Raw genomic sequence first — 115,343 nt, 5'->3', positions numbered from 1 at the left:
CGCTGGTTCACGTGAAAGTAAGCACTGCCGGCGTTGTAGCCGCGATTGAACTCCTCTATCGGTTCGATGCCGACTTGTGCAGCGGCAGCCTGCCAGGCGTCCAAGATCTTCCAGCGCACCCTGGGCCGCTCCACCCGAATTTCACCACCGGCGCCGTGCATATCGTCGGCGCCGGCGAAGTAGTCCTCTAACTCCTTATAGATCGCCAGCGTCTCGCCCGGACAGCCTGGGCCGCCCCACCGCCAACGCTCGTCACCGGTGGCCTGCGCCCACAGGTCGTAGTCGCTGGCCTGGCCGCGCATATGGATCATCGCGTTGATCGATGAAGAGCCGCCGATCACCCGGCCTCGCGCGTAATGAATGCTGCGACCGGCCAGGCCGGGGTCGGGCTCGGTCGTAAAGCACCAGTCTGTGCGGGGATTCGCGATGGTGTAGAGATAACCAACCGGCACCTTGATCCAGAACCAGTTATCTTTGCCGCCCGCCTCGATCAAGAGCACACGGCGGCCGGGGTCGGCGCTGAGCCGGTTGGCGAGCAGGCAGCCGGCGCTACCTGCTCCCACAATGACGAAGTCGAATTCGGCGACCGGGCTCATCCCGGTATCGAACCATTTCTACGACCTTCGTTGTCTCACGCCTGATCGTTGTTCTTGAACTCACCCCAGCCATGCACGCGATCGATCTCGATGAGGGCACTGACACGCGCCCGATCACGCCGCGGGTAAGGCTCTCCCCGGTAGTGCTGAGCTACCGCATCGATGTCGGCCATGCCTTCGTCGTCATAGATTTCCACCACCCGGCCAATAAGAGTGATGTGGCTGTACCAGTCTGCTTCGTCAAGCACGGTGAGTGACACCCTTGGATCTTTGCGAATGTGCTGCAACCGCTTTCGGCCGGCGTCCATGTTCACCAAGATGCGGTCATCTCGCAGCAGGTACCAGGTCGCCGCGGAGACGGGCTGTCCGTCGCTACGGATCGTGCTGATGACGGACGGGTTGGGCTTGGCCAACATCTCACGTTCCGCGTCGGTCAACCCTTGCGATGGCATCGTGGTGGTCTCCTTATTTGGTTGAGGGACATGTGGGCTGGGTCAGAGGGTCTCGTTCGCATCGCCGGGATGGGGAACATTGTCGTCGTCGACGTAGGCGTCGTGCTCGGTGTCGACGTCCTGGTGATCGCGTGGACCTTCGTTCGCTCCTGCGTCTTCCCTCGGATCCGCGGCGTCGCTCGGCATCGTCATGTGTAGTCCTCCCATGTTTCCGCCGAGATTGTCCCGTCGGAGTGTATGTCGGGGGGAGTGTGCCCAGTCGTGACTGCGCCGAACCGGGCAGAATGTGCGAGTCCGAACGGGCGCGCTCGTCAACTCAGAGAAGTCCGTGCCGGTGCGCCAACTCGACTGTCCCGCATCCGATTCGGGCTCAGCCTTTGTTCAGAAGGCCTTCGATGTTGTTGACGCCGTGTTTGTTGAGATCCGGACCGACGTGGTCACTGCTCAAGACGAAGAATCCACCGGCCGGGTTGGCGGTGATGAGTAGCGATTCGTTGGACATCGAGACCTTCAACGGTTTGACGATGTTGTCGTTGAGTTTGCCGAAAAAATTGTGCGTCATGACGCCTGCATTCCAGCAGCGAAATGTTCTGTCGCCGCGTTCGGTGTTGACGACGATCTTCGACTGGAGCCACTGACTTTCGTTGGCCCCACATGACTTAGCGACTTTGTTCAAACTATTCCGGGTGTCTGTCCGAAGCCTGCTCACATGGATATGAAGCTGATTGAAGCTTCGGGCCCCCGGGTCTCCGGACTCGATTCCGAGCGCCCAGTCGGTGCCTTTAGGAAGGCCTTTCGGCGCACTCGCCACATAGTTGTAGGCGTCGTTGAAGTACTCGGGCGGGTTGTCGTTCACCAGGTTTGAGCACTCAATCCCCGTCTCGCGAATTGTTGGGACCAGAAGAAAGTCGTATGGGTTCGCGGTTCCAACAGGTTTTCCGTTGTGCAGTGCGTATCCACGAGATGGCTCACCGGTGGGAAAGACCACATCGACGTTTCCTTTGAAATCCGACGGTGAGGCGGCTTTGACGCCATCCCAAATCACGTCGTGATCGTCGTCGTGCCCGCATTTGGGAAACGTCGGGGCCGGCGTACCGCTGGGAGCCGCCGCCTGAGGCTCCCCCCGGAGGGCGGACATCGAGATAGCGGGATTAACGGTCCCGCTGGAAGGATGTCATCATGTCCCGAACCCGTCGGTCTTTCTCGACCGAGTACAAGGTTGAAGCCGCTCATCGGGTGATCGATTCCGGGCGTACCATCGCCGAGGTTGCTCGCGAGCTTGGCCTGAACGAGGGCCTGCTCGGACGGTGGGTCGCCGACGAACGTCGCCGTGTCGAGGCGGCTGCCGCCCGTAACGAGGCGCCGTTGACCGTGGCCGAGCGCACCGAACTCGCGCGTTTGCGCAAGCAGGTCGCCGAGCAGGAGAAAGACATCGCGTTCCTGAAAAAAGCTTCCGCGTACTTTGCCGCCAGTCAACCGAGGTAGACCGGTTTGAGCTGATGGCCGCAGAGTGCGCGACCACCGCGATCACCCGAATGGCACGGCTTCTGGAGGTCTCTACCTCCGGCTTCTACAAGCATGTGAAGCGTTCGGCAACAACGGAATTAAGCGATCGAGAGCAACGGAAGGCCGACCTGACTGTGAAGATCATCGACCATCATCGTGAATCCGCCGGGGTCTACGGCTCGCCTCGGATCACCGCTGATTTGCGCGCTGCCGGTGAGGTGGTGTCGGAGAAGACGGTCGCCAAGATCATGGCGGAGATCGGTCTTGTGGGCATCAGTCCGCGCACGTTCAAGGTGCGCACCACGATCGTCGATCCCACCGCGTCGTTCCCGGCTGATCTGGTCAATCGCCACTTCGATCAGGGTCGATGTGATGCCGTGTGGAGTTCTGACATCACTTATCTGACGTGCGGTGAAGGCGACATGTTCTTGTGTGCGCTGCGTGACGAGCATTCCAAACGGGTGCTGGGCTGGTCGGTGGCCGATCACATGCGCACCGAGCTGGTCACCGATGCGCTGGCCCAGGCGGTCGCGGTGCGCGAGGGCAATGTCCGCGGCACCGTCATGCATTCAGACCGCGGGGTTCAATTCACCGCACAGGCAATGGCGCAGGCGTGTGCTGAGGCCGGCCTGCGCAGATCGATGGGCGCGACCGGGATCTGTTGGGACAACAGCGGCGCGGAGTCTTTGTGGTCAACGTTCAAACACGAATACTATTACCGGCATGTGTTCGCAACGAGGGCGGAACTCGTTGCAGCAGTTGACAAATGGATGAACTACTACAATAATCAGAGGCGTCATTCGGCGATTGGAATGCTCAGTCCGGTCGCCTACGAACAATCACTCAAGGCAGCCACGCAAGCTGCATAACCCCTGTCCACTTTTCGGGGGGAACCTCAGCCGCCACGGGTGCGGCGCAGAACGCCGCTGCGCACGCGACGACCAAAACCACACGCCTCAAGCACCTTTCCATCGTCTTTCTATGTGGTCTGGCCTTATCTGTCACAGAAATCCTCCTCGTCGCGGACAGCGGAGGAGGCGCCTACTGAAAAGCGCCGGCACGTTCGCTGAACCGAATTGTTCGCGTGTTCAACGCGACAATAAAACACCGCCTGGCTGCGGATCTTCATTTTCAGAAAAAGTCACAGTTGTTGGGGGAGCGCAGGTTTGGCTCCGCAGGAATTGTGTGAGTACGGTTTGAGTCGAAAGAGCGCCCGTTGTGCCACAACAACGCCTAAGCGTCGTTTACTGGTAAGTCGCCATATTCCTCTCGGTCATACCGGTAAGTTTCCGTATTAGGTTCGTGCATATTCCTCAAACGCGCCGGGCGGCGGAGTGTGGCGAGCTTCGAATCTCACCGAGGGAACCAACTACCTGACACCGATGCGACACGATTGCTCAGACGGCTTTGGGCGCCTAACGGGCGCCGGCCCGATGCCTATCTCGATAACACTGTGCGCCAGGCGATGTCGCTGTTCTCAATGACGCCCTCTGACCACGTGGCAGAGGGGCTCACGCGCCATCGCAGAGACCTTGAATCCAGTGGATGGGGCCGTGACTCCGTCGCTGTCATCCCTCGTCGGAATGGCTATGCACTCGGTTGCCGCCGGCCCGCTTGGCGGCATACATCGCTTGATCGGCGCCATGTACGAGTTCCTCGAGCAGATCTTCGACGTCGACCACGCCAGTTGGCGTGGCGATGACGCGCGCGAGACCGATGCTGGCAGTCACACCATCGGGTGCGGCTGCACGCCGATACGTAGCTGGAGACGGATGTCTGTCTTACTAATTGTCATACACTGGTCTCATGGCGGACACGATCACTTTCCGGCCGGATGACGACACGTTGCGCGCACTCGAGGTGTTAACGAGAGACGGCACCGCCGTGTCGGCCGCGGTGCGGTCGGCGCTGATCGATGCTGCGCGGCGGAAGGCTGAGGCGGTGATTCGCGCCGAGGCTGAGAGTCTGGCCGGCGACGAGTCTGATCGTGCCGAGGCATTGCAAGTGCTGCGTGACATGGAGACGTTGCGTGCGTGGTGAGGTCTTTCGGTTACGTGCCCCAAGGGGGAGTCGTGGTCACGAACAGTACGGAGCCCGCTACGCAGTGGTAGTCCAGTCAGATCAACTGCCACTGTCGACCTGGCTGGTTGCTCCGACGTCTACGTCAGCTCGTCCAGCCAGTTTTCGGCCCGAGGTTGCGGTCGGCGGCGCCAGTACTCGGGTCCTGGCCGAGCAGACCGCAGCGGTCGACCCCAGCCGACTCGGTGAGAGGGTCGGACTCCTCAGTTTTGATGAAATGCGCCGGGTTGATGCAGCACTGCGCGTGGTTCTCGGTCTGTAAATCGAATCTAGCTCGCCGTTCAACAAGCCTCCGCAAGAGCATCACCGGCGAAATTGATCCGGCGGTGTACGGGGTGGCCTTGGTTATGCGTCGCACCACGATGGATCGGATTTTGGTGGAGGCTGCTCGAGCATCTGGTGTCGATGTCCGTCCGGACAGTCGCGATGTCGCCAGGCGTTGACCGCCAGATCTAGCGAAACCGGACAGCAAGCAAGGGGGACGGATGATGATTCATCTGATGCAGTATGCAGTACCTCTATTGACATAATGTCGCTTATCGGCAAAAGGAGGATCGGCGGATAGGGCCTCGGACTTGCGGGTCCGGTCAGGTCTGGCGGATTCCCGCCAAGAGGTCCCGGTCACGCAGACAGCCATCCGCAATCCGCTCTCGCCCTAGTGGCCGAAAGACTTTGTCGTTGGCTGAAACCTGAATGATGCCGACGTTTGCCGCGCTCGTCCGTACGTGGCCGGCCCTTGCCGAGTTCCTTCCGCGCGGTTACCTGACGGCGCACGATCTCCAGATCCGAGGAATCCCGGCGGAACGTCCGGAGCCCTCAAGTTCGTAGAAACGTCACTGTGACGTTTCTACGCCGTGGAGCGACGTAGCGAATATGGTTGTCACGCATCCGATTCCGCAGTGATCACCGCGCCCGAATCGCTGCGGCGACAGCCTCTGGTGCTTCGTGTTGTGGGAAATGGCCGATGCCCGGTAGTTCGGTCACTTCGGCCGCTGGCAGCAAGACGGTCGCCCGCTCCAGAACGTGACGACCCGACACCGGGTCCTCCAGTCCCCAGACCAGACGCAGCGGGCCGTCCCAACTGGCTAGGGCACTTTCCCACCTCCGGTGGTGTTGGGCCCGTTCGGCGTTGTACTTGATGTGTAGGTGGGCGAGCTTGTGGCCGTCGAGATACGACATTCCGGTCCAGAGGTCGTCGAACTCGGCGTCGGTGAGTTTGGTGGCGCGCACGGCGTCGAGTCCTGAGCGCACCCGCTCCGGGGTGATGCGTCCGGCAACCAATTTTCCGATGACCGGCAGGATCAGCAGCTTCTGCAAACGAGTCGGCCGGTAAGCGCTGTAGACGATGCCGCAGTTCAGCACAACCAGCGACTCGATCGAGAAACCGAGACCGTCGGCTAAGCGGCGGTCCAAGAGTTCCTGGCCGACGATGCCACCGTAGTCGTGGACGACCAGACGAACCGCGTCCACCTTCAGATGCTCGAGTAAGTCTTCGACCAGGTCGGCGGACTCGGCGACCGAATAGTCGTAAGGGTTCGGCTTGTCAGACGTGCCGTATCCGAGAAAGTCCAGCGTGATCACGTCGTGATCACGGCCAAGATCTGTTGCCACCGCCGCGTAGTCATAAGACCAGGTAGGGAACCCATGCAACAGCAACACGGCGGGACCCTGCCCGCGGCGCCGGAAGGAGATGCGATGTCCACCGCGGCTGATGAACGTCTCTGAATCGTTGATCCATTCGTCAGCCCCCGGGACGCCGGGAATAGCAGGATGGCAATCGTTGATCACGCGCGACCTGCGGCGGAGCCGTCGTCGTGGATGGTGACGGGGTCAGTTTGGTTGACGGCGCGGGGCGCTGCCCTCCCAACGCCGTTTGGAAACTTCACCGGGCCAGCCTTCCCTGCTGGTAAACACGCTCGTATTCACAATGTTATTGAAATACGGTTTTGTATCAATATGCAGCGCTGTCATGCCGGTGTCAAGTTTTTAGTAAGCTGCAACGCGTCCGGCCAGCGAAAGGAGCAAGCCGTGGCCCGACTCACGCGCGCTGAGCAACGAGCCTTGACCCGCCAACGCCTCGTCGACGCCGCTGGCCGCGTCTTCTCGCGTGTGGGCTTCGAAGCCGCACCGATCGACGTCATCGCCGAGGAAGCGGGGTTCTCACGCGGGGCGTTCTACTCGAACTTCGAATCGAAGGACCAGATGTTCGTCGAACTACTCAGCCATCACCTCGACGCCGAAATCGACACCCTGAGCCGGGCACTCGACCGCATTGAACATGCCACCGACCTCGTTCCGGCGATCGAGCCGCGCTACCAAGTGCTTGGTGACGACGGCAGCTGGTGCCTGTTGAGCACCGAGTTCCAGCTGTACGCGATGCGCGGCGGCGTCAAGGCCGCCGAGTTCGCCGCGATTTACGAGTCCTACCGGCAACGGCTCGGGCGACTTATCGCAGCTCACTTCGATCGGCTGGGCATCGAATCCGAGCTCACCCCCTACGAGTTCGGTGTTGCCCAAATCGCGTTGTCCCACGGGCTTGCACTACAGAGAGCAGCGAACAGCGCTCTGGACTCCAGCCTCCCCGCCCGCGCGCTTGCCACTTTTGTCCGTGGCGCGATCGCCGGCACCAACGAGGGCAATGCCGACACCGTGGTGACGCCGAGCTGAAGTCGCTATCGCGTCTCGCCTATTCCAAGTTCGGGGCCCTCGACGTCGCAAAACGTCACAGCGACGAATAAGCGAAGTGCAGGCGGACAACTTATACAAGCAAATCTGCTCCGACACATGCCATTTCACTCCCGCGCAGGCCGTCGAGGTGCAACTGCCGACAATTGATGGCGGAGGGAAGATAGTGCGTTGCGACCACGATTGTGCGGTCCGAGGATATGAGACTCGAGGCAGGATCTAGAAGATCGCATAGGAATTTGTCGGCGTCGTCCGCATCGAGGTGTTCGATCGGCTCGTCGAGCAAGATGATCCGGGCAGGTGAAACGATTGCTCGGGCGAGCAGCAGTCTCCGACGCTGGCCGGCCGACAGCGCCTCTGCGCCGCCGTAGAGCACCGTCGAGAGACCATCAGGAAGGTTGGCAAGCCAGTCCCCCAGTCCGACTGAGGCCAACGTCGCGACCAGTTCTTTATCCGGGCTATCTCCCCGCGCGACCAGCAAGTTGTCTCGTACGGTGGTCGCGAAGATATGCGCGTCCTCAGCGAAAAATCCTACTGCGCAACGTAATTGCGCTTCGTCGAACTCGTCGACGGCGACGCCGTTCAGTGTTACCCGTCCCTCGAGCGCCGGTATCAGACCGGCGAGAGTCATCAGCAATGTTGTCTTGCCTGAGCCGCTTGCGCCGGTCACAACGAGCCGGTCACCCGGGCGAATATCAAGCGAGACACGCTTGGACGCTTTCCCATCGACGTGGCCGGAGGTCACCTCGGCGGATAAGCGTGCCGTAGCGGCGGGAACTGGCGGGCTGGTGTCGCGCTGCGGACTGGGCTGCTGGTTGGTTCCGGCCAACTCGACGAGTCGCTGCACTGCCTTCCGGGATCGGGCGAGCTGCGTCGCAGCTGCCGGCAGTGGAGCCGTTGCCTCGAAGGCCGAGAGCGGCAGGAGCATCAGCACTGCGAGGGTCGTCGGTGCGACCGTATTGGCCATGCCGATCGCGCTCACCACCGCGCCGAGAACGCTCACCCCGATTGCCGCTGTCGGAACTGCCTCGGCGAAAGCCGCGGATTTCGCGGCCGCGTCGATGGCTGAGGCCCAGGCACGTTGACGCCGTTGCGATTCGGCGACGACGGTGGGCAGTACACCCGCTACCTGCAGCTCGGAGCCGTGTTCGAGCGCAATCATGGCGGCAACGTCGCGCTCGGTGTGATGCCGTTGTGCAACCACCTCCTCGGCTTCGGTGGCCCTGCTGGCTAGAGAGGGTGCTGCATAGCCCGCGATCAGCAGGCACAACGCCAGGACAGACGCCGCCGGCAGCGAAATAATTGCCAGCGTCGCGGTCGCTGCGAGTCCGAGTACACCGGCGACGGCGATCGGCACCAACGCTCGTGCCAGGACATCGGCCAACTCGTCGACGTCTGCGCCGACGCGAGACACGATTTCACCGCTGTGAAATCGGACCGCTGCGGCGGCGGGGCCGAGCGCCAAACGATGGTAGATCTGTGCCCGGGCGGACCCCGCGGCGCGCAGCGCGACATCGTGCGTCATCAGCCGCCCGCAGTAGCCCAGTACCGCACGCGAAATCGCAAAAGCGCGTACCGCGACCGCCGCGATAGACAAATCGAGCACTGGCGGCATCTGACTGGCCCGAGTGATCAGCCACGCTGAAGTCCCGGCCAGCGCCAATGCGCTGCTCAACGAGAGCGCACTCAACATGATGGCGCCTATCACCCGTGACATCTGGGGACGCAATAGGTCCCGAATTACGGCCAGCATCTCGCGGTGTGTAACGCCGTCATCTGAAGGCATGTTGCCTCCCGTTTGCTCCAGCCACCTCGACGATCGTGTCACCGATTGCGAGGACCGACGGCCGATGCGCGGCGATGACCACTGTCACGCCGGCGCGTGCGCGATCGAGGATCGCCTGCAAGACTCGGCTCTCGGTCGATGGATCCAGGTGAGCGGTCGGTTCATCGAGCAACAACAACGGTGCCGGGGAACCTAACGCGCGAGCAAGCCCCAGTCGTTGTCGCTGACCGAGTGACAAGCCAACACCGTCAGGTCCGAGCTCTGTATCCAGGCCCTCCGGCAGCTCGCCTAACACTGCATCGAATCCTGATCGCTGGCAGGCTAATTGAATGTCGTCGAGCTGGCCGAGCAAGGATAGATTCTCGTCCACGCTCCCCGGCACCAGCACCGGGCGCTGCGGTAGCCAGAACACCTGGCGCCACCACTGGGACGGATCAAGGTCGGCCACGTCGATACCCGCCACGTTGACCCGACCCGATGAGGGAACGACGAGCCCCGCGATCGCTTGCAGCGCTGTGCTTTTCCCGGCGCCGTTATCTCCCGTTAGGATCGTGACTGCACCGGCCTCGATTGTCGCGCTCAGTCCGTCGGGAGCGTTGCCATCTCGGCCCGCGACGGTGAGACGCTCGAGGCGGATGCGGGCTCCCCTTGCGGTGACCGACTTGGAGCGGTACTCGGGTGGTCTGGGGTCATCGATCAAGGCGAAGGCCGCGTCGGCCGCCGCCTTACCGTTCTGAGCCGCATGGAATTCGACGCCGATGCGCCGCAGCGGCCAGTACACCTCGGGTGCGAGCATTAGGACGGTCAACCCGACCGTGAGCGTCAAATCCCCGAACGCGAGGCGTAGTCCTATCCCGACCGCGATCAACGCGACGCCCAGCGTCGCGAGGATCTCGAGCACCAACGCGGACAGGAAAGCAACGCGCAGCGTTGACATCGCCGAACGGCGATGCGCGGCAGCCAGTTCGGAAATCTGCTTTTCGGGTCCGCGGGCGCGGCCCAACGCTCGCAGCGTGGGGATTCCTGCGATCAGGTCGAGGAGTTGCGCCTGAAGCGTGGTCATCGTGGCCAGGGCTGCCGCCGAGCGCTGGGCAGTCGCCATGCCTATCAAGACCATGAAGATCGGTATCAGCGGGAGTGTGATGAGCACGATGGCAGCCGATTTCGGGTCGTAAGCCACGATCACCGCGGCGGTGGCCGGCGTGAGTATCGCAGCCAACACCAGCGTCGGCAGGTAGCGCGTGAAATAAGGGCGCAATGCGTCCAGACCTTGAGTGACCACCGCGGCGGCCGTATCGCGTTGCTCGATCAATTCGCGAGGCTGCTTGGCCGTGACGGCGGTGAGTACCTGGCCGGATAAGTCGGCGATGATTTGTGCGGCGCCTCGTTGGCCTAGGCGTGCCTGTAGCCACTGCGCCACCGTCCGAACAACCCAGATCAGCAACAGAATTGACAGTAACTCCCCGAGCCCGGGGAGGCTGCGAGCAGGCGGGCTACTGACAATGCGGGCCACGACAGCTGCCAGAACGACCGCGGAAGTGATCGCGCAGAATGAGAGCACGACGCCACATCCCACGGTGGCGACCAGGTAGCGGCGCATAACGCGCGATGCCCGCCACAATCTCGGATCTATGGGTCCTCGCGCCATGGCTCCTGCCGGCAGCTCCTTGGCGCTCAGGATGATCGCCTGGCCAGACCGATCGGCGGCGGTATCTGCTCAGCGGAGATCCGCTGCCGGAAAATCCAATACGACCATGCCTGGTATACGACGGTTAAGGGTGCCATGAAAGCAGTCACCCAGGTCATCACTTTGAGGGTGTAGGCAGTCGAGGACGCGTTGTAGATCGTCAAGCCCCAGCGCCCATCGAGAGTCGAGGGCAGCAAATGGGGATATAGGCAACCGAACAACAGTATGACGACGCATGCAACGACCACGGCGGTGCAAGCGAACGCCCACCCATCGGATGCACGTCGCCAGACCAGCACCGCTGCACCCAGTTGGGCGGCTACAGCCGTGATCAAGACCAGCCAGGTCCATTCCTTTCCGTGGGCTAGTTGCGTCCATATACCGAATCCGCCGATCGATCCGGTAGCTGGAATCGATAGTCGCTCAGCGAACCGGGCGGCGTTGTCACGGACGGCGCCCGAGGTCTTCAAGGTCAGGAATACCGAACCGTAGAACAGGAATAGTCCCGTGGTGGCCAGACCACCGAGCAGTGTGAAGGGATTGATCACATCGGATATCGACAGGTGGATCTGACCGCCGGCATCCACCGGAAGCCCGCGCACCAGTGTCGCGAACGCGACGCCCCACAGAAGGGCCGGCAACCATGACCCCGCTGCGATCGCGGCATCAGCCCAGCCTTGCCACGTCCGATCGTTGATCTTGCCGCGCCATTCGATCGCGACGACCCGCACGATCATGCCCACCAAAATCGCCAGCAGCGGCAGATACAGCGAAGAAAACACGCTTGCATACCAACCGGGAAAAGCCGCGAACATGGCTGCGCCCCCGACGATTAGCCATACCTCATTGCCGTCCCATACCGGCCCTATCGTGTTCAACGCCGTTCGGCGGACATGTTCGTTTTCACCGCCGCCAGCGCGGGCCAGCGGCTCCATCAGCATGCCCACACCGAAGTCGAAGCCCTCGAGCACGAAGAAACCCACAAACAACATGCCGATGATGCCGAACCACACTTCTTGCAGTCCCATCGGTCCCCTTTCCGGTAACGCTCAACCTCACCGCGCCTCAGTAGGCGAATGAAAGCGGCGCCACCTCTTGATCGCTCGGCGGAAGCGGCGCCGCCGGTTCGGCGTCATGCGCTAGCGGCCCTTCTGCCACGTAGCGCTTGAGCAGGAAGAACCAGATTGCCGCGAGCACGGCATAGACCAGGGTGAACGTCGTCAGCGATACGACCACCATGCTGGATGACAGATGCGACACCCCTTCGCGGACCGTGATCCGAACGAGTTGGTCACCGGCAGGATTGGGGGCAACAACCCACGGCTGGCGACCCATTTCGGTAAACACCCAACCCGCGATGTTCGCCAAGAACGGTGCCGGGATGGCAAGCAGCGCAAACCATCCGAGACGGTGCCCGCGCGGTGTTCGCCCTTTTCGGGTCAACCACAGCGCGCTCAAGGCGAAGAGGACGGGGACCGCCAGGAAACCGATCATTGCGCGGAACGACCAATAGGTCACGAACAAATTGGGGCGGTAGTCACCCGGTCCAAACCGCTGCTGGTAATGCTTTTGCAGGTCGTTCACACCCTGCAGGGTCACTCCGCTGACCTTGCCTTCGGCCAAGAACGGCAAGACATAGTGGACTCTGACCACCTCAACGGTGCTTCCGCAATTGTTGTGTGTGCCGATGGTCAATAACGAGAAATCCGGATCAGTTGTGGTGTCGCACAACGCTTCCGCTGATGCCATCTTCATCGGCTGCTGTACGAACATCAGCTTGCCCTGGCGGTCTCCGGTCAACACGAGGCCGACTGAGGCGATGAGCACCGCCAGGCACCCCAGCACAGCGGCCGGCCGGAAAACGGCGCGTCTGTCGGCCTCGTCCGCATGGGTTGTAGATCCCGGTCGGCGTGTCCGGACCAGCCACCAGACGCTCACGGCGGCAACGAACGTGCCGGCAGTGAGCAGCGAACCGGTCACGGTATGTGAGAACGCCGCTCGAGCAGTGTTATTGGAGAGCAGTTTCGAGATGCTGTCCAGCTCGGCCCGGTGCGTCGCAGGGTTGAAGTGCGCGCCCACTGGGTGCTGCATGAAAGAGTTCGCGACGATGATGAAGAACGCTGACGCGTTGACGCTGAAGGCAACGATCCATATGCAAGCAAGATGAACTATCTTCGGCAATTTCCCCCAACCGAAGATCCAGAGGCCGATGAAAGTGGATTCGAAGAAGAAGGCGAACAACCCCTCCATCGCCAGTGGAGCGCCGAAGACGTCGCCGACGAAGCGGGAGTATTCGCTCCAGTTCATCCCAAATTGAAACTCCTGAACGATCCCGGTCGCCACGCCAATCGCGAAGTTGATGAGAAACAATTTGCCGAAGAACTTGGTCAGTCGGTACCACGCGGTGGTGCCGGTGGCGACCCATGCCGTCTGCATGATGGCGACTAGCGGTGCCAAACCGATGGTCAACGGTACGAAGATGAAGTGGTAGACGGTAGTGATACCGAACTGCCACCGCGAAATATCGACGACGTTCATCTGTCATCTCCCACCACACGAAACCACCGTCTACTACATATCGTAGTAGATCCCAACGCCTCAGGCCAGGCAAAATTCGGCTGAGACTTTTCCGACGCTCCTGACGTCAGTGCCGCGTCGCTCATCTCGCTGATTCAGATCACTGAGGACGTCGTGAGGCTGGCGGCGAAGTACATGAGGGCAATCCTTCCCGGGAGATCTGCGGTGGCGCAGGGCCGTCGGGCCCCGCATCAAGTGACTTTGGTACCTGCCGGTCTACGAGATTCAGGTCGGGATCACGAGCCCCAATTCCCGCTTCTCACGAAACATTCTTGCCAGTAAGGCTTTTGGACGTGGGACTAACGCAGCGGAGCCGACCACCGCAGGACCGTTCCGCCAGTAGCGGGAGTTTCAATGACGAGAGCGCCGTTGGCCTTCTGGGCGCGGTAGCGCATGTTCATCAGCCCGCTTCGCTTGGTGCGCTCCGAAATCCCGCGCCCGTCATCGCGCACCTCGATGGAGAGATCTCCGTCCACCTTGACGATGATGTCCACTTCAGTTGCGTGTGCGTGTTGGGCGGCATTGCTGACCGCCTCCCGCACAACCGCTTCCGCGTGTTCGGCGAGCGAATCGCTGACGGCTGACAGGGGCCCCGAGAACTGCGTAGTAATGCGCAAGTTTTCGGTGGAGTATTGCGTGATCGCCTCGTCGAGCCGCTGACGCAATCGGGCCATACCCGTGGCCGGGCCATGAAGGTCGAATATCGTCGTCCGGATCTCGCCGATAATGGCCTGTAAATCATCAACGTACTGTGAGAGCCGTTGTTCCACTTCGGCAGATCGCGTCCTCGGAATCGTTGCTTGAAGCGCGAGCCCGAGTCCGAACAGTCGCTGAATGACGTGCTCATGCAGATCTCGTGCGATGCGGTCACGGTCAGTGATCACGTCCAGCTCACGCGCTGCGCGCTGCGCTGTGGCCAGCTGCCAGGCAACTGCGGCCTGGTCAGCGAAAACGGCCATCATCTCTTGATCGTCGTCCGTGAATGGCACTGCGCGACTGGACCTTAACGCGACAAGAACACCGGCGACCTTTCCCGTCGCGCGCAAAGGCAATACCAGTCCGGGGCCTGGTTCGACCTGTATGCCGCCCATTTCGAGATGGAGCCGGTCGAATCGCCGCGGAACGCGATCCAAAAATGCGCTGCCGATCTCACTAGCGCGCACCATAATCGTGGGGGGCTCGGTGAACTCCGGGGTCTGTCCGGACATCTCGGTCACCAATAGCTCGGTGATCTCCGACGATCCAATGTCAGCCTCGATCGGAACGGCGACCAAGATCGATTGAGCTCCAGACAGTTTCAGCGCTTGGTCAGAAATCATTCGAAATACCGTCGTTGGATCGGTGCCAGCCAGCAACTCCGTGGCGATGTCACGAGTCGCGGCGACCCACGCTTGCCTGGCGCGAGATTGCTCGTAGAGTCGAGCGTTCTGGATGGCGACGCCGGCAGCAGCGGCTAGAGCTTCGACGAGCACCTCGTCGTCTTCGCTGAACGAGTGTCCGTTCAGCTTCTCGGTCAGATAAAGGTTGCCGAACACCTCGTCGCGGATTCGCACGGGTACACCGAGGAACGAGCTCATGGGCGGATGGTGTGGCGGAAACCCGACCGACGACGGGTGTAGCGCGATGTCGTCCAGTCGGATTGGCTTCGGATCCGTGATCAACGTGCCCAGTACGCCGCGCCCCTGTGGGAGGTGGCCAATGCGCTCGTGTGTGGCGGCATCTATTCCCTCGTGGATGAACGCCGACAGGTCATGTCCGCTCCCCCGAACGCCGAGCGCCCCATAACGGGCCTCCGCCAGATGCATTGCGGTGCGGACAATGGTGCGCAGCGTGGTGTCGAGGTCGAGATCGGAGGTAACCGCCAGCATCGCCGCGACTAATCCGTCGAGTCGATCGCGCCCCTCGATAATTTGAGCGATCCGGTCCTCGACCTCCGCGAGTAACTCACGTAAGCGAAGCTGTGACAATGCATTTCGGACTACGGGCGCGCCGCCGGCCGTATCGGTGGACTCGGTCACGGGAGCGCGTTCAGACCGCCGCGGATCCAACGGTCGTCACCGTGGTGGCCGCTCGTCGGACTGGAGTTTCGACGCGAACACAGCGGCCTGTGTTCGGCGTTCCATTCCAAGCTTTGCCAGGAGACGAGACACGTAGTTCTTTACCGTCTTTTCGGCAAGGAACATGCGGGCAGCGATCTGTTTGTTGGTCAATCCCTCGCTGAGCAGGCCCAGCAAGGTGCGTTCTTGGTCGGTCAACCCGACCAGCGGGTCGCTGCGCTCGGCTGCGCCGCGCAGCTTTGCCATCAACGCTGCAGCGGCGCGATTGTCCAGTAGGGATCGACCGGCCCCGACATCTTTGATTGCCTGGGCAAGCTCCATGCCCTTGATGTCTTTGACAACATATCCACTCGCGCCGGCGAGTATGGCGTCTAGCGTTGCCTCGTCGGAAGTGAACGACGTCAACATCAAGCATCGCAAGTCAGGTATGTCCGAAAGCAGATCCCTGCACAGTTCGATTCCGCTGCCGTCGGGCAGGCGAACGTCGAGAACCGCGACGTCGGGACGCACCGCCGCTATTCGCGTCTTGGCTTCTGCCACCGTCCCTGCTTCACCCACTACTTCCAAATCGGGATCGGCACCGAGCAGATCAACAATCCCACGGCGAACCACCTCGTGATCGTCGACGAGGAAGACACTTACAACCAAGACGCACCTCCAGAATTATTCCAACTCATCATGCTTGACTGACCCCTATAGGTGGTGATGATCGACGACCAAAACCACGCAGTCGGAACCGGCCAACGCGCCGTAACCTGCCGCACCGACGACCTCATTCACCTGACCAGGGCAGCGCGCCGTGACGATTACCGACTGCAGCTCCGCAGCGTGCGTCGTCAAATAGCCGGACAAACTGCCGTGCACGGCGACGGCCTCCGCGCGAAGATCGCGGTGGCGAGACCGCCAGTGCTCCAGGTGCCGCTCGAGCTGCGCACTTATCTCGATGTCGCCTTTCTCCAGCGCCAGCGGATCCGAGCGAGGGGGTTGCCAGCACGTGATTACTCGCAGGGTGGCGTCGCGCATGGTCGCCTCGTAAGCGGCTGTCTTCAAGACGCTCTCGACGTGACGCAAGTCGTCGGCAGCGGCAAGGATGACGTTCGCGTGTGGACGGTCCGGACGCGTCCCCGCATGGACGATGGCCACTGCGCAATGGGCGCGGCCGGCCACAGCCGACGCAGTTGAGCCGATTCGCCCATGCTGAAAGTGGTGCGACCCGACAGCGCCGACGCAGACGATTGCCGCGTCCCGGGAGATGCGAATGAGGGACGCCGCCGGCTGCCCGTGGACGATGTCAGTTTCGATTTTCACGGCCTTGTGCGTGGCTTCAACTGCCCTGACGACGCGGTTTAACGACCGCCTGGCCGTGGCCAGCTGGGGTGCGGTGTCCTCGGTCGGTGCGCCGCCGCTTTCCACGATGTGGACCAGGCGAAGCGGGATGTCCCGGCGGACGGCTTCATCGATGGCCCACAGTGCCGCGTGCAACGCCATCGTCGAGCCGTCGATACCGACTACCACGGCCGGCTGGGCGTGTGTCTCGTTCATAGGAAACCGGGGCCTTCCCGCTCGATGCCAGGCACCGTCGCTGTAGTCACCACGGTATTCGTTAAGTCGCGTAACTATCTGGGGCCAAAAGTCCTCAGCTGCCGTGGTTCAGGCATACGTGGATTCCGGCTCGGGTTCAGGGCCGAAGTGGAAGCGTCGTCCGGTGATCGACGTCGGCACGATGCGCACGTAGTGCTGTTTCAACGTTGCGGTCCAAGGCAGAAGCTGTGCGCGGTCCGCGGCCTGAAACTCTTCAGCGGTGTGAAGCATTCGGGCCGTGCCCTTTACGATCACACTCCATGCTCCCGCGGCGCCATGATCGTCAGCCTCGAACAGCACGCGATTGTTGATGGCGGAACTGACAAGCTTGGTGCCTTCTGCCGTTCGGAAAAGTATTGACCGATCTTGGACAACGAAGTTGACGGGGAAGATCTCTGGCTGGCCGTCGACGCTCGTGACCAGCCTGCCCAAAGCCATGCTGCTCAGCAGGTTCCAGCTTTCGCTCGCCGAAAGGACAGCGATTGGTTCGGTACTCGTCATCTCAGAGACGGTAAGCCGGCTCGGCGACCGCTCATAGCGACACATGTCGGTAATTCGAGGGGCTTTCGGCCCTGCGGGTGGTCGGGCAAGATGCCACCGGTGGACGACATATCACCGAATTTCCAGTAGCTCCGACAGCGGCAGTCGAGGGGTCGCCACCGGTGGCGCCTCCATCGGCGGTGCGAGGCCGACACGGATCAGCGCCTGAGGTTCACCACGATGATCGATCACACATCGTACAAGCTCGCGGCTTTCATCCAACTCGATCAGATGTGTAAGGGTGCACGTCGCGTACCCCGCCATCGTGCACTCTAGAAGTACTTGAGACAGCGCTTCGCCGCTACGCAACACCGACATTCGCGAATCGTCAGCAGTGGACAAGACCAGAATTCGCGAGGCGTCGAGCTCGTCACTTCGACGCCGATCGACAGTGCTGACGGCGGGAAAATCTCGTCGCACATCGACGCGGAGCGCTTCTGGACCGGTCGCGAGGCTGTCGGGCGGCACCCCTCCATACAGCGCGAACGGAGCTGTCCAACAACGTAGTTCGTTTTCATACCAGGGATCCTCGTGACGCAGTGACGCCGTAAGATGCGACACGCGGGCGAGCTGGGGGCGTGATTCGTCCGAGATCTCATCTAGCCTGACGACGCTGTCTTCAATGGATTCTTCCAGGCGAGGTAGGAAGCGTGACCAATACGCGGGCTGACGGAGTGGAAGTCGGTAGGTGCGGCGTCGAAGCATCGCTCGTTCGTAATTCGGATGGCTATAGCCCGTAGTGTCAGCCCGGCGAAAGTTCAAAATTGCCAGGCGGTCTCGATCGTCAGGGTCGGGAAACCGTTCTGTGGCGGCCTGCCACCCGGCAGCTTCCATGGCAATGCGGGCATGATCGAGCACTGCTCCGCAGCTGATGATTGCTTCGCGACCGGATCGGTCGGCGACACTCACTAGCCGCCGGTGATCGAGATATAGGTGCAGCGCGTGGCCGTCGAAAACCCAGTGCCATGGCTGGCTGTTGTGTATCGAGGGCGCGCGGCTTGCGACCCGCAGCGCGTTCCTGACCACGGCGATGCTCGGTACTCGATCTGACACGACTATCCCTTCGGTTCGCCACCGTCGGTTGGAGGTTACCGATCTGTCGGCCGGTTAACAGGGTCGTAAGACCCCTTTGCCGAGGCGCTCTCGATATCTGCTGCGGGAAAGGGCCTTTGGACCTCCGGAGATAGGGACCACCGCATCGTGACGGGACCGCCAGACGTGCATAACGTCGGTCAGGAGGCGAAGGAGACCGTAATGTCGGCATCCGTGAGCGTCGGGATCGTGGTCGGGGTCGACGACTCACCTGCGTCTGACGCCGCGGTCGGCTGGGCGACCCGCAATGCCATTGAGCGTCGCCTTCCGCTGACGCTGGTCCATGCCATCGTCGCGCGGCGTTGAACGCTGTCACGTCAGCGACCTCCTGAGCGGGTCTTCGTTTCCTGGACGTCCCGGCGTAAGCTAATCGCCAGTGACGGGGGTCGCGGAGGCTACAGCTGGTGACCAGCAATAAGGGCGAATCGACTTTTGGTGAGTCGGGCCCGCATGCGGCGGGAGTCCCCGCCACTGGCCCCTTTGGGACACTGCTTGAATCAAGCGAGCAGACCGAACAGCTGCTGCGCGCGATAACAGGAATCGGTGCACACCTCGACACCCACTCCACGCTGAAAAGCGTCATTACGGAAGCGATGAAGCTGACGGGGTGCCGCTACGGCGCGGTGGCGACCCGTGACGCGGATGAGAACCTGACCGCATTCGTTCACAGCGGCAGGGGCACGGACACACCTACGGGCAAGGGTCTCATCGGCGTCGTGTGGCGTCAGTCGTCACCCATTCGACTCGACGATCTCAGCGCGCACCCGGCTGCGGCCCAGGCTCCGGAGGACTTTCCCGACATGCGCGCCTTCCTAGGTGTTCCAATCACGCTGCAGGGCAACGTATTCAGCGGGTTGTACCTCACCGATGACCGGCCGGGATGGGTGTTCAGCGAGTCCCACGAGGTCGCAGTGCGGATATTCGCATCTGCCGCAGCCGTTGCCATCGATAATGCGCGACTCTTCGAACGCAGCGAACGGCGGGCTGACTGGCTGCTTTCCAGCCGAGGCGTCATCACCGAGCTGCTGCTCGGCGCCCAATCGACCCGTCTGCCTCTCCAGTTGATAGCTACGGAGCTGCAGAAGCTTTCGCACGCCGAACAGGCAATCGTCCTTACTCCGTCTGATGCCGACTTGCCGCCGGAGGAGATCGAAACGCTGATCGTGTCGGCGGCAGTCGGCGTCCACGCCGACGAGGTGATCGGGCAAGAGATACCGGTCGATCGCTCAACAACGGGCCATGTCTTCCGTACCGGGGAGGCACTCATCACCGAGTCGTTCCGATATCCCATTCCCGCGTTCACCGATGCGGGCGAGCGCTCGGCGATAGTCATGCCGCTGCGGTATGAACGAACGGTCAAAGGAGTTATCGCCGTCGCACGCGGCAGAAGCGAAACCCCCTTCGATTCCAGCTATCTCGACCTGGTCGGCGACTTCGCAAGCCACGCCGCTCTCGCCTTGGCATTAGCGGCCAAGGGCGAAAATTCGCGGGAACTATCGATCCTCGCGGATCGAGAACGAATCGCCCACGATTTGCACGACTACGTGATCCAACGGTTGTTCGCCATAGGCCTGGATGTGCAGGGAACCATCGCGCGTGTCCGTTCTCCCGAGCTGGTCGCGCGACTCGACCGCACAATCGACGACCTCCAAACCACAATTGAGGACATTCGGAACACAATCTTCCAATTGCAAACACCGGCAACCGGTGACGGCGGGTTCCGCAGGAAGATTCAACAAACCGTCGCCGACCTGACCGAGAATCGCGAGATCACCACCACGCTGCACATGTCAGGCCCGATGACTGCGGTTGACTCGCAATTGGCCCAACATGCCGAGGCGGTCGTCGCGGAGGCCGTCAGCAATGCTGTCCGACACTCGGGCGCCAAACACTTGAACATCAAGATTGCGGTCGCCGATGATCTTTGCATCGATGTCGTCGACGACGGCTGCGGAATTCCGGAGAAGAACCAGCGGAGAAGCGGTTTGGCGAACTTGCAACGCCGGGCCGAACAGGTAGGCGGTGTCTGCGCGATCAGCACGCCGGCGACTGGCGGGACCGCGATTCACTGGGCCGCTCCCCTGGTTGATTAGCAGCGGCGTCCCGGCGCGTTTCACGCGCCTACGGCCAGCCGCGGGTCGTTCGTCGGCGTAGGCAAGGACTTACGACTCTGTGAGGTGGCGGTGACAGCTCGTACCGTCGATACCGGATCGGGAAGTTAACGAACCTGGCCCCGACGAAGGAAGCGAAATGGTAAGCAAAGAAAGCCATTACGGCATCGTTGTCGGTGTCGATGGATCAGGCGATGCCGATGTCGCGGTCAAATGGGCGGCATGCGAGGCAGCTATGCGCAAGGTGCGCCTCACACTGGTACACGCCATTGCGATGCCGTCTCCGGGGTGGACAAACCAACAGCTTCGCGAACTGTACGAATCTGATGCCGACGCGATACTCGACGACGCGATAACGGACATTCATGACTTCATGGGAGCTGAGGCGCCAACCAATGTCCGCCGACAGGTGTTCTTCTCGCGGCCCGCCTCGGCGCTTGTTGACATGTCGAAAGACGCGGACATGGTTGTCACGGGCGCTCGAGGGCTGGGTGCCATACGCGGCGTGCTTTTGGGATCGGTCAGCAATGCCTTGATCCACCATGCACATTGCCCGGTGGCCGTTCTGGATTGTGATACTTCGCTGTGCGCCCAGACCAAAAGTGCGCCAGTGCTCCTCGGTTTCGATGGATCCGCGGCGTCGGAGTACGCAACTGAGATCGCTTTCGCCGAAGCATCGATGCGCGAAGTCGAGTTGGTTGTATTGCACGCCGTGAACGACATCGACATGTCGCAGCTACGCAGCACGAAATATTCGGCTGGCCTCTGCGATGTCGGCGACATGCTGACTGAACGTCTGGCCGACTATCAGCGGCGTTATCCGCGCGTCCACGTGCAACGGGCGGTTGTGGACGATCGCCCGGCAACCCATCTGGTCAACCTCTCCGCAACCGCTCAGCTTGTCGTCGTCGGCAGCCACGGACGCGGCGGGTTCGCCGGAATGGTGCTTGGTTCGGTCAGTTCCGCCGTCGCGCACGCGTCACGCGCACCGGTATTAGTGGCCCGCGACCAATAGCTTCTTCGTGGCGCCTTCAGGCCGCGTCGTCGACGTCACCCTCGTCATCAGAATGCTGGACATATCCGCCGTCACCAAACCGAAAACTCCAGCGGCCACAGCACCGCTCAACGCCCGCGACAACCGCAGTGAAAGTCAGATGACGACGTCCCAACCCTTTTCGAGCAGCATCTTACTCCGGGGTCACCGACCAGACCCAGCACGATGTGCGGATCGGCGTCGTCCATCGGATTCCTGGGGGCGTCATGCCTGAATCGTTGCATCCCCGCTGTCGTCCGGGCGCGGTGGCAACACCGCGAGCCACGAATCGGCAAGCAGCTCTAGCAGCTGCCCGTCCGGATCGCGGATCATCGCCGACTGGCCAGAGATCGTGTCGGTGACGACCGAACCGCCGAAGTCGTCGACGGTGTCGAGCACCGCGCCGAGATCGGACACCGACAACGACACGTGGGTGAGCCCGATCTGGTCCATCACGCGATCCGATCCGGCGCGCAACACGCGGTGAGAATATGCCAGCAATTCGAGTACCAGTCCATCACGAACGAGGTAGGTCGCGTGCAGCCCGATCGGCTTGTTCAGTTGGAGCAACTGGCCGGTGCCCTCGTCGGGCGGAGCGAGCTCCCACCAGAATCTGAAACCGAGCAGGCCCTCGTAGAAGCGGCGCGAGCGGGCGGTGTCGGCGACGCACAAGCCGACATGATTGAACGCGATTCGCTGACCGGTCATTGCAACCTCCTACGAGCCGCAGCACTACGGGATCTTCAGCGGAAACGGATCATTGGCGAAATCGATCTGCGCAGCCGGGTTGGCGACGGCAGTGGTCATACCGGATCCGAAAGGACCGGACCGGTCGAACAGCGTGGCCGTGCCGACCGCCACTCCGTCGGCAGCCCAATGCGAATCAGCCTGCACCCCAATCCATTCCCCGACCGGCAGCCGCGCCAGTCCCACCGTCAGGTCACCGTTGATGTAGCCGACGCCCCGGGTGCCGAGGTTCGTCACCAGGCTGGTGGCCTCGGCCACCATCACTGCCCTGATGAACTGCGAGTTGGGACACCCGGATACGACATCAATGGGGCTGTTGAAAAAGCGTTTTCGCGAGTCGTTCTGGTGATCTCCTGGCGAACGGCTCCACTCACCCGCGTCACTGTCCACCGCGGTCTGCACGCCGTCGTCGAGCGGAGGCGGGAAGGAGATGTCCGCCGGGGAATTCCACAAGCGACCCGGTGGCGCGGTCGACCGGCGGTACTGCAGCAGGGTGGCCCGGGCAATCGGCCGTCCCTGCTGGGTGACATCGCATTCCGCGCTGCGCACGCGCCTGCCGTCGCGCACCATCCGTACGTTCACCGACGTGGGAACTCCGCGCGCCGCCCGGAACAGATCGACCGTCAGCCGAGTCGGCATGAATTCAGTTGACCCACAGAACTTTTCCAGCGCGTGCGCTGCCAGACCGACGATGGCGGGTCCATTGAGATGGTCGTCGCCCCAGTGACTGCCTGCATAGGGGGTCGGCTCGAACTCGCCGCTCTGCGTTGGGGTGAAGTGTGCGATTGGCGCCACTACTGCGCCCGTAATGCGTTGACTGCCTTGATCAACATGCCGCTCAAGAGATCTTCGGCTTCAGGGTTCCCGGGAAGGACTCCCTCCGACGTGACGGCCACTGTGTCGCTGAGAAAGGCCGCAAAGACGTAAGACTTGGTCGCGCCGTGGGTGGCTTCGGCTACGGATTCCGTGGTCGTCACGCCCTCGATCGGAGGTCCAGGCTGACGGGAGACCGTGGACACCACCAGTCGGCCGCCGATTCGCTGAGTCAGCGCGACTTGCTCGCAGCCCTTGGGGACGACCGCTTTGCCAAGCGGCGACGGAGAACTGACGGCGCCAACCAGGATCGCTCCCCGGCCAACTCCGCCGACCATCGTGTACTGCGCATCCTGTGGCGCTCGAACGGGCTGCAGAACTGACCGGCACAGCGGTGGGTCCACCTTGACGATGTCGCCGACACCGACTGCAAAGAATTTCTCCGCATCCGGGCCCAACGGCGCCACGTCGGTTTTCTGTACGCGTTCGAACCCGGGCGGAAACTGATCCTGCAGCTTGCTGAGTTCACTGATGTCGTAGTAACGCGACTGTCGTGGCGGCACAGGTTTTGGCGAGGGCAGCGAACGCGGCGCCGACGCCGCGTCGGGCGGGCTCACCGGCGTTCCCTCGATGGAGCGCGCGCAGCCGGGTAGCACGCCGGCCAAGGAACTCGCGACGAGGCAAGCGAGCGTGCGGTGCAGCAGATGCGTCACTGGCCAACCGGTTTATTCCAGGTGAAACTGTTGACCGAATTGCCCATCAGCTGCGCGATGATCATGTTGACCGCCGACGGGTGCGACGACGTGCGCGGCGTGAACCTGACCATCGGACCCTCGGCGACCGCGACGAGAGCCAGACCGTTTCGCACCGCGGTCATCACCAGCAGCCGCCCTCGGGTCGACGTGGCGTTGGGGTTCTCGTCGGAGAAGTCGTCCACTTCCCCGTATCCAGGTTCATATCCCACCATCGCGTTCGGAATCTGATAGGCCGTCTTCGCGGTCCGGTACTTCTTCTCAATGTATTGCTCCACGATCTGGCGTGGTGTCCGATTCTCCGCCGGGGTGCCGAACAGCCGGATCTCACCCTCGATACCGTCGAACGTCATCGTTATGCCGTCGTCGGTTTTTGTCACGTCGGCGGCCGGAAGATAGGCGACCGAGAATGCGCCATCCTTCGAGGTGAAGCGCGGATACGTCTGGACCGCAACCGGTCGCTGATCGGGCGGCGTCACGGCCGGTGGTTCGGGGGTGGGCGCCTGCCCCGGTTCACCTCCGACCGGCGGGCCGATCGGCGGCCGGCCACAGTCCGGCGGGCAGGCGTAATGCACCTCGGCCGGCGTTGCCTTGACGGAGATCGCCGAAACTCCTGCGACCGCAACGGCTAACGCCGCACCGACCACCGAGATCAGCACGACCGGCGATGTCGACCGCGGCAGCGGCGCACTGTAAGACCCGGATGGAACGCCATAGCCGGGAAACAAGGCCACCCCCGCCGCGCCCGCGGCCGCCTCGGCGACCGCACGTCTGGCCCGACGCGCCACTCGGCTCGACGCCCGGGAAGCGACGCCGCAATTGGGACAGAATGCCATGTCCGGAACCACGTGGGAGCAGTGAAAGCACAACACCGCCTCGCCGTGTGTCGAGTCCGGCTGCTCGCGCAGCAGGGCCGCATGCACGCCGATGCGCAGCGCCAGCAGGGCTATCGCGGTGACGACCAGGTGCAGTCCCAGCTGAACCGCCGGCGTGAGGCTCGCGATGTCGATGAGACCCAACGCGCCGTAGATGGCGACGACCACCGCTAGTGCGCCCAGCACGGCGCCCAACAGGGGGCCGCGCCGCGGTTGTCCGCGCCGGCTGAACCAGAGGGTAAGTCCGGCCAGGCCTCCCGCGGCGGCCGCGGTGAGCGGCATGGCGAGTCCTTGCACACCGGCCTGCATAAGCAACACGCTCGCCGGCTTGTGATGGGCAACAAGGCCGTTGGACAGCTGAGGCGCTGCGCGAACCGCGACCGCGGCCGCGGTGAAGAAGACCGCAGACCGCGCACCGACGGCATACCCGTCGAGAGACTCACGGCTGGCCGGCCGGTAGATCCGAGCCACGACGGCGGGGACGATCATCAGCAGCGCACCCAGGACCGGGATGCTCAGACCCTGCGCTACTAGCCGCGCACCGCCGTGGCCGACGCCGAGCCCACTGAGGTAGCTAGTCGCCAGAACCGGGCCGGTCAGATACGCCCAGGTCGCCCCCAGCACCAGACCGGCCAACGACGTCAGCGCGACGACCCGTGACCCGAGATCGCCGCGGATGCCGGCCTGCCGAAGATAAGCAACGAACAACGCCGGCACGCCGAAGACGATGAGCGCGACCAGGGCCGCTTGCCAACGCATCAGTGCGACCACGACCAGTACGATCATCAGCAAGCCCAGCGCCATCCGGAAAGCCATTCGCGACCTCGGCGGCAGATGAGGAAACAGGCTGCTGGCCAACGAAAATCGGATTAGTTGCTCGTTGGGTTCGGCGGCGTAGGAGTCGGCCCGCAGCGGGGCGGGTCCGTCGCCGGGCGGACCGAAAAGGTGGGCGCCGCAGAAACCGCAGAATGCCCCGCTGGGCACATCGCTGTGGCACGCCTGGCACTGCAGGATCACCGAATCGCGTTGGGCGGCAGTGCTACTCGCGGTCATTGCCGAGCCCCTTTCTGGATATCGAGGATATCGTGCGCGAGGCTGTCGGTGTCGGGTGTGCCTAGGCCGGTGACCAGGTCGTACCCCGGCACCGCGATGTGCACCGCGTTTCCGCCGGTGACCACGTCGTGAAAGGCGGGTCGGGTTGCGCTGGCAGCGACCTGATAAAGCACCGGGTTGATATTGCCCACCGGCTGTCCGCCGTTGGCAGCGAGGAACTGATTGATCAACACCGTCAACCCAGCCCAGATCGGAGCCGACTGGGAGGTACCGCCGCCTGCCATCCAGTGCCCGTCGATGAGGATGCTGACTCCGCTGTAAGGGTCGGCATCCGCGGCGACGTCAGGAGTCAGACGATGGGTCGAGTCCCAGGCCGAGGACACGGTGCTCTGCCACGAAGGCCGCGGGAACAACCGCGAGACTCCCCCGCCGGTCCCCTGCGACATGGGCGAGTCGAACCAGCTGGCCTCTGATACCCATACGCCATTGGCGTCAGTGCTCAACGTGGTTCCACCGACATCGGTCATAGCGGGCACCGACCCGACGGCGTTGATGCCTTGATCCTTTTCGCCGGGGGGTGTGGACCAATCGCCGTTGAAGTCAGCGCATTCCAGCCCTCCGGAGTCGCCACTGGACATGAAGGCCGATGTGCCGTGGGACTCCGCGATCTGGACTGCCGACTCCACCGGCGCGAGATCGGCTGCAGTGGCCATCCGGTCGCAGCCGATCCCCAGCGATGTGCTCCATACCGCGCCCGGGAATTGCCGGTCGGCAAGCTGATACATCTGGCCCGCCTGCGCGTAACTGGTCGAACCGCCGAAAGCAAGCGCATTGACGACGACCAACTTGGCGTCGGGAACGATGGCATGCACGACTTCGAGGTCCATCTCGGTCTCGCCCAGCACCTTGCCCGGTTGTCCCCCGATGAGCACCGGGGTGAATCGCGGCGAACCCAGTTTGTCGGCCCACTGGTCGAGGTCACCTTGCTTGAAACCGTCGATCTCGAAGAACACGACGGTCTGCCCCTTGCCGGTGAATCCGTCGCGCACCAATGGTTCGGCGTTGTAGGTCCGCAGCAGCGCCGGCGGTTTGAGCCCGCCGCGCGGCACGTCAACGGGGATGTTCGGCGGTAGCGCGCGGTGCATGAGCTGATAGCCCAGGATGGTGCCGAGTTCCCTGACTTCAGCGGTCAGCGACGTCGGAATCGACGGCTGCTGTGCGGCGGCGTAGAAGACCTCGCCACTGCGGCTGCGGTAGTCATGGATCGCCACATCCAACGCCGATCCGAGCGCGGCTGGTGTTCCTTCGATGTACGCCCAGTCGGCGCCCGGCTGCCACTGAAGATCGAGGTGATGCCGCTGCGTCCAACCGGTCAACGCGTCGGGGTGCATCGGATGACGCAGCGAGACCGCCAACGAGATGCCGTCTCGGTGCGCGGGACCCAAGTCCGTGGAAGCGTTAAGCAGCCACGCCATCGGTCCCGCGACCAGATGTGGATTGCGGACGCCGGCCGAGCCGGTCGTCATTGTCAGGGCTACGTACAGCGCGGACACCACCGCCACCGCGCGCAACGCCATTCGGCGCCTCGAACGATTGACACGTACAGCCTGCCAGCACCAGGGTCGAATCACCGCTACTCCTTCGACGATTGATTCCGCGTGAGTGCCGGCCACCGGCAAAACTACTTCACATCGAAACCGGCGTTGTACTGATTCTGCGAATTTTGCTCACGCGCCGCGGTTTACGCTACCGCGAGCCATCACATATGAATCACACAAATTTCGCGAGCAGGCTAACATCAGCCTGGCCTGCTCCCCGCGTGCACCGGAAAGACGAGAGGACCGCAACTTATGATGCATCGACTACCCCGCCGCTTTTGTGTCGCGGGCTGCGTTGCTGCGATTGCGTTGTCGCTGGCCGCCTGTGGCACTCATACGACCGCCGGTAACCCCGTGCAGGCGAAGAAGACCACCGCAGGGCACGGCTCGGATGCCGCGCCAACCAGCCCAGTGCCACCGCCGAAACCGTTGTCTGCCAGCAGCATCAAGAACCTCACCCTGTCCACCGAAGACGTCGACGAGATAGCCGGACTACCGCTGGACGACCGGACCGAATTCGCGTCACCCGGCACGGCGGCGACCGACTACAGCAAGCCCGACTGCGCCCTGGCAATGGGCGTCACCAAAGACGCTCTCGGCGGTGGCGAATTCACCGCCTATCGCGGGATCAAAAACAATGCGACCAAGGGCGACAGCCTCATCGGATCGTTCACGCAGAACGTCGCAACATTCGAAACCTCGGCGAAAGCCAGCGAGCTATTCCACAACGCCTACAGCTCGCTGGGGAAATGCAACGCAACGACAATCAACCTCAATTCTTCTACCACCATCTGGAAGATATTGGCTCCCGGGCCATTCAACGGCGATGTGGTCACCTTCAGCTCACTTCAGCAGAGCGACAAACAACAAAATCTCGGATGGCGTTGCGACCATGAAGTCCGCGTGAAGAACAACGTCATCATCGAGGCGTACCTGTGCGCCTGGGCCAATGGGACCCCGACGGTGACGGCCGCGGTCGACCAGATCAGTGCCCGGATACCACCGCCGGACAAGCCGGCTCCCAAGCCGCCGTCAGACTTCCTCGGCCCGGACAAGATCAAGTCCGTCCTGGTGAGTGTCGCTCAACTCGGCAAGATCTTGGGTGAAAACCTGGGTTCGACGGACAAGTTCTACTATCCGGCGGATCCGATGGACTTAGGCGCCAAGAGCAACTGCAGTCCACTGGTGGGTCCCGATACGACGTCGTTCGGTCTGAATGTCGAATACACCGCATTCCGTGAAGTGGATTCGCGAGAAGACAAAGACAACTGGCAACATATCGTCAATCAGAAGGTTGCCACCTACATGGATGCCCAAGCAGCGGCCGACGCTTTCCAGAACACATTCAAAGGAATTGGCGGCTGTGACGGCGCTCGGGTCCCCACGCCGCAAGCGGATAAGCAGTTCCAGTTGTCTGCCCCGACGATCAACGGCACTGACGCACAGTGGACTTTTATCGAATTGACCAATGGTCAACCGGACACGTGGCGCTGCGCGTTCGATTTGCGGGCGCAGAGCAATGTCTTATTCGTCGCCAAGGTGTGCCAGTACGGCAACCCGGTCGACGTTGTCGCGCAGATCGCCAACCAGATGGGGGATTCAATTCCCAAGTGAGCGCGTTGTTCCGGGGTCCCTCCAGATATCGAGACATGCTGGTCTAGGCCGGATTTAGGCCGATCGCACCGCGGAAAATTTGTGTGCGTGAGGGGTACGTCACCGCGTTACGCTCCCTACCGTACGCACGCGCTCGCAACGTTGAGGGTTGGGATCATAGGAGGCAAGAATCTCGATGAAACGTGGACTTTTAACGCTTGGCTGTGCCGGGCTGGTGGCGATGACGTCGGCAACAACACTCGCCAGTGCCGATTCGTCATCGAGTCGTGTCACGGGCTCAAACATCGACTCCGTGCTTTTGACGGCGGATACCGTCGGCGACATTCTCGGCACTAATCTGCCGGTACAACTCAAGGGCAAGCGGCCGTTGCCGGAAATGCGACTCGACCAGCATCAAGAATGCTCCCCGCTACTCGATCCAGGCACCAAATTCTATGGATCTGATTTGAATTTGTTCCGCATCACGGTGTTCAAGGACGACAAGGATTCGCCCGACTACATCGTGATTCAGACGGTCGCCACCTACCCCGACGCGCAAACGGCGCAAACCGTTTTCACCAAGGGCATCGAAGCGACCGCCGGCTGTAGCTCCGTCGTCCAGGTCACCGATATCGACAGCAAACCGTCCTGGCAGCTCTCGGCGCCCAAGATCACCACCAGCGACGCCAAGTGGCACCAGGGCCAGCTCTACCAAGGCGATCCCGTCGGCTGGAACTGCTATGTGGATATGCACAGCGCTGAGAACTCCATCCTGAAAGCGCAGGTGTGCCAGATGGGAAACGCCGGGCCGGCGGTCAGCCAGATGATGGACCAAATGCTCGGCGGTCTCCCGTCCTGAGTTGAGAAGAAGCCAACCAACAAATCTCGGAATTGACTTCAATGAAAGGGCACACTCAATGAAGCGGGTAAAACTACTCTCCGCCTGCGCGAGCCTCACGGTGCTGGCCGCTGTCGGGTGTTCGCACGACACCACCAAAAACGACGAAGACACCGTTCGTCCCTCGGTGAACAAGCCGGCGCCGACGGCGACGTCGCAGCAGGCCGCAGCGGGCGATCCGACTGCCCCGGCCTCCGCCCCGCCGTCGGCCGCCCCGGGCACGCCACCGCCGCCGCGGATGGTCACCCCTGGCAAGGTCGATTCTCTGCTGCTCCCGCTGGACGAGACCGGCGGAATCATCGGCAGCACTTTGAATTACGAACAGAAGTTCAAGACTCCGCTGCAGCCGTACGCCCTAGGCAACCAGTCGGGTTGCGCGGTGCTGTTCGGGCTCAACACCTCCGCCGTCGGCGGCGAGTTCACCACTTTCCGGGCGCTGCGGCAGCAAGAAAGCAAAGACAACTACACCCACGTAGTCGAGCAGGAGATTGCCTCCTACGCTGACGCCGCGGCCGCGACGGCAGCGTTCCAGAACGCGTTCAAGACGGTTGAGCAGTGCAACAACGTCATCGTGCACAGACCCACCGACAGCGCGGGAACGGCCTGGCAGTTCCAGGTTCAGCCCGGTGACCCGGCCAGCGCGAACTGGCACAACATCGAATTGGCCAACAACAACCCAGATGGCTGGGGATGTGCGCACGGCGCGCGGGTGAAAAACAACGTCATATACGCGGCCAGGGTGTGCCAGCGCGGCGATGCTGGTGCCGCCGTACCCACCATCCTGGAGCGCCTCGGCGACGCCATTCCCGCATAGTCCCGTGGCAGGAAATCGGGGCCGGATCGTGAAACGACCGGCCCCGATTAATGCCTCAGAGCAACCGGCCTCCGTCGATGTCGAAGAAGTGTAGATGTCCCGGCTGCGGACGCACGCGCACCAGAGACCCACGGGACGGCGGGTACCGACCGTCGGCCCGCGCAACGATAGGCTGGGTGAACGCGTTGCCGCCCATGGCTATTCGCCCGTAAAGATAGGCGTCGGCGCCGAGCTCCTCGACCACGTCGATCTGCATCTCGATGCCGTCGGTGCCGATGTCCAAGTGCTCGGGACGAAAGCCCAGCACGAGTTCGTGTGTTTGAGAAGCGATTTCGCGCGGCAACGGAGTCGACCAGTCTCCCAGCGTGACATGGTCGTCGACGACGGGAACCGCAACCAGGTTCATCGCCGGTGAGCCGATGAACTCCGCAACGAACATGTTGATGGGATTACGGTACAGCTCGCGGGGATGTGCGCACTGCTGCAGGACGCCGTCGCGCAATACCGCGACACGGTCACCCATGGTCATCGCCTCGACCTGGTCGTGGGTGACGTAGATGGTCGTGGTGCCGAGCCGGCGTTGCAGGCCGGCGATCTGGTTGCGGGTTTGCACACGAAGCTTCGCGTCCAGGTTGGACAGCGGTTCGTCCATCAAGAAGACCTGAGGGCGGCGAACGATGGCGCGTCCCATCGCAACCCGCTGACGCTGTCCACCGGACAGGTCCTTGGGTTTGCGATCCAAGTACGGCTCGAGGTCAAGCATTCGCGCCGCCTCGTGAACTCGCTCGCGAATCTGGGTTTTCGGAACGCCCGCGATCTTGAGTGCGAAGCCCATGTTCTGCGCGACGGTCATATGGGGGTATAGCGCGTAGTTCTGGAAGACCATCGCTACGTCGCGGTCTTTCGGGTCATCGTGGGTGACGTCGCGGTCGCCGATCACGATGCGTCCGGAGTCGACCGACTCGAGCCCGGCGATCATGCGCAGCGACGTGGTCTTGCCGCATCCAGACGGTCCGACCAGCACGACGAACTCCCCGTCGTCGACATCGAGGTCCAAACAGTCGACCGCCGGGCGGTCCGCCCCGGCAAAGCGCCGGGTTGCTTGCTCGAATCTGACCGAGGCCATTGATTATCCGCCCAGCCCGGTCACCGCGATACCGCGTATGAATGCCCGTTGTGCAAGCGCGTAGACCAACAGCAGCGGCAATAGGATCAGCACCGAGGCGGCCATCAGGATGGGCCATCTGGCGGAGTATTCGCCTTGCATACGAACCAGCCCCAGGGTGAGGGTTGCGATGCTGTTGCGCTGAATCATCAACAACGGCCAGAGGAAGTCGTTCCAGACGTTGACCCATGTGAGCACCGCCAGCACCATCACCGCCGGCTGGGCGTGCGGAAGCAGGATGCGCCAGTAGATCTGCCACGGCGAGCAGCCATCGAGAATCGCAGCTTCTTCCAGTTCGTCGGGCAGGGTGCGGAAGAACTGGCGCATGAGGTAGGTGCCGAATGCGCTGCCGAACAATCCCGGAACGATCATGGCCCACGGTGTGTCGGTCAGCCCGGCGACACGCATCAAGATGAACTGCGGTATCACCGTGACGGTGAGAGGAACCATGAGCGTTCCGAGATATAAAACGAATAACGTCTCCCGGCCCCGAAAGCGCAAGCGTGCGAACGCATATCCGGCCAGGGAGCAGAAGAATACCTGCCCGGCGCTGACGCAGGCGGCGTAGCCGACGGAGTTGGCGAACATCCGCCAGAACGGCATGACCGCGAATACTTCTCGATAGTTGGACCACTGCGGATGTGCCGGAAACAGCGTCGGCATTGTCACCTCGCCGGCCGTCTTCAGCGACCCCGAGATCGCCCAGAGGATCGGGAACAGCGCACAGGCCGCAATCGCTGTCAATACGGCGTACACCACGACTGCGCGAAAGACGGCTGGTCTGAGCACCCGCTCGGTCAGGCCCACGATCGCTCCTCCTGCGCGGCTCGACGGCGACCCAACCGCAACTGCACCACGGTAAGTACCAGCAAGATGGCGAACATCACCCACGCCAGAGCCGACGCGTAACCGAACTCCAAGAAGGCGAAGGCGTGCTGGAACAGCATGATCCCGAGGACGTAGGTCGCCGTCTCGGGCCCCCCGTTGCGTCCGGTGAGAACGTAGACCAGGTCGAATGCCTGGAAGGCGTGGATGATCGAGATGACGACCACGAACGAGATGGCGCTGCGGACCAGCGGCACCGTGATGGACACGAACTGACGTAACTCGCCTGCACCGTCGAGTCGTGCTGCCTCGTATAAGTTTTCCGGCACGCCCTGCATGGCGGCCAACAGGATGACAGTCGCGAAAGGCACACTGCGCCACACGCTCACGATGCACAACGCGGCCATTGCGTACTTCGGGTCGACCAGCCACGGAACTGGTCCGACACCAATCCAGCCAAGGACGATGTTGAGCAGACCGTTGTTGGTGTTGAACACAAATTGCCATACGACGGCCATCACCACCGACGACACCGCCAGCGGCAAGAAGATCAATGTCCGGAATATACCGATGCCTCTAATTTTTCGATTCAGAATTCCGGCTACGCCGAGGCTGATGAGCACTGTGGGGACGACGGTGCCGACGGTGTAGATCACCGTGTTGCTCAGTGCGATAACTAACAGTGGGTCTTTGGCGAAGAGGCTGCGGTAGTTGGCCAGGCCGACGAACGTGGGCGCGCCGAACATGTCCCAGTTGTGAAAGCTCATATACAACGAGAACCCGAGTGGGAAAATCATGAACACCGCGACCGCGGCCAGGTTCGGCGCGACGAAGAGTCGGCCGAATCGCGCGCGGCGCTGAGATGATCCCCGCCTGCGGGGCGCGTCGGTCGGGGTTGCGGTGGTCATTGTCACGGCGCCCGGAGAACCTCGTCGATCTTTGGCGTCAAGCCACCGGTCAGCGCCGTTGCAGGCCGCGTGCCACGCAGCACCGGGCCGAGATCGCGGTCCATCAAGGCCACGATCTTGGGCCACACCGGGGTGATAGGTAAGCCCTCGGCATGGGCCGGGCCGCCGGTCAGCACCGCGATGTTGCTGATCCTGTTGTGCGCCTTGGCAAAGCCGGGCGATCGCACCGCGGACCGTAACGCCGGCACGAAGAGGCCGGTGTCGCCGATCACCGACTGGCCCACTGGGCCGGTGGCGAACTTCACGAATTCCCAGGCCTGTTTTTTACGCGGGCTGGTGGCAGCGATGGCCAACCCGGTGGTGCCGATATTCGAGCGGGCGGCATGGCCTTTCGGACCGGTGGGCAGGATCCCGATGTCGAAGTCAAGGTCTTTCGCCCGCTCGAGCGTCTGGTACCTCCAGTGGCCGCCGAGCGCCATTGCGGCATGACCGGAGGTGAAAAGGTCCGTCTGAGACATCGATTGCGACTCCGACGCGGTAGGTGCAACTCGGTGCTTGATGTTCAGGTCCGCATAGAACTGAATGCCCTCGATGAATGCGGCGTGGTCGAAGTTGAGGTGCGTCGGGTTCATCCGCGGATTCGACCATGGGACACCGTTGTTCATCCCGAAAAGCAAGGCGGAGTAGTAAGGCGCCCAGGTGTCGACAAATCCCCACTGGCGAACGCGACCCGAGCGGTCGCGCTTGGTGAGGGTCTGCGCCGCGTCGAGGAATTCGTCGAAACTCCAAGGCTCGTTCCACCGTCCAGGCGGTGGACGCACCCCGGCCTCGGCAAACAGCTTCTTGTTGTAGTACAGGAAGGTCCCCGACCACTGCTCGGGAAACGCGTACTGCCCTCCGTTGTAACTGAAGGTCTCATACATCGACGGCACACTGTCCGCTCGGAGTTCGGTGGCGAAGGCTTTGTCGTCTGCGAGCATGGTGTTGAGGTCGAGCAGCACTCCCCGTTCGGCTAGCGCCGAATAAGTGAATTCCCAGGCCATCAGCACGTCCGGGCATTTGCCACCCGCACAGTAGATCGACACGTGCTGCAGGGCGTCGGAACCCGACAACAGCGTTCGCACTTTGATGTCGGGATGCCTGCGCCGGAAGGCGTCGACCACGCGCAGCCGGGCATCGGCTTCTTCGGGGTTGGCCGCGAAGAAGAAGGTCAACGTGTCGTCGTCGCCCGAAGCGCATCCGGTGGGTAGCAACGTAACCGTCGCTGCCCCGAGCGCGCCGGCGCCGCGTAACAAGGTCCGCCGATCGATGAGTCGATCACGGCCGAGGCTGGTGTCCGTGGTGTGTCTCCCAGTGATGGATACGTGGTTTCTTCGTAGCCGACTCGGCTGTGGCATTGCTGGGTGCGCCGCATCACTGCGGGAAATAGCGGACCCGCGCGATACCGCTGTCCCGCCGAGCAGCCTCGGCGAACAACACTCCGCGGTGTGACGTCGAAACGACCGATGCGGCGACAGCCCGCCCCGCGGCGATCAGCTTAGTCGTCAACGCTCCGGGACATCGCGCGGTGAGCTCAGCGAGATCGGCGGCCTCGTCGTCACCGAAAGTGATTGTCGCATCAGCCGACAATGCCTTGAGTGCACCGAATGTGTCACCGCGTCCCACCGCGTTCACGAATGTGTCGACCACTGTTTTCTGCCGTGCCCCCGCGCGACGAAAGCCGGTCACAAATCCGGCGGTGCCGCGCAGCCGTTGGTTGCGGATCAAACCCCGGGACAGCTGGACACCAACGGGCAGAGCAGCGAGCCCGTTCTGAAGGAACTGCCGCATCATCGCCGGCAGCTCCCAGTAGGCACGCAATGTCGCGATCTTCCACTCGTCGTCGACCTGACGCAGGTCGTAACGCAGGACGGCGGGAATCATCATGGTGACCGCCGGACCCATCGCCACTTCGAGTGTGAGGTCGCGGATCACCGAAGTGCCTCGTGCGACGTCCAGGTCGCGATGAAAGACGATGTCGCGGGGCCCGATGAAGGTGTCATAGAACCGGCCGATCTCTGTGGGTCCAGTGTGGGGCCGCGAACCCACCGGGTCCTCGACAGCGCCGTCGTGAGCGAAAAGTCGCACCCACGCCTGACGGTCATGAGCCGCGGCGGCCCGCGGCGACCGCTCAACCGCGGCGAGTAACTCCGACGCAGACGCGCTCGTCATCGGCCTTGCACGATCTCGACTCCCGCGTTGCGCAGCTGCTCGAGAGCCGCGGACGTGGACTGCTCCCCCACCCCGGCGGTTAAATCGACCAGCACTCGCGTCGGCCAGCCTTGTGCCGCAGCGTCTTCGGCGGTCTGGCGTACGCAGTGTTCGGTGGCGATGCCGACCACGTCGACCTGCTCGACGCCGTGCTCTTGAAGCCAGTCGGCCAACGGCTTTCCGTGCTCGTCGTGCCCGGTGAATCCGCTATATCCGGCGTCGTATTCCCCTTTTCGAAAGATTGCCTCAAACCGGCCGGGATCGAGATCGGCGTGAAATTGCGCGCCAACCGTTCCCGCGCGACAGTGCGGCGGCCACGACGACACATAATCTGGATGATCGGAAAAGTGGTTGCCGGGATCGATGTGGAAGTCTTGCGTCGCGACGACATGCCCGTAGTCCGGACTGCCGGCCAGGTATCTGTCGATCGCGCCCGCCAGCGCCGCCCCGCCGGCGACTGCCAACGAACCGCCTTCGCAAAAATCTTTCTGAACGTCGACGACGATCAGCGCGCGCATGAGACCACGTTATCGCCGGCAACGCCGGAGCCCTGATGGTCGCGAAGATTCGGCTGGGTAGGATCGGCAAGGTTAACGCCGCTAGCTGCGCGTTGCGTCAGGTAGTTCGTCAAACTATAGTCCAGACACGTGTCCAGAAAGCTCGTTGACGCCTCGCCCGAACCTCTCATCGTGCTCATTCTCGGCACCTTCACACCGGATCGGGCGTGAATATGCGGATTGCGTTGCTGTCGTATCGCAGCAAGCCGCACTGCGGTGGTCAGGGAGTCTACGTCCGCCATCTGAGCCGGAGCCTGGTTGACCTAGGCCACCACGTCGAGGTGTTCTCCGGCCAGCCCTACCCCGAGGAACTCGACCCGCGAGTAGTGCTGACCGAGGTACCGAGCCTGGATATGTATCGCGAGCCGGACCCTTTCCGCATTCCCCACCCGCGGGAGATCCGGGATCGAATCGACGTCCTCGAGCTGGCCGGGGTGTGGACTGCCGGCTTCCCCGAGCCGCGCACGTTCAGCCTGCGGGCCGCGCGCCTGCTGGCCGATCGGCTGGATGACTTCGACGTCGTGCATGACAACCAGAGCTTGGGCGTGGGATTGCTGAAGATCGCCGCCGCCGGGCTTCCCGTGGTCGCGACCGTGCACCATCCGATCACCCGTGACCGAGTAGTGGACCTGGCCGCGGCACGTTGGTGGCGTAAGCCGTCGGTGCGCCGGTGGTACGGCTTCCTGGCCATGCAAGAGCGGGTGGCTCGCCGCATCCCTGAATTGCTGACCGTCTCGTCGTCGTCGGCGACCGATATCACCACCGACTTCGGTGTCGACCCGGATCAACTGCATGTGGTGCCCCTGGGCGTCGAGACCGATGTCTTCGCGCCGTCGGCGACGCCGCGGGTTGCCGGCCGGATCATGGCGATTGCCAGCGCGGACGTGCCCCTCAAAGGTGTCGGCCACTTGTTGCAGGCGATTGCCAAGTTGCGTCACCACTACGACTTGGAGCTGCAGCTGGTCGCCAGGCTCGAACCGAACGGTCCGACCGAGAAGCTGATCGCCGAGCTCGGCATCTCCGATATCGTGCACATCTCCAGCGGGCTGTCCGACGCCGAATTGGCGCGTCTGTTCGCTTCGGCCGAGATTGCTTGCATCCCCTCGCTTTACGAAGGCTTTTCACTCCCGGCGGTGGAAGCAATGGCCAGTGGGACACCGATCGTGGCCAGTCGCGCCGGCGCGCTGCCGGAAGTGCTGGGCACCGATGGCGTCTGCGCCCGGCTCGTTCCGCCCGGCGACGTCGAGGCCCTCACCCGAGTCGTCGGTGAGCTGCTGGACTCTCCCGAACAGCTGAAGCGGTTGGGCTTGGCCGGTCGGCGCCGCGCGGTCGAGGTGTTCAGCTGGGAATCGGTGGCCGCCCAGACCGTGCGGGTCTATGAGAAGGCCATCGCGCGCAGTTCCCCGGTCGACGGCACCACGGTGGGCGAACGGTGCTGACAGTCGATTTCGACCGACTTGGGATCGGTCCCGGCAACACCGTGATCGACGTAGGCTGCGGCGCCGGTCGGCACAGCTTCGAGGCGTATCGGCGTGGCGCGCAGGTCGTAGCTTTCGACCAGAACGCCGCGGAACTCGCCGACGTCGACACGATGTTTCGCGGTATGGCCGACGCCGGAGAGGTGCCGTCATCTGCTCACGCGGCAACCGTCGTCGGGGATGCGCGGGCGCTGCCCTACCCTGACCAGACCTTCGATTGCGTTATTGCATCCGAGATCCTCGAACACATTCCGGCCGACGACGCTGTGATCGCCGAATTGATTCGGGTACTCAAAGTCGGCGGAAAGCTGGCGGTCACAGTGCCCAGGTGGCTACCCGAACGGGTCTGCTGGCTGCTGTCCGACGAATACCACGCCAACGAGGGTGGACACATCCGGATCTACCGAGCGGATCAGCTGCGAAGCAAGATCACCGGCCGTGGCATGACGTTCACCCACACCCACCACTCGCACGCGTTGCACGCACCGTTCTGGTGGCTGAAATGTGCGGTGGGCGTCGAGAAACCGGATCATCCGGCTGTCGCGGCCTACCACAAATTGCTGGTCTGGGACATGATGCGGCGACCGCTGCTGACCCGGCTCGCCGAATCGACCCTCAACCCGTTGATCGGTAAAAGCGTCGCGTTGTACTTCGAGAAACCGGTACCCGCCGTTGAGCTGGTCTGAAGCTCCGGGCGTCGTCGGCGTCCTGTCCCCCGAGCAGTCCCGGCAGACGGCTGAATCCATTGCCGCGCTGCAGTATTCGTCTGGCGAGATTCCCTGGTCCGACGGGGGCCACACCGACCCGTGGGACCACGTGGAATGTGCGATGGCCCTCACGGCAGCGGGTCTGCTGAAACCAGCCCGGCGTGCCTTCGACTGGTGCCGCAACCAGCAACGTGCGGACGGCTCGTGGCCGATTCAGTTGCGCGCGGGCGTGATCGAGGACGCCAACAGCGACAGCAATTTCTGCGCGTACGTCGCGGTCGGCGTCTGGCATCACGTGTTGGTCACCGGCGACCGGACGTTTGCTTGCGCGATGTGGCCGACCGTACGCGCCGCCATCGACTTCGTGTTGGACCTACAACTCGAGGGTGGCGAAATTTGTTGGGCCCGCAGTAGTTCGGGACCACTGACCGAGGCCCTGTTGACGGGCTGTGCCAGCATCTTCCACAGCATCCGGTGTGCGCTGGCATTGGCCAACGTGGTGGACGAGCCGCAACCCGAGTGGGAGGTCGCGCTGGGCCGTTTGGGACATGCGATCGCGGTCCATCCTTCGGCGTTCACCGAAAAGCCGCATCATTCGATGGACTGGTACTACCCCATCCTGGGCGGTGCGCTGCGGGGTCCTGCGGCGACGGCCCGGATCGCCGATCGGTGGGACGATTTCGTCGTCGACGGCCTGGGCATCAGGTGCGTGGACGACCGGCCTTGGGTGACCGGAGCGGAGACGTGCGAATTGGTGCTGGCCCTCGACGCCATGGGTGACCGGAAAGCAGCCCTGACCCAGTTCGCCGCGATGCAACATCTTCGCGAGAAGGACGGTTCTTACTGGACCGGCCTGGTGTTCAGCGACGGGAAGCGGTGGCCCGTCGAGCGCACTACCTGGACCGGTGCGGCGGTGATTCTGGCGGCCGACGCACTGTCGTCGACCACCCCGGGCAGCGGCATTTTCCGCGGCACCGACCTGCCGCGCGGCCTCGAGGGCGACTATGACTGCGAGTGCGCTGCCAGCCCGTCGGATCGTTAGACCGCGGCCCCGGCGTCCCCTGCGGTGCGCTCCAGCACTCGCATCGACCCAATTGCCACTTTCTCGGTGAATGCGCCGCTTTCCACTGCGCGGCAATAGATCTCGTACGGCGGCCGGCCGCCGTCGCGGGGATCGGGAAACACGTCGTGGATGATCAGTGCGCCGCCGGCACCCACCCACTTGGCCCAGCCGTCGTAGTCCTCGCGGGCCGCCTCCTCGCTGTGACCACCATCGATGAACAGCAGCTGCAGCGGCGTGCGCCAACCCCGCGCCACCACGGGCGATTTACCGACGACGGCCACCACGTTGTCGTCCAGCCCCGCTTCGTCAAGCGTGTGCCGCAACGTCGGCAACGTGTCGAAGCGTCCGGTCACCGGGTCTACCAGCGAGGTGTCGTGATACTCCCATCCGGGCTGGTGTTCCTCCGAGCCGTGGTGATGGTCGACGGTGTACAGCACGCTGTCGCGCACCCGTGCGGCCGCGCCCAGCAAAACCGTCGACTTGCCGCAATAGGTCCCGATTTCGACGCCGATGCCGTGGTCGAGGTAGCTCATGGCCGCATCGTGTAAGGCTTGCCCCTCGTCAGCAGGCATGAAGCCGGTCACTCGGTCGGCAAGCGCGAACAACCGGCTGGTCAGATCGTCGTCTGCGGCGTGCTTTGGGAAGGTTGTCATCTCCTGCACGGTAACGCATCCGGTTGCTGCACTCGGACCGGTGTAGTAGTGTCCGGACACGTGTCCAACCCGGTAGCTCGGGAATCGACCAGACGCCGCCTGACCGCCAAGCAAGCCGACACCGTCGAGCGGCTGGGCAACGCCGCGATGTGTGTGTTGAGTCGAGAAGGCTTTTCCGGCTTGACAATTCGTATGGTCGCAGCGGAAGCCGGCGTCGGGGCGGCCACCGCGTACACCTACTTCTCGTCGAAAGAGCACCTCGTCGCGGAGGTGTTTTGGCGGCGGCTGGCGTCCACTCCCGCCGAGTCCGCCGGTTCACCGGATCGGCTGGCGCGCGTCATCGTGGTGTTGCGCCAGATCGCGCTGTTGGTCGCGGACGAACCCGCGCTAGCCGGCGCGGTGACCAATGCATTACTCAGTCAAGATCCCGAAGTCGAGCATCTGCGGCTACGCATCGGCCGTGAGATACACCAGCGCCTGGTTACTGCATTAGGTGACGCGAATGATCCTGAGCTGGTCGAATCGCTCGAGCTGCTGTACGCCGGCGCGCTGGTGCGTGCGGGCATGGGATATGCGTCCTACGCCGAGATCGCCGATCGGTTGGAGACATCCGCGCGACTTCTGTTGGCCGAGCAGCCCTAGCAACGCGTCGTGGACTGGCATGATCAACGCCCATGGACGTCATAAATCACCCCGAACGCGACCAGGCCTGGGACGCGGCGCAACGCGGCGGTGAGACCGAAACCCAACGCTTGGACCGTAATTGGGTGAGCCTGCTGCAAGAGCTTCGTGTTGTGCAGACGGGCGTCCAGCTGCTCACCGGCTTCCTGTTGACGCTGCCGTTTCAGCCTCGCTTCGATGGGTTGAACACCACCATGCGGGTGATTTATCTCGTCACGGTGGGCTCTTCGGTCGCCGCCACGGTATTGCTGGAAGCACCGGTTGCGCTGCACCGATTGTTGTTCCGGCGGCACCGAACTGTGTTCGTGGTGTCCGCGGCGCACCGATTCGCCTTCGCGGGACTGTTGCTGATGGGCACGGCTCTCACGGGCGTTACGGTGATCATCTTCGGAGCCGTGGCCGGACCGATCGCCGGCGCGATCGCCGGAGCCTGTGCGGTCGCGGGTCAGCTCGGTTTTTGGGTGTTGTTCCCGCTCGCAGCACGGCACGAGGCCCTTCCTCCAGACTCGTGAGCTGCCGAGTTTGCGTCGCGTAGAACGTGGGAACACGCCAGCCATGTTGATTCGTCGAATCGCTCGTCCCCTGCTGTCCGCAGCATTCATCGGTCAAGGCGTCGAGACGCTGCGCAACCCTGCGGTGTCGCTCGAAGCGACCGAGCCGACCGTCGCTGCGCTGCGCCAGCTGCCCGAGCCGTATGGAGACAAGGTCCCGTCGAACCCCGAAACGGCCGCGAGGATCAACGCGGCTGTCCAGATCGCCGGTGGGCTGTTGCTCGCGACCGGCAAGGCTCCGCGCGTCGCCTCGGCGGCACTCGCGTTCACCGTGATACCGGGCAGCCTTGGTGGGCATCTCTTTTGGACCGAAAGCGACCCTGAGCGCAAAGCCCAGAAGCGTCGTGACCTGCTCACCGACCTGAGCCTGCTGGGTGGGCTGATCATTGCCGCGGCGGACACGGCCGGCAAACCGTCACTGGGATGGCGTGGAAGGCAAGCCGCAGAACGAGTTTCCGAAGCGGTGGCGTCGGCGCTGCCCTTGACCGGGTCGGATGACTCGTTGCTGGACTCCGAACTCGCCGAGCGGATCGCGCACGGTCTTCACATCGGCGCCGAGCGCAGCCGGGAACTTGCCAGCGCGGCGGCCGAGCGCAGCGCGCCGGTGGTCGAGGCGGCGCGCAAGCGCAGTGAGGAACTCGCGCACGAAGCGGCGAAAAAGAGCAAGCCCGTCGTCAAGAAGGCTCGCAAGCAAGCAGCCAAGCGCGGCGCCGAACTCGCCGAGACGGTGCGCGAACGCGGGGCCGACCTGGCCGAAACGGCGCGCGACCGCGGCAGCGAGTGGGCCCACGATGCGGCCAAGAAGGGCAAGCCTGTCGTCAAGAAAGCCCGCAAGAAGGCGCGTAAGCGGGGTGCCGAGCTGGCCGAAACGGTGCGTGACCGCGGCAGCGAATGGGCCGATATCGCTCTCGACCGCGGCAGCGAGTGGGCAGACATCGCCCGCGACCGCGGCAGTGACTGGGCGGAGACCGCCCGTGACCGCGGCGCCGAATGGGCCGAGATTGCCCGCGAGCGGGGCAGTGAACTCGGTGAACGGGCCTACGAGCGCGGCAGTGAGTTGGCCGAGGTAGCGCGCGACCGCACCGAAGAGTTGGCTCACCGCGGACGCGTCAAAGCGCGTCGCTGGGCCTGATCGAGCCACTTCAGGTCGGGCGACTCATGCCGCGAGGCCGAGGAATGTCAAAAAGGCCTCGATGATGGCGTCGACGCCGCATTCGACGTCGACCGCCAGCCCGTGTTCGTCGGGTTCGAGCTGCTCCAGCGCCGCAAATTGCGACATCACCAAAGACGACGGCATGAAGTGACCGGGGCGCCCGGCCTGTCTGGCGCCGATGACACCCGGTGAACCCGTCAGGTGCAGGAACGCGAGGTCACTTCGGTACGACCGCAATTGGTCGCGGTAACGGCGTTTGAGCGCCGAGCAGCTCATGACGCCGCTGTCGTGATCAGCCAGCCATTGACCTACGGCGTCCAGCCAGGGCCCGCGGTCGGCATCGTCGAGAGGCACTCCCGCGGCCATCTTTGCGATGTTCGCTGCCGGGTGGAACGCGTCGGCGTCGGCGAACGGAATGTCGAGCCGATGCGCCAATGCGGCGCCGACGGTCGACTTGCCGGAGCCCGAGACGCCCATGACCACCACGGAAAGATTTCGGGGACTCTGCATTTCGGCAGTCACATCACGGAGCGGACAGGTTACGGTTCCACTCCAGCCAACCGACACCGGTTCTTCCGTCGGCCGTGCTGACGGTCGCCCAAACCCGCGGGAATTGGCTGACCCGGCCGTCTTCGGCGACCAGACGCAGCGGCGCGTGACCGTGTATGTCGACCGAGGCGGTGATGTCACCGGGCTCGATCGCCAAGGTCGCGCCTATCGGCAAGCCGGTCGCATCGAATGTCTCGACGCGAGAGATCTTCTCCAGCTCTTCGACGGCGTCACGCTGGACGTAACCGACGCTCATCGGCGGAAGGCCCGCAATCGCGACGTCTACTGCGTGCAGGTGTGTCCCGTCGTCGAGGTGCAGCGCGCTCCAGAGCCAATCCATGCTCCACCAGTCCCGGACTCCCCATGAGTGGTCTCGCTGGCCGGGCACCGCGTCGAGGGCATATCGTGTGTTTCCGATAGCTACGTATCCCGTTACAGTGCAAGGTATTTCGTACCGAGTGGTGACCTTGTACTGGTAGGGCGTGCCGGCAGTGGTCCAGTCGAGCTCGAGCGCCACCTCGACCTGTGACCCCTGCTCGCCCCTCAGCAACGCGGCCGGGTCCTCGTAGGACTGGCCAGGACCGCTCAGCGCGACGCGATAGGTGGTCAAGGGGTCGACGACCGAGTGGGTGAACTGGATCGCACCGGCGTGCACCGTCCACGGATCGGCTGGCAGCGCAACCTCGAAGTCGACAAGCGCGACCGTAGGCAGGTTGGGTCCGCACAGCAGGCCATTCAGCCAGGCCGTCTGCTGGTTGGGAATCAGACCAAGCCGCACCCAGCCGCCCAATCCCTGTGCCGCATCGGCGAAGTCGGCATACCAGCTTTCATTCCACAGCGGCTCATCGGTAGGAGTGTGAGAAGACTCGTCGGAACCTGCCGGGCAGAGTGGCTGCGCAGCGGCCGGCTCGGGCAGAATCGCCAGCGCGTCGGTGTCGAGTACGTGTTCGCAATGACGGTGCAGCATCGTCATGAACATTTCGTCGCCGCGCTCGGTGCGTTCCACCAGCATCGAGGACACGATTGCCATCATCACCCCGAAGAAACTTTGCCGGCGAACCCCGTCACGAACATCGGCCACACTGATCGGTGCGGGCTGCCCGAGCGCGCGGTGGTAGCCGTCAAGCAGAGCATCGTAGTGTTCGCGGCGATCTGCGACCGGCAGCGCGCAGCCGAGAAAATACGCCAGATCGGTCATGGCGGGGCCCCACGTGACCGTCTGCCAATCGACCACGGTGAGCGGACGTTCGGCGCCCTCGGCGCCGAAGAGCATGTTGTCGAGCCGATAATCGCCGTGGACCAGACCGTGGAGTCGGTCTTCGGCTGCCTCCTCGGCCAGGTAGCCGTCGAATCCGCCGACCAGGCGCTCGCACACCACCCGGTGTTGCGGCAAGATCCGGTCGCCGTAGCGGTCGACGAAGCCGGCGAACAACGTGGTGATCAACGCCTGGTCGATCGGTGCTTCGCGGTTGAGCCAGGCGGCGTCGGCGAGCGCGGAGTCGTTCAGCAGTGGGCCCTGCAGCCGAGCCAACTCGGTGACCGCGGTGTGGGCTTGCGCGCTTGTGGCGCCGCGGATTTCGTCGCCGACGACAGCCGGGATGGCGTCGCCCAGCAGCACGTCGAAGATCCCGGATGCCGCGTCGAAGCCGGTGTGGTAGCAAGGCGCAATGGGTCCCTGTAGGCGCGGGGCGATGTAGCGGTAGAACCGGACCTCCCGCTCGTAGAGGCCGAGCGTCATTCCCGTCTGACGGCTCATCGGATCGGTGGCGGCGACCTTGAGCACCACCGACTCCGGTCTGCCCACTGCGTCGTCGGCATAGCTGAGCCGGACCCGATAGCATTCGCTCATCTGTCCGGTGCCGATGCGCTCAGTGGTGAAATCGGCGACGGCCCCCGCGCCGAGGGCTGCCGTCAGCCACGTCGCGGTGAGGTCAGCGGGCCGTTCGACGACGTTGTCGCAGTGTGCAGTCATTGCCCGTTTACGTAATCACATCGGCCGTCATCGCGCCAGGGAAAAGCCTTCCCACGCGCGCCGCCTTTCGGGATGCGGATCGAACTCGAGATGGGACTTGCGGTCGAACACCATTACCGCCCGGTCGGTGTCGGTGTAGGCCGGCCAGTCGTCACCGGGACTGCCGGTACGGCTGAATGTTCGCCAGCGCCTTTGCACTTCGCGGGTCACGCGCATCGCTGACCGCCGATCGGCGGGCGCGGTGAGCAGCGCCCCGAACTTGGTGCGGTAGATACCGAACACGGCAAGCAGTTCGGTCGCATGCGTGGCCCCTAACCCGGACCAGCGCAGCACCCGAGGTGCGTAGTCGTAGCGGTAGAGGTAGGTCGGGGCGTGCCTGCTGTGGGCCTCGGCCATCCCCCACGCCGCTGAGCCGAACGCGAAGTCGCCGCCCAGCTGAATGCACGCCGAGCGCCCCGGGTAATCGGGGTAGGCGTCGGTGATGCGGGTCCGCACGGCTGGTTCGACCTCGGCCAGCAGCGCCTCGATCATCGGCTCCTTGATCGGCAGCAACGGCAGGAATCGGGTGAACAGTCGACCTTCCTCGGCGTTGGTCCCCACGATGAGTGGAACCCGGTGCGCTTTGCCCTGTTGCATCGCGTCGACCGGATCGAGGGGCAGCACGTCGTCACCGAAGACCGGCCCAATGGGAAACGCTCCCAACATGTCTCGAACACCGTCGTCGATCAACCGATTCTGGGCCGCCACCAGTTCGGCTGGCGATGCCGTCATCAGGGCGTCGACGGCGTTGCGGCCAGACCCGCCGACGATCGTGGCGAAGCGGGTGGCGAATTCCGCGGCGACTTCGGTCGAGCGCGTCATGCCGCTGGCGGGGCTTTCCGAAATCGCTTGTGCAAAGAGGCCTTCGGCATCAGGCGCCGTCAGCAACGCCGCGACAGCGTGTGCCCCGGCGCTCTCCCCGAATATCGTGACGTTCGATCGGTCACCGCCGAACGCGGCGATATTGTCCTGCACCCACCGCAGCGCCAGAATCAGATCGCGCAGGAAAAGATTGCTGTCGATGGTGACGTCGGCGGTCGACAGCGACGACAGGTCCAAACAGCCCAGAGCGCCGAGGCGGTAGTTGACCGATACGTAGATACAACCGCGCTTGGCCAGCGCTATCCCGTCGTAAATAGGTGTCGCCGAACTGCCCATGATGTATCCGCCGCCGTGGATGAACACCATGACTGGCAGCGGCTCGGCCGGTGCCGCCTCCGGCGCGACCACGTTGAGAGTGAGGCAGTCCTCACCCATGGCCTGATATTTGCCGACCCCGAGCATGGAGTAGCGACGCTCTTGTGGTGCGCATTTGGTGAAGCCGTGGCAATAACGCACCCCGCGCCAGGGCTGGGCCGGTTGCGGCGCGCGGAAGCGCAAAACCCCCAACGGTGGACGGGCGTACGGGATCGATCGCCAACGGTGAACGCCGTCTCGGGTGAAGCCCTCGACAGTGCCCGCGGCCGTAGTCACGCGGACGGTGTGTTGGTGCATCATCCGACGTTAGCGAACGTCAGGTGGCTGCGCTCGGCAGGTCGGCCTCGACGACCGTGATCGTTCCGGCTGTGCCATCGACCTCGATCAGCGCACCCGGCGGCAACCGTCGCGTCACGTGCTGCACGTCGACCACACACGGGATGCCGAATTCACGGGCCACGACTGCGGCGTGCGACATCGGCCCACCAAGCTCGGTGACGACCGCGCTCGCATAGGAGAACGCGGCGGTGTAGCCGACGTCGGTGACCTCGGCGACGAGGATCTCTCCCGGCTCGAGGTCGTCGATGGTATCCGGCCTGACGATACGGACGCGTCCGCGCGCCCGGCCACCGCTGACGCCGGCGCCCTGAAGTACCTGGCCGGCGGCGAGAACGGCTGACTCGACGGCTGTGGGTTGCCAATCGCCACTGAACACCGCCGGCGGATTGACCGCCGCCAACCGGCGCTGCTCGGCCCGGCGCCGCGCCACCAAGGCAGCGGGATCGTCGGGCAGGGCGTCGAGTTCGTCGACCAAGAGATAGAACACGTCATCCTCGGCATCGAGTACTTTCGATGCCACCAGCCTGCGACCCAGTTCGCGAAGCAGGTTGCGCAGCAACCAGTTCGCGCGCACCACCCGGTCGCGGCGGATTTCGCGGTCGCGAACCTGGTGGGCCGTGAGCGACGCCACCGGTCGGGCGCGCAGCGGAACCGACGGCTGGCGGGGCTCGGAACGACGAGGCGTGTCAAGCGCTTTGGCAACCATGCGGAGCAACAGCCCTGGGTCGTCGGCGTAGCTCGAGGACCGCATCTCCAGCTCGGCGGGGCCCCGGTGTCCGAACGCGGCCACCGCGGCGAGCAGAGCGCGGTGAAACTGTGGGGCCTGCGCCGACAGTTGCTCAAGGTGATCGCCTGGGCCGGAGAGAATTCGAGTGACGGCGGGGTCGCGACGCGCGGTGTCGGCCAGTCGATATACCGCACTCAGCAGGCCCGCGCTGGCAAGCTCCCGGCCGACCGGCAACACCATGTCGCGTCCGCACAGGCCGCGCAGGATCACGCTGAGTGCCGCAAAGGCCATGAACGAGCCCGACGCGAGCACCCAACCGTCGATCACCTGGTCGCGGGCGAGCAAGATCAGGCTCTGCAGCCGCGCATCGGAGAGCTGTGAAAGATCGCCGGTGACAACCTCTTCCAACCATTCGACGTCGCGCGTGTAGTCGGCGGTGTCACGGTTCGCGCCGACGATCAGCCCGGCTAGGTTGACCCCGAAGACACCCAGATTGCGGATGGTGCGCAACGGCCCGGAGGCGCGGCGTGATTCGGGCGGTAGCTGTCGTTCACCGTGAATGGGTATCGAGGCCACGCTCGGGCCGAAGAACTGGCTTTGCCGGACGACCATCTCCGGTTTGACGAAGGGCACCACCTCGGCCATGTAGTGCGCGGTGGTGATCGCGCCGTAGAGCCGGTGGGCGAAGACACCCACCGTGCGGGTTGCCATTTCGCGTTGAATCAATCCGCCGGGCCGCAGTCGTTCGGCGATGATCGCGCCGGATGCGCGTAGCCCTTTGACCGTGGCCGACGCCGATGCCGGTGAGAACGGTCCGGGCAGCGCCTCGGACAAATTGGTGGCCAGATAGGTCGGGAATCGCGGGTCGATCGGAGTGTCGAACTCACCGTTGTCGCCCGGGGGGCCGGCCAGTTCGGTCGGTGACCCATCGGCGGCCGGGATGTCGATGGCTGGAATGTCCTGAACGTGGGTCAAGCGCCATGGCAATGAGGTCGTCCATGGTCCGACGCTCACCCGGCCCCGCACTGCCAGGGCGGCGTCGTGGAGGCAGTCGTGCCCGGTCCAGGCGGGAGTGTAATTCCAGTGCTGGTCCAGCATCGCGGTGTCCACCGAAGGGGTGCCGAGCAGGAGATCGAGCTCGGCTGCCGGGCTCAGCACGCGAAGGAGTCGAGGCGCCAGCGGACGGCCGAATGCGCGGGCGATCTGGCGCAGGGTGAGTTCGCCGGGAGCGGCGAGGTTGACCGGCCCGCTGTCGACGTCCGGGGCGACGGCGGCATGGACGAAGACGCGATGCGCGTCGTCGCTGTGCACGACCTGCAGAACGCGGCTTGCGTCGTCGGGGAACAACGCCGACGCCAGGGTCCGTCGCACCCAGTTGTCGATACCGCGGCCGACGATCGGCGCGGTGCGGATCGCCACCCATTGCGCGCCGGACGCCGCAATCAGTTCTTCGGCGCGTGCCTTCTCGCGGCCAAACCTCGACTCCGGTTGCAGCGGTGCATCTTCAGAACGGGCCGGCCCCGGACCGTAGACGTGGGCCGACGAGGCGAAGACGAGCCGGCGGCTTCCGCAGCGGGCCACCGCGTCGAGCACATTGCTGGTGCCGCCGATGTTGACCTCGTGGTCGCCAGCGTGAACCGTGGCGGGGTTGGCGACCCACGCGCAATGCACGACCACCTCGGCGCCGGCCACCGCTCGGTGCACGGCGGCGGCGTCGCGGATGTCGCCGTGAACGAATCCCGCCTGGCTGGGCCAGCTTTCGGGCTTGTGCCGCGATAGGCCGACGACGTCGTGCCCGGCGCTGAGCAGCCGCAGGACGACGCCGCGGCCGACGAATCCGCTGGCCCCGGTGACGGCGATTCTCATCGGCTAGTCGTCGTCGTCCAGGAACGCGGCATTGACCAGGTCGTCGAGATCCATTGTGGCGAGATCTTTTTCCTTGTCCTGTTCTGCGTCGGCGCCGTTGGTCTCGTTGGCCAGCCCGAGCAGCAGATCCAGCACACCGGCCTGGCGCAGCCGCTTGACCGGGATGGATGCCAGCACGCGCTGAATCTCCGCTTCACCGGGCGCGGCTTTGGGCGCCTCGTCGGCCGAGGCGCCGACCAGCTCCTGGCGGAAATAGCCAGCCAGCGCCGCGGAGTTCGGGTAGTCGAAGATCAGCGTCGGCGACAGCGGAAGCCCGGTCGCGGCCTTGAGGCGGTTACGCATCTCCACGGCGGTCAGCGAGTCGAAGCCCAGCTCCTGGAACGCCTTGTCCGGGTCGATCGACTCCGGGCTGCTGTTGCCAAGCACTGTGGCGATATGCGAGCGCACCAGGTCGAGCAACACCGCCTGCTGCTCGTCCTCCGGCAGGCCGTCGAGCCGTTGCAGCAGAGCGGACTTCGATTTGGCCGCGGCCAGCGAGTCGTCGACTTGGCGGCGGGCCGGCGCGTTGATCAGGTCGACGAACATCGGTGGCAACGTGCCGCCGTCGAATTTGGTTCGCAGGGCCGCGGTGTCGATGTGCGCCGGCAGCAGGAACGGTTCGTCGATCACCATGGCGGTGTCGAGCAGTTGCAGCGCCTGTGTGGACGTCATCGCCACAATGCCGTCGCGGGCGAAGCGGGCGAAGTCGACCGCACCCAGCTCGCCGGTCATGCTGCTGGTCTGGTCCCACAACCCCCAGCCGAGTGAGATGGCCGGCAGGCCGCGGGTGCGGCGGTAGACCGCCAGACCGTCGAGGAAGCTGTTGGCGGCGGCGTAGTTGGCCTGGCCCGAGGATCCGACCAGGCCGGCCATCGACGAGAACATCACGAACGCCGACAAGTTCGAATCCTTGGTCAGCTCATGCAGATTCCACGCCGTGTCGACCTTGGCCCGCAGCACGGCGTCCACCCTTTCCGGCGTCAGCGACGTCACCACCGCGTCGTCGAGCACACCGGCGGTGTGGATGACTGCCGACAGCGGATGCTGGACCGGGATATCGGCCAGCACCTTGGCCAGCGCCGCGCGGTCGGCGGTGTCGCAGGCGACGATCGACACCTCCGCCCCACCGGCCGTCAGGTCCGCAGCCAACTCCGCGGCGCCCGGCGCGTCGGGGCCGCGGCGGCCGATCAGCACCAGGTTGCGGACGCCGTGGTGGGCGACGACGTGACGCGCCAGCGCTGAGCCGGCCATGCCGGTGCCGCCGGTGATCACCACCGTGCCCAGCGCCCACTCGTCCGGCATGGTGAGCACGACCTTGCCGGTATGGCGGGCCTGGCTCAGATACCGCAATGCCGCGGGTGCCCGCCGCACGTCGAAGGTGGTCACCGGCAGCGGCCGCAGCGTGGAGTCTTCGAACAATGCTGTCAGCTCGGACAGCATTCGCTCGATGTGGTCGGCGCCCGCCTCGAACAGGTCGAAGGCGCGGTAACGCACACCGCTGTAGGTCGAGGCGACCTCGCCGGCGTCCCGAATGTCGGTCTTGCCCATCTCCAGGAAGATGCCGCCGGGGGCGACGAGCCGCAGTGAGGCGTCGACGAATTCACCGGCCAGCGAATCGAGCACCACGTCCATGCCGCGACCACCGGTTGCCGAGCGGAACTTCTCCTCGAACTCCACCGAACGAGAGTCACCGATGTGGTCGTCGTCAAAGCCCATGGCACGCAGCGTGTCCCACTTGGGCCTGCTGGCGGTGGCGAACACTTCGAGTCCGAAGTGCCGTGCCAACTGGACCGCGGCCATGCCGACACCACCGGCGGCGGCGTGGATCAGGATCCGTTGACCGGCCTTGACGTCGGCCAACGCGGTCAGCGCGTAATAGGCGGTGGCGAAGACCACCGGCGCGGTGGCCGCCTCGGTGTAGGACCAACCCGACGGAATGTCCATCAGCAGCCGCTCGTCGGTGACCGCCAATGTGCCCGTGCCCTCGGGGAACAAACCGGTCACCCGGTCACCGACCGCGAAACGGCTGACACCGGGCCCCGTTTCTGCCACCACACCTGACGCCTCGACGCCCATGACGGCGTTCTCGTCGGGATACAGCCCGAGCGCGATCATGACGTCGCGGAAGTTGGCCGGCATCGTGCGTACCGCAATCCGCACGTGCCCGGCGTCCAACGGCGCGTCGGCGTCCGGAATCGGTTCGAGCACCAGGTTTTCGAAAGTGCCCTTGCTCGACATGCCCAGCCGCCACGCGTCACCGTTCGGGGGCACCAGCAACGCGTCCACCGCGCGGCTGCCATGCACCCGGCCGGTGTACACCATCTCGTTACGGACCAGGACCTGCGGTTCACCGGCGGCCAGCACCGCTGCGATCGTCGTATCGCTTAGCGGCGCATCGGAATCCGCCAGCACGATACGGCCCGGATGCTCGGTCTGCGCCGACCGCACCAGGCCCCACACGGCCGCGCCGGCCAGGTCGGTGACGTCCTCCCCCGGCCGCCCGACGGCACCGCGCGTCGACACCACCAGCGTTCCAGAGTCGTGCTCCGCGAGCCACGACTGAAGTGCGGCCAGCGCCTCGTGGGTTCGGTCGTAGGTAGAGCCCAGCGCGTCGTCGTCGGCGGGTTGGGATTCGAACACCTCGTAGGACGGGGTGTCGGGATACGATCCGGACGCGGTGCCTTCTGCGGGCGACCAGACCACTTCGAAGATGCGGTCCGGGCCCGAGCCCGAGACCGCGGTCATCAACTGCTGACGCGACACCGGACGCGCCACCATCGACGCGACCGACAGCACCGGAAGCCCCAGCGCGTCGGACAGTTCCACCGTCACCGACGACGGACCCGAGGGCGCGATCCGCGCCCGTACCGACGATGCGCCCGCGGCGTGCAGCGAGACGCCCTGCCACGAAAAGGGCACCAACACACCGTCGTTGTCGTCATGGTCAGCCTGGGTCGCGACGATCACCGCGTGCAGTGCGGCATCCAGCACGGCGGGGTGTACGCCGAATCCCGTCGGCGACACCCCAGCGTCGCCGGGCAGCGACACGTCGGCGAACACTTCGTCACCGCGGCGCCACATCGCCGTCAGCCCCTGAAATGCCGGGCCGTATCCGTACCCGCGCGCCGCCAGCCGGTCGTAGAGGCCGTCGATGTCGACCGGCGTCGCGCCCGGCGGTGGCCAGGCAGACAGGTCGGCGCCGGACCCCGCGTCGCCCGGCCGAACGATGCCCTCGGCGTGCAACGCCCAGCCCGAGTGTGCGTCGGCGCGCGAAAACACCGACACCACGCGATGACCCGACTCGTCGGCGCCGTCGACCACCACCTGCACGGCCACCGAGCCGGTTTGCGGGATCACCAGCGGCGCCGCCAGCGTCAACTCGTCGACGACCGAGCAGCCGACCTCGTCACCCGCGCGGATCGCCATCTCGACGAAACCTGCGCCCGGGAAGATGACCACGCCGCCGACCGCGTGGTCATTGAGCCAACCCTGCGACTGCGCCGACAAGCGCCCGGTCAGCACGACGCCGCCGGAGGTCGGTAGGTCCACCACTGCGCCGAGCAGCGCGTGTTCACCGGGTGACAGGCCGAGGCCCTCGGCGTCGACGGCCGCGCCGTCGGCGGACAGCCAGAAACGGCGTCGCTCGAAGGCGTACGTCGGCAACTCCACGAATCCGGCGCCGGGCAGCGTCGCGCGCCAGTCGACCGCGACACCCGACACGAACGCTTGAGCCAGACCGGTCGCCAGGCTGTTTGGCTCGGGACGGTCCTTGCGCAGCAACGGAACCGAGGCGATCTCGGCGTCGGCCAACGAATCCTCGATGGACGTGGTGAGACCACCCCCTGGGCCGACTTCGACGAAATGCGTCGCGCCAGCCGAATGTGCGAAGCGGATGCTGTCCGCAAAGCGCACGGCGGCCCGAATGTGCCGTTCCCAGTATCCGGCGGATGCGAAGTCGTCGCCGGCGAGTTCACCGGTCACGTTCGAGATCACCGGAATGGTGAGCGAATTGACGGCCAATCCCCTTGCCGCCGAGGTGAACTCCTCAATCATCGGCTCCATCAGCGGCGAGTGGAAGGCGTGCGAGACGGCGAGACGGTGCACACGGCGACCCTGGGCGCGCAGCCGCTCGGCGATCGCCGTGACGGCGTTGTCGTCACCCGACACCACCACCGACGACGGACCGTTCACCGCCGCGATCCCGACGTCGTCGCTCAGCAGCGGGCGCACCTCGTCCTCTGCTGCCTGCACGGCGACCATGGCGCCACCTGCTGGCAGCGCCTGCATGAAGCGGCCGCGCGCGACCACCAGCAGTGCGGCGTTCTCCAGTGACAGTGCCCCGGCGACGTGTGCTGCGGTCAGCTCGCCGACCGAGTGGCCCATCACGAAGTCAGGCGTTACGCCCCAGGACTGCAGCAGACGGAACAGCGCCACTTCGACGGCGAACAGCGCCGGCTGGGCGAATTCCGTCGTGTTGACCAGAGCTTCGTCATGCCCCCACATCACTTCGCGCAACGGGCGAAGCAGGTGGCGATCCAACTCGGCGACCACCGTGTTGAACGCCTCGGCGAATACCGGGTAAGTCGCGTGCAGACCCATACCCATGCCGAGCCATTGCGAGCCCTGACCGGGAAACACGAACACGGTCTTGCCGGGCAACGCGGTGCCGGTGACCACCGACGTCGGCTCACCGCCGGCCAATTCGGCCAGACCGGTCAGCAGTTGGTCGCGGTCGGCGCCCAACACGACGGCGCGGTGTCCGAACGCGGTACGGCCCGCCAGCGACCATCCGACGTCGGTTGCGGCCAATCCGTCTCGGGCTCCGATGAATTCGGCCAATCGCGCGGCCTGCATCTGAAGCGCTGTGGTCGACTTCGCCGTCACTGTCCATGGAATGACCGCCGGCGGTGCAACCTCGGTGTCGACGGGTTGCTCGGCCGGTGGGGCGGCCTCGATGATCACGTGCGCGTTGGTGCCGCTGATACCGAACGACGACACACCGGCGCGGCGTGGCCGACCATTGGCGGGCCAGGCTTGTGGCTCGGTGAGCAGTTGCACCGAGCCCATCGTCCAATCCACATGGGGGCTGGGAGCATCCACGTGCAGCGTCGCGGGTAATACTTCGTGGCGCATCGCGAGGATCATCTTCATCACGCCCGCAACGCCGGCGGCGGCCTGAGTGTGGCCCATGTTGGACTTGATCGACCCCAACCACAACGGCTTCTGCCGGTCCTGGCCGTATGTCGCCAGAATCGCCTGTGCCTCAATGGGATCGCCCAGTGTGGTGCCGGTGCCGTGGCCTTCGACCACGTCGACGTCTGCGCCGGTCAGTCCGGCACTCGCGAGCGCCGAGCGCACCACCCGCTGTTGCGAGGGACCGTTGGGCGCGGTCAACCCGTTCGACGCGCCGTCCTGATTGATCGCCGACCCGCTGACCAGCGCGAGCACCGGATGACCGTTACGCCTGGCGTCGGACAGCCGCTCGAGCACCAGCATTCCGCCGCCCTCGGAGAAGCCGGTGCCGTCGGCGGCACCGGCGAACGCCTTGCACCGACCGTCGGCGGAAAGCCCACGCCAGCGGCTGAATTCGACATAAATGTCGGGCGTGGCGTTGATCGTGACACCGCCGGCCAGCGCGAGGTCGGACTCCCCGGAGCGCAGCGACTGCGCCGCCATGTGCAGGGTCACCAGCGACGTCGAGCATGCGGTGTCTACCGACACGGCCGGACCTTCCAGTCCGAGCACATAGGACACCCGTCCCGACGCGACGCTGGAAAGCTGCCCGGTCAACCGGAAGCCCTCCACGGGCTTGGCCGAGAACATGCCGTAGCCCTGTGTCATCAAGCCGGCGAAGACGCCGGTCGCGCTGCCCCGCAAGGTGGTCGGGTCGATTCCGGCCCGCTCCAGCGCTTCCCACGTGAGCTCGAGGAACATTCGCTGCTGAGGATCCATCGCCAGCGCTTCGGAGGGTCCGATCCCGAAGAACGCCGGGTCGAAGTCGCCGACGTCTTCGACGAATCCGCCGAGGCGGGTGTAGCACGTCTCGGCGACGTCGGGGTCGGGGTTGTACAGGTTGGCCAAGTCCCAGCCACGGTCGCCGGGGAACTCGGTGATGACGTCGCGGCCCTCGATCACCATGTCCCACAGATCTTCCGGCGAGTTGACACCGCCGGGGTACCGGCAGGCCATGCCGACGATCGCGATCTGCTCGTCACCGGTGATCCGCACCGCGGGCACGCTCGTGACTTCCTGCGGCACTCCGGCCAGCTCGGTGCGGAAGTACGAGGCCAGCCGGCTCGGCGTCGGGTAGTCGAAGATCAGCGTCGGCGACAGCGCCAACCCGGTCGCTGCCTTCAACCGATTGCGCATCTCGACCGCGGTCAGCGAGTCGAAGCCCAGCTCCTGGAACGCTTTGTCCGGGTCGACGGCTTCCGGTGTGGTGTTCCCCAGCACGGTGGCGATGTGGGAGCGCACCAGGTCGAGTAGCACCGCGTGCTGCTCGTCTTCGGAGAGCCCGTGAATGCGTTGCGCCAGGGCTGATTTCGACTTACTCGCGGCCAACGAGTCGTCGACCCGGCGACGGCTCGGGGCGTTGATCAAGTCGGAGAACATCGGGGGTACGACTGCGGCGTTGGCCCGCAGTGCGGCGGCGTCGATGTTGGCGGGCAGCAGGAACGGCTCGTCGACCACCAACGCGGTGTCGAACAGCTGCAGGGCGTCGGCCGACGACAGGGCCTTGACGCCGGTGCGGGCCAGTCGAGCGCGACCGGCGTCGTCGAGGCCGCCTGTCATCTCGCTTGCCTGATCCCACAGACCCCAACCCAGCGATATCGCCGGCAGGCCGTGGGCGCGGCGGTGTGCGGCAAGGCCGTCCAGGAAGGTGTTCGCCGCGGCATAGTTGGCCTGGCCCGACGAGCCGACGACGCCGGCCATCGAGGAGAACAACACAAACGCCGCGATGTTTGAATCTTGGCTCAGCTCATGCAAATTCCACGCCGCGTCAACCTTCGCCCGCAACACCGCGTCTACTCGGTCGGGTGTCAGCGAGGTCAGCACCGTGTCGTCGAGCACACCGGCGGCGTGGATCACCGCCGACAACGGATGCTGCACCGGGATGTCGGCGATCACCTTGGCCAGCGCTGCACGATCCGCCGCATCGCAGGCGACGACCGAGACATCGGCGCCGGCCGCGGTGAGCTCTGCGGTCAACTCGGCGGCACCCGGCGCGTCGGGTCCGCGACGGCCGAGCAGCAACAGTTGGCGCACACCGTGATTGGTCACCAGGTGGCGGGCCAGGGCGGAGCCGGCCATGCCGGTGCCGCCGGTGATCAGCACGGTGCCCGGCCCCAGCGATCCGCCCGATGTCGCCGGAACCGTCAAGACCACCTTGCCGGTGTGCCGAGCCTGGGACAGGTATCGCAGAGCTGCCGGCGCGCGCCGAATGTCGAACGTCGTCACCGGCAACGGGCGCAGCACACCGGCATCGAAAAGCCCGGCGAGCTCGAGCATGTACTGGTGCATCCGGTTGCGGCCCGGCTCGAACAAATCGAACGCACGGTAGCGCACCCCTGGGTACTCTTCGGCGATCTTCCCCGGGTCGCGGATGTCGGTCTTACCCATTTCTAGGAAAACCCCGCCCGGCTTGACCAGGCGCAGCGAGGCGTCGACGAATTCGCCGGCCAGCGAGTCCAGCACGACGTCGAAGCCTCGGTCGCCGACGATGGCGCGGAACTTCTCCTCGAAGTCCAGCGTGCGTGAGTCACCGATGTGGTCGTCATCAAAACCCATGGCGCGCAACGTGTCCCACTTGGGCCGACTGGCGGTTGCGAAGACCTCCAGGCCGAAGTGCCGGGCCAACTGCGCGGCGGCCATACCGACACCACCGGTACCGGCGTGCAGCAGCAGCCGCTGGCCCGGCTGGACGTCGGCCAAGTGGACGAATGCGTAGTAGGCGGTGGTGAACACGGCCGAGATGGCGGCGGCTTCGGCGTACGACCAGTCCGCCGGCATCGGGAGGAGCAGCCGGGTGTCACCGGCGACCAGGGTGCCGCTTCCGTCCGGGAAGAAGCCGTACACGTCGTCACCGACAGCGAACTCGGTGACATCCGGTCCGACCTCGACGACGACGCCCGCGCCTTCGCCTCCGATCAGCGCGTCGTGGGTGAACATGCCCAGCGTGATCATGATGTCACGGAAGTTGGTCGAGATCGAGCGCAAGGCGACCCGCACCTGCCCGGGTTCCAGTGGGGCGCCGGCGTTGGGTACCGGTTCCAGTCGCAGGTTCTCGAAGGTTCCGGCGCTCGACAAGCCCAACCGCCACGGGCCGTCGGCCGGTGGCACGAGGAGGTTGTCAGCGGCCCGGCTGGCGCGCACCCGCGCGGTGTATACGGTGTCGCCGCGGACAAGCACCTGCGGCTCTCCGACTGCCAGCACCGCCGCGATCCCCGAGTCGCTCAGTGCCGCATCGGCATCCACCAGCACGATGCGGCCCGGATGCTCGGTCTGCGCCGACCGCACCAAGCCCCACACGGCCGCGCCGGCCAGGTCGGTAACGTCTTCCCCCGAGCGCCCTACCGCGCCGCGGGTGGACACGATCAGCACGCCCGATTCGTGATCGGCAAGCCACGATTGCAGCTTGGTCAACGCCTCGTGCACCCGCTGGTGGCTCGCGGTAACCGGATCGGTTACCGCAGGGACGGATTCGAACACCTCGTACGACGGCGTCCCGGTCGATACGGCGGGCGAGGTGGACGGCACCGGCGACCATGCCAGCTCGAAGAGCTGATCGCCGCCACCGCCAGCCGACATCGCGGCCATCAGCTGCTGCCGCGTGATCGGCCGCGCGATCATCGAGTTCACCGTCAGCACCGGCAGCCCCAGCCCGTCGGCCAGCTCCACCGACATTGCCGACGGACCCGACGGGGCAATCCGCGCCCGCACCGCCGAGGCTCCGGCCGCGTGCAGCGCCACGCCCTGCCAGGCAAACGGGAGTGCCAGGCCGGGGCCGTCGTGCGTGATTGCCGCCGCGTGCAGCGCAGCGTCGAGCAGCACCGGGTGCACACCGAAACCGCTTACGCCGCCTGCCGACTGAGGCAGCGTCACCTCTGCGAAGAATTCATCGCCACGACGCCACAGCGCGGTCAGGGCCTGGAATGCGGGGCCGTACTGGTAGCCGCGTTCCGCCAAGCGTTGGTATCCGCCGGTCACATCGACGGGGGTCGCGCCTTGCGGCGGCCACACCGACAGGTCGGCCACCGGCTGCACCGCAGCCGACGACAAGGTCCCCGTCGCGTGGCAGTTCCACCCGGAATCGGTGGTTTCCCTGGAGAAGACGGACACGGTGCGCTGGCCGGATTCTTCGGCGGCGCCGATAACGACCTGGACGGACACCGAGCCCGACGCGGGCAGCAGCAACGGCGCTTGCAGGGTCAGTTCCTCGACCACCGGGCAGCCGACTTCGTCGCCGGCCCGAATCGCCAGCTCGACGAATCCGGCGCCCGGGAATACGGCTATTCCGTCAACGGCGTGGTCGGACAGCCAGCCCTGTATGGCCGGGGACAGCCGACCGGTCAGCACCACCCCGCCGGAGTCCGGCAACTCCACGACCGCGCCTAGCAGCGCGTGCTCACCGGCACCGAGGCCGAGCCCGGCGGCATCCACTGCTGCGCCGTCGCCGGAAAGCCAGAAACGCCGCCGTTCAAAGGCGTACGTCGGCAGTTCGACGAAGTGAGCCGACGGCAGCGCGGCCCGCCAGTCCACTTTGACGCCGGAGACGAACGCGAGGGCGGCCGAGCTGAGGAAACGCTGCAGTCCGCCATCCTCGCGACCAACGGTCGGAACCACGACCGCTTCGGCACCACCCTCGGCGGCCGTGTCTTCGATCCCAGCGATCAGCGCCGGGTGCGGGCTCGACTCGATGAAGGTGCGATAACCGTTCGCGGCGGCGGTGCGTACCGCTTGGTCGAATTCGACTGTCTGCCTGACGTTTCGGAACCAGTAGTCGGCGTCGAGGCCTGCGGTGTCCTGGGCCTCGCCGGTGACGGTGGAGAAGAACGCGATGCGGGCCGACCGGGGCTCGATGCCGGCCAGTGCCTCGGCGAGTTGGTCGCGGATCTCGTCGACGGCAATGGAATGCGATGCGTAGTCCACCTCGATACGGCGGGCACGGATGTCTTGTTCGGTGCATCGTGCGACGATCTCGTCGAGCGCGGCTTCGGCTCCGGAGAGCACGACGGCCGAGCGCCCGTTGACCGCCGCGATGCTGACCCGGTCGCCGTACGGCGCCAACAGTTCCCGGGCATGGTCGGGTCCGCAGGCCAGCGAGGCCATCCCGCCGCGGCCGGACAGCGCCAGCAACAGCTTGCTGCGCAACGTCACGACCCGTGCTGCGTCGCGTAGCGACAACGCGCCCGCGACATAGGCCGCCGCGATCTCGCCCTGGGAATGACCGATGACCGCGTCCGGGCGGACTCCGATCGAGCGCCACAATTCGGCCAGCGAGACCATCACCGCGAACAGCGCCGGCTGGACCACGTCGACGCGGTCGAGTCCTGGCGCCCCCGGTGCGCCGCGCAGCACGTCGATCAACGACCAGTCGACGATCTCGGCGAACGCCTCCGCGCACGCGTTCATCTGCTCGGCGAAAACCGGTGCGGTGTCCAGCAATTCGACACCCATCCCGATCCACTGTGAACCCTGCCCGGGAAAGACGAAGGCAGTCTTGCCTGCCGGCACGGCGTGACCGGAGACGACCGACGCGCCTGGCAGGCCCTGCGCGACGTCGCGCAATCCGCTCAGCAGCTGACCGCGGTCATTACCGAGGACTACCGCCCGATGCTCGAAAGTCGTCCGGCCCGCCAGAGACCATCCCACGTCGGCGGCGTTGACATCTGCACGGCCATCCAAGAATTCGGCCAGCCGCAAGGCTTGAGCCTGCAACGCCGTCGCGGTCTTGGCCGACACCACCCACGGCACCACGGACGGTTGCGGTGCGGCGCTCTCGACCGTCTCGACCGACGGGGACTCCTCGATGATCACGTGGGCGTTGGTGCCGCTGATCCCGAACGACGACACTGCGGCGCGACGCGCGTGACCGTTTGGGACCCACGACTGCGCTTCGGTGAGCAGCGACACCGCCCCGGCCGTCCAATCGACGTGCGGGCTGGGCACGTCCACGTGCAGCGTGGCGGGCAGCCTTTCGTGACGCATGGCCTGCACCATCTTGATTACACCGGCCACGCCGGCGGCGGCCTGAGTGTGGCCCATATTGGATTTGATCGAGCCCAGCCACAGCGGCGCGCCGGTCCGGTCTTGGCCGTAGGTGGCCAGCAGCGCCTGGGCTTCGATCGGGTCGCCCAAAGTCGTTCCCGTGCCGTGACCTTCGACCACGTCGACGTCACCGGCACTCAGGCCGGCGTTGGCCAGTGCGGTGCGCACTACCCGCTGCTGCGACGGACCGTTGGGCGCGGTCAGACCGTTGGAGGCGCCGTCCTGGTTGACCGCCGTCCCGCGTACGACCGCGAGCACCCGATGGCCCAGGCGTTGCGCGTCGGACAGACGCTCGACCACCAGCATGCCGCCACCCTCAGACCAGCCGACACCGTCGGCGGCACCCGAGAACGGTTTGCAGCGGCCATCGGGCGCCAGCCCGCGATGCCGGCTGAATTCCACGAACACCGTCGGCGTCGCATTAACGGTCGCCCCACCGGCGAGGGCCAGATCGCACTCCCCCGACCGCAGTGACTGCACGGCCATGTGCAGCGCCACCAGCGACGACGAACATGCGGTGTCCACCGATACCGCCGGGCCTTCCAGCCCCAGCACGTAGGCCACCCGGCCGGTGGCGACGCTCGAGGTCATACCGGTCAGCCGGTAGCCCTCGATCTCCTCCGCGAGCATGCCGTAACCCTGGACGATGATCCCGGCGAAGACACCGGTCGCGCTGCCGCGCAGCGATGTCGGATCAATTCCGGCGCGCTCCAAGGCTTCCCACGACAACTCCAGCAGCATGCGGTGCTGCGGGTCGGTGGCCAACGCCTCGCTCGGCGCCACCCCGAAAAACCCTGCGTCGAAACCCGCCACGTCGTCGACGAATCCGCCGGAACGTGCATAGCACTTGTGGGGAGCGTCCGGGTCGTCGTCGAACAGTCCGGCCAGGTCCCACCCGCGGTCGGTGGGAAACTCCGACATCACGTCACGCTCGTCGGCGACCATGTCCCACAGGCTGTCCGGCGAATCGACCCCGCCGGGGAAACGGCACGACATACCGACGATGGCAATGGGTTCGCCAGAACGCTCCAGCAGCGCCCGATTCTTGCTCTTCAGCCGTTCGACCTGGACCAGCGCCTTCCGCAACGCCTCGGTTGCATGCTGAAGTTGGTCAGCCATTCTGTTACCCCTCGCGTAGGTGTCGGTCGTCGCTCATTGAAGAAATGCGGCCCTGGATGAGGAGCGGAGTCACTCGCCGCACAGATGGCGGCGGACCTGCTCGCCTGCCGGAGAACATCGTTGGCGGGCCCCGACTCGCCCACCCCGCCCATTGCCTGGCTCCGCAATTGATTCCGGTGCCCAGCGATCCATGGCGTGACTGTACCCGCCACAAGTCAGCCGGGCCGAAGGCTGGTCAGCGCCACCCGTCGGCGGCTTCGGCGGCTTGCATCAACGCCGCGCACAGTTCACGCAACTCGGGCGTTCCGGCACCCTCGTCGAGCGCGGTGGCGACATCCTCCGCTGCACATCGCACCTGATAAACCCGGTCCGACAGGCTCGCCGCCTCGTCCGCCGACAGCACGACGGCGTCGGCCGGCAGTGCTACGCCCTTGGCGCCGTTGATCGACGCGCGCTGCTCGTATGCACGTTGACGGCAGGATTGCCGGCAGTATTGGCGGCGCCGGCCCATGCCGCTGTCCAGGGCATCCATGGCCCGGCCACACCAGCGGCAGGCCTGCGGGCGGTCACGGCGTGTCACGGGCCCGACTTTAGTCGGGCTGCCGGTCGAATCCCGGTATCATGGAACGTCGGGTCGTCCGGCATCCCGTGCGACCCCCGGGAACCAAGCCGCCCGCTATGACGTTGATCAGGGCGCTAACTGGTAAGAAGACTTTAAGAGGAGTGCTAACCAATGGCTGATCGCGTCCTGAGAGGCAGTCGCCTTGGAGCCGTAAGCTACGAGACCGACCGCAATCACGACTTGGCGCCGCGCCAGATCGCGCGCTACCGCACCGAGAACGGCGAAGAATTCGACGTTCCCTTCGCCGACGATGCCGAGATCCCAGGCACCTGGTTGTGCCGCAACGGCATGGAAGGCACCCTGATCGAAGGTGACCTGCCAGAGCCCAAGAAGGTCAAGCCGCCACGCACGCACTGGGACATGTTGCTGGAGCGCCGCTCGGTCGAGGAGCTCGAAGAGCTGCTGAAGGAGCGCCTCGAGCTGATCAAGACCCGCCGGCGCGGCAGCGTCGGCTGACGCCTATCGCTTGACCGGCGTCGGTCGCTTACCGTGCAGGCGGCCGTCGATTCCCCACTGCGCGACTTTCACGACGGCTTCGCGGATGTTGGATCCGCTCATTTTGGAAACGCCTAGTTCGCGCTCGGTGAAGGTGATCGGCACTTCGGCGACGACGAAACCGTTGGTGATCGTGCGCCAGGTCAAATCGATCTGGAAGCAGTATCCCTTCGAGTCGACGTGGTCAAGGTCGATCTTTTCCAGCACATCCCGGCGGTAGGCGCGGTAACCGGCCGTGATGTCGTGGATGCCGATTCCCAACGCCAGCCGGGCGTACGTGTTCGCGGTCCAGGACAGCGCCCACCGCCGCCACGGCCAGTTCTGCACGTTGCCGCCCTCGACGTAGCGCGAACCGATGACCAGGTCCGCGCCTCCGTCGATGGCCTCGAGCAGAAGATGGAGCTGCTCCGGTGCGTGGCTGCCGTCGGCGTCCATCTCGACCAGCGTGGTGTATCCGCGGTCCAGGCCCCACGCGAAGCCGGCTAGATAGGCCGCCCCGAGGCCGTCCTTCACCGTTCGATGCATGACGTGGATCAGTCCGGGGTTGGCCGCGGCCAGGTCCTCGGCGAGCTGTCCGGTGCCGTCCGGGCTGTTGTCGTCCACAACCAGGATGTGAACATCGGGCCGGGCCGTGCGAAGACGTCGCACGATGAGCGGAAGGTTCTCCCGCTCGTTGAAGGTGGGGATGATCACCAGGGTGCGCAGGCTGGGCAGATCGCCAGCGGCCCGAGACACCGAATCACCAGCGCTCATCCGCGCCGCTCCTCCTCATCGCTTCGCTCTTTATCGTCGCCAGCGCCGGTCATGTATCTCCTTCATCTGGCCCTTGCCGGGCGGTACCTCAAGCGTCGTTCTCGAACTCTGCGTCCGGTGACGGCTCGTCCTCGTCGTCGCCGGACGGGTCGGCGTCGGAATCCTCTGTTGCCGGACCACCTCTGTTTGCCAGCTCCGACAGCCGTCGGTGGATATCCGCGAACCATCCATTGTGCAGCATGGCGGCGAACACAATCGCTAGAGCTGCCACGAGCAGAGCGCCCTGGACGATCGGGCCCCACCGTGCGGCGGGTGTCAGCGTCGTCTTGAGGCGCACCTGGTTGTCCAGGAAGGCCGGGGTGAAGAACCGCGTGCGCTGTAGCTCCCGACCGTCGGGAGTGACGACGGCCGAGATTCCGACGTTGCTGGCAACCAGGGCATAGCGGTCCAGTTCGACGGCGCGCAACTTCGAGAAGGCCAGCTGCTGCTCGCTCATCGTCTGGTTGAAGTTGGCGTTGTTGGCCGGCACCGCCACCAGCTGGGCGCCGTTGCGGACCGAGTGCCGCAGCGCGCGGTCGAAACTGACCTCCCAACAGGTCGCGATGCCGATCGGGGTCCCCTTGGCCCGCACGACGCCGGAGCCCTTACCCGGCACGATGTAGCCGGCCATGTCGGCCATGCTCGACAGATGCCGGAAGAAGCCGCGCCAGGGCAGGTATTCACCGAACGGCTGCACGATCCGCTTGTCATGTCGGTCGCCGGGACCCGTCCCCGGATTCCAGACGATCACGGTATTGGTCTGCGCGGGCGATTCAATCGTCCGACCAGGGACATCGAGCACGGTTCCGACCAGAATCGGTGCCCTGATGACGTCGACAGCCACTGCAATCTCTTGCGCCGCTTCAGGATTTACCAGCGGGTCTATTTCCGACGCGTCCTCGGGCCAGACCACGAAGTCGGGCTGCGGCGCGCGACCGGCGCGCACGTCGTCGGCCAGCCGGCGAGTCTCTCTGACGTCGTTGCCCAGCACCGCGAGGCGTTGTGCGTTGAATTCCAGACCCAGCCTCGGCACGTTGCCCTGCACCACCGCCGCGGTGACCGTCGGTTCGTTGCCAGATCCGGTACCGGAGTGGCGGACCTGGGGCCAGATCGCGGCGGCGAGGAAGAACATCAAGCAGATGCAGAACGCCGGCAACAGCACCGCGGGTGGGGCGTTGGCAACCCGAACGTCGTCGGGGGTGCGTCGGCGCTGCGACGCCCGCCACCAGGACACCGCTTCCCGCACGAACGCGGTCGCGCCGCATCCGGTGAGCACGATCGCCAGCGACAACAGCGGAACCCCACCCAGCCGCACCAGCGGGAGGAACGGACCCGACGTCTGCCCAGCTGCAACCACGCCCCAGGGGAAGCCGCCAAACGGGATCGTGCACTTGAGCCACTCCTGCGCTGCCCAGAGCACCGCGAACCAGATCGGCCATCCCGGTAGACGGCGTGCCGTGACGGCCGCCAGGCCGAAGAGACCCGGGAAGAGCGCGCACAGCAGTACCAGCGCTAGCAGCGGCACCTCGCCGACCAAGATGCTGATCCATCGGATCAGCGGCAGGTAGAACGCCAGGCCGAACAGCAAGCCGTACCCGAATCCGCCCAGCGGCGTGGTGTCTCGCCGGGTCAGCACCCACGCCAGCACGGCGAAGGCCGGCACGGCGGCCCACCACCAGTTGAATCGCGGATAGCTCGAGCAGAGCAGCAATCCGGCGCCGATCGACGCGCCCAGCCGAGTAAGTCGCGGCTTCAGCCAGCGGCCGGCCTGCGGCACTCTCCTGCGCGTCTCGCCGACCAACCACGCGGCCAGCCGGGCGGCCAGCTGGGTGAGCCAGCGCCAGATGATGGCGCCGAGTTGAGCGGCCCGGTCGCGCACTGCTGTGAGCCGGTCGTCACGACCAGGCGCGGCGTCGTCGGGAACCGCCGGGATCTCCCCCGTCACCTCGGTGGCCGGCGGCGACGCGTCGATGGTCGTCGTCTCGCCGTCCGCGACCGGGTTTTCGATCGCCGGAAACACGTCGGTGGTCTCGGTGTTGCGAGCGTTGCGGCCCAGCCGATCGAATTTTTTAAAGCCCTTAGGCATGAATCACGGCACCTCGATGCACGGTCTGTCGGCAGCGCGGCAGCGGGTCGTCGGGCTCAAGACGCGGCAGTGCCGGCACCCGCGAGCGCGGATCGGTCGACCATCGACGCACAGCATCGCTCGGCATGCTCGCATCCAATTCGACAGCGTCCCAGATTGCGTACGACGCCGGCGCACCAGGAACCAGGCTGCCGATCACGCCGTCACCCGCTCCGCAGGCGCGCCAGCCGCCGCGGGTCGCGGCGGCGAAGGCGGCCCGGGCAGAGATCGAAAGGCCCGGGGTGTGATGGTTCACCGCCGCCCGAATCGTCGCCCAGGGATCGAGGCCGGTAACCGGGGCGTCGGATCCGAACGCAAGGGCCACGCCTTGGGATGCTAGCAGCGCAAACGGGTTCAGCCGGCTGGCCCGATCGATACCCAGGCGGCTCGCGTACATGCCTTCGCGGCCGCCCCACAGGGCGTCGAAATTCGGTTGCATGCTGGCCATGACGCCCCAGGCGCCGAGCTTCGCCGCCTGTTCGGCGGTCACCATTTCCAAGTGTTCGAGCCGGTGCCCGCAACGAGCCACCGCGGGTACGCCGAGGACACCAACGACCCGCTCCAAGGCGTCGACAACGGCGCTGACCGCCGCGTCGCCGATCACGTGGAAACCGGCCGTCACACCGGCTTCGGTGCACGCCCGCAGGTGCGCGGCGACGGTGTCGATGTCCAAGTAGCAGGTCCCGTTGTGGTGCGGGGCGTCGTGGTAAGGGGCGTGCAGCCAGGCGGTTCGCGATCCCAGGGCGCCGTCGACGAACAGGTCGCCGGCCAGCCCGGCGGCACCGGTCCGATCGAGCAGCGCGCGGGCCTGAGCCGGGCTGGTCACGGCCTCTCCCCAGAAGCCGGTGACCTCGACGCCGTGAGCGAGCGCCCGAATTTCCTGCCAGTCGTCCGGCCCGCCGATCTGCGGGCCGGCGCATTCGTGGACGGCGACTATGCCATGGGCGGCTGCGGCGTCGAGCGCGGCCAGCCGCGCGTCGGCGAGTTGTGCCGACGTCAGCAGCTCGCGGGCGGTAGCGCGGACGCGGTGGTGCGCGTCGGCCACCAGCGGCCGTTGCGCGTCGAAACCGGCCGACGACGAGAGGCCGTCGACGCGTGTTCGCAGACCGCTCGAGGCCAGCGCCGAGTGCACATCCACGCGGGCCAGGTACGCGGGCCGGTCACCGAGGATCGTGTCGAGGTCCGCCGTACTCGGCGCCGTCTTCTCCGGCCACGACGATTCGTCCCACCCGTGGCCCCAGATCGGCTGGCTCGGGTGGGCCGCCGCATACTCGGCGATCAGCTGCAGGCAATGCTGTCGCGACCGGGCTGCGCGCAGATCCAGCCCGGTGATCGACAGCCCGGTCGCGGTGAGATGAATGTGGCTGTCGACGAAGCCCGGCGCGACGAAGCCGCCGGCGAGGTCGATGACGTCGGCGGTCGGGAACTGGTCGCGCCCGACGTCGTCGCTGCCCAGCCACAGCACAATGCCGTCACGAACCGCCATCGCGGTGGCGTCGGGATGGCTAGGACTGTGCACCCTGCCATTGAGCAGCAGGGTGGCCGGGACGTCGGTCACGCCGAAGAACCTACGCGGGCTGGCTGGCGGATTTACTCAGGCCGCGGATGCGGAAGCGCCGGTGAGTCGACGTCGGTGACGTCGATGACCTCGCCGTCGATGTAGTCCGGCCGCGGTGGTCGACGGTGTGCGCCCACACCGTACACCGTGATCAGCGGAACGCGTCGGCCCAGACCGCGTAGCGCCACCGTGCTGAGCAGCGGGCGGGCGACGGCTCGGGTGGGCGGCAGCAACAGCAGCAATCCCGCGACGCTGGTCAACAGACCGGGCATCACGACGAGCAGCGTGCCCAGGGCGACGGCCATGCCGTCGGCGGCCAGCGTGGGCTGGTCGGTGTTCAGACCCGAACGCAACCGGTTGAGTTGGGCCTTCAACTGCGAGCCCGCGAGCGCGAGGCCCCCGGCGAACGCCGCCAACACCACCAGCAGGGTCCATCCGAGCCCGATCGTCGACGCCAGCGCCGCGACGACGGCAAGCTCGGCGACAACGTAGACCAGAAACAGTCGCGACACCATGAACTGCCAACGTCGTACACCGCCGTCGGAGTTCCGCTGATCGCCGTCGAGCGGTTAGATGGCGTGGTGACGACAATCGAGATCGACACCCCGACCGGCCCGATCGACGCCCTGCTCGACGTCCCTGGGGGCACGGGCCCCTGGCCGGGCGTGGTGATCATCCACGACGCGATGGGTTTCGCGGCGGACAAGGAAGAGATCAACAGCCACGTCGCCACGGCCGGATATTTGGCATTGACCCCGAACCTGTTTTCCCGCGGTGGCTGGGCGCGCTGCGTCACCAAGGTGATGCGCCAGCTGCTCACCAAAGAAGGTCAGGCACTCGACGACGTGCTGGCCGCCCGTGACCACTTGAAGTCCTTGCCGGAGTGCACCGGCAAAGTCGGCATCGCCGGGTTCTGTATGGGCGGTGGCTTCGCACTCGTCATGTCGCCGAAAGGTTTCGACGCATCGGCGCCGTTCTACGGCGCGCCGCTGCCCAAGCAACTCAGCGAAACGCTCGACGGCGCCTGCCCGATCGTCGCGAGTTACGGCAGCCGCGATCCCCTGGGTGTCGGGGCGCCCAAAAAGTTGCAGCGGGTGCTCGACCAGAAGGGCATCCCCAACGACGTCAAGGCGTATAAAGCCGGGCATAGCTTCGCCAACAAGCTGCCCGCGCAGCCGCTGCTGCGCATCGCCGGCTTCGGCTACAACCAGGAAGCCACCGAGGATGCGTGGGCGAGGGTCTTCGCATTCTTCGGTGAGCACCTGCGCAACTGAATCAGGCGGGGCGGTGCTTGATTGCCCGGCTCCTCCTCAGACCGTTCCGGTCTGCATCGTCGCCGGGCGTACTTGCTCTGCCCGGCTCCTCCTCAGACCGTTCCGGTCTGCATCGTCGCCGGGCGTAACTCCAGGCCGACGTTGTTGGCCATGCCGCCGCGCCACTTGCTGACCAGATTGAACAGCCGGCCGACGATGCCGTACTCGCGTCCGATGGCGTCGTAGACCGCCCCGGTCTGTGACGAGTCGAGGACGGTCGCAGTCGCTTCGATCGGTTCGCTCTTCGGATTGCCGCGCATGTCGCAGATGGCCAGCGTGACCCGTGGAGTATTGCGAATCCGCTTGACCTTCCACGACTTTGCCTGAGTGATGACCAGCAGGCGGTCGCCCTCGTTGGCCGCCCAGATCGGGGTGGGCTTAGGTCGGCCGTCCTTGGTGAACGTGGTCAGCAGGACGTACCGCGCCTTGGCGACATCTGCGAAACTCGGAGCCACGGCGTCAGTCTAGGTGCGCCGCCGGGTCCGGCGGTTCGACTAGCGCTCAATCGGGATCGCCGAAGGCTGGGGATACACCGCCTCGACGCGCGGATGCCCACCGAGATCGTCGCGCGCGGTCGCGGCGACCGGCACCGCATAGACCAGTGCGGCGGTTGCGGCAGGCAGCAACAACGTGCAGGCCATCTGTAAGCGCGATGGGCCGAAGAACACCGGCGGGGCCTCGGCGAAATAGTGCAACTGGTCGCGGTTGAGCTGTATCGTCGCGAAGTTCACTGTGCCGTACCGCAAGTGGGCGATCAAGATGCCCACTCCGACCGCCGCGGCCGCGGCAACCACCATGCCAAAGCACAGGGCGGCAACCATCTCCGGCCCGCGATGAGCACGCCACTGCCAGGCCGAGACCGCCGCGACGGCGGCGACGACATTGAGCATTCCGAGCATCAGGAATGCCGCGAAGAAAAAGTGGTCCGACTCGGGGCCTAAATACTCGTGGAGCCGCTCACCGCTGTGCGTCAACACCAGCACGCCCTTGATCGGTGGGGCCAGCCAGCCCCATAGCGCGCCGACGAGCGCGCCAAACGGCACCAGACCTACCGCTACTGAGACGGCCGCCCGCCGCCGCGAAATTCGCGGGTGCAGCTGGTCGGTCGTCATCGACGTGCCTCGAGTTCGGACGAATCGACGAGCCCGTGCCGCGAGCACTTCGCCCACCAGCCGTCAGGTCGGACCTGGACTACCATCCGGCGGCCGCACTCGGCGCAGAACCGGGGCGGCTCCAGACCCAATTGCGCCGCGGTCGGAATCGTGGCGCCCTCGTCGGACCGCGTGCCGGTGTAGATGTTGTAGACGCCGGCGCCGACGGGTGCGGGCAGATCACGGACCATCTCGCGCTACAAGCTGGCGTTGAGTGCTTTGATCGGCATCTGCAGGTCGTCGAGCAACTCCAGGTCCGCTTCGGCAGGGCGCCCCAACGTGGTCAGGTAGTTGCCGACGATCACCGCGTTGATGCCACCCAGGATGCCCTGCTTGGCGCCCAAGTCACCCAGCGTGATCTCACGACCACCGGCGAACCTGAGCATCGTTCGCGGCAGCGCTAGACGAAACGCCGCCACCGCTTTGAGCGCTTCGCTGGCCGGCAAGACCTCCAGGTCCCCGAACGGGGTGCCGGGTCGTGGGTTCAGGAAGTTCAGCGGCACCTCGTCGGGATCGAGCTCGGCCAGGTTGGCGGCGAACTCCGCTCGTTGCTCGACGGTCTCCCCCATGCCGAGGATGCCGCCGCAGCACACCTCCATGCCGGCTTCCCGGACCATCGACAGTGTCTCCCAGCGCTCTTCCCAGCTATGTGTGGTGACGACATTGGGGAAAAACGAGCGCGCGGTCTCCAGGTTGTGGTTATAGCGGTGCACGCCCATCGCAGCCAGGCGCTCGACCTGCTCGGCGTTGAGCATGCCGAGAGAGCAGGCGATTTGGATGTCGACGGCGTCGCGGATGGCCTCGATGCCCGCGGCCACCTGCGCCAGCATCCGCTCGTCGGGTCCGCGGACTGCGGCGACGATGCAGAATTCCGTGGCGCCGGATTTCGCGGTCTGCTTGGCCGCCTCGACGAGGCTGGGAATGTCCAGCCACGCGCTGCGCACCGGTGAGGCGAACAAACCCGACTGAGAGCAGAAATGACAATCCTCCGGGCAGCCACCGGTTTTCAGGCTGATGATGCCCTCGACCTCGACTTCGGGGCCGCAGTGGGCCATCCGCACCTCGTGCGCGAGTGCGAGCAACTCCTCGAGGCGCTCATCCGGCAGCCGCAGCACGTCGAGCACCTGCTGCTGGGTTAGTCCCTCACCCCGCTCGAGCACCTGCCGGCGGGCCACCGCCAGAATGTCGGTGCCGTCGGTGTCGGACCTAGACCGAGTCGCCGCCTGAGTCACCAGCTACTCCTTAGTTTGTGTGTTCGCCGGAGTGCACGCACCTGGGACGCGTACTGTTCCCTGCGATTCCGCCACCAGCGTTGAACGGTGCCCAGGCTAGGCTAGCGGTGTGCACCTGCACAAACGCCATGTGGTCACCTCGCGCGCACTGGGTACCCGAGCGGGGTAAGCGTCCGACCCCGGGAGTGACCGCAAATGCCTAGTACACACGTCGAATTTGTGGCCCACCACTGGCTGTTGTTGGCCGGGCCCGCCTTCCTGCCGGCGGTCGTCGTCGTCGCGGTCGTCCTCTACGTCGCGATCAAAGACCGCCGCACCCCCGACGAAGATCCGCAATCTCAACCGACGAACGTCAGGGACGAAAGCCGCGACTGAAATACCCGGATAGCAAATCTGCCGAAGTTTGGGTGTCGGACCCGCCGGATACCTACTGTTGGGTAAGTTCAGCGCTCGAATGACTTCGAGCGGGCCGGCATGGTGGAGGTTTAACGGTGAATCTGACACTTCTTGCAGCGGAGCCGCCGGCGCGGGGCGCCGGTCTCAACCAGGTGATCGGGCTAACGATCGCCGCAATGATCATCGGTGCGGGCTTGCTCTACGTAGGGTGGGCGCACCGTACCCACCGCATCACCTGGCTGAACACGATCGCCGAGCGGCTGGGCGACAAGTTCAACCGGCCGCCGTGGGTCGCGCTGACCATTCTCGTTTTCACCACGTCCATCATCTGCGCGCTGTTCGGTTTCATCTGGGATGTCAGCTGGCACATTGGAAATGGCCGCGATCCGGGTCCACTGGCAAATCCCGCGCACTACTTCATCATCATCGGTCTGTTCGGGATCTTCCTGGCAGGTGCGATCGCAGTCGTCCTGCCCTACGACAAGCCCGGCCCGGCCGCCGTGCGGATCACCCGTAACTGGTACGCCCCGGTCGGTGGGCTGCTGATGGCCGGCTGCGGAATGTACGCGATGATCGGCTTCCCACTCGACGACATCTGGCACCGTATCTTCGGTCAAGATGTGACGCTGTGGGGCCCAACCCATTTGATGATGATCGGTGGCGCCAACTTTTCGCTGTTCGCGGTGCTGATGCTCGAGTACGAGGGTGCGCGCGACCTCGAGGAGACGCCGAACGACGGGCCGCCGGTGCGCAACGACAAACCCCTCGTCAAGTTCCTCCGTTATCTTTCGGCGGGCGGTCTGCTGATCGGCATGTCGGTCTACCAAATCGAATTCGACTTCGGTGTGCCGCAGTTCCGCTTGGTCTTCCAGCCGATGCTGATCGCCGCGGCGGCCGCCGTCGGGACCATCGTCGCCCGCATCACGCTTGGCAAGGGCGCGGCCATCATCGCGGCGCTGTGCGCGATTGCGCTGCGCGGCGCGGTGGCCGTGATCGTCGGACCCATCCTCGGCGCGCCGATCAACTGGTTCCCGCTCTACCTGGGCCCGGCATTGGTCGTCGAATTGCTTGCCCTGACACCGCTGTTCACGCGTCCGATCCTGTTCGGCGCGGTGTCGGGACTCGGCATCGGTACCGCGGGTCTCTGGCTGGAATCCCTGTGGATCGGCCGGGTGTACCACTACCCGTGGCCGAGCGACTTGTGGCGCGAAGCGCTGCCGACCGCGGTGCCGGTGGCGATCTTCGCCGGTGTCTGCGCCGCGTTGTTGGGCATGGTACTGACCAGCCAGAAGCTGCCAAGCCGCGCATTCGGCATCACCGCCGTCGCGCTGACCGTCCTGGTCATCGGCGGCACTGTCGCCAACGGTCTGCACATCCACGTCCCGAAGCAGGATTCTGCGACCGTCAAGCTGACCGACTTGCCGAGTCCGCCCGGACAGCGGTTGGCATCGGCTGACGTTCAGCTCAACCCGCCCACCATGGCCGGGGACCATCCGGACTGGGTCACTATCCTGGCCTGGCAAGGCAAAATGGAGAACCACCGCGGCCTGGTGATCAACAACCTGAAGAAGGTCGGACCGGGCCACTATGTATCCACCGAGCCTATCCCGGTGTGGGGTGACTGGAAGACGTTGCTGCGCGTCCACGACGGGCGGGACTTGGCCGCCGTGCCGATCTGGGCACCTGCGGACGAAGCCATTCCGGTGCCGGAGATTCCGGTGTTGACCAACGGCACTCGACCGTTCGCGTTCGAGGTCTCGATCCTTCAGCGCGAACGCGATCCGGGTGTGCCGGCTTGGTTGTTCACCGCGGGTGGTGTCGTCGTGTTGTTCTTCACCCTCAGCGTCATCACGGCGCTCACGTGGGGCGCCGGACGCATCAACAACTCGGAGAACGCTCCCAACGAGCCGGGCGAAGAAGCCGTCGAGCACTCGCCCCCACGGGCAGCATGAGTGAGTCAACGGTGATTCGCAAAGCGGTTGCGTCTGCAGCGGTTTCGGCGTTGATCCTGACCCTTGCCGGGTGCGGTGGCTCCTCGAAGCCGTCCGGCGGGCCAGGACTGTCGGTGAACATCACGATTGCGCATGGGCAGGTGACACCGGCCAACGCGACGCTGCAGGCAGCGGTCCACGAACCGATCACGTTACACGTCACCAGCGACGCCGCTGACGAATTGCATGTCCATTCGGTGCCGGATCACAAGTTCGGGGTAGCGGCGGCGGCCAACCAGACGTTCCAATTCAGCGTCGACGTACCGGGCAGCGTTGACGTCGAGTTGCACCACCTCGATCGGACAGTTGCCACTATCCAGGTGCATCCGTGACCGGCGGCGCTTTTGACTGAGGTCGTCCTCGCGCACGGCCTCGGCGGGTCCAGCGATTTGCCCGTGCCGTATGCCTTTTCGGTGGTCGGGGCGGCATGGGCGTTGACGTTCACCTTCGCGTTGGTGGCGTTCGCATGGAAGCGACCGCGGTTCGATCCGCAAAATCCCGCCCGGCCACTGCCGGCGGCTGTCACAACTTTCGTCGATTCGCCGGTCACCCGGGGTGTGGCGGCTGCCGTCACGCTGGCGTTCACCGGATGGGTGCTGCTCGCCGGGCTGTACGGGCCGCAGACCCAGGGCAACGCGCTGCTCGGCGCGTTCTATGTGCTGCTGTGGGTTGGGCTGGTGGCGATATCCTTGGTCGCCGGCCCTGTGTGGCGGGTGATCTCGCCGGTGCGCACGGTGTATCTAGTGCTGCGGCGTATGACCCCGACGGCCTTGTCTGCGCCGCGACTCTCTTACCCAGAATCCTGGGGATACCGGCCCGCCGCGGTGGGACTGTTTGCGTTTGTGTGGATGGAGTTGGCCAGTCCGAATCCCGCCGCCCTGCCCTGGGTCAAAACCTGGCTTCTTCTCTACACTCTCGTGCTTCTGATCGGGGCGTGGCTGTGTGGGCAGCGCTGGCTCGCCCGTGCTGACCCGTTCGGCGTGTACAGCATGGCGGTGTCGCGGCTCTCCCCGTTTCGCCGCGACCCGCAGACCAAACAGATCGCGATCGGCAACCCCTTCGACCATCTGCTGTCGTTGCCGGTTCGGCCTGGCGTCGTTGCCGTGTTGGCGGTCTTGCTGGGCTCGACCGCGTTCGACAGTTTCTCCTCGTCGGCGACTTGGCGCAATTTCGCCGACGGCCTCGCCCGCACGGTGCACGGCATCCCGGTGTCGACGTCGCTGTGCGCGCTTCGCACCGCGGGGCTACTCGTCTTCGTCGCAGTGGTGGCGACGACATTCTCTCTGGCCGCGCGTGCAACGGGAGGCCTCGAGCGTGATCAGCGGCGCGCTCTGCCGGGCGAGTTGGCTCATTCGCTGATCCCGATCGTGGTCGGCTACATCTTCGCCCATTACCTGTCGTATCTCGTCGAGCGTGGACAGCAGTCGGTCATCGCGCTGGCCGATCCGCTCGGGAAACACTGGAATCTGCTGGGCCTCGGGGATTTACACGTCGCGTATCTGCTGTCCATGCATCCCACGGTCCTGGCCGTCATCAAGGTCACCTCGGTGGTGACCGGTCACATCGTCGCGGTGATCGCGGCGCACGACAAGGCATTACGACTGCTGCCGTCGGGCCATCAGCTGACCGGCCAGCTCACCATGATGCTGGTGATGGTCGGCTACACGTTCACCGGCTTGTATTTGCTGTTCAGCGCTTAACTGCTACTCCAGCACGTCGTGGTGTAGCTCGGCGAACAGCTCGGTGTTGCGGCTGTAGTCGACCAACACGTCGATGATGGTTACACCTGGTTCGGTGAGCGAGCGGGTGAACACCTTCTCGAACTCGGCCAGATCGCTGACCCGAATGCCGTTGGCCCCGAACGCCGCCGCGTAGTGGGTGATGTCGTAATCGCCCAACCGCACGCCCGATGAGCGACCGTATTTCAGCTCTTCCTGGAAGCCGACCATGTCGTAGGAGTTGTCGCGCATGATGACGTGGGTGAAGGTCAGACCCAGCCGCGTCGCGGTCTCCAATTCCTGTGCGCTGAAGAGGAATCCGCCGTCGCCGGACACCGACACGACCGGGGTGCCGGGCCGGACCAACGCCGCGGCCATCGCCCACGGCAACGCGACCCCGAGCGTCTGTTGGCCGTCGGAGAACAACAGCCGCCGGGGCTGATAGACGCGAAAGTGCCGGGCCATGTAGATGTAATGCGAGCCGACGTCGCAGGCGATCGTGGCGTCGTCGTCGAGAAGATCCCTGATGCGTAGAACGAGAGCGGCCGGATTGACCCCCGTCTCGGTTTGCGGGCGATGCCGGGCCTCGTCATCGATGGTCGCCAGTGCAGCCCGCTGGGCGGCGACGCCGACGCGCACCTCGTCGTCGAGCCGCAGGCCGCTCAGCGCCTGAGTCAGTTCGGTGAGCGTCGCGGCGATGTCTCCGCGCAATTCGAGCGTGGGCTGGTAGTGGTTGTCGATGTCGGCGGGCAGCTCGTCGATATGGATCAGCGTGCGTCGTGGATCCGAATTCCACAGCCGTGGGTCGTATTCCACCGGGTCGAAGCCGATCGTCACCAAGACATCGGCGTGGCCGATGACGACGTCACCGGGCTGATTGCGGAACAGCCCGACGCGCCCGACGAAGTGATCCTCGAGTTCGCGTGACACCACCCCGGCCGCCTGGAACGTCTCGACGACCGGTAATTCAGCGGCGCTCAGCAGTTGTCGCAATGCGGTACTCGGCGCGGCCTCACCGACGCGGACGCCGACGAACAGAACCGGCCGGTGGGCGGCGCGAATCAGCTTGACGGCCTGCATAATCCGATCGTCGGGTGCGGGGCCTAATGTCGGTACCGGTGTCGGCTCGACGATTGCGGCCGACGTCGGTGCGGCCAGCACATCCGCCGGTAAGACCACGGCGGCCGCGCCAAGCGGTTGGGTGAGCGCGCTGCGGATGGCGTTGGCAACTGCTTCGGGCACGTTATCCGGATCGTTGACCTCGCCGGTGTACTTGGTGAACGGTCTGAGCGCGGCCACAGCGTCCATCGATTGGTGGGTGCGCTTGAGCCGGTCGGAGCGTTGGACGGCGCCGCAGATCGCGATCATCGGGTCTTGCTCGGTGGTGGCGGTGATCAAGCCGGTTGCCAGATTGGTGGTGCCCGGACCGGACGTCACAAGCGCGACACCGGGCGTACCGGTGAGTCGACCTACCGCGGCCGCCATGAAGGCCGCGTTCTGCTCGTGACGGCACACCACCAACTGCGGTCCGCCGTCGAGCAGCGCGTCGTAGACGGCGTCGATCTTGGCGCCCGGCACCCCGAAAATGTATTGCACACCGTATGCGGTAAGCGTTTCGATCACTCGCTGGGCTGAACGCACTGTGTCGCTGCTCAGTTGACTACCCTTCGGTCTTGCGGATCTGGGTGTCCGCGTCGGGCCGGTTCATTTCGGCGGCAAGGAATTCCGGCGTGCGCGGCAGGCTCAGGTGAAGGTCGGAGCGCACACTGATCTCGACGCGGCCGCGGGCCAGCAGATAATCGAGCGCGTGACCACCGTGGCGCCGCTCGGCGTCGACGAAATGCGAGTGGTAGCCCGCCACCGACACGCCCTGCTCATAGTCGGGCATCCGAAATCCGGCCAGTGTGCCGCTGACGTCTCGGAAGATCACCTCCCGCTGGTCCTGGGTGGCCTCGGCGAACGGCGGATAGGGCCGATGCTGTTCGGTCACCGTACGGGTACGGATTTCGCTGAAATCACCGGTGACCCGAACGGCCACAATCAAATTGGCGCTGGGCAGCGATTCGTCGATCCGGCATTTAAGGGCCGCCCTGTCGACAGGCTCGGAGACGTCGAACGAACGGTCGGGTTCGAACCAGGTGACGACCGCGAAGGGTGTGAGCTGGCCGGGTTCGGCCGGGTGTGCGCTTCCATCGCTGCGGAGTTGATAGCAGACGCCGTCGAGCACCAGCATCTCCCCGTCCAGGCCGTTGAAGGTGCCCAAACCGAAATCGCCGTGTTGCAACAGTTCTCGGATCGTTACGTCGCCGTCGTAGACACCGTCCAGCAGAGCGCCCATCGTCGAGGTCTGATAAACCTCGCTGCCGTGGCGATGCGCCACCAGCGCCTGCAACCAATTGCGCACCCGGGCCGCAATGGACTCGGCCGGATCGGTCACGATAGGAATTCTTTCCTTCCACGGCCGTGCCGTCAACGCGGATGGGGATCTAGTCGACGACGCGGTCCGGTCGCGAATAAATGTTCATCGAGTCCCCCCGCAAAAACGCGACCAGCGTCAGGCCCGACTCGCACGCGAGATCGACGGCCAGCGAAGACGGAGCGGACACGGCAGCCAGCACCGGTATGCCTGCCATGACGGCTTTCTGGGTCAACTCGAACGATGCCCGCCCGCTCACCAGCAGCACCGTGCCGTGCAGTGGAAGTCGGTCGTTCTCGAGCGCCCAGCCGATCACCTTGTCGACCGCATTGTGCCGACCGATGTCTTCACGCGCGGCCAGCAGCAGGCCGCCGGCCTCGAACAGCGCGGCACCATGCAGACCGCCGGTAGCTGCGAACACCTTCTGCGCCGCCCGCAAGCGATCCGGCATGCCGGTCAACACGTCGGCGCTGACCTGCATCACCTGGTCGCCCACCGGGTAACGGCTGTTGAGCCGCACGGCGTCGAGTGACGCCTTGCCGCACACTCCGCACGACGAGGTGGTGTAGAAATTGCGCGTCACCTCCACATCGGGCGCTGGGACGCTTGGCGCGGTGGTGATGTCAAGCACGTTGTAGGTGTTGAGTCCGTCTTCTCCGGCACCGCTGCAGTAGCGGATGGTTTCCACGTCGTCGCGGCGTCCGATCACGCCTTCTGTGAGCAAAAACCCTTGGGCCAGCTCGAAATCCGATCCCGGCGTGCGCATGGTCACGCTGATCGGTGTGCCGTCGACCCGGATCTCTAAAGGCTCCTCCACGGCGACCGTCTCGGGACGTTGCACGGTGGTCGCGGCGCTCACGTGCCGAACCGGCCGACGTGCGGTTACCCGACCCATGGCTGCGAGCGTAGCCAATCTCGGACGGGGCGTTACGTCAACGGTTCGCGGTCAAGCCGAGCGAACGCAGTGTGCCGGCGAGGTGGTCTTCGACAAGACGTACCGTGCGAGCCAGATCGCCGTCGCGCAGCGCTTCGGCGATGGCTTGATGCTCGTCCAGAATCGTCGCGGTTCGCTGCCGATCGGCGATCAGTGATTCGCCGATCATGCGCATCTGACGATCGCGCAACGAGGAGTAGAAGTCCGACAGGATCGCGTTGCCCGATTCTTCCAACACCGCGTCGTGAAAGGCGCGGTCGGCCTCGACGAACGCACGCCAATCGGAGTCGGCGATCGCATCGCGCTGCCGTTGCAGTTGCTCGGACAGCTTCTCGAAGACCGCTGCACGCGTCGCGGGGCCCCGCTCGATGACGGTGGTGACCGCGAACTGTTCCAACAGGAGTCTCGCTTCGATGACGGCACGGGCCTCATCGGAGGAAACGGGCACGACGAGCGCACCGCGCTGCGGATACAGCCGAAGCAGTCCCTCGACCTCCAGTCGCAGAAACGCCTCGCGGACGGGCGTGCGGGACATTCCGAGGGCGGCCGCGACCTCTCCTTCACTGATCAGATCTCCGCCGGGAAAAGCTCCCGTCAGCACCTGATTCTTGACGTACTCCAGCGCGCGATCCTTGGCGGCGGGCTTACCGCCGGCTGCCGTCCTCGCCACCGCCACCTCCCTAAACCTAAGTCGTATGCCACTGGTATTCGGGACCGTATCCGACACGCCGGGCAATGCCGGATAACCGCAACGGGTACACCCATCCTGACCTCAGAACTCCGGTTGTAGCTTAGATACAAGTTAGATACAATTCAAATACAAGCTTCGTATGTGAAGGAGATCCGGAATGCGCAGTGCCACGTCTGTCGACTTGGACCCGACGATCCCAGCGCCGATGACCAACGTCGCCGAATACGGCTTCGAGGGGCGTTTCGAAGAGTGGGCCGACGACGCCCGCCTGTTCGAATACTCGAAGGCCGCCAACCCCATCGGCTCGGGACATGCCCCCCAGGTGCCGATCGTGCAATTCGGCCCGGAGCTCTATCTCGACATGCCGACCGGTGTGACGCCGCTGAACCTGTCCGAACAATTGGGCATCCGCGACGGGCTCGCTACCAGCCCCGCGCTGCTGGCGAACTTCGTGCGCATCCGTCCAGGCGAGCAAGTCGAGACCAACCCGAACGCCACGTCGCAGCTCTACTACGTGCTCTTCGGCCGCGGTTTCGCGGCGATGAACGGCCATTTGGTCAGGTGGGAGAAAGGCGACTTCGTCACCTTGCCCGCCGGAACTCACTCGGTGTTCTACGCCGACGCGGACACCGTCATGTACTGGGTGCACGACGAGCCGCTGCTGCGCTACCTCGGCGTGGACGCGGTCCGGCCTAAGTTCCGGCCGACCAAGTTTCGCCGGGCCGACGCCGTCGCCAAGCTCGAGGACATCGCGTCCCGTCCGGGCGCCAACGACAAGAGCCGGGTGAGCGTCTTGCTGGCCAACGAGAACCAGGAGCAGACCCTCACGATCACCCACGTGTTGTGGGCCATGTTCGGTGTGCTGCCCGCGGGGCAGGTGCAACGTCCCCACCGACACCAGTCGGTCGCGCTGGACCTCATTCTCGATGCCCCGCCCGCCGGTTGCTACACGCTGCTGGGCACCCGACTCGACGAACGCGGCGACATCGTCGACCCCATACGCGTGGACTGGCAGGCGGGTGGCGCCTTCACCACCCCACCAGGCATGTGGCACGCCCACTACAACGAGACCGACACACCGGCTCACCTGATCCCGATCCAGGACGCGGGCCTGCAGACCTATCTGCGCAGCCTGGACATCAAGTTCACGCAGCGCCGCGATCTGGTTGCCGGCTGAGGTGCTGGAAGTCAGCCGATCGGATACTCGACCCGGGCGGTGCCGTCCCACCGCCGCAGCGCTGCCAGGCGGCCGTGAATGTCGGGCGGCTGACCGGCCAGGCGAAGCACCGGGCCGAGTTGGGCACGTTCGATCCGGCGGGCCAGGGTGACGTGTGCGGTCCATTGGCCGGGCAGGCTGCGCGGGAGCGGCCCGGGCAGCAAGAACGGACCGCAGATCCGGTGGACGTCGGCGTGCAGTGCGAGTAGTTCTGCCGTCGGCACGATCAGGCGGGCGAGTACCGCGTTCGACTGACCGAAAAACACCGGCGCCCCGACGCTGCACGACACGGGCAGTTTCCGTGCGACTGACAGCAATAACTCGTCGACGTCGGGGGCGATCCGTTCGGCTACGGCCACGGTGACGTGCGGGCGCCCGGCGGGAAGTCGGCTGGGTAGATCCGCTGCGTCCAGCTCGTCCCAGACCTGACGCAGCCTCGCCTCGGTGTCGGCGTCGAAGAGCAGCTCGACAGAGTGGACCATCAGCCGAGCAGACTGGTCACCCAGTCGCGGTCGAAGGCGTGCGCGCTCATCGCGGTGAACTCGGCGGGGCTCAGTTGTCCCGCGCCCGCGGGCAGGGCGGCGCGCAGCGGCCCGAGCCGCACCAGCGCTGAACGGTTCGACGCCTCGATGACGCCAGGCGGTAGCGGCCAATTCCCGATCACCAAGCCGGCGAATGAAAGGTGATGCGCGGCAAGCGCTTCCACGGTCAGCGCGGTGTGGTTGAGAGTGCCGAGTTCGGCGGTGGTGACCACCAAGACCGCAGCGCCCAGATCGGCGGCCAAATCTCGCAATGTCACGCCGCCATGAGCGAGTTCGACGAGCAGCCCGCCGGCGCCTTCGACCAAGGTCAGCTGCCCCGGGTGATCGACGGCGCCGATGAGTTTGAGCACGGTGGATTTGCTGGGCAACGCCCTCCCGGCTTGTTCCGCGGCGGCGAGCGGCGCCATCGGCTCCGGATAGCGAGCCAAGCCGACCACCTTGCTCACACCGGTCAGCCGACTCACCTCGGCGAGGTCGTCGTCGCCGACGGCGGTTCCGGTCTGCACCGGTTTGCAGACCGCGACGGGGATGCCAGCCTGGCGGGCGGCCGCCGCCAGCGCTGCCGTGGCAATGGTCTTGCCGACCCCGGTACCCGTCCCGGTGACGACCAGGACGGTCAACGCCGTGCCGCGGCCAGCACGTCGGTCAGCACCGCACGGGCCAGCCCGAGATCGTCGTCGTCCAGCGACGCGCGCGCGGTCAGGCGCAGCCGCGACGTGCCCGCGGGCACCGTGGGGGGACGGAAACAGCCCACCCGGACACCGGCGTCGAGGCATGCCGTCGCGGCCGCCAGCGCGACCTCGGGCTCGCCGAGGATCACCGACACTACGGCGGACTGCGGCATCTGACTGACATCGCAGATCTGGGCCAGCGTCGCGGCGTGGCGCAGGACGGCGCCGGGTCGCCACGGCTCGCGCTGGAGGACCTGCAGCGCGGCTAGCGCCGCGCCCACCGCCGCGGGCGCGAGCCCGGTGTCGAAGATGAACGGCCGGGCGGCATCGATGAGGTGATCGCGCACCGCAACCGAGCCGAGAACGGCGCCGCCCTGACTGCCGAACGCCTTCGAAAGCGTCGTCGTCATCACGATGTCGGGCGCGGCGGCCAAGCCGAGCTCGTGCACCAGTCCGCGCCCTCCGGCGCCCCGGACTCCCAAGCCGTGAGCTTCGTCGACGATCAGCAGTGCCCGGTGCCGGCGACAGACGTCGTGCAGTTCGCGGAGCGGGGCAAGCGCTCCGTCGGTGGAGAACACCGACTCGGTGATCACGACGGCCCGCTCCTCGTCGCGCGCGGCCAGTGCCGATTCGACCGCGGCGACGTCGCGGTGCGGTGTGACCACGACCCGTGCGCGCGACAGCCGGCATGCGTCGACCAGCGAGGCGTGCGACAGCGCGTCGGACACCAGCAGCGAGCCCGGACCGGAGAGCCCCACCACGGCCCCCTGGTTAGCGGTGTAGCCCGAGGAGAACACCAAACCGGCCGCGGCGCCGACGAAGTCGGCAAGGCTGCACTCCAGCTCCTCGTGCAGCGAGGTGTTACCGGTCACCAGGCGTGAACCCGTCGCGCCGGCGCCCCAGGTGCGCAGCGCGTCGACACCGCCCTCGATCACGTCACCGTGCTGGGACAACCCGAGGTAGTCGTTCGACGCCAGGTCGAGCTCGGTGGCCACCGCCGGGCGGGGCCGCAGTGCGCGCCGCAGCCCGGCTTGCCGACGCTGCTCGGCATGCGCCTCCAGCCAGGCCAGCGGTGAAGTCTCGATCTGCGTCATCGCACTAAAGACTACGAGAGCCGGTCAGCCCGGCTACCTCGACCATGGCCGACGTGACCTGTGCGATTTCGCCGGGGGTGCAGATGAACGGCGGCATCGCGTAGATCAGGTTGCGGAAGGGCCGCAGCCAGACACCGCGGTCCAGAGCTGCGGGGGTAGTGATCGCCAGGTCGACGGGACGGTCGCATTCGATGACACCGATGGCCCCGCAGACCCGGACATCGGTCACGCCTGGCAATGCGTGGGCCCGCTCGAGGCCGGCGGCCAGGCCGGCGCCGATCTCGGCGACCGTTGAATGCCAGTCCTGGCCGAGCAGCAACTCCACCGCGGCCACCGAAACCGCGCAAGCCAGAGGATTGGCCATGAAGGTCGGCCCGTGCATCAGCGCCCCGGCCTCGCCGTTGCTGATCGTGTGCGCGATGTCGGCGGTGCACAAGGTGGCGGCCAGGCTGAGGTAGCCACCGGTCAGCGCTTTGCCGACGCACATGATGTCGGGGCTGACCCCGGCGTGGTCGGCGGCGAACAATTCGCCGGTGCGCCCGAACCCGGTCGCGATTTCGTCGAAAATCAGCAGCACCTCATGCCGCTGGCAGATCTCGCGCAGGTCGGTCAGGTAGCGCGGGTCGTGGAAGCGCATCCCGCCGGCGCCCTGGACCACCGGCTCGACGATCACGGCGGCAAGTTCGGCGGCGTGATCGGCCAACTGCGCCTCGAACGCGGCGACATACGCCTGGTCGTAGTCGCGAGGCACTTGGGGGGCGAACACCTGGTGGGCCAGCACGTCAGTCCAGAGCGAATGCATGCCGCCGTCGGGGTCGCAGACGCTCATCGGTGTGAAGGTGTCGCCGTGGTATCCGCCGCGCCAGGTCATCAGGCGGTGTTTGTCGGGAAGGCCACGGCTGCGCCAGTACTGCAGCGCCATCTTCGCCGCGACCTCGATCGACACCGAACCGGAATCGCTGAAAAAGACGGTCTCCAGACCGTCCGGGGTGATGTCGACCAGGAGCTGAGCCAGCCGGGCCGCGGGTTCGTGGGTGAGTCCACCGAACATCACGTGGTTCATGGTGGCCAGCTGGCGGGTCATTGCGGCGTCCAGTACCGGATGACCATGCCCGTGCACGGCCGTCCACCAAGAGCTCATTGCGTCGATCGCCTGGATCTGTTGGCCGTCGCGGACGAGCGTGAGCCACGCGCCACGCGCGCCGATGGCGACGATCGGAGCCACCGCTTCAGCTCCGATCGTGCTGTAGGGGTGCCACAGATGGGCCGCGTCGATCGCGCTGATCTGCTCCGGTGTGAGCCCGGGACTCTCCGCGGCCATAACCGATGAGCGTAGAGGCCGTGCCGTCGACGATGCAGAGCGCAGCGATGAGGAGGAGCGGCACCCTCGGCACTGCCGGCGACGATTCAGAGCGGAGCGATGAGGAGGAGCGGCACCCTAGGTACTGCCGTCGACCTAGACGTGCGCCGCATGAGCGGCGCCAAAGAGGAGGAGCGGCACCAAGGGGTCGGGCTGTTCGGTCGCAGAAAAGCCGGGCTTCCGGCAGCATTGACATCACCATGGCTTCGCCGCAGCAGTTTGATGACCCGTCCCCCATCCACCACGATGACTCCCCGCCGCGGGTACTGCGGCTGCGGCTCGTTCCCTGGGACGTGGCCTCGTTGGTGGCGCTGCTCGTCCTGCTCGCCGTGCTGGCCTTCGGGACCGATTGGTATGCAAGGCTTTTCGGCTTCCTGAAAGATACCTGCGTCGGGGACTGTCCCCCCGCACCGTTCGGCGTCGATTACTACATCTACCCCGTGGTGTGGGGCGGCATCGGGGCCGCGGTCGCCGCGGCATTGCTCGGGCCGCTGATATCGCTCTTGAAGGGTTGGTACCTGTCTTTCTGGCCGCTGTTGGCAATCGCCCTCGTTCTAGTCGCCGCCGGCGTCGGCGGGGCGCTCACGCAGTTCAGCAGCATCTACTGGCACAGCGACCCCAGCGTCGAGCAATCATCGGGCTGAGAGCGAAATCACAACTGCGCGCGCGGGTTTCGGCCGCGGACCGCTGTGCGATCACCGTTCGATCACAGTAAGACAAAAAATGCCGCAGAAGTGCCCAAAAAAGTGGCTCTTGCAGGCGTTTGTTGCCACAGTGTTCCTAGTGACTGTTGTGAATTCAGCGGTTCACCTACGAGGCATCGCTTCCCGGCCGTATCGGTCGTCGACGCGGTGTGCGGCTACCAACGGGGCGGGCCGGCATGACTTCGGGTGAACCGGCGAATCGGCGGCGAAAGCACGAAGTCACCGTGCCGACGCCGCAGAGAGGTGATGAACATGAAGCGCAGCTTCGCCATCCCGTCCAGCTTGGCCCTGTTGTTGGCGCTGCCGATGGTCAACCCCCACGTCGCCAGCGCTGACCCGACCGGCCCGACGCTGGTGGGCTACCAGCAGAACACCAGTTACGTGATCCAGCGCGCCCTGTCTCAGCGCAATGTGCCGTTCCTGTACGGCGGCGGCAACGCCGCCGGCCCGACCCGCGGCACCGGTCTGAACGCCAACGTCGTCGGTTTCGACGCCTCCGGCCTGATTCAGTACGCCTATGCCGGCGCCGGTGTGAAGATGCCGCGCACCTCGGCAGAGCAGTGCAACGTCGGCCGGAAGGTACTACCGGCACAGGCACGCCCGGGTGATCTGCTCTGCTACGGGCCGGGCGGCACTCAGAGCGTCGCGATGTATCTCGGTAACAACCAGATGATCGAGGCAACCGAGCCAGCGGTCACCGTCACCACTGCCCGCACCACCGGCATGGTGCCGTACCTCACTCGCATCCTGGAGTCCTAACCGAAGGGCCTCGCGGCCGGTTTTCGACGACGCACGGCGCCCAGCGGGTTAGGTAGATTGTCTGTCAATCATGACGATCTCCCCGACCCGCCCAGCCGACGTCAGCGCGTCGCCGCAGGTGCCATCCGCGGCGGAGAATCGGGCAGGGCAATACCGGCACGACCTCGACGGGCTGCGCGGCATCGCCATCGCGCTTGTCGCGATGTTCCACGTGTGGTTCGGCCGGGTGTCCGGCGGCGTCGACGTATTCCTGACGCTGTCCGGCTTCTTCTTCGGCGGCAAACTGCTGCGAGCCGCGCTCAACCCGAATTCGTCGCTGTCGCCGGTCCCTGAAGTGGTGCGGCTGGTGCGACGGCTGCTGCCGGCCCTGGTGGTGGTGCTGGCCGGGTGCGCGGTCTTGACGATCCTGATCCAGCCCGAGACACGCTGGGAGACGTTCGCCGATCAGAGCCTGGCCAGTCTCGGCTACTACCAGAACTGGGAACTCGCCGCCACGGTCGCCGACTACCTGCGCGCCGGCGAATCGGTCAGTCCCCTGCAGCACATCTGGTCGATGTCCGTGCAGGGCCAGTTCTACATCACGTTCCTCGCGCTGGTTTTCGGTGTCGCTTATCTGCTCCGACGCCGCCTCGGCGCGCGCCTGCGTACCGCATTCGTGATCCTGCTCGCCGCGTTGGCGACCGCATCGTTCGTGTATGCGATCTTCGCCCACCAGTCCAACCAGGCGGTGGCCTACTACAACAGCTTCGCCCGCGGGTGGGAACTGCTGGTGGGGGCATTGGTCGGCGCGCTGGTCCCCTACATCCGGTGGCCGATGTGGCTGCGCACCGCCGCCGCCACCGCCGCTCTGGCTGCCGTGCTGTCCTGCGGAGCGCTGATCGACGGCGTCCGACAGTTTCCCGGTCCGTGGACGCTGGTGCCGGTCGGTGCGACGGTGCTGTTCATCCTGGCCGGCGCCAACCGCGCCGGAGGCGACAGCCTGCCGTTGCCGAACCGGCTGATGGCCACCCGTCCGCTGGTGCGTCTCGGCGAGATGGCCTACGCGTTGTATCTCTGGCATTGGCCCCTGTTGATCTTCTGGCTGGCCTACACCGGCCACGCGCACGCCAACGTCGCCGAGGGCACAGCGGTGCTGCTGGTCTCTGGCGTACTGGCGTATCTGACCAACCGCTACATCGAAGAACCGCTACGTCAGCGCAAACCCGCGAATACCGCGCGCGAGACGACCGCCGCCGCGCCCTGGCGCACTCGGCTGCGCCGCCCCACGATCGTGCTGGGCTCGATGGTTGGACTGATGGGTGTGACGCTGACGGCTACGGCTTTCACGTGGCGCGAGCACGTCAACGTCGAACGCGCCAGCGGCAAGGAGCTGAGCGCGCTGAGTTCCAGCGACTACCCGGGCGCTCGGGCATTGATCAAACATGTGCGGGTGCCGACCCTGCGGATGCGGCCGACGGTGCTCGAAGCCCAAACCGACTATCCGCCGTCCACCCGTGACGGTTGCATCAGCGACTTCAAGAACACCGACGTGATCAAGTGCACCTACGGCGACAAGGACGCGACCCGAACGATCGCGCTGGCTGGCGGGTCGCATGCCGAGCACTGGCTCACCGCGCTGGACCTCCTGGGACGCCGCCACCATTTCAAGATCACCACGTATCTGAAGATGGGTTGCGCGCTGTCCACGGAAAAGAAGCCACTGGTAATGGGCAACAACGACCCCTACCCGGAGTGTGCCGAATGGGTGCCGAAGGCGATCGACGCGGTCATCGCCGATCACCCTGACTTCGTGTTCACCACCTCGACGCGGCCGTGGAACATCAAACCCGGCGACGTGATGCCCGGCACGTACGTCGGGATCTGGCAGACGTTCTCGGACAACAACATTCCAATCCTGGCCATGCGGGACACCCCGTGGCTGGTCAAGGACGGACAGCCGTTCAACCCCTCGGACTGTTTGGCCAAGGGCGGCAACGCGACGTCGTGCGGGATCAAGCGCTCCGAGGTGCTCGCGGACCGCAATCCGACCCTGGACTGGGTCGAGCAGTTTCCGATGCTCAAGCCGCTGGACATGAGCGACGCCGTGTGCCGCGCCGACATCTGCCCGGCCGTCGAGGGAAATGTGTTGGTATATCACGACGCTCATCACCTGTCGGCGACTTACATGCGCACGATGACCAACGAGCTCGGCCGTCAGCTCGGACCCGCGACCGGTTGGTGGTAACCGCGGGCCGCGCGGCGGCCGTGGATATGAGGCAACGCTATGCGGCGGCTGAGCGAGCTAATCACAGCGCCACTAAGGTCGAGTGATGCCTTCGCCAGACTCGACCAGCGGAACCGCAGCCCCTCCGGCACTGGCCACTGTGTGGCCGGGAAGCAGCTACCCGTTAGGCGCCAACTACGACGGCACCGGCACCAACTTCGCGCTGTTTTCCGAAATCGCCGAGAAAGTCGAGCTGTGCCTGATCGCCGACGACGGGCAGGAGACCCGCGTCCGCCTCGAGGAGGTCGACGGTTACGTCTGGCACGCGTATCTGCCTGATGTCACGCCAGGACAGCGCTACGGGTTTCGCGTGCACGGCCCATTCGAGCCTGCGTCCGGTCACCGTTGCGACCCCAGCAAGTTGCTGCTCGACCCCTACGGCAAATGCTTCGACGGCGAATTCACGTTCGACCAGGCGTTGTACTCCTACGACCTGACCGCAGCGGAGAAAGATCCCGCCGAGACCACTACCCTGCCCGGTGTCGACTCGCTGGGCCACACGATGACCAGCGTGGTGATCAATCCCTACTTCGACTGGGCCAACGACCGCGCACCTCGCACCCCGTACCACGAGACGGTCATCTACGAGGCTCATGTCAAGGGCATGACGCAGACCCACCCCGCGATTCCCGAGGCGCTGCGTGGCACCTATGCCGGCCTCGGCCACCCGGCCATCATCGAGCACCTGAAGTCGCTGAACGTGACCGCGATCGAACTGATGCCCGTGCACCAATTCATGCACGATCACCGGTTGCTTGACCTAGGACTGCGAAACTACTGGGGCTACAACACCTTTGGCTTCTTCGCGCCGCACTATCAGTACGCCGCCAATCGACGGGCCCGCAGTGCGGTCACCGAATTCAAGTCGATGGTCAGAGCGTTCCACGAGCAAGGCATCGAGGTCATCCTCGACGTGGTCTACAACCACACCGCCGAAGGCAACCACCTCGGTCCGACGATCAACTTCCGCGGCATCGACAACGCCGCCTATTACCGGCTCGTCGACGACGACCTGAGTAAGTACAAGGACTTCACCGGCACCGGCAACAGCCTCAACGCACGACACCCACACACCCTGCAGCTGATCATGGACTCGCTGCGCTACTGGGTCACCGAGATGCACGTGGACGGGTTTCGCTTCGATCTCGCCTCGACCTTGGCGCGGGAGTTCTACGACGTCGATCGACTGAGCGCCTTTTTCGATCTGGTGCAACAAGATCCGGTCGTCAGTCAGGTCAAACTCATCGCCGAACCGTGGGACGTCGGCGAGGGTGGCTACCAGGTCGGCAACTTCCCGGGTTTGTGGACCGAGTGGAACGGGAAGTATCGCGATACTGTGCGTGACTACTGGCGGGGCGAGCCCGCGACACTAGGCGAGTTCGCGTCCCGGCTGACCGGGTCGTCGGACCTCTACGAGGCGACCAGTCGCCGGCCGAGCGCCAGCATCAACTTCGTGACCGCCCACGACGGATTCACCCTCAACGACCTGGTCTCCTACAACGAGAAGCACAACGAGGCCAACGGCGAAGACAACCGGGACGGCGAGAGCCACAACCGGTCCTGGAACTGCGGTGTCGAGGGCCCGACCGACGACCCGGAGATCCTCGAACTGCGTGCCAGGCAGATGCGCAACATCATCGCCACGCTGATGGTCAGCCAGGGCACACCGATGATCGCCCACGGCGACGAGATCGGCCGCAGTCAACAGGGCAACAACAACGTCTATTGCCAAGACTCCGAATTGGCCTGGATGGATTGGTCTTTGGTCGACAAAAACAGTGACCAGCTGGAGTTCACCCGCAGAGCCACCGCGCTGCGCAAGAAGCATCCGGTATTCCGTCGCCGCCGCTTCTTCGACGGTGAGCCGATCCGCAGCGGCGACGAGGTTCGCGATATCGCTTGGCTGACGCCGGCCGGCAAGGAAATGCAGCACCAGGACTGGGGTGGCGAATTCGGCAAGAGCATCGCGGTTTTTCTCAACGGCGAGGCGATCCCCGAACCCAATGCGCGCGGCGAAAGGGTCGTCGACGACTCTTTCCTGATGTGCTTCAACGCCCACGACCACGAGGTGGATTTCGTGATTCCTTCCGACGACTACGCCTCTGAGTGGACGGCTGTGCTCGATACCACTGACGCCACCGGATCGGTGAGCCTGACCGTCCATGACGGCGACGAGGTGTCGCTGCCCCCTCGCGCGTTGCTCGTCTTTCGCAAGACGAAGTGACGCATGGTCTTTCCAGTACTGTCGACTTACCGGCTACAGCTGCGGGGCGCCTCGAGCGGCTTCGCGTTCACCTTCGCCGACGCCGAGAATCTCCTCGACTACTTCGACGATCTCGGGGTGTCGCATCTGTATCTGTCGCCAATTCTCACCCCGGTCGCCGGCTCGGCACACGGCTACGACGTCGCCGATCCGACCACGGTGTCGGCCGAACTCGGCGGCCCCGAGGGGTTGGCGAAGTTGTCGGCCGCAGCGCGGGCTCGCGGTCTGGGTCTGATCGTAGACATCGTGCCCAACCACGTCGGCGTGGATTCCCCGGAGCAGAACCCGTGGTGGTGGGACGTGTTGCGCAGCGGCCGGTCGTCGCCGTACGCGTCCTACTTCGACATCGACTGGGACCTCGCCGACGGCCGAATTGTGCTGCCAATATTGGGTTCTGACGACGACGTCGCCGATCTCACGGTCGACGGCGAGCTGTTGCGGCTCGGCGATCTAGTCTTGCCGATCGCGCCGGGCACCGGGAACGGCAGCGGTCCCGACGTTCACGACCGTCAGCATTATCTGCTGGTCGGCTGGCGCCGCGGCGTGGTCGGCTATCGACGATTCTTCTCGATCACCTCTCTGGCGGGATTGCGTCAAGAAGACCAGGCGGTGTTCGACGCCAGCCACGTGGAGGTGCGCCGGTGGTTCGATGAGGGACTCGTCGACGGGGTGCGGGTCGACCACCCGGACGGGTTGTCCGATCCGGCAGGGTATTTGACCTGGTTACGCGAATTGGTCGGACCCGAGGCGTGGATCGTGATCGAGAAGATCCTGGCCGTGGACGAGGCTCTCGAACCGACGCTGCCGGTCGCGGGCACCACGGGCTACGACGCGCTGCGCGAGGTCGGTGGGGTGTTCATCGACCCGGCCGGCGCCGAGGCGCTGACCGCGCTCTACGAGTCGACCGGCGTCGATTACAGCGCCATGCCAGCGCTGCTGCGCGAGCTCAAGGCGGCTGTCGCCACCGACACCTTGGGTAGCGAGCTGGCCCGCTTGCATCGGGCGATCGTGGCGGCCACGGGCAGCGATCACCCGCAACTCGACGACGCGGTGGCGGCGCTGCTCGGCCACATCGAGGTCTACCGCTTCGATTACCTGAATTTGTCCGCCGTGCTGCCCACGGCGTTAGCCCAAACCGAAGCGGCCGCACCGCATTTGCGGCAGCCGCTGCAGATACTGACCGCGGCGTTCACCGGCGGAGGCGAAGTGGACTCCCGGCTGCAGCAGCTGTGCGGCGCGGTGACCGCCAAGTCGGTGGAGGACTGCCTGTTCTATCGCGACGCTCGGCTGGTGTCGCTGAACGAGGTGGGCGGCGAACCCCATCGTTTCGGTGTCGGCGCGGCGGAATTCCATCAGAGCGCCGCCACTCGGGCCCGGCTGTGGCCGCAGGCGATGACCGCTCTGACGACACACGACACCAAGCGCGGCGAGGATGTCCGCGCCCGCATCGGGGTGCTTTCACAGGTGCCGTCGCTGTGGAGCGAGTTCGTCGGCCGCTGGGAAGCATCGACGCCCTCCCCTGACCCGGCGACCGGTTTGTTCCTGTGGCAGAACATCTTCGGTGTGTGGCCGGCCGGCGGCACCGTAACCGAGGACTTGCGCGAGCGGCTGCACGCCTACGCCGAGAAGGCAATCCGCGAGGCGGCCATGCACACCACCTGGAACGACCCCGATACCAACTTCGAATCCGCAGTGCATGGCTGGCTCGACGCGGTGCTGGACGGCCCGGTCGCGCGGGAGTTGACCACCCTGGTAGGCCGATTGCAGCCGCATGCCGAGAACGACGCCCTCGGCCAGAAGCTGCTGTCGCTGACCGCTCCCGGTGTCCCCGACACCTATCAGGGCACCGAGTTGTGGGACGACAGCCTGGTCGACCCCGACAACCGACGAGCGGTCGACTACGCCACCCGACGTGAGGCGTTGAAGGCGCTGCGACACAGCAAGATTCGGGTCGTGAAAGCGGCTCTGCAGATGCGTCGCGCCCGCCCGGACACCTTCCTGCGCGGCGGCTACCACCCGATGCCGGCCACCGGCACCGGGGCCGATCACGTGGTGGCATTCGGACGCGGTGACGAGGTGTTGGTGGCGGTCACCCGTTGGACGGTGCAGCTCGAAGAATCCGGATGGGGAGACACCGTGATCACACTGCCCGAGGGCACGTGGACCAGTGCATTGACCGGAGCGACCCTACACGGGACCGTGCCGGCAGCCGAGTTGTTCGCTGATCTGCCGGTCGCGTTGCTGGAGCGTGCTGATGCCTGAATTCGCGGTATGGGCCCCCAAGCCGGAAACCGTGCGTCTGGACGTCGAGGGCACGGTGTCACCGATGACCCGCGACGACAACGGCTGGTGGCGCGCAACGGTGGACGCGGCGGCGGATGCGCGCTACGGATTCCTGGTCGACCACGACCCGACGCCGCTACCCGACCCGCGTTCGGCCCGTCAGCCCGAAGGCGTGCACGAGCGCTCCCAACTGTGGGAGCCCGCCGCGCCAGGTGACCACGGATGGGCAGGTCGGTCGGTGGACGGTGCGGTGATCTACGAGCTGCACATCGGAACCTTCACTCCCGAAGGGACTTTCGACGCGGCCGTCGACAAGCTGGACTATCTGGTCGACTTAGGCGTCGACTTCGTCGAAGTGATGCCGGTCAACGCGTTCTCCGGCACACACGGCTGGGGCTATGACGGCGTGTTGTGGTACGCCGTGCATGAACCCTACGGTGGCCCCGACGGTTTGGTGCGCTTCATCGAGGCCTGCCACCGTCGTGGCCTCGGGGTGTTGATCGACGCGGTCTTCAACCACCTCGGGCCGTCGGGTAACTACCTGCCGCGGTTCGGCCCGTATCTGTCGTCGGCGAGCAATCCGTGGGGCGAAGGAATCAACATCGCCGACGCCGAATCCGACGAGGTGCGCCGGTACATCATCGGCTGTGCGTTGCGCTGGATGCGCGACTTCGGTGCCGACGGCCTGCGACTGGACGCGGTGCACGCCTTGTTCGACACCACCGCAATCCACATCCTGGAGGAGCTGTCCGCCGAAACCGACGCGCTGGCACAAGAACTCGGCCGACCGTTGTCGCTGATCGCCGAGAGCGACCTGAACGACCCGAGGATGATCACGGCCCGGGCTGACCATGGTCTCGGTATGACCGCGCAGTGGGACGACGACATCCACCACGCAATCCACACCGCGGTGTCCGGTGAGCGCCAGGGCTACTACGCCGACTTCGGGTCGCTAGGCACATTGGCAACGACATTGCGCCGCGCGTTTTTTCACGCCGCGACCTACTCGTCGTTCCGAAAGCGGCGCCACGGCCGGCCGCTGGACACCGCGACGATTCCGGCGACCCGTCTGCTGGCCTACACCTGCACTCATGACCAGGTCGGCAATCGTGCGCTCGGCGACAGGCCGTCGCAGAACCTCACCTTTGGACAACTCGCCGTCAAGGCCGCTTTGGTGCTCACCTCGCCATACACGACAATGCTTTTCATGGGTGAGGAATGGGGCGCGTCCACCCCGTTCCAGTTCTTCAGCTCCCATCCCGAACCCGAGCTGGCCCGCGCCACCGCCGAGGGCCGCAAGAAGGAGTTCGCCGACCATGGTTGGGACGCCGACGACATCCCCGACCCGCAGGACCCGCAAACCTTCGAGCGTTCCAAGCTGAACTGGTCCGAACTCGACGACGGCGAGCATGCGAGATTGCTGCAGCTGTACAAAGATCTGATTGCATTGCGGCGCAACGAAAGCGATCTCAGTGATCCCTGGCTGGACGATATGAGCGTCGATTACGACGAAGCCGAGCGCTGGATAGCGGTACGTCGCGGCGGCTTGACGGTCGCATGCAATCTCGGGGTGCGGCCGGTGACCGTCCCATTCACCGGCGACGTGGTGCTGGCATCCGAGGAGCCAGCCGTCGGTGCGGCGGGCGCGGAGTTGCCCGCGCACTCGTTCGCGATCCTGCGCTGTGGATAACTGACTACCAGCAAGGTCCGGGTCCGGGCGAAGATGCGCGGATGACCCACTCTGAAGTAGTGCCGATCCCGCCCATTCACACAGCCTGCGATCCAGTTCATTCGACGCAGGATCTGCGTGAGCGCTGGCGAGCATTGATGGGACCGTTAGGGTTTGGCACCCGGCTGCTGTGGTTCGGGCTGATCGGCCCGGACCGCTGTTTCGCCAAGACGCTCAGCCAGATCCCGGTCCGGCCACGACCGCGCGGCCGCGTCGTATGGAACCTGATGTCGTCGTTGCGGACGCTGCTCGACGACCTGGAACCGGGAACGACGGTGGCATTGCTGCTGTCCGGCCCCGGACGCGGGCCGGTATCGACCATCGAACTGGTCTGGTCGCGGGCGCTCACCGAGATGGCCGAGAGATTCGCAGTCCCCTTGGAACCCATCTTCCGGGCCAACGACGAGTCGGTCGTAGTGCTGGGCTAACACGCCACGAATCAGGTAGCTTTCGCCTGTGAGCGACGTTGACGAGGGCGCGCGAGCCCGTCTCGATTACATCGAAAAGCAACTTCAGACACTGTTTCCGGACGCATACGTGCCGTTCGCCAACGCCCACGTCCACGGCATGCCGGCCACGGTGGTCGCGCTGGCCCGGGAGGGCAACATGATCGGCGCAATCAAGGAATATCGCACCCTCACCGGCGCCGGGTTGGCCGAGGCGAAGAAGGCCGTCGAAGCCATTCGCTGACAACAAGCAGCGGCGCGGAGCGAATACTTCGGCCGCATCTGGGTAATCCGCGCGGATATGGCTAATTCACCGACGCTCGAACTTGCGCAGCGGATGGCCGACTTGTCTCGTTCGGTAGCCGCTCCCCGCGATATCGACCACGTCCTCGACGGAGTCACGTCGGCCGCGGTCGACCTCCTAGCGGCCGCCGACACCGCCGGGGTGTTATTAGTCGCCAAGGGCGGCAAATTCGAGTCGCTCGCCGGCACGTCGGAGTTGATCTATGAGCTGGACCGCTTGCAGCAGAAACACGGCACGGGCCCCTGCATCGACGCCGCGGTCAACGAGTTAGTGGTCCGCACCGACGATTTCAAGACCGAGAAGCGGTGGGCGCCGTATTCGCAGGCCGTGTGGAAGATGGGCGTGCGAAGCAGCCTGTCCTTCAAGCTTTACACCGGCGACCGGACCGCGGGCGCATTGAACGTCTTCTCCAAAGAAGCCGGCGGTTTCGACGCGGATTCCGAAGTCATCGGCTCGGTGCTGGCGGCCCACGCCGCCGCCGCCATTCTGGCCAGCCGGGAAGCCGAACAATTGAAATCCGCGCTGCTGAGCCGCGACCTGATCGGTCAGGCGAAGGGCATCCTGATGGAGCGATACCAGGTCGACGCCGTCGGTGCTTTCGAGATGCTGCGCAAGTTGTCCCAGCAGATGAACGTCGCACTGACCGATGTCGCTCAGCGGGTCGTCGACACCCGCTGATTCCAGCGCCTACAGCAAGTACCGGTAGGCCGGCGAACCCGGCTCGATGGCCTCGATCTGCATCTCGGTGGCTCGCATGCGTTCGAGCAGGCCGTCCAATCCGGCGGCCGAGCCCAGCTCGATTCCGACCAGCGCCTCGCCGGTCTCCCGGTTGTTGCGCTTGACGTACTCGAACAGCGTGATGTCGTCGTTCGGTCCGAGCACACCGTCCAAAAAGCGCCGTAGCGCACCGGGCTCCTGCGGAAAATCGACTAGGAAGTAGTGCTTGAGCCCGAGGTGCACCAGCGACCGCTCGAGAATTTCTCCGTAGCGCGACACGTCGTTATTGCCGCCGGAGACCAGGCACACCACCGTGGAACCAGGTTCCACGTCCGCTTCCAGCAGACCCGCGACCGCCAGCGCACCCGCCGGCTCGGCGATGATTCCCTCGTTCTGGTACAGATCGAGCATCGCGGTGCACACCGCGCCCTCGTCGACGGTGGTGATCGAGACCATGTTGCCCGCCGCGGCCAGCGCCGCATAGGGCAGCGTGCCGGCGCGACTGACCGCCGCCCCGTCGACGAACTGGTCGACGTGATCCAACGTCACCGGGCCGCCGTTGGCCAGCGCCGCCATCATCGCGGCCGCGCCCGCCGGCTCGATCCCGAGCACCGACGTGCTGCTGGTCCGCTCCGCCAGATAGGTGGTGATGCCGGCGATGCAGCCGCCCCCGCCGACCGGCACCACCACCAGATCCGGCTCTGCTTCCAGTGCGTCGAGGATCTCCACGGCGATCGTGCCCTGACCGGCCATCGTCCTTGCGTCGTCGAACGGCGGCACAAGGGTGGCTCCGGTGCGAGCCACGTCGGCCAGCGCCGCCTCGGCCGCCAGGTCGTACGTCGACCCGCCGACGATCAAGTCGATGAACTCGCCACCGTGGTAGCGGATCCGATCGCGCTTCTGCTTCGGGGTTTTGGCCGGCACATACACCCGGCCCCGAACCCCCAGCGTGCGGCAGGCGTAGGCGAAGCCCTGAGCGTGGTTTCCCGCCGACGAGCACACCACGCCGGCGGCCCGCTCCGCGTCGGACAGCTGCACCAGCAGGTTGTAGGCCCCGCGCAGTTTGTAGGAGCGCACGGTTTGCAGATCTTCGCGCTTGAGGTAGACGTTCGCGCCGGTCGTCGCGGACAACCGGTCGGAGAACTGCAACGGCGTGGCGGTGACCACGTCGGAAATTCGGGCGGCCGCCGCGTCGACGTCGGCCGCGCACAGCGGCCCACTACCCCGAGTGCTCGGGCTCTGACTCAGTTCGGCAGACACCGGTCAATGGTGCCACCAAGCTGCGCGTTCAGTGCACAGGGGTCAGCACGAACACCGGGATCTGGCGATCGGTCTTCTTCTGGTAGTCGGCGTAGTCCGGGTAGGCCGCCACGGCCCGCTCCCACCAGACGGCTTTCTCGTCGCCCGTTACCTCGCGCGCGTCGTAATCCTTGATGACGGTTCCGTCCTGCAGCTCGACCCGCGGATTCTTTTTGATGTTGTAGTACCAGACCGGGTTTTTCGGCGCCCCGCCCAGCGAGGCGACGGCGGCATACTCGCCGTCGTGCTCGACCCTCATCAGCGGGGTCTTGCGGAGCTTGCCGGTCTTGGCGCCGACCGTGGTCAGCAGGATGACCGGCATCCCTCGCATCTCGGTGCCTTCGGTTCCACCCGATTCGGCGATCTTCTCGGCTTGCTCGCGGGACCAGTCCCAGGGCGACGGTTCGTATTCTCCGGAAAGTGGCATGTTTTCAGCTTACTGACGGCGTCAGGCCGGCTGGGCGGCCGATGCGTGCGTGGGTTCGTGGACGTCCGGGCCTGGCTCAGCGGCGTAGAGCTCTTCGATTTCGGCGGCGTATTTGGCCGCAATCGGGCGTCGCTTCAATTTCATCGTCAGCGTGATCTCGTCGCCGCCCGGCTCCCAGAGCGTCGGCAGCACACGGAAGCGTTTGATTTGCTCGACCCGAGACAACTTCTCGTTACCCGCGGCCACCCCCGCCGAAATCTGGGCGAGCACATCCGGGTGGGCCGCCAGCGCCGCGGCCGATGCCTCGGGCACGCCGTGCCGTTCCGCGTACGGGCCGACCGAGTCGGCGTCGAACACCAGCAGCGCGGTGTTGAAGGGACGGCCGTCTCCGATCGTGAGCATCGCGCCGATCATCGGGCAGGCCGCCTTGATCGCGTTCTCGATGTTGGCCGGCGACATGTTCTTCCCCGCAGCGTTGATGATCAATTCCTTCTTGCGGTCGACCACCCGCAGATAGCCGTCGGCGTCCACGTCGAGGATGTCGCCGGTGTGCAGCCAGCCGTCGGGGTCGACCGCCTCGGCGGTTTTGGCCGGTTCTTTGCGGTAGCCCTTCATCACCAGCGGTCCACGCACCAGAAATTCGCCGTCTTCGGCGATCTTCGATTCCAGCCCCGGCAGCAGCTTGCCCACCGAACCCAGCCGCGAATCGCGCGGATGGCACACGCTCGCAACGCAACTCAGCTCGGACATTCCCCACACCTCGGCAATCGGGATGCCGATACCGACGAAGAACGCCAACGTCTCACGCGGGATCGGGGCCGCGCCGGACACCGCCCACCGCAACTGGTCGAGTCCGAGCTTTTCGCGCAGCTTCGACAACACCAGTTCGTCGGCCTGCGCCCATTCGGCGGCCACGTCGTCTGGCAGCGGCTCGTCGGAGATCAGGGCCGCCGCTCGCTTGCCCGCGACGGACATGGCCCACTGCAGGGCCTGGCGCTTGGCCTGGTCGGGCTCGTGAGCGACCGCGAATTCGATTGCGGCCTTGAGCTTTTCCCAGACGCGCGGGACCGCGGCCCAAATGGTCGGCCGGGCGTCGGGCAGCGCGACCGCGATCTCGCGGACGTCGGACACGACGGTGACCAGCAGCCCGTAGCGTTCCTGGTTGTACAGCCCCATCATCCGGTCGGCGATGTGTGCCGACGGCAGGTAGGACGTGGCGCGGTCATCGGGCCGGACATCGAGCACAGCACTGAGCGCGTCCGCCTCGAACAGCAGGTTGGTGTGGGTCATCTCGACGCCTTTGGGGTTGCCCGTCGTCCCGGAGGTGTAGATCAGCGTGATCACATCGTCGGGTTGTACGGCGCGCCAGGTCGATTCGAAATCGAAGTCGGCAGGCGCGGCGGCGTACAACTCGTCGAGGGACATGGTTCCCTCCGGTGCGCCGTCGATACAGATGATGTGGTCGAGATGCGCCCCGCTGGCTTTGATGCGGTCGACGTATTGCTCTTCGCAGATCACCACCTTGGTGTCGGCGTTGTCGAAGACATAGGTCAGCTGTTCGGCGGGCAGGGTGTTGTACACCGAGAACGACGTCGCGCCGAGGTGCTGGGCCCCGACTTCGAGCGGGTAGAACTCGACCCGGTTGGCCATCATCAGCGATACCGTGTCACCTCGGCGGACGCCGATGCCGGCCAGGCCCGCCGCCACCCGACGAACATCGGCGGCATACTCCCGCCAGGTCAGGGTTGTGGTGTCGCCGGGAGTGCGCAACGCGACAGCGTCCGGGTCCACGGCGGCAACACGCTGGAACGACTCACACAACGTGGACGGGCTGCTCGAATTCGAATCGGTCACTCAGCCGAGGCTAGTCCCGAGGTACCTTGCGGGTATGGGAAATGCGATCAGCGACTTGACGCCTGTCGAGCAGACCGCGTTTGTCACCCAGTACGCCCGAGCGGTCGACAGCCGTTGGCCCAGGCCGATACTCGGCGACGCCCTGGCCGACGACATCGTCGCCAAGATCGACTACGACTTCGACGGTCTGGGGGTTCCGGCCAGTGCCATCCGCCAGACCGCGCTGCGCGGAAAGCTCCTCGACGACCGCGTTCGTCGGTTTATTGCCGAGCACCCCGACGCCGTCGTCGTGGATCTCGGCGCCGGCCTGGCGACACCCATGCAGCGTGTCATGCCACCGCCCACCGTCGACTGGTACAACGTGGACCTGCCGAAGGTCATCGCTCTGCGTGACGAGGTGGTTCCCGCCGATGCCCGCGCGCACTCGATCGCGGCGTCGCTGGCCGACAACGCGTGGACCGACCTCATCCCGGCCGATCGGCCGACCTTCCTGATCGCCGACGGACTGGTCGCCTTCGTCTCAGAGTCGTTGCTCGTCAACCTGTTCCGCCACATTCCGGACCATTTTCACAGCGGCGAACTAGCCATCAACGACTACGGACGCGTCAGCGCGCTCAACATTGCCGCGATGAAGCTGGTCTTCGGCGCGGTCGGAAATCAATGGATCTACCGCGGATTCAGCGACGCGCACGTTCCCGAGCGCTGGAGTCCGCGGCTGCGGCTGGTCGAGGAGACCAGCCTGTCGCATGTTCCGGAGGTCGACCGCTACCCCACCGCCGCGCGGGTATCCACCCGGTTGATGGGTATGACCAAATCCGGCGCCCGCGCCGCGCGGATCCTGCGCTACCGCTTTTAGGAAGGGACGACTATGGCCGCGACTGTGATCACAGGCGCGAACGTATGGGACGGCCTCGCGACGCAGGCGCAGCCACGGCAGATACTGGTCGTCGACGGCCGCGTTCACCGCGTCGCCGACACCGTCGAGGCGCCGCCGGACGCGCAGATGGTCGACCTGACCGGCCACACGGTGACACCCGGCTTCATCGACTGCCACACCCACGTCACGCTGGCACCGCCGGTCGGCCTGCTGCTCGCACTCGATTCCGCCACCACCAAGGCTTTGAAGGCGTTACCGGTGTTGCAGGCCCTGCTGCACAACGGGTTCACCACGATCCGCGATGTCGGCTGCGGCGACGTCGACTACCCCACCATCGACCTGCGCAACGCCATAGCCGCCGGTCTGATCGAGGGCCCGCGGATGGTCGTCGCACCGCACCTGATCTCCGCCCGCGGCGGGCACGGTGACTTCAGCGGGATGGTCGCCGGGCAATACCAAGGATGTTGTCGCCCACTGGAACTGGCCGCCGCCGACGGTGCCGACGAGATCCGCGTCCGGGTCCGACAGCAGATCCGGGCCGGTGCCGACTGGATCAAATTCGGCGCCACCGGAGGTTTCGCGTCGCCGTCGGACGATCCCGGGCACGCCACCTACAGTCAAGAGGAGATGGACGTCCTCGTCGCGACGGCCAACGACCTCGGTGTTCCGGTCACCCCACACAGCTACGGCGACGAGGGCATTCAGCGCGCCGTCCGCGCCGGGGTGCGCAGCATCGAACACGGGAATCTGGCATCGCCGGCGACACTGCAGATGATGCACGACGCCGGGGTCTTCATGGTGCCGACGCAATACACGATCCTGTCCGGTGCACGCCAGGGCGAAGACGATCCGTTGTGGGCGGCCCTTCCCGAGCACTCGCGACGCAAGATGCTGAAATATCGCGGCGCGTTGCTGGACGCGGCGGATTCGTTGGCCGCCAGCGAGGTGCAGATCGCGTTCGGCACCGACGCCGGAATGTTCCCGCACCAAGACAATTGGCTGGAGTTCCCGATGATGGTGTCCACCGGTATCACGCCCCTGCGTGCGTTACGTGCCGCCACCAGCGTGGCCGCCGAGCTGCTCAACCTCGACGACGTCGGCGTGATCGCCGACGGCAAGATCGCCGACCTCATCGCGATGCCAGGTGATCCGTTCACCGACATCGAGGCCACCGGCAGAGTCGACTTCGTGATGAAAGAAGGTGTCATCGTCAAGGATTCGACGTGATTCGGACGCGAAACTGCGGTCCGCCGCGCTCTCGGCCGCGAATGTGCGGCCAGCCGCAGTCTCGCCGCCGCCGTCAACGCGCGAGTGTGACACTGGCGTCATGTTCGAGGCTGCTTCGGCGGGTGAATACCGCAGCTGCACGCCTCGATCGACGGACACCTGCAGCGCATCCCCCACTCGATGACCGCCCGGGCACGCGTCAACGACTCGATGCGGGCGTCGATCTCGATCAGCTTGGCCTCCGCGAGCGCCTTGCTCGCGGGCCGGCCCGGCGCGTCGTCGGCAAACAGCACCTGGATCTCGTCCAGCGTGAACCCGGCCGACTTGCACAGCGCGATCACTTCGAGACGAGCCAGCACCGACTCGTCGTAGCGGCGCTGACCACCGACTCGCACCGGAACCCGCACCAGACCGAGTTGCTCGTAGTAGCGCAACGTGGTCGCGGCAACCCCGCTTTGGTCGGCCACCTTGCCGATCGTCAGCCCTGCGGTCATCAGACCTCCCGACATTGACCCTTGACTTAGAGCCAACTCTAAGTCTTTCACTGGTGGCATGCCACGAGACCTCGACACCGCCCGCTACGCCCGACTCCGCTCGTTTCGCCGCGACGGCACCCCAGTCGACACGCCGATCTGGTTCGCTATCAACGATCACCAGCTGGTGTTCCGCACCAAGGTCGGTCCCAAGACCCGCCGCCTCACCACCCGCGGCGATGTCGAACTCACCCCATGCGACTACCGGGGCCGCGTCCGGCCCGGCACCGCGACAGTGGCCGGCCGGGCAACCATCCTGTCCGGCGCGGAGGCTGAGGAAGCCAACCAAGCATTGCACCGACGCTACGGCTGGCAGTGGAACGTCGTCCCGCTGATCAAGGTGCCAGGAGTGACCAACGTCCATCGAGACCTGTGTCTCGGCGAGCGGGTGCGACGCTCGCGTGACCGCGGCGTCTGGTCCGACAGCGTGATCGTCCGGGTAGAGCTGGCCGATGGCTGACGTCCGCACACCCGGGTTTCGCCAATGCTGCTCGGCCGCTGCGGGATTGGTCCTCGGCTCGCTGCGGCCCCGGCGGGCCGACGAGCGGTTCCTCCGCAGCGTCGTGGACGCCGGACTACCGAATCCCGGGGCAACCGTCACCGTCACGGCGCTGCCACAGGTGCCACGCTCGGTGCCGACGGCGATGATCGTCGAGGGGGTTTTCTCGCCCAGGCGCATCGACAACGCGATGACCACGTTCGTCGTCAGCCACCCGCAGGCGCGTTTCGCGGTCGATCCGGCGTTGTGCCTCGACGTCGAGAAGCGGGCGATCGCCCAACTACCCGCGGTGCTGAGGGCGGCAGTGCATCCGCCCCCAGACGCTGTTCCGACCATCACCGGGCTCGCTCAGTCGGCCTTGCCGCCAATGGATTTCGCGTTGCCGACGCACGCACACTGGGATCACATCTGCGGCCTGCTGGATCTCCCCGGACTTCCCGTGCACCTGCACCGGACCGAACGGGAGTGGGTGAGTGCCGGGTCCGTCGCACCGGTGGGCGGGGTCCGCGACTCCTTGCGCGATCGCCCGGTGGTCGACTACGAGTTGGACGGACCGCCGGTGCTGACCTTCACTCGATCACACGACCTGTTCGGCGACGGCTCGGTGATCCTGGTGGACCTACCCGGCCATACCCCAGGCAGCGTCGGCGTGCTGGCGCACACCGAGCACGGGTGGATCCTGATCGCCGGCGACGCCGCTTGGCACGAGCTACAAATCCAACACGTAAGACAGAAGTCCGCCTATCCCGGCGTATTGGTCGACGAAGACCGTGACGAGACCTATCGGACCCTGCAGCGACTCCACCTGGCTCGCCACCGCGTTCGGATCATCCCGACCCACGATCACCAAGCGAGGCTGAGACTTTCGGACCGCCCAGGTACCCCAGACGGACGCCGAACGTGAAGCCAGTCTCACGTTGGGACGCGAACGTGAAGGCAGCCTCACGCTCGCCCCGAAACGGCGGCCAGCCGCGCCCTCGGCCGCGAAACTGCGGCCAGCCGCAGTCTCAACGCCCAGGCGCCGCTCCGCTAGCCCAGACAGCCCGGGCCGAGCAGCGCTTTGAGGTCACCCATCAATGCCGGTGACATCGTCACCCGCAGCGACGGGTCCAACTCCAGCGTGGTGATCCGGTCTCCGCTGAGCAGGCGCAGGTGGACCTGCGACGTCCCGGGGTGCTGTGACAAGACCTGTTTGAGCGCACTCACCTTGTCGATCGTGCACTGCCGCGTCGGGAGGCTGACCGCCAAAGGCCGATTCACCTGCGCGTTGCTGAAGTCCGGCACCACCAGATCGTTGGCGATCAGCGAGATCCGGTCGTCGCGGATCGCGACCTTCGCGGTGACGAGCACCACCGTGTCGTCGACGACGTCAGCTCCGAACGCGGAGTAGGTGTGCGGGAAGAACATCACCTCGATACCACCGGTGAGGTCTTCCAATTGCGCAGAGGCCCAAGGCATCCCGTTCTTGTTCACCCGTCGGTTCACCGATGCCAGGATGCCGCCGACCTTCACCATCGTGTCGTTGGCGACGTCACCGTCCAGGATCGCCGGGATCGCGGTGTCGACCTGGGTGGCCAGCAGGTGCGCGACGCCGTTGAGCGGGTGCCCGGACACGTACAGGCCCAGCATCTCTCGCTCGAGTGCGAGCTTGTGCTTGTCGTCCCATTCTTCGTCGGGAACCCGGATGGTGAACACCGCGTCCGCGCCCGCTCCCCCGTCGTTGGGGTCGCCGCCGAAGAGGTCGAACTGCCCCATCGCCTCGGCCTTTTTGGTTCCGAGCACCGACTCCACCGCATCGGTGTGAACCAGGAACAGGCCCTTACGCGGATGCTTGAGCGAATCGAAGGCGCCGGCCTTGATCAGCGACTCGGTGACTTTCTTGTTGCACGCCGCGATGTCGACCTTGTTCAGGTAGTCGGAGAAGTCGGTGAACTTGCCCTTCTCCGTGCGCGTCTTGATCAGCGACGCAACGACATTCGCGCCGACGTTGCGCACCGCGCCCAGGCCGTAGCGGATATCGGTGCCCACCGAGGCGAAGTTCAGCCCCGATTCGTTGACGTCCGGCGGCAGGACGGTGATACCGAGCTTGCGGCAGTCGGCCAGGTAGACCGCGGCCTTGTCCTTGTCGTCGCCGACCGATGTCAACAGGCCCGCCATGTATTCGCCGGGGTAGTTCGCCTTCAGGTAGGCCGTCCAGTAGGACACCAGCCCGTAGCCGGCGGCGTGCGACTTGTTGAACGCGTAGTCGGCGAACGGCAGGATGGTGTCCCACAGCGCTTTGACAGCCTTGGCCGTAAACCCGTTGGCCGCCATGCCTTCCGAGAAGCCCTCGAACTCCTTCTCGAGCACCTCGCGCTTCTTCTTGCCCATGGCCTTGCGCAGAATGTCTGCTCGGGCGAGCGAGTAACCGGCGACCTTTTGCGCGATGCGCATGATCTGCTCCTGATACACGATCAGGCCGTAGGTCTCGGCGAGGATCTCGCGCAGTGGCTCCTCGAGTTCCGGGTGGATCGGCTTGATCGCCTGCCGGTTGTTTTTGCGGTCGGCGTAGTCGTTGTGCGCATTCATGCCCATCGGGCCAGGCCGATACAGCGCGAGCACCGCGACGATGTCTTCGAACCCGGTGGGCTGCATCCGCCGCAGCAGGTCCCGCATCGGGCCGCCGTCGAGCTGGAACACCCCCAATGTCTCACCGCGGCCGAGCAATTCGAAAGTGGCCGGGTCGTCGAGCGGAACAGATTCCAGATCGAGGTCGATGCCGCGATTGGCTTTGATGTTGACCAGCGCGTCGCCGATGATGGTGAGGTTGCGCAGCCCCAGGAAGTCCATCTTCAGCAGGCCGATCGCCTCACACGACGGATAGTCCCAGCCTGTGATGATCGCGCCGTCCTGCGCACGCTTCCACAGCGGGATCACGTCGGTCAGCGGCTCGCTGCTCATGATCACCGCGCACGCGTGCACGCCGGAGTTGCGGATCAGGCCTTCCAGCCCGCGGGCGGTCTGATAGATCGTGCGGACATCCGGGTCGGTATCGATCAGGCCGCGGATCTCGGCGGCCTCTTTGTACCGCTCGTGGGTGGGGTCGGTGATCCCAGAGAGCGGAATGTCTTTGGCCATGATCGCCGGCGGCAGCGCCTTCGTGATCCGGTCGGCGATCGCAAAACCTGGCTGGCCGTAGTGGATCCGGGCCGAATCCTTCAAAGCAGCCTTGGTTTTGATGGTGCCGAAAGTGATCACCTGGGCGACCCGGTCGGAGCCCCACTTCTCGGCGGCGTAGCGCACCATCTCACCGCGCCGGCGGTCGTCGAAGTCGATGTCGATATCGGGCATCGACGCACGCTCGGGGTTGAGGAACCGCTCGAACAGCAGTCCGTGCTCGATGGGGTCGATGTCGGTGATCCCCAGCGCATAGGCCACCAGCGACCCGGCCGCCGAGCCACGGCCCGGGCCAACCCGGATGTCGACCGACCGCGCGTAGTTGATCAAGTCGGCGACGATCAGGAAGTACGACGGAAAACCCTTGTCGCAGATGACTTCGATCTCGTAGGCGGCTCGCTCGGCGTAACCGTCGGGCGTCGCGTCGGGAAACCGGCGCCGCAGCCCGGCCTCGACCTCGTGCTGCAGCCACGAGGCCGGGTCGTGTCCGTCAGGCACCGGAAACACCGGCATCCGGTCCTTGGGCGCCCACACCTCGGCGTAGGAGGTGACGCGCTCGGCGATCAGCAGCGTGGAGTCACACGCACCGGGGACCTGTCCGTCCCAGATTTCGCGCATCTCGGCGGCCGACTTGAGGTAGTAGCCGTCGCCGTCGAACTTGAACCGGGTGGGATCGGTGAGCGTCTTGCCGGTCTGCACACACAGCAGCGCTTCGTGGTTGTGCGCGGCGTCGCGGGTGACGTAGTGGCAGTCGTTGGTGGCCAGCGGCGGGATGTCCAGTGCGCGACCGATTTCCAAGAGGCCGTCGCGCACCCGGCGTTCGATGGACAACCCGTGGTCCATCAGCTCGAGGAAATAGTTGTCAGCCCCGAAGATCTCTCGCCACTTGGCGGCCGCCTCCAGCGCCTCCCGGTGTTGGCCCAGCCGCAGCCTGGTCTGCACCTCACCGGACGGACAGCCGGTGGTGGCGATGATGCCGGCCGAATGCTCGGCGATCAGCTCGGCGTCCATTCGCGACCACTTGCCCAGCTGACCCTCGAACGAGGCCAGCGACGACAGCTTGAACAGGTTGCGCAGGCCGCGAGCGTTCTCGGCGACCATTGTCATGTGCGTGTAGGCGCCGCTGCCCGACACGTCGTCGCTCTTCTGCCCGGGATCGCCCCACTGGACCCGCTTTGTGTCGAAGCGGGATCCGGGCGCAATGTAGGCCTCGATGCCGATGATCGGGGTGATACCGACGGCGGTGGCCGCGTTGTAGAACTCGCTGGCGCCGAACATGTTGCCGTGGTCGGTCATCCCGATTGCGGGCATTTGCAGTCGCTGCGCCTCGGCGAGCATCGGCGAGACCTTCGCGGCACCGTCCAGCATCGAGTATTCGGTGTGGTTGTGCAGGTGCACGAAAGACTTGCTCATAGGGACGCCAGTCTATGACCGCGCACCGACACGCACCCGGCGTGTCGCGGAGTGTGTCTTACCGAGTTAGGAGCTGATCGCCACGGTGTCGGAGTCGCTCTTGGCATGCCGGCCATCGGAGTGCACGTCCGCGCTGCCGGGCTCGTCGGGCTTTGTGATCCGCTCGCGAGGCGTGGGCGGAGGTGGCTTGGACGGCCACCAGTTCCACTTGCCGACCAGCACCGCGATAGCGGGCACCGTGATCGTGCGCACCAGGAAGGTGTCCAGCAGCAGGCCGGTCCCGATGATGAAACCGCACTGCACCAGCGTGCTGATGCTGGCGAACAGCATGCCGAACATCGACGCCGCGAAGATGACACCGGCCGCGGTGATCACACCGCCGGTTGAGCTCACCGTGTGGATGACGCCAGCGCGGATCCCATGCGGTGATTCTTCGCGCAGCCGCGAGATCAGCAGCAGGTTGTAGTCGGCGCCCATGGCGACCAGCACGATGAAGGTCAGACCCGGGATGCTCCACGTCAGCGGCTGCCCGAGCATGAATTGGAACACGATCACGCCGACACCGAGCGCCGACAGATACGAAAGCACAACGGAGGCAATCAAATACAGCGGCGCCACCACCGCACGCAGAATCGCGACGAGGATCAGGAACACGATCAGGATCGTCATCACGATGATCAGGTTGATGTCCTGCCCGTAATAGGCGCGGGTGTCTCGCAGCATCGCGGTGACGCCGGACGCGGAAATCGAGGCGTCTTTCATCAGCGGCCGCGGGTGGGCGCCGCGGGCGGTGTCGGTGATGTCGTGGATCTGGTTCATCGCCTCGGTGGCGAACGGATTGAGCTTGGTCTGCACCAAGTACCGCGCGGTGTGGCCGTCGGGTGAGATGAACGCGGTCAAAGCGCTGTTCAGCCCGCCTCCGGTGTGCGAGGTGTCTTTGATCAACGCTTTGACCTCGTCGATCATCTGCTGCACCGCGTCGCCGTAGGTGTGCGCGTCCTGCGGCGAGGGAGCCGTGCCGTCCTTGCCGAGAGGCGGGTCGTTGGCGAGCATTCGGAGGTCGTTGCGGGCGTTGGTGACGATGCGGCGCACCTCGCGCGACGCCGCCTCCATCGACGGCTCGTCGGGGAACGACGACAGCTGCTCGGCGAACTCGGACATCTTCTTGAGCGCTCCGCCGTCCCGGTCGGCGGTTGCCACGACGTCCAGCACGGTCACTGGTGCAGCGTTGACGGTGTTGGCGATCTCGGCGATGTCGACCGACATCGCGAAACCGAGCCCGCGTACGGTGCTGACGAACATCGCGGTGTCGTCGGCCAACTTGGCCGGCGCGGCCGGTGTGGTCGGCAGGGTCATGCCGGGCGGCAGTCCGAGACTGGCGAGGTCTGGGGTCAGGTCGACCGATCCGCTGGCCGACACCGAATACAGCAGCGCCGCCACATTGGGAAAGCCGTCGGCGCCCTCGAGATCTTTGTTGCCCGGCTTTTCGCTGGACTTACCGCCGGCGCTGCCGACCGTGTCGGGAAGCGTGCCGTCGGCCGCCGACTTGTGATCGTTCGACTTCGCCGAGGGCACGGGAGCCGGCCGAATGGCGGCGATGTCGGGCATCTGGCTGACCCGCTGTTCCATCTGTTTCAGCTCGACGAGCGCGGGCGGCTTGCGGAGATCCTCCGACGACTGGACGACCAGATACTCCGGGATGGTGGCATTCAACGGAAAGTGCTGAGCCAGCGTGTCGTATCCGACTGAACTCTCGACATCCTTCGGCAGGGTCTTGCTGTCGTCGTAGTTGAAGCGGGCGAACATCGAGCAGCCGGCCAGAACGAGCAGGACGACCATGCTGCCCGCCAAGTGGGCGACCGGTTTGCGGACGATTCGGATGCCCGAACGCCGCCAGAAGCGGCTGGTGAGATCGCCTCGCGGCTTGATCCATCCGCGTTTGCCGGTCAGCACCATCAGTGCCGGGAGGAACGTCACGGCCGCAAACAACGCCACCGCAATGGAAATGGCCAGGGCCGGGCCGACATTCTTGAATGCCCCCAGCTGGGTGAAGATCATGCCGAGGAAGGTGATCGACACCGTCGCCGCCGATCCCGCAATGACCTTGCCGATCGACGTCAGTGACTTGGCCACGGCCTCACCAGAATCCATGCCGAGCCGCAGGTAGTCGTGATAGCGACTCATCAGGAAGACCGCGTAGTCGATGCCTGCGCCGGCCATCATGGTCGTCATCAGCGTGATGGTCTGGCTGGACACACCCAGACCGAGCTCGGCGACGCCGGACACGATGGACTGGGCGACCCCGATGGACACGCCGATCGTGACCAGCGGCAGCATCATCGTCAGCGGATTTCGGTAGATCACGAACAGAATGACCAAGACCATCAGGGCAACCGCGGTCTCGATCACGTGCATGTCGCGGATACCGATGTACATCAGGTCGTCGCCGGTGGCGGCGGGGCCGGTCAGATGCGCCGTCAGCGTCGACCCGGCGACCGATTTCTTGACGATGTCGGAGACTCGACCGAACGCCTCATGCAGCTCGGGCGTGCCGACGCCGCCAGAGATCACCATCGGCATGTACCAGGCTTTGTGGTCCTTGCTGGTCATCGCGTCGCGCAGGGCCGGGGTGTGCACGAAGTCCTGCAGCATGACGATGTCGCGGGTGTCCGGCCGCAGATTGTTGGCCAGCGTCCGGTAGGTGGTGAGGTCGGCGGGGCTGAGTCCGTCGTCGTCGGTCAACACGACCAGGAGGACGTTCTCGTTTTCCGAGCCCGACTGGTGATACGCCTCGGAGATCTGTTTGGTCGTCTGCAGCACGGGAGCGTCGGGCGGGAGGATCGGGACCGGTCGCTTGGCCGCCATCTCGGTCAGCGGCGGAAAGATCACCGCCAGCACGGCGGCCAGTGCGATCCAGAATCCGATGACCGCCCAGGGCCACCGCAGCACGACCACGCCGATCCAGCCGAAGACACCCCTGCCGTCGGCATCTGTCGCTTCGCGAGCCCCCCGTAACACCCGGTCAGGCTACTCCGGTTGGCTAAATATCGAGCGCCTTCGGCCGCAGCGGGTCGCCGCGCCCGGTCAGTGGCCGCGCTATCCGTACAGCTCGACGAACTGCTTCAGTGACTTCTCGACGTCGCCCTTGACGGCCCGGGCCGCCGTTGCGCCTACCGGACCGAACAACGCGCGCCCACCCAAATCCAGGCGTACACCCAGCGTGGAGCCCTGCTTGGTGGGCGAAACACTCAGCGTCACGGTGTACTTGGCACCACCCTTGCCGGATCCGGACAACGCGATCCGATGCGGCGGATCCCAGGTGGTGACCGTCCATGTCACGCGGTTGCGAAAACCCTTCGCGCGCGCGACCCCGACGAGCTGCGCGCCTTCGCTCAATTCCGCGGGCAGCTCGCTGCGCCACGCTTCGTGCATGGTCAGCCAGTCGCCCAGCGCGGACAGGTCGGACACGTGGTCCCACATGTCCTGGGGGCTCATCGGCACCTCGGCCGTGACGTCGACTTTGGCCATCCGCGTGACCCTATCCGGTGAGCCGCCCCATCCGGTTAGGCACCAGCCGGGAAGTGTCGGGCGTTGTGCCCGCCTCACAGCGACAATCGGATTCGGCGACCGCAGTTGTCGCTCGAAGGCGGGCAGATCGCCGCCCGCCCGGCGTAGAGGCGCACGTGGCGGAAGTGAAAACGCGATCGGGCGGCCGTGCTAGCGGCTGGGCCCGCCGCGCAAGCGGTTGCCGATCCGCAGGCCGGGCAGCAGCAGGGTGCGCGGCATGTACCGGCCACCGATGCTGACTGCTTTCGGCACGATCCCCGGCACCACGCTGCGCTTACCGTCGACCATTCCGGCGATTGCCGCCTCGGCGACGTCGTGCGGCGATACCTGGGCGATCGGGATGCTGAACCGCTCGGCGTTGGCGATCTCGCCCCACTCGGTGGGCACCGGGCCGGGGCACAGTACCGTCACCGACACCCCCGTCCCGCTCAATTCCTCGTGCACGGCCTCGGAGAACGTCTGCACGAACGCCTTGGTGGCCGAATACACCGCCATGTAGGGCATCGGCTGAAAGCCGGCGATCGATGCGATGTTGAGCACAGCGCCGGATCCCCGCTCGACCATGCCCGGAAGCGCCGCGTGGGTCAGTTCCATCAGCGCGAGCGAATTCAGGACGACCTCTTCGGTTTCCCGTTCGATCGGCAGTTCCTGAAAGACGCCGCTGGTGCCGAAGCCGGCGCTGTTGCACAGGCCTGCAACGGGTTCGGTGCGTAGCCGGCTGGCCAATTGCTCCCGGGCACCGGCGTCGGACAAATCGAGTGGCAGCACCTCGACATCAATCGAGTACTGTGCCCGCAGTTCTTCGGCCAACTCGTCCATGCGTTCTTTCCGGCGGGCGACCAGCAGGAGTGGGTAGCCTCGTCGCGCCAGCCCGCGGGCCAGTTCGGTGCCGATGCCGGACGATGCCCCGGTGATGACGACCGCCGCCTGGTTGGTCGGTTTGCCAAGACTCATGATTGCCTCACCAATGGATTCCGCGGGTGGCCCGCACGAAGTTCTCGCTGCGGTGGTCGAATGTGGTTGCCTTGTCGTCGGATTGGTCACCTTTGGCGGCCGACGAGTCGTCGAACATGGTGAAGGCCCGGTTGCGCACCAAGTCCATCACCGCTGGGTTGACCGCATCGACCACCGCGGCCAGCTGGCCGAACGGCGAACTGGCTCGCCGGGGCCGCTGCACGATCGCGTCGGCGATCACACCGGCGGCCTGGTCCGGTGTCAGCGCCGGAAACTTGTCGTACATAGTGGTGGGGCTGATCATGGGCGTACGAACGAGCGCCATGTGCACGGTAGTGAATTTGACGCCGTCATCGACCACCTCGGCCTGTAGCGCGTCACACAAGCTGTCCAGCGCCGCCTTGCTGGCGATGTACGCGCCGAATCGGGGCGCCCGCGTCTGCACACCGACCGATGACACGTTGATGATGTGCCCAAAACCGCGCTCCCGCATACCCGGGACGAACTTGAGGATCAATTGAACCGCACCGAGATAGTTCAACTGCATGGTGCGCTGATAATCGTGGATGCGGTCGTAGGACAATGCCAGCGATCGCCTGATCGATTTGCCGGCGTTGTTGATCAAGATATCGACCCCGCCGAGGTCGGCAAGCACCTTGTCGGCCATGGCGGCGATCGCGTCCATGTCGGTCAGATCGCACGGGTAGACGTGCGCCGTCCCGCCGTGACCGCGAATCTCGTCCGCCACCTTGTCCAGGTTTTCCTGGGTCCGGGCCACCAGGACCACCTCGCCGCCGGCGTCCGCGATTTTCTTGGCCGCAGCCTCACCAATTCCCGACGAGCCGCCGGTGATCAGGGTGATCGTGCCGTCGACCGCGTCGTGAAGCGTGCGGCCCTGCACCACGTCGAGCAGGTTGCGCAGGTAGAAGGGCCGGTATCGACCCGCCGAGTTCGGCGTGTTCACCAGGTGGGACACCGCGGCGATCGGCTTCTCGACCAGGCCGGTCAGATCACCCAAATTCATAGCTTTCACGCTCCCCTTTGAGACTCCCCTGAATTTCTCCCCGAGTCTGCTACACCGGCGTGAAGTTGAGGTGGTTCTCCGGCAATCCGGTTGTAACGAGGGGTAATCGCGCGGTGATGGTTGTCTAACCGGCGGGCAATCGCCTCGTGGTCCGCTAGGTCGCATGGGAATCCTCACCCACTTCCGCAGGCCCGGCGCTTCCTCGCTGTATGCGAAAGTCGGTGGCCACGACGCCCTCGCGGTGATCGTCGAAGACTTCTACTGCCGCGTTCTCGACGACGACCAGCTGGCCGGTTTCTATGCGGGCTCCAACATGAAGTGCGTCAAGGCGCGACAGGTCGAATTCCTCAGCGCCGTTCTGGGCGGACCGGAACCTTACACTGGCTCGCCGATACGACAGGTGCACGAGGGCCGCGGCATCACCATGCACCACTTCGCCATGGTGGCAGCGCATCTGGCGGATTCGCTGTGCGCGGCCGGATTGCATCCCGAGACGATCACCGCCATTTTGGGCGCGATCGCCCCCCTCGCCGGTGAGATCGCCTCGGAGGACGTCAAAGCCGTCGTCTGAATATCACCACGAACTTCGCCGAGCGTGCAGCGTCTGCGAATCAGCGGCCTGGCTTTCACGTAGACCGCACGCTCGGCGAACCCCCTTCCGACAATCGGTTCTGCCGAATCGCCTCTCGCGGCCTAGATTAGAGCTGACGGCGCGTCAGAAATCGGCAGAACGGTACCCACGCGATGTTTCCCGGCGTTACGCAAAGCCTGCAAGCCGTGACGAGTGCCGTCGCCCTGATCGCCGCGAGCACGCTCTTGCCGGTGTCCATGGCGGTCGCCGACCCGAATCAAGACCAGCGATTCTTCGATCTGCTTGGGCAAAAAGAGATTCCCCCCGTCGACAACGCGAACAGCTTGATCACCTCTGCCCGACACGCCTGTGAAAAACTCGATAGCGGCATGTCGGTCAACGACCTGGTCGAACTGGTGAGAAATAACGGATTCAACGAGAACCCGCTCACCCGTCTGCAGCCCCAAGACCGGATCACGCGAACGATCGACCAGTTCATCAACGCCGCGGTCGAGGTCTACTGCCCCTACAACAAGGGCAAAATCGCCTCCATCGCCGGGTACCGATCCGCCGGACCGCGGGTAGAACTGGTGTCGTTCACTCAACCGATCCACAGCGGAGAGATCAACCCGACTAAGCCGTTACCGGTGCCCGTGCAACAACCGGCTCCCGTGCCGCAAGAGATTCAGCCAGTCCCGCAGGAGCCCCCTCCACCGCCGCGACGCGTGCCGCCACCGCCGAAGCAAAGTCCACCGCCACCGCAGAATCCGCCCCCGCCGGCCGAGGCACCGAACGAAGGACCACCTGATGCCGGGCCGCCCGCGCCGGCCTCACCTGGCGGCGGCGGCGGTGGTGGAGGAGCCGGCGGCCCCGGCGGCGACACGGGCGGTGGAAGCGCCCCGGCGCCGCAAACTCCGGACGCGCCGGCTCCGCCCGGCCACATCCGGCTGGCGCCCTAGGCCGGGGCCAGCGCGGGCTTGCCGACGGCGGTGATCGAGGTACGCCGGGCGTAGACCCCGAAGGTGATGAACGCCGCGATCACGTAAAAGCAGGCGAAGTCCCAGAACGCTGAGGTGGCTGTGCCATCGGTGAGGTAAGAGGTATGCAGCGCCAGGTTGATGCCTACGCCGCCGAGGCCGCCGATGGCACCGGTGATACCGATGACCGCACCCGACATCGAGCGCGAATAGTTCGCCCTGGCCTCCTCGTCGGCGTCCAGCGAGCGAGAGGCGGCGTGGAAGATCGACGGGATCATCTTGTATACCGCGCCGTTGCCGATTCCGCTCAGCACGAACAACACCACGAAGCCGACCACGTACGCGGCCATCGAGGCCGCCGTGGTGCGCCGACCCGACAGTGTCGCGGTCCCGGCCAGCAGCGCGTCACCGCCGATCATCCCGACAAACGCCCAGAACGTCACCGTGCCACCGCCGAGCCGGTCGGCGATCCGACCGCCGTAGATTCGCGCGATCGAACCCAAAAGCGGCCCCACGAAGGCGATTTCGGCGGCGTGCAGTGACGCTTGTGCCGGACTCTGCCCGCTCGCGGCGAACGCTATCTGCAGCACTTGACCGAACGCGAACGAGAACCCGATGAACGAGCCGAAGGTACCGATGTAGAGGAGGCTGACCAGCCAGGTGTGCTTGTTGCGCAGTGCGGCCCGCATCGCGCCGATGTCGACCGACACCACGTCGAGGTTGTCCATGTACCGGGCCGCTCCGATGGCGGCGACGATGAGCGCGACGACGTAGAACGCGCAGACCCAGTACGGCTGCCGGTTGCCCGCGGTCGCGATGACAAGCAACCCGACCAGCTGCACCGCGGGGACGCCGATGTTGCCGCCGCCGGCATTGATACCCAAGGCCATACCTTTGAGCCGCTGGGGAAAGAAAGCGTTGATGTTCGTCATCGACGAAGCGAAGTTGCCGCCCCCAAGCCCGCACAACGCCGCGCACACGAGGTAGAACCACAGGGGTCGACCCGGCTGCGCCAGCACCGCGACGGTCGCGAACACCGGCACCACGAGCACGCACGCCGAAAACACCGTCCAGTTCCGCCCACCGAAACGGGCGGTCGCCATCGTGTAGGGCAACCGCAGCGTCGAGCCGACCAGGGTTGCGGTGGCA

The 115,343-nt window shown here is 65.2% G+C and carries 96 protein-coding genes and 2 pseudogenes (2 of these 98 cut by a window edge); 39 read left to right on the top strand and 59 right to left on the bottom strand.

Going from position 1 to position 115,343, the window contains the following annotated elements:
- From MKK62_RS21765 to MKK62_RS21750, 4 genes are all read right to left on the bottom strand, one after another.
- A protein-coding gene (locus MKK62_RS21765) for a GMC family oxidoreductase (protein WP_240263763.1) crosses the window boundary here: on the bottom strand, positions 1-596 show its start. 1,090 nt of this gene lie to the left of the window's left edge; the window shows 596 of its 1,686 coding nt (coding positions 1-596); its start codon is at positions 594-596; the stop codon falls past the left edge of the window.
- Positions 597-631: 35 nt separating this feature from the next.
- A complete protein-coding gene (locus MKK62_RS21760; RefSeq protein WP_240263764.1) occupies positions 632-1,048 on the bottom strand; it encodes a PPOX class F420-dependent oxidoreductase in 417 nt (138 codons plus the stop codon).
- Positions 1,049-1,090: 42 nt separating this feature from the next.
- The gene (locus MKK62_RS21755) at positions 1,091-1,240 is read right to left on the bottom strand and encodes a hypothetical protein (RefSeq protein WP_240263765.1); all 150 of its coding nucleotides are present in this window, start codon (positions 1,238-1,240) and stop codon (positions 1,091-1,093) included.
- Between the two features lie 178 nt (positions 1,241-1,418).
- Positions 1,419-2,093: a CDP-diacylglycerol diphosphatase gene (locus MKK62_RS21750; RefSeq protein ID WP_240263766.1), complete on the bottom strand. Its 675-nt coding sequence runs from the start codon at positions 2,091-2,093 to the stop codon at positions 1,419-1,421.
- 134 nt (positions 2,094-2,227) lie between these two features.
- Here MKK62_RS21750 and MKK62_RS21745 point away from each other — a divergent pair, with 134 nt between their 5' ends.
- Both MKK62_RS21745 and MKK62_RS21740 read left to right on the top strand, forming a co-directional pair.
- Entirely contained in the window at positions 2,228-2,533 is a 306-nt protein-coding gene (locus tag MKK62_RS21745; protein WP_240261257.1) for a transposase, read from the top strand.
- Positions 2,533-3,423: pseudogene (locus MKK62_RS21740) on the top strand (IS3 family transposase); the annotation flags it as partial. The gene MKK62_RS21745 and the pseudogene MKK62_RS21740, both read left to right, overlap by 1 nt.
- A gap of 699 nt (positions 3,424-4,122) precedes the next feature.
- On the opposite strand, the gene MKK62_RS21735 reads toward MKK62_RS21740, so the two are convergent.
- On the bottom strand, positions 4,123-4,284 hold the full coding sequence (locus tag MKK62_RS21735; RefSeq protein ID WP_240263767.1) for a nucleotidyl cyclase domain-containing protein: 162 nt from the start codon (positions 4,282-4,284) through the stop codon (positions 4,123-4,125).
- 76 nt (positions 4,285-4,360) lie between these two features.
- Between MKK62_RS21735 and MKK62_RS21730 the strand changes: the two genes are divergently transcribed.
- Both MKK62_RS21730 and MKK62_RS21725 read left to right on the top strand, forming a co-directional pair.
- Positions 4,361-4,594, top strand: coding sequence for a hypothetical protein (locus tag MKK62_RS21730; protein ID WP_240263768.1), 234 nt, complete (start codon positions 4,361-4,363; stop codon positions 4,592-4,594).
- Positions 4,584-4,895, top strand: a complete 312-nt coding sequence (locus MKK62_RS21725; RefSeq protein WP_240263769.1) for a type II toxin-antitoxin system PemK/MazF family toxin — start codon at positions 4,584-4,586, stop codon at positions 4,893-4,895. Before MKK62_RS21730 ends, MKK62_RS21725 begins: the two co-directional genes overlap by 11 nt.
- A gap of 641 nt (positions 4,896-5,536) precedes the next feature.
- Here MKK62_RS21725 and MKK62_RS21720 read toward each other — a convergent pair.
- Positions 5,537-6,292 (bottom strand): alpha/beta fold hydrolase, encoded by a 756-nt coding sequence (locus MKK62_RS21720; protein ID WP_240263770.1) that lies wholly within the window; start codon positions 6,290-6,292, stop codon positions 5,537-5,539.
- A gap of 369 nt (positions 6,293-6,661) precedes the next feature.
- Between MKK62_RS21720 and MKK62_RS21715 the strand changes: the two genes are divergently transcribed.
- Positions 6,662-7,300, top strand: a complete 639-nt coding sequence (locus MKK62_RS21715) for a TetR/AcrR family transcriptional regulator (protein WP_240263771.1) — start codon at positions 6,662-6,664, stop codon at positions 7,298-7,300.
- 91 nt (positions 7,301-7,391) lie between these two features.
- Here the strand turns inward: MKK62_RS21715 and cydC are convergent, their stop codons facing one another.
- The 9 genes from cydC to MKK62_RS21670 all read right to left on the bottom strand — a co-directional run bounded on the left by cydC (position 7,392) and on the right by MKK62_RS21670 (position 18,572).
- A complete protein-coding gene (gene cydC, locus MKK62_RS21710) occupies positions 7,392-9,104 on the bottom strand; it encodes a thiol reductant ABC exporter subunit CydC (protein ID WP_240263772.1) in 1,713 nt (570 codons plus the stop codon).
- On the bottom strand, positions 9,091-10,704 hold the full coding sequence (cydD, locus tag MKK62_RS21705; RefSeq protein ID WP_240263773.1) for a thiol reductant ABC exporter subunit CydD: 1,614 nt from the start codon (positions 10,702-10,704) through the stop codon (positions 9,091-9,093). Before cydD ends, cydC begins: the two co-directional genes overlap by 14 nt.
- Positions 10,705-10,778: 74 nt before the next feature.
- Positions 10,779-11,819 (bottom strand): cytochrome d ubiquinol oxidase subunit II, encoded by a 1,041-nt coding sequence (gene cydB / locus MKK62_RS21700; RefSeq protein ID WP_240263774.1) that lies wholly within the window; start codon positions 11,817-11,819, stop codon positions 10,779-10,781.
- 37 nt (positions 11,820-11,856) lie between these two features.
- Complete coding sequence (locus tag MKK62_RS21695; RefSeq protein ID WP_240263775.1) at positions 11,857-13,329, bottom strand: cytochrome ubiquinol oxidase subunit I; 1,473 nt, start codon at positions 13,327-13,329, stop codon at positions 11,857-11,859.
- A 338-nt stretch (positions 13,330-13,667) separates the two neighbouring features.
- Positions 13,668-15,386 (bottom strand): sensor histidine kinase, encoded by a 1,719-nt coding sequence (locus MKK62_RS21690; protein ID WP_240263776.1) that lies wholly within the window; start codon positions 15,384-15,386, stop codon positions 13,668-13,670.
- Between the two features lie 36 nt (positions 15,387-15,422).
- The gene (dosR, locus tag MKK62_RS21685) at positions 15,423-16,073 is read right to left on the bottom strand and encodes a hypoxia response regulator transcription factor DosR/DevR (protein ID WP_240263777.1); all 651 of its coding nucleotides are present in this window, start codon (positions 16,071-16,073) and stop codon (positions 15,423-15,425) included.
- A 45-nt stretch (positions 16,074-16,118) separates the two neighbouring features.
- Complete coding sequence (locus tag MKK62_RS21680) at positions 16,119-16,967, bottom strand: universal stress protein (RefSeq protein WP_240263778.1); 849 nt, start codon at positions 16,965-16,967, stop codon at positions 16,119-16,121.
- A gap of 108 nt (positions 16,968-17,075) precedes the next feature.
- On the bottom strand, positions 17,076-17,507 hold the full coding sequence (locus MKK62_RS21675) for a pyridoxamine 5'-phosphate oxidase family protein (RefSeq protein WP_240263779.1): 432 nt from the start codon (positions 17,505-17,507) through the stop codon (positions 17,076-17,078).
- Between the two features lie 111 nt (positions 17,508-17,618).
- Positions 17,619-18,572, bottom strand: a complete 954-nt coding sequence (locus MKK62_RS21670; protein ID WP_350355735.1) for an Acg family FMN-binding oxidoreductase — start codon at positions 18,570-18,572, stop codon at positions 17,619-17,621.
- A 228-nt stretch (positions 18,573-18,800) separates the two neighbouring features.
- Between MKK62_RS21670 and MKK62_RS21665 the strand changes: the two genes are divergently transcribed.
- The 3 genes from MKK62_RS21665 to MKK62_RS21655 all read left to right on the top strand — a co-directional run bounded on the left by MKK62_RS21665 (position 18,801) and on the right by MKK62_RS21655 (position 21,764).
- A complete protein-coding gene (locus MKK62_RS21665) occupies positions 18,801-18,944 on the top strand; it encodes a universal stress protein (RefSeq protein ID WP_286670871.1) in 144 nt (47 codons plus the stop codon).
- Between the two features lie 182 nt (positions 18,945-19,126).
- On the top strand, positions 19,127-20,731 hold the full coding sequence (locus tag MKK62_RS21660; RefSeq protein WP_434085110.1) for a sensor histidine kinase: 1,605 nt from the start codon (positions 19,127-19,129) through the stop codon (positions 20,729-20,731).
- Between the two features lie 157 nt (positions 20,732-20,888).
- Positions 20,889-21,764 carry a universal stress protein gene (locus tag MKK62_RS21655; protein ID WP_240257919.1) on the top strand — a complete coding sequence of 292 codons (876 nt, stop codon included), beginning with the start codon at positions 20,889-20,891 and terminating at the stop codon, positions 21,762-21,764.
- Between the two features lie 243 nt (positions 21,765-22,007).
- Here MKK62_RS21655 and MKK62_RS21650 read toward each other — a convergent pair whose 3' ends face one another.
- The 5 genes from MKK62_RS21650 to MKK62_RS21630 form a co-directional block, all read right to left on the bottom strand.
- Positions 22,008-22,490, bottom strand: a complete 483-nt coding sequence (locus MKK62_RS21650; RefSeq protein ID WP_240257920.1) for a VOC family protein — start codon at positions 22,488-22,490, stop codon at positions 22,008-22,010.
- A 24-nt stretch (positions 22,491-22,514) separates the two neighbouring features.
- Entirely contained in the window at positions 22,515-23,324 is an 810-nt protein-coding gene (locus tag MKK62_RS21645; RefSeq protein WP_240257921.1) for an acyl-CoA thioesterase domain-containing protein, read from the bottom strand.
- Positions 23,324-23,959, bottom strand: coding sequence for a DUF5642 family protein (locus tag MKK62_RS21640; RefSeq protein WP_240257922.1), 636 nt, complete (start codon positions 23,957-23,959; stop codon positions 23,324-23,326). Before MKK62_RS21640 ends, MKK62_RS21645 begins: the two co-directional genes overlap by 1 nt.
- 92 nt (positions 23,960-24,051) lie before the next feature.
- Complete coding sequence (locus MKK62_RS21635) at positions 24,052-26,022, bottom strand: zinc ribbon domain-containing protein (RefSeq protein ID WP_240257923.1); 1,971 nt, start codon at positions 26,020-26,022, stop codon at positions 24,052-24,054.
- On the bottom strand, positions 26,019-27,599 hold the full coding sequence (locus MKK62_RS21630) for a S53 family peptidase (RefSeq protein WP_240257924.1): 1,581 nt from the start codon (positions 27,597-27,599) through the stop codon (positions 26,019-26,021). Before MKK62_RS21630 ends, MKK62_RS21635 begins: the two co-directional genes overlap by 4 nt.
- Positions 27,600-27,872: 273 nt before the next feature.
- Between MKK62_RS21630 and MKK62_RS21625 the strand changes: the two genes are divergently transcribed.
- The 3 genes from MKK62_RS21625 (at position 27,873) to MKK62_RS21615 (ending at position 30,925) form a co-directional block, all read left to right on the top strand.
- The gene (locus MKK62_RS21625; protein WP_350355734.1) at positions 27,873-29,234 is read left to right on the top strand and encodes a sensor domain-containing protein; all 1,362 of its coding nucleotides are present in this window, start codon (positions 27,873-27,875) and stop codon (positions 29,232-29,234) included.
- A gap of 175 nt (positions 29,235-29,409) precedes the next feature.
- The gene (locus MKK62_RS21620) at positions 29,410-30,072 is read left to right on the top strand and encodes a sensor domain-containing protein (RefSeq protein WP_240257925.1); all 663 of its coding nucleotides are present in this window, start codon (positions 29,410-29,412) and stop codon (positions 30,070-30,072) included.
- Between the two features lie 58 nt (positions 30,073-30,130).
- Positions 30,131-30,925: a sensor domain-containing protein gene (locus MKK62_RS21615; RefSeq protein ID WP_240257926.1), complete on the top strand. Its 795-nt coding sequence runs from the start codon at positions 30,131-30,133 to the stop codon at positions 30,923-30,925.
- Between the two features lie 55 nt (positions 30,926-30,980).
- Here the strand turns inward: MKK62_RS21615 and MKK62_RS21610 are convergent, their stop codons facing one another.
- From MKK62_RS21610 to MKK62_RS21585, 6 genes are all read right to left on the bottom strand, one after another.
- Positions 30,981-32,051: an ABC transporter ATP-binding protein gene (locus MKK62_RS21610; protein WP_240257927.1), complete on the bottom strand. Its 1,071-nt coding sequence runs from the start codon at positions 32,049-32,051 to the stop codon at positions 30,981-30,983.
- A 3-nt stretch (positions 32,052-32,054) separates the two neighbouring features.
- Complete coding sequence (locus MKK62_RS21605) at positions 32,055-32,897, bottom strand: carbohydrate ABC transporter permease (protein WP_240257928.1); 843 nt, start codon at positions 32,895-32,897, stop codon at positions 32,055-32,057.
- A complete protein-coding gene (locus tag MKK62_RS21600) occupies positions 32,888-33,823 on the bottom strand; it encodes a carbohydrate ABC transporter permease (protein ID WP_240264004.1) in 936 nt (311 codons plus the stop codon). Before MKK62_RS21600 ends, MKK62_RS21605 begins: the two co-directional genes overlap by 10 nt.
- A gap of 2 nt (positions 33,824-33,825) precedes the next feature.
- Entirely contained in the window at positions 33,826-35,133 is a 1,308-nt protein-coding gene (locus MKK62_RS21595) for an ABC transporter substrate-binding protein (RefSeq protein WP_240264005.1), read from the bottom strand.
- Between the two features lie 103 nt (positions 35,134-35,236).
- Entirely contained in the window at positions 35,237-36,034 is a 798-nt protein-coding gene (locus MKK62_RS21590) for a ketosteroid isomerase family protein (protein WP_240257929.1), read from the bottom strand.
- A complete protein-coding gene (locus tag MKK62_RS21585; RefSeq protein WP_240257930.1) occupies positions 36,031-36,591 on the bottom strand; it encodes an isochorismatase family protein in 561 nt (186 codons plus the stop codon). Before MKK62_RS21585 ends, MKK62_RS21590 begins: the two co-directional genes overlap by 4 nt.
- A 212-nt stretch (positions 36,592-36,803) precedes the next feature.
- Between MKK62_RS21585 and manT the strand changes: the two genes are divergently transcribed.
- Genes manT through mmpH form a run of 3 tightly spaced genes read left to right on the top strand, consistent with a single transcriptional unit; the run spans position 36,804 to position 39,857 of the window.
- Positions 36,804-38,069: an MMP alpha-(1->4)-mannosyltransferase gene (manT, locus tag MKK62_RS21580; protein ID WP_240264006.1), complete on the top strand. Its 1,266-nt coding sequence runs from the start codon at positions 36,804-36,806 to the stop codon at positions 38,067-38,069.
- Positions 38,063-38,794 carry a class I SAM-dependent methyltransferase gene (locus tag MKK62_RS21575; protein ID WP_240257931.1) on the top strand — a complete coding sequence of 244 codons (732 nt, stop codon included), beginning with the start codon at positions 38,063-38,065 and terminating at the stop codon, positions 38,792-38,794. The genes manT and MKK62_RS21575 overlap by 7 nt, the downstream gene beginning before the upstream one ends.
- A complete protein-coding gene (gene mmpH, locus MKK62_RS21570) occupies positions 38,781-39,857 on the top strand; it encodes an MMP endo-(1,4)-3-O-methyl-alpha-D-mannosidase (protein ID WP_240257932.1) in 1,077 nt (358 codons plus the stop codon). Before MKK62_RS21575 ends, mmpH begins: the two co-directional genes overlap by 14 nt.
- On the opposite strand, the gene MKK62_RS21565 is transcribed toward mmpH, so the two are convergent.
- Entirely contained in the window at positions 39,854-40,531 is a 678-nt protein-coding gene (locus tag MKK62_RS21565; protein WP_240257933.1) for a class I SAM-dependent methyltransferase, read from the bottom strand. The two genes, mmpH and MKK62_RS21565, sit on opposite strands and share 4 nt — an antisense overlap.
- Before the next feature lie 60 nt (positions 40,532-40,591).
- Between MKK62_RS21565 and MKK62_RS21560 the strand changes: the two genes are divergently transcribed.
- From MKK62_RS21560 to MKK62_RS21550, 3 genes are read left to right on the top strand one after another with little or no spacing between them, the layout of a single operon-like run.
- Positions 40,592-41,173: a TetR/AcrR family transcriptional regulator gene (locus tag MKK62_RS21560; protein WP_240257934.1), complete on the top strand. Its 582-nt coding sequence runs from the start codon at positions 40,592-40,594 to the stop codon at positions 41,171-41,173.
- Between the two features lie 32 nt (positions 41,174-41,205).
- On the top strand, positions 41,206-41,724 hold the full coding sequence (locus MKK62_RS21555; protein ID WP_240257935.1) for a DUF6328 family protein: 519 nt from the start codon (positions 41,206-41,208) through the stop codon (positions 41,722-41,724).
- 43 nt (positions 41,725-41,767) lie between these two features.
- Positions 41,768-42,895: a DoxX family protein gene (locus MKK62_RS21550; protein WP_240257936.1), complete on the top strand. Its 1,128-nt coding sequence runs from the start codon at positions 41,768-41,770 to the stop codon at positions 42,893-42,895.
- A gap of 24 nt (positions 42,896-42,919) precedes the next feature.
- On the opposite strand, the gene MKK62_RS21545 is transcribed toward MKK62_RS21550, so the two are convergent.
- The 6 genes from MKK62_RS21545 to MKK62_RS21520 form a co-directional block, all read right to left on the bottom strand.
- Positions 42,920-43,426 (bottom strand): gluconokinase, encoded by a 507-nt coding sequence (locus tag MKK62_RS21545; RefSeq protein WP_240264007.1) that lies wholly within the window; start codon positions 43,424-43,426, stop codon positions 42,920-42,922.
- A gap of 13 nt (positions 43,427-43,439) precedes the next feature.
- Complete coding sequence (locus MKK62_RS21540; RefSeq protein WP_240257937.1) at positions 43,440-45,437, bottom strand: ecdysteroid 22-kinase family protein; 1,998 nt, start codon at positions 45,435-45,437, stop codon at positions 43,440-43,442.
- A gap of 27 nt (positions 45,438-45,464) precedes the next feature.
- Positions 45,465-46,970, bottom strand: coding sequence for a carboxylesterase/lipase family protein (locus tag MKK62_RS21535; RefSeq protein ID WP_240257938.1), 1,506 nt, complete (start codon positions 46,968-46,970; stop codon positions 45,465-45,467).
- Between the two features lie 19 nt (positions 46,971-46,989).
- Complete coding sequence (locus MKK62_RS21530) at positions 46,990-49,605, bottom strand: NAD-dependent epimerase/dehydratase family protein (RefSeq protein ID WP_240257939.1); 2,616 nt, start codon at positions 49,603-49,605, stop codon at positions 46,990-46,992.
- Positions 49,606-49,608: 3 nt separating this feature from the next.
- A complete protein-coding gene (locus MKK62_RS21525) occupies positions 49,609-62,031 on the bottom strand; it encodes a type I polyketide synthase (RefSeq protein WP_240257940.1) in 12,423 nt (4,140 codons plus the stop codon).
- 235 nt (positions 62,032-62,266) lie between these two features.
- Positions 62,267-62,611 carry a hypothetical protein gene (locus tag MKK62_RS21520; RefSeq protein WP_434084978.1) on the bottom strand — a complete coding sequence of 115 codons (345 nt, stop codon included), beginning with the start codon at positions 62,609-62,611 and terminating at the stop codon, positions 62,267-62,269.
- Positions 62,612-62,764: 153 nt separating this feature from the next.
- Here MKK62_RS21520 and rbpA point away from each other — a divergent pair, with 153 nt between their 5' ends.
- Positions 62,765-63,109 (top strand): RNA polymerase-binding protein RbpA, encoded by a 345-nt coding sequence (gene rbpA, locus MKK62_RS21515; protein ID WP_240257941.1) that lies wholly within the window; start codon positions 62,765-62,767, stop codon positions 63,107-63,109.
- A gap of 3 nt (positions 63,110-63,112) precedes the next feature.
- Here the strand turns inward: rbpA and MKK62_RS21510 are convergent, their stop codons facing one another.
- From MKK62_RS21510 to MKK62_RS21495, 4 genes are all read right to left on the bottom strand, one after another.
- Positions 63,113-63,901: a polyprenol monophosphomannose synthase gene (locus MKK62_RS21510; RefSeq protein WP_240257942.1), complete on the bottom strand. Its 789-nt coding sequence runs from the start codon at positions 63,899-63,901 to the stop codon at positions 63,113-63,115.
- Between the two features lie 88 nt (positions 63,902-63,989).
- Positions 63,990-66,026, bottom strand: coding sequence for an apolipoprotein N-acyltransferase (gene lnt / locus MKK62_RS21505; protein WP_240257943.1), 2,037 nt, complete (start codon positions 66,024-66,026; stop codon positions 63,990-63,992).
- Positions 66,019-67,551, bottom strand: a complete 1,533-nt coding sequence (locus MKK62_RS21500; protein ID WP_434085109.1) for an amidohydrolase — start codon at positions 67,549-67,551, stop codon at positions 66,019-66,021. The genes lnt and MKK62_RS21500 overlap by 8 nt, the downstream gene beginning before the upstream one ends.
- Before the next feature lie 104 nt (positions 67,552-67,655).
- On the bottom strand, positions 67,656-68,138 hold the full coding sequence (locus MKK62_RS21495; protein WP_240257945.1) for an FxsA family protein: 483 nt from the start codon (positions 68,136-68,138) through the stop codon (positions 67,656-67,658).
- Positions 68,139-68,204: 66 nt separating this feature from the next.
- Between MKK62_RS21495 and MKK62_RS21490 the strand changes: the two genes are divergently transcribed.
- Positions 68,205-68,897: a dienelactone hydrolase family protein gene (locus tag MKK62_RS21490; RefSeq protein ID WP_240257946.1), complete on the top strand. Its 693-nt coding sequence runs from the start codon at positions 68,205-68,207 to the stop codon at positions 68,895-68,897.
- 92 nt (positions 68,898-68,989) lie between these two features.
- Here the strand turns inward: MKK62_RS21490 and MKK62_RS21485 are convergent, their stop codons facing one another.
- Genes MKK62_RS21485 through bioB form a run of 4 tightly spaced genes read right to left on the bottom strand, consistent with a single transcriptional unit; the run spans position 68,990 to position 71,319 of the window.
- The gene (locus MKK62_RS21485; RefSeq protein ID WP_240257947.1) at positions 68,990-69,391 is read right to left on the bottom strand and encodes a PPOX class F420-dependent oxidoreductase; all 402 of its coding nucleotides are present in this window, start codon (positions 69,389-69,391) and stop codon (positions 68,990-68,992) included.
- Positions 69,392-69,430: 39 nt separating this feature from the next.
- Complete coding sequence (locus MKK62_RS21480) at positions 69,431-70,048, bottom strand: DUF2567 domain-containing protein (protein WP_240257948.1); 618 nt, start codon at positions 70,046-70,048, stop codon at positions 69,431-69,433.
- Positions 70,045-70,278, bottom strand: coding sequence for a biotin synthase auxiliary protein BsaP (gene bsaP, locus MKK62_RS21475; RefSeq protein ID WP_240257949.1), 234 nt, complete (start codon positions 70,276-70,278; stop codon positions 70,045-70,047). Before bsaP ends, MKK62_RS21480 begins: the two co-directional genes overlap by 4 nt.
- 6 nt (positions 70,279-70,284) lie before the next feature.
- Positions 70,285-71,319 carry a biotin synthase BioB gene (bioB, locus tag MKK62_RS21470; protein WP_240257950.1) on the bottom strand — a complete coding sequence of 345 codons (1,035 nt, stop codon included), beginning with the start codon at positions 71,317-71,319 and terminating at the stop codon, positions 70,285-70,287.
- A gap of 195 nt (positions 71,320-71,514) precedes the next feature.
- On the opposite strand from bioB, the gene MKK62_RS21465 reads away from it, so the two are divergent.
- The 4 genes from MKK62_RS21465 (at position 71,515) to MKK62_RS21450 (ending at position 75,406) form a co-directional block, all read left to right on the top strand.
- Complete coding sequence (locus MKK62_RS21465) at positions 71,515-71,694, top strand: hypothetical protein (protein WP_240257951.1); 180 nt, start codon at positions 71,515-71,517, stop codon at positions 71,692-71,694.
- Between the two features lie 122 nt (positions 71,695-71,816).
- Complete coding sequence (locus tag MKK62_RS21460) at positions 71,817-73,667, top strand: hypothetical protein (RefSeq protein ID WP_434085108.1); 1,851 nt, start codon at positions 71,817-71,819, stop codon at positions 73,665-73,667.
- Entirely contained in the window at positions 73,664-74,038 is a 375-nt protein-coding gene (locus MKK62_RS21455) for a hypothetical protein (protein ID WP_240257952.1), read from the top strand. The genes MKK62_RS21460 and MKK62_RS21455 overlap by 4 nt, the downstream gene beginning before the upstream one ends.
- Before the next feature lie 12 nt (positions 74,039-74,050).
- Entirely contained in the window at positions 74,051-75,406 is a 1,356-nt protein-coding gene (locus MKK62_RS21450) for a hypothetical protein (protein ID WP_240257953.1), read from the top strand.
- Positions 75,407-75,409: 3 nt separating this feature from the next.
- On the opposite strand, the gene alsS is transcribed toward MKK62_RS21450, so the two are convergent.
- The 4 genes from alsS to MKK62_RS21430 all read right to left on the bottom strand — a co-directional run bounded on the left by alsS (position 75,410) and on the right by MKK62_RS21430 (position 79,444).
- Entirely contained in the window at positions 75,410-77,065 is a 1,656-nt protein-coding gene (gene alsS / locus MKK62_RS21445) for an acetolactate synthase AlsS (RefSeq protein WP_240257954.1), read from the bottom strand.
- A 19-nt stretch (positions 77,066-77,084) separates the two neighbouring features.
- Entirely contained in the window at positions 77,085-77,762 is a 678-nt protein-coding gene (gene budA, locus MKK62_RS21440) for an acetolactate decarboxylase (protein ID WP_240264010.1), read from the bottom strand.
- Positions 77,763-77,910: 148 nt separating this feature from the next.
- Positions 77,911-78,735, bottom strand: a complete 825-nt coding sequence (gene fdhD / locus MKK62_RS21435) for a formate dehydrogenase accessory sulfurtransferase FdhD (protein ID WP_240257955.1) — start codon at positions 78,733-78,735, stop codon at positions 77,911-77,913.
- 37 nt (positions 78,736-78,772) lie between these two features.
- A complete protein-coding gene (locus tag MKK62_RS21430) occupies positions 78,773-79,444 on the bottom strand; it encodes a GntR family transcriptional regulator (RefSeq protein WP_240257956.1) in 672 nt (223 codons plus the stop codon).
- Between the two features lie 178 nt (positions 79,445-79,622).
- Between MKK62_RS21430 and MKK62_RS21425 the strand changes: the two genes are divergently transcribed.
- A complete protein-coding gene (locus MKK62_RS21425) occupies positions 79,623-80,642 on the top strand; it encodes a cupin (RefSeq protein ID WP_240257957.1) in 1,020 nt (339 codons plus the stop codon).
- Between the two features lie 11 nt (positions 80,643-80,653).
- On the opposite strand, the gene MKK62_RS21420 is transcribed toward MKK62_RS21425, so the two are convergent.
- From MKK62_RS21420 to MKK62_RS21405, 4 genes are read right to left on the bottom strand one after another with little or no spacing between them, the layout of a single operon-like run.
- Complete coding sequence (locus MKK62_RS21420; protein WP_240257958.1) at positions 80,654-81,163, bottom strand: 2'-5' RNA ligase family protein; 510 nt, start codon at positions 81,161-81,163, stop codon at positions 80,654-80,656.
- Positions 81,163-81,843 (bottom strand): dethiobiotin synthase, encoded by a 681-nt coding sequence (bioD, locus tag MKK62_RS21415; RefSeq protein WP_240257959.1) that lies wholly within the window; start codon positions 81,841-81,843, stop codon positions 81,163-81,165. Before bioD ends, MKK62_RS21420 begins: the two co-directional genes overlap by 1 nt.
- A complete protein-coding gene (locus MKK62_RS21410; RefSeq protein WP_240257960.1) occupies positions 81,840-82,988 on the bottom strand; it encodes an 8-amino-7-oxononanoate synthase in 1,149 nt (382 codons plus the stop codon). Before MKK62_RS21410 ends, bioD begins: the two co-directional genes overlap by 4 nt.
- Positions 82,989-82,992: 4 nt before the next feature.
- Positions 82,993-84,309 carry an adenosylmethionine--8-amino-7-oxononanoate transaminase gene (locus tag MKK62_RS21405; protein ID WP_240257961.1) on the bottom strand — a complete coding sequence of 439 codons (1,317 nt, stop codon included), beginning with the start codon at positions 84,307-84,309 and terminating at the stop codon, positions 82,993-82,995.
- Between the two features lie 239 nt (positions 84,310-84,548).
- On the opposite strand from MKK62_RS21405, the gene MKK62_RS21400 reads away from it, so the two are divergent.
- The 9 genes and pseudogenes from MKK62_RS21400 to MKK62_RS21360 all read left to right on the top strand — a co-directional run bounded on the left by MKK62_RS21400 (position 84,549) and on the right by MKK62_RS21360 (position 95,777).
- Positions 84,549-84,992: a hypothetical protein gene (locus MKK62_RS21400; protein WP_240257962.1), complete on the top strand. Its 444-nt coding sequence runs from the start codon at positions 84,549-84,551 to the stop codon at positions 84,990-84,992.
- 312 nt (positions 84,993-85,304) lie between these two features.
- Positions 85,305-85,802: pseudogene (gene ripD / locus MKK62_RS21395) on the top strand (NlpC/P60 family peptidoglycan-binding protein RipD); the annotation flags it as partial.
- Positions 85,803-85,878: 76 nt separating this feature from the next.
- Entirely contained in the window at positions 85,879-88,035 is a 2,157-nt protein-coding gene (gene sucT / locus MKK62_RS21390; protein WP_240264011.1) for an acetyltransferase SucT, read from the top strand.
- Positions 88,036-88,120: 85 nt separating this feature from the next.
- On the top strand, positions 88,121-90,298 hold the full coding sequence (gene glgX, locus MKK62_RS21385; RefSeq protein WP_240257963.1) for a glycogen debranching protein GlgX: 2,178 nt from the start codon (positions 88,121-88,123) through the stop codon (positions 90,296-90,298).
- Between the two features lie 3 nt (positions 90,299-90,301).
- Positions 90,302-92,599 carry a malto-oligosyltrehalose synthase gene (gene treY / locus MKK62_RS21380; RefSeq protein ID WP_240257964.1) on the top strand — a complete coding sequence of 766 codons (2,298 nt, stop codon included), beginning with the start codon at positions 90,302-90,304 and terminating at the stop codon, positions 92,597-92,599.
- Positions 92,592-94,310 (top strand): malto-oligosyltrehalose trehalohydrolase, encoded by a 1,719-nt coding sequence (treZ, locus tag MKK62_RS21375; protein ID WP_240257965.1) that lies wholly within the window; start codon positions 92,592-92,594, stop codon positions 94,308-94,310. Before treY ends, treZ begins: the two co-directional genes overlap by 8 nt.
- Before the next feature lie 41 nt (positions 94,311-94,351).
- Positions 94,352-94,777, top strand: coding sequence for a hypothetical protein (locus tag MKK62_RS21370; protein WP_240257966.1), 426 nt, complete (start codon positions 94,352-94,354; stop codon positions 94,775-94,777).
- A gap of 28 nt (positions 94,778-94,805) precedes the next feature.
- On the top strand, positions 94,806-95,039 hold the full coding sequence (locus MKK62_RS21365) for a ribosomal L7/L12 family protein (protein WP_240257967.1): 234 nt from the start codon (positions 94,806-94,808) through the stop codon (positions 95,037-95,039).
- Positions 95,040-95,096: 57 nt separating this feature from the next.
- Positions 95,097-95,777, top strand: a complete 681-nt coding sequence (locus MKK62_RS21360; protein WP_240257968.1) for an ANTAR domain-containing protein — start codon at positions 95,097-95,099, stop codon at positions 95,775-95,777.
- Positions 95,778-95,786: 9 nt separating this feature from the next.
- Here the strand turns inward: MKK62_RS21360 and ilvA are convergent, their stop codons facing one another.
- From ilvA to fadD11, 3 genes are read right to left on the bottom strand one after another with little or no spacing between them, the layout of a single operon-like run.
- Positions 95,787-97,076, bottom strand: a complete 1,290-nt coding sequence (gene ilvA, locus MKK62_RS21355; protein WP_240257969.1) for a threonine ammonia-lyase IlvA — start codon at positions 97,074-97,076, stop codon at positions 95,787-95,789.
- 28 nt (positions 97,077-97,104) lie between these two features.
- Positions 97,105-97,542 (bottom strand): nitroreductase family deazaflavin-dependent oxidoreductase, encoded by a 438-nt coding sequence (locus MKK62_RS21350; protein ID WP_240257970.1) that lies wholly within the window; start codon positions 97,540-97,542, stop codon positions 97,105-97,107.
- A 21-nt stretch (positions 97,543-97,563) separates the two neighbouring features.
- Positions 97,564-99,396, bottom strand: coding sequence for a fatty acid--CoA ligase FadD11 (gene fadD11, locus MKK62_RS21345; RefSeq protein ID WP_240257971.1), 1,833 nt, complete (start codon positions 99,394-99,396; stop codon positions 97,564-97,566).
- Positions 99,397-99,430: 34 nt separating this feature from the next.
- Here fadD11 and MKK62_RS21340 point away from each other — a divergent pair, with 34 nt between their 5' ends.
- The gene (locus MKK62_RS21340) at positions 99,431-100,252 is read left to right on the top strand and encodes a class I SAM-dependent methyltransferase (RefSeq protein WP_240257972.1); all 822 of its coding nucleotides are present in this window, start codon (positions 99,431-99,433) and stop codon (positions 100,250-100,252) included.
- A 12-nt stretch (positions 100,253-100,264) separates the two neighbouring features.
- A complete protein-coding gene (locus tag MKK62_RS21335) occupies positions 100,265-101,500 on the top strand; it encodes a metal-dependent hydrolase family protein (protein WP_240257973.1) in 1,236 nt (411 codons plus the stop codon).
- A gap of 98 nt (positions 101,501-101,598) precedes the next feature.
- Here the strand turns inward: MKK62_RS21335 and MKK62_RS21330 are convergent, their stop codons facing one another.
- The gene (locus MKK62_RS21330) at positions 101,599-101,994 is read right to left on the bottom strand and encodes a MerR family transcriptional regulator (protein WP_240257974.1); all 396 of its coding nucleotides are present in this window, start codon (positions 101,992-101,994) and stop codon (positions 101,599-101,601) included.
- A gap of 58 nt (positions 101,995-102,052) precedes the next feature.
- Between MKK62_RS21330 and MKK62_RS21325 the strand changes: the two genes are divergently transcribed.
- Both MKK62_RS21325 and MKK62_RS21320 read left to right on the top strand, forming a co-directional pair.
- On the top strand, positions 102,053-102,493 hold the full coding sequence (locus MKK62_RS21325) for a PPOX class F420-dependent oxidoreductase (RefSeq protein ID WP_240257975.1): 441 nt from the start codon (positions 102,053-102,055) through the stop codon (positions 102,491-102,493).
- Positions 102,486-103,436, top strand: a complete 951-nt coding sequence (locus tag MKK62_RS21320) for an MBL fold metallo-hydrolase (protein WP_240257976.1) — start codon at positions 102,486-102,488, stop codon at positions 103,434-103,436. The genes MKK62_RS21325 and MKK62_RS21320 overlap by 8 nt, the downstream gene beginning before the upstream one ends.
- A gap of 125 nt (positions 103,437-103,561) precedes the next feature.
- Here the strand turns inward: MKK62_RS21320 and dnaE are convergent, their stop codons facing one another.
- The 5 genes from dnaE to MKK62_RS21290 all read right to left on the bottom strand — a co-directional run bounded on the left by dnaE (position 103,562) and on the right by MKK62_RS21290 (position 112,646).
- Positions 103,562-107,101: a DNA polymerase III subunit alpha gene (gene dnaE / locus MKK62_RS21315; protein ID WP_240257977.1), complete on the bottom strand. Its 3,540-nt coding sequence runs from the start codon at positions 107,099-107,101 to the stop codon at positions 103,562-103,564.
- A gap of 66 nt (positions 107,102-107,167) precedes the next feature.
- A complete protein-coding gene (locus MKK62_RS26480) occupies positions 107,168-110,119 on the bottom strand; it encodes an MMPL/RND family transporter (RefSeq protein WP_286670870.1) in 2,952 nt (983 codons plus the stop codon).
- A gap of 78 nt (positions 110,120-110,197) precedes the next feature.
- Positions 110,198-110,629 (bottom strand): type II toxin-antitoxin system Rv0910 family toxin, encoded by a 432-nt coding sequence (locus tag MKK62_RS21300; RefSeq protein WP_240257978.1) that lies wholly within the window; start codon positions 110,627-110,629, stop codon positions 110,198-110,200.
- A gap of 189 nt (positions 110,630-110,818) precedes the next feature.
- A complete protein-coding gene (locus MKK62_RS21295) occupies positions 110,819-111,622 on the bottom strand; it encodes an SDR family NAD(P)-dependent oxidoreductase (protein ID WP_240257979.1) in 804 nt (267 codons plus the stop codon).
- Positions 111,623-111,629: 7 nt separating this feature from the next.
- Positions 111,630-112,646, bottom strand: coding sequence for an SDR family NAD(P)-dependent oxidoreductase (locus MKK62_RS21290; protein ID WP_240257980.1), 1,017 nt, complete (start codon positions 112,644-112,646; stop codon positions 111,630-111,632).
- A 163-nt stretch (positions 112,647-112,809) separates the two neighbouring features.
- Between MKK62_RS21290 and MKK62_RS21285 the strand changes: the two genes are divergently transcribed.
- Complete coding sequence (locus MKK62_RS21285) at positions 112,810-113,217, top strand: globin domain-containing protein (RefSeq protein ID WP_240257981.1); 408 nt, start codon at positions 112,810-112,812, stop codon at positions 113,215-113,217.
- A gap of 206 nt (positions 113,218-113,423) precedes the next feature.
- A complete protein-coding gene (locus MKK62_RS21280) occupies positions 113,424-114,176 on the top strand; it encodes a DUF732 domain-containing protein (protein WP_240257982.1) in 753 nt (250 codons plus the stop codon).
- Here MKK62_RS21280 and MKK62_RS21275 read toward each other — a convergent pair.
- Positions 114,173-115,343: the 3' portion of an MFS transporter gene (locus tag MKK62_RS21275; protein ID WP_240257983.1), read on the bottom strand. The gene runs 206 nt beyond the window's last position; 1,171 of the gene's 1,377 nt are visible here — the last part of the coding sequence; its start codon lies beyond the right edge, outside the window — the gene reads right to left on this strand; the stop codon is at positions 114,173-114,175. The genes MKK62_RS21280 and MKK62_RS21275 overlap by 4 nt on opposite strands.

It is taken from the genome of Mycobacterium paraterrae (genome assembly GCF_022430545.2).
In the GTDB taxonomy this organism is placed as follows: Bacteria; Actinomycetota; Actinomycetes; order Mycobacteriales; family Mycobacteriaceae; genus Mycobacterium; species Mycobacterium paraterrae.
This window is presented reverse-complemented; position numbering and strand designations above follow the sequence as displayed.

Excerpts from the sequence above, each read along its gene's own strand:
- MKK62_RS21540 (WP_240257937.1), bottom strand. The coding sequence starts at position 45,437 with ATGACTGCACACTGCGACAACGTCGTCGAACGGCCCGCTGACCTCACC.
- bsaP (WP_240257949.1), bottom strand. The coding sequence starts at position 70,278 with ATGGTCCGTGATCTGCCCGCACCCGTCGGCGCCGGCGTCTACAACATC.
- glgX (WP_240257963.1), top strand. The coding sequence starts at position 88,121 with ATGCCTTCGCCAGACTCGACCAGCGGAACCGCAGCCCCTCCGGCACTG.
- MKK62_RS21745 (WP_240261257.1), top strand. The coding sequence starts at position 2,228 with ATGTCCCGAACCCGTCGGTCTTTCTCGACCGAGTACAAGGTTGAAGCC.
- MKK62_RS21695 (WP_240263775.1), bottom strand. The coding sequence starts at position 13,329 with ATGAACGTCGTCGATATTTCGCGGTGGCAGTTCGGTATCACTACCGTC.
- cydD (WP_240263773.1), bottom strand. The coding sequence starts at position 10,704 with ATGCGCCGCTACCTGGTCGCCACCGTGGGATGTGGCGTCGTGCTCTCA.
- lnt (WP_240257943.1), bottom strand. The coding sequence starts at position 66,026 with ATGCCTAAGGGCTTTAAAAAATTCGATCGGCTGGGCCGCAACGCTCGC.
- rbpA (WP_240257941.1), top strand. The coding sequence starts at position 62,765 with ATGGCTGATCGCGTCCTGAGAGGCAGTCGCCTTGGAGCCGTAAGCTAC.
- MKK62_RS21630 (WP_240257924.1), bottom strand. The coding sequence starts at position 27,599 with ATGGCGTTGCGCGCGGTGGCGGTGGTGTCCGCGCTGTACGTAGCCCTG.
- MKK62_RS21405 (WP_240257961.1), bottom strand. The coding sequence starts at position 84,309 with ATGGCCGCGGAGAGTCCCGGGCTCACACCGGAGCAGATCAGCGCGATC.
- MKK62_RS21465 (WP_240257951.1), top strand. The coding sequence starts at position 71,515 with ATGCCTAGTACACACGTCGAATTTGTGGCCCACCACTGGCTGTTGTTG.
- MKK62_RS21620 (WP_240257925.1), top strand. The coding sequence starts at position 29,410 with ATGAAACGTGGACTTTTAACGCTTGGCTGTGCCGGGCTGGTGGCGATG.
- MKK62_RS21320 (WP_240257976.1), top strand. The coding sequence starts at position 102,486 with ATGGCTGACGTCCGCACACCCGGGTTTCGCCAATGCTGCTCGGCCGCT.
- MKK62_RS21350 (WP_240257970.1), bottom strand. The coding sequence starts at position 97,542 with ATGCCACTTTCCGGAGAATACGAACCGTCGCCCTGGGACTGGTCCCGC.
- MKK62_RS21510 (WP_240257942.1), bottom strand. The coding sequence starts at position 63,901 with ATGAGCGCTGGTGATTCGGTGTCTCGGGCCGCTGGCGATCTGCCCAGC.
- MKK62_RS21665 (WP_286670871.1), top strand. The coding sequence starts at position 18,801 with ATGTCGGCATCCGTGAGCGTCGGGATCGTGGTCGGGGTCGACGACTCA.
- MKK62_RS21300 (WP_240257978.1), bottom strand. The coding sequence starts at position 110,629 with ATGGCCAAAGTCGACGTCACGGCCGAGGTGCCGATGAGCCCCCAGGAC.
- MKK62_RS21500 (WP_434085109.1), bottom strand. The coding sequence starts at position 67,551 with ATGGCGGTTCGTGACGGCATTGTGCTGTGGCTGGGCAGCGACGACGTC.
- MKK62_RS21290 (WP_240257980.1), bottom strand. The coding sequence starts at position 112,646 with ATGAATTTGGGTGATCTGACCGGCCTGGTCGAGAAGCCGATCGCCGCG.
- MKK62_RS21340 (WP_240257972.1), top strand. The coding sequence starts at position 99,431 with ATGGGAAATGCGATCAGCGACTTGACGCCTGTCGAGCAGACCGCGTTT.
- MKK62_RS21600 (WP_240264004.1), bottom strand. The coding sequence starts at position 33,823 with ATGACCACCGCAACCCCGACCGACGCGCCCCGCAGGCGGGGATCATCT.
- MKK62_RS21635 (WP_240257923.1), bottom strand. The coding sequence starts at position 26,022 with ATGACCGCGAGTAGCACTGCCGCCCAACGCGATTCGGTGATCCTGCAG.
- MKK62_RS21535 (WP_240257938.1), bottom strand. The coding sequence starts at position 46,970 with ATGCACCAACACACCGTCCGCGTGACTACGGCCGCGGGCACTGTCGAG.
- MKK62_RS21675 (WP_240263779.1), bottom strand. The coding sequence starts at position 17,507 with ATGACGAGTACCGAACCAATCGCTGTCCTTTCGGCGAGCGAAAGCTGG.
- fdhD (WP_240257955.1), bottom strand. The coding sequence starts at position 78,735 with ATGGGTCGGGTAACCGCACGTCGGCCGGTTCGGCACGTGAGCGCCGCG.
- MKK62_RS21625 (WP_350355734.1), top strand. The coding sequence starts at position 27,873 with ATGATGCATCGACTACCCCGCCGCTTTTGTGTCGCGGGCTGCGTTGCT.
- MKK62_RS21730 (WP_240263768.1), top strand. The coding sequence starts at position 4,361 with ATGGCGGACACGATCACTTTCCGGCCGGATGACGACACGTTGCGCGCA.
- MKK62_RS21295 (WP_240257979.1), bottom strand. The coding sequence starts at position 111,622 with ATGAGTCTTGGCAAACCGACCAACCAGGCGGCGGTCGTCATCACCGGG.
- MKK62_RS21755 (WP_240263765.1), bottom strand. The coding sequence starts at position 1,240 with ATGACGATGCCGAGCGACGCCGCGGATCCGAGGGAAGACGCAGGAGCG.
- MKK62_RS21615 (WP_240257926.1), top strand. The coding sequence starts at position 30,131 with ATGAAGCGGGTAAAACTACTCTCCGCCTGCGCGAGCCTCACGGTGCTG.
- MKK62_RS21655 (WP_240257919.1), top strand. The coding sequence starts at position 20,889 with ATGGTAAGCAAAGAAAGCCATTACGGCATCGTTGTCGGTGTCGATGGA.
- MKK62_RS21285 (WP_240257981.1), top strand. The coding sequence starts at position 112,810 with ATGGGAATCCTCACCCACTTCCGCAGGCCCGGCGCTTCCTCGCTGTAT.
- MKK62_RS21545 (WP_240264007.1), bottom strand. The coding sequence starts at position 43,426 with ATGCAGAGTCCCCGAAATCTTTCCGTGGTGGTCATGGGCGTCTCGGGC.
- MKK62_RS21555 (WP_240257935.1), top strand. The coding sequence starts at position 41,206 with ATGGACGTCATAAATCACCCCGAACGCGACCAGGCCTGGGACGCGGCG.
- MKK62_RS21360 (WP_240257968.1), top strand. The coding sequence starts at position 95,097 with ATGGCTAATTCACCGACGCTCGAACTTGCGCAGCGGATGGCCGACTTG.
- MKK62_RS21330 (WP_240257974.1), bottom strand. The coding sequence starts at position 101,994 with ATGACCGCAGGGCTGACGATCGGCAAGGTGGCCGACCAAAGCGGGGTT.
- MKK62_RS21420 (WP_240257958.1), bottom strand. The coding sequence starts at position 81,163 with ATGGTCCACTCTGTCGAGCTGCTCTTCGACGCCGACACCGAGGCGAGG.
- MKK62_RS21455 (WP_240257952.1), top strand. The coding sequence starts at position 73,664 with ATGAGTGAGTCAACGGTGATTCGCAAAGCGGTTGCGTCTGCAGCGGTT.
- cydB (WP_240263774.1), bottom strand. The coding sequence starts at position 11,819 with ATGGGACTGCAAGAAGTGTGGTTCGGCATCATCGGCATGTTGTTTGTG.
- MKK62_RS21480 (WP_240257948.1), bottom strand. The coding sequence starts at position 70,048 with ATGACGACCGACCAGCTGCACCCGCGAATTTCGCGGCGGCGGGCGGCC.
- MKK62_RS21525 (WP_240257940.1), bottom strand. The coding sequence starts at position 62,031 with ATGGCTGACCAACTTCAGCATGCAACCGAGGCGTTGCGGAAGGCGCTG.
- MKK62_RS21650 (WP_240257920.1), bottom strand. The coding sequence starts at position 22,490 with ATGACCGGTCAGCGAATCGCGTTCAATCATGTCGGCTTGTGCGTCGCC.
- cydC (WP_240263772.1), bottom strand. The coding sequence starts at position 9,104 with ATGCCTTCAGATGACGGCGTTACACACCGCGAGATGCTGGCCGTAATT.
- MKK62_RS21495 (WP_240257945.1), bottom strand. The coding sequence starts at position 68,138 with ATGGTGTCGCGACTGTTTCTGGTCTACGTTGTCGCCGAGCTTGCCGTC.
- MKK62_RS21370 (WP_240257966.1), top strand. The coding sequence starts at position 94,352 with ATGACCCACTCTGAAGTAGTGCCGATCCCGCCCATTCACACAGCCTGC.
- MKK62_RS21425 (WP_240257957.1), top strand. The coding sequence starts at position 79,623 with ATGCGCAGTGCCACGTCTGTCGACTTGGACCCGACGATCCCAGCGCCG.
- manT (WP_240264006.1), top strand. The coding sequence starts at position 36,804 with ATGCGGATTGCGTTGCTGTCGTATCGCAGCAAGCCGCACTGCGGTGGT.
- MKK62_RS21410 (WP_240257960.1), bottom strand. The coding sequence starts at position 82,988 with ATGACGCAGATCGAGACTTCACCGCTGGCCTGGCTGGAGGCGCATGCC.
- MKK62_RS21585 (WP_240257930.1), bottom strand. The coding sequence starts at position 36,591 with ATGCGCGCGCTGATCGTCGTCGACGTTCAGAAAGATTTTTGCGAAGGC.
- MKK62_RS21610 (WP_240257927.1), bottom strand. The coding sequence starts at position 32,051 with ATGGCCTCGGTCAGATTCGAGCAAGCAACCCGGCGCTTTGCCGGGGCG.
- treZ (WP_240257965.1), top strand. The coding sequence starts at position 92,592 with ATGCCTGAATTCGCGGTATGGGCCCCCAAGCCGGAAACCGTGCGTCTG.
- MKK62_RS21550 (WP_240257936.1), top strand. The coding sequence starts at position 41,768 with ATGTTGATTCGTCGAATCGCTCGTCCCCTGCTGTCCGCAGCATTCATC.
- MKK62_RS21680 (WP_240263778.1), bottom strand. The coding sequence starts at position 16,967 with ATGAACGAGACACACGCCCAGCCGGCCGTGGTAGTCGGTATCGACGGC.
- budA (WP_240264010.1), bottom strand. The coding sequence starts at position 77,762 with ATGGGCGCTCTGCTGGACGGTGTCTACGACGGCGACGTAACGATCCGA.
- MKK62_RS21760 (WP_240263764.1), bottom strand. The coding sequence starts at position 1,048 with ATGCCATCGCAAGGGTTGACCGACGCGGAACGTGAGATGTTGGCCAAG.
- MKK62_RS21325 (WP_240257975.1), top strand. The coding sequence starts at position 102,053 with ATGCCACGAGACCTCGACACCGCCCGCTACGCCCGACTCCGCTCGTTT.
- MKK62_RS21565 (WP_240257933.1), bottom strand. The coding sequence starts at position 40,531 with ATGACAACCTTCCCAAAGCACGCCGCAGACGACGATCTGACCAGCCGG.
- dnaE (WP_240257977.1), bottom strand. The coding sequence starts at position 107,101 with ATGAGCAAGTCTTTCGTGCACCTGCACAACCACACCGAATACTCGATG.
- MKK62_RS21400 (WP_240257962.1), top strand. The coding sequence starts at position 84,549 with ATGGCTTCGCCGCAGCAGTTTGATGACCCGTCCCCCATCCACCACGAT.
- MKK62_RS21530 (WP_240257939.1), bottom strand. The coding sequence starts at position 49,605 with ATGAGAATCGCCGTCACCGGGGCCAGCGGATTCGTCGGCCGCGGCGTC.
- MKK62_RS21335 (WP_240257973.1), top strand. The coding sequence starts at position 100,265 with ATGGCCGCGACTGTGATCACAGGCGCGAACGTATGGGACGGCCTCGCG.
- treY (WP_240257964.1), top strand. The coding sequence starts at position 90,302 with ATGGTCTTTCCAGTACTGTCGACTTACCGGCTACAGCTGCGGGGCGCC.
- MKK62_RS21590 (WP_240257929.1), bottom strand. The coding sequence starts at position 36,034 with ATGACGAGCGCGTCTGCGTCGGAGTTACTCGCCGCGGTTGAGCGGTCG.